The organism is Mesorhizobium sp. M0633 (assembly GCF_040320645.1).
Taxonomy (GTDB): Bacteria; Pseudomonadota; Alphaproteobacteria; order Rhizobiales; family Rhizobiaceae; genus Mesorhizobium.
Genome location: NZ_JAMYQC010000008.1, coordinates 110292 through 222142 on the forward strand (window position 1 = coordinate 110292; position 111851 = coordinate 222142).

At 63.2% G+C, this 111851-nt stretch carries 112 protein-coding genes, 1 other RNA gene, 4 pseudogenes and 1 riboswitch (2 of these 118 cut by a window edge); of the genes and pseudogenes, 54 read left to right on the forward strand and 63 right to left on the reverse strand.

From position 1 onward, the window contains the following. The 5 genes from NKI47_RS10950 to NKI47_RS10970 form a co-directional block, all read right to left on the reverse strand. Window positions 1–380: the start of a class I fructose-bisphosphate aldolase gene (locus NKI47_RS10950; RefSeq protein ID WP_352589854.1), read on the reverse strand. Its footprint begins 646 nt before the window's first position; the window shows 380 of its 1026 coding nt (coding positions 1–380); its start codon is at window positions 378–380; its stop codon lies off the left edge, out of view. 140 nt (window positions 381–520) lie between these two features. Then, complete coding sequence (locus NKI47_RS10955; protein ID WP_352589857.1) at window positions 521–1717, reverse strand: phosphoglycerate kinase; 1197 nt, start codon at window positions 1715–1717, stop codon at window positions 521–523. Between the two features lie 160 nt (window positions 1718–1877). Continuing rightward, complete coding sequence (locus tag NKI47_RS10960) at window positions 1878–2732, reverse strand: lytic transglycosylase domain-containing protein (RefSeq protein WP_023678483.1); 855 nt, start codon at window positions 2730–2732, stop codon at window positions 1878–1880. Between the two features lie 4 nt (window positions 2733–2736). Continuing rightward, a complete protein-coding gene (ispG, locus tag NKI47_RS10965; protein ID WP_352589860.1) occupies window positions 2737–3990 on the reverse strand; it encodes a flavodoxin-dependent (E)-4-hydroxy-3-methylbut-2-enyl-diphosphate synthase in 1254 nt (417 codons plus the stop codon). Between the two features lie 200 nt (window positions 3991–4190). After that, window positions 4191–4370 (reverse strand): YdcH family protein, encoded by a 180-nt coding sequence (locus NKI47_RS10970; protein ID WP_023678481.1) that lies wholly within the window; start codon window positions 4368–4370, stop codon window positions 4191–4193. A gap of 239 nt (window positions 4371–4609) precedes the next feature. On the opposite strand from NKI47_RS10970, the gene NKI47_RS10975 reads away from it, so the two are divergent. After that, window positions 4610–4813: a YdcH family protein gene (locus NKI47_RS10975; protein ID WP_023678480.1), complete on the forward strand. Its 204-nt coding sequence runs from the start codon at window positions 4610–4612 to the stop codon at window positions 4811–4813. 34 nt (window positions 4814–4847) lie between these two features. Here the strand turns inward: NKI47_RS10975 and NKI47_RS10980 are convergent, their stop codons facing one another. After that, window positions 4848–5651, reverse strand: coding sequence for an IclR family transcriptional regulator (locus NKI47_RS10980; RefSeq protein ID WP_352589863.1), 804 nt, complete (start codon window positions 5649–5651; stop codon window positions 4848–4850). A gap of 128 nt (window positions 5652–5779) precedes the next feature. Here NKI47_RS10980 and NKI47_RS10985 point away from each other — a divergent pair, with 128 nt between their 5' ends. The 12 genes from NKI47_RS10985 to NKI47_RS11040 all read left to right on the forward strand — a co-directional run bounded on the left by NKI47_RS10985 (window position 5780) and on the right by NKI47_RS11040 (window position 15152). Then, window positions 5780–6661 (forward strand): transporter substrate-binding protein, encoded by an 882-nt coding sequence (locus tag NKI47_RS10985; protein ID WP_031212143.1) that lies wholly within the window; start codon window positions 5780–5782, stop codon window positions 6659–6661. Window positions 6662–6727: 66 nt separating this feature from the next. Next, window positions 6728–7393, forward strand: a complete 666-nt coding sequence (locus NKI47_RS10990; RefSeq protein WP_023678477.1) for an amino acid ABC transporter permease — start codon at window positions 6728–6730, stop codon at window positions 7391–7393. A gap of 1 nt (window position 7394) precedes the next feature. Next, a complete protein-coding gene (locus NKI47_RS10995) occupies window positions 7395–8045 on the forward strand; it encodes an amino acid ABC transporter permease (RefSeq protein ID WP_352589866.1) in 651 nt (216 codons plus the stop codon). Between the two features lie 4 nt (window positions 8046–8049). Further along, window positions 8050–8844 carry an amino acid ABC transporter ATP-binding protein gene (locus tag NKI47_RS11000; RefSeq protein WP_352574786.1) on the forward strand — a complete coding sequence of 265 codons (795 nt, stop codon included), beginning with the start codon at window positions 8050–8052 and terminating at the stop codon, window positions 8842–8844. Between the two features lie 34 nt (window positions 8845–8878). Beyond that, window positions 8879–9340, forward strand: a complete 462-nt coding sequence (locus tag NKI47_RS11005; protein WP_352574784.1) for a RidA family protein — start codon at window positions 8879–8881, stop codon at window positions 9338–9340. A 23-nt stretch (window positions 9341–9363) separates the two neighbouring features. Further along, complete coding sequence (locus NKI47_RS11010; RefSeq protein ID WP_352589870.1) at window positions 9364–10569, forward strand: aminotransferase class V-fold PLP-dependent enzyme; 1206 nt, start codon at window positions 9364–9366, stop codon at window positions 10567–10569. 165 nt (window positions 10570–10734) lie between these two features. Beyond that, window positions 10735–11682 carry a metallophosphoesterase family protein gene (locus NKI47_RS11015; RefSeq protein ID WP_352589873.1) on the forward strand — a complete coding sequence of 316 codons (948 nt, stop codon included), beginning with the start codon at window positions 10735–10737 and terminating at the stop codon, window positions 11680–11682. A gap of 116 nt (window positions 11683–11798) precedes the next feature. Next, a complete protein-coding gene (locus NKI47_RS11020) occupies window positions 11799–12041 on the forward strand; it encodes a cupredoxin domain-containing protein (RefSeq protein WP_502896695.1) in 243 nt (80 codons plus the stop codon). A 25-nt stretch (window positions 12042–12066) separates the two neighbouring features. Further along, window positions 12067–12627 carry a sigma-70 family RNA polymerase sigma factor gene (locus NKI47_RS11025; RefSeq protein WP_352817726.1) on the forward strand — a complete coding sequence of 187 codons (561 nt, stop codon included), beginning with the start codon at window positions 12067–12069 and terminating at the stop codon, window positions 12625–12627. Continuing rightward, window positions 12624–13457 (forward strand): anti-sigma factor family protein, encoded by an 834-nt coding sequence (locus tag NKI47_RS11030; RefSeq protein ID WP_352589876.1) that lies wholly within the window; start codon window positions 12624–12626, stop codon window positions 13455–13457. The genes NKI47_RS11025 and NKI47_RS11030 overlap by 4 nt, the downstream gene beginning before the upstream one ends. A 124-nt stretch (window positions 13458–13581) precedes the next feature. Further along, window positions 13582–14079 (forward strand): 5-(carboxyamino)imidazole ribonucleotide mutase, encoded by a 498-nt coding sequence (gene purE / locus NKI47_RS11035; protein ID WP_023678468.1) that lies wholly within the window; start codon window positions 13582–13584, stop codon window positions 14077–14079. Continuing rightward, entirely contained in the window at window positions 14076–15152 is a 1077-nt protein-coding gene (locus NKI47_RS11040; protein WP_352589879.1) for a 5-(carboxyamino)imidazole ribonucleotide synthase, read from the forward strand. Before purE ends, NKI47_RS11040 begins: the two co-directional genes overlap by 4 nt. A gap of 92 nt (window positions 15153–15244) precedes the next feature. On the opposite strand, the gene NKI47_RS11045 is transcribed toward NKI47_RS11040, so the two are convergent. Continuing rightward, window positions 15245–15679, reverse strand: coding sequence for a lysozyme inhibitor LprI family protein (locus NKI47_RS11045; RefSeq protein WP_352589882.1), 435 nt, complete (start codon window positions 15677–15679; stop codon window positions 15245–15247). Between the two features lie 223 nt (window positions 15680–15902). Between NKI47_RS11045 and ykgO the strand changes: the two genes are divergently transcribed. Together ykgO and NKI47_RS11055 are read left to right on the forward strand one after the other, a co-directional pair. Further along, window positions 15903–16028: a type B 50S ribosomal protein L36 gene (gene ykgO, locus NKI47_RS11050; protein WP_006203764.1), complete on the forward strand. Its 126-nt coding sequence runs from the start codon at window positions 15903–15905 to the stop codon at window positions 16026–16028. 94 nt (window positions 16029–16122) lie between these two features. Continuing rightward, complete coding sequence (locus NKI47_RS11055) at window positions 16123–16722, forward strand: tetratricopeptide repeat protein (protein WP_352589885.1); 600 nt, start codon at window positions 16123–16125, stop codon at window positions 16720–16722. An 86-nt stretch (window positions 16723–16808) separates the two neighbouring features. Here the strand turns inward: NKI47_RS11055 and NKI47_RS11060 are convergent, their stop codons facing one another. The 3 genes from NKI47_RS11060 to NKI47_RS11070 form a co-directional block, all read right to left on the reverse strand. After that, window positions 16809–17882, reverse strand: coding sequence for an NAD(P)H-dependent flavin oxidoreductase (locus NKI47_RS11060; protein WP_352589888.1), 1074 nt, complete (start codon window positions 17880–17882; stop codon window positions 16809–16811). A gap of 215 nt (window positions 17883–18097) precedes the next feature. Then, complete coding sequence (pyk, locus tag NKI47_RS11065; protein WP_352452495.1) at window positions 18098–19528, reverse strand: pyruvate kinase; 1431 nt, start codon at window positions 19526–19528, stop codon at window positions 18098–18100. After that, window positions 19525–19971, reverse strand: coding sequence for a DUF1036 domain-containing protein (locus NKI47_RS11070; protein ID WP_352489443.1), 447 nt, complete (start codon window positions 19969–19971; stop codon window positions 19525–19527). The genes pyk and NKI47_RS11070 overlap by 4 nt, the downstream gene beginning before the upstream one ends. A 286-nt stretch (window positions 19972–20257) precedes the next feature. On the opposite strand from NKI47_RS11070, the gene NKI47_RS11075 reads away from it, so the two are divergent. The 4 genes from NKI47_RS11075 to NKI47_RS11090 all read left to right on the forward strand — a co-directional run bounded on the left by NKI47_RS11075 (window position 20258) and on the right by NKI47_RS11090 (window position 23191). Continuing rightward, window positions 20258–21055 (forward strand): N-formylglutamate amidohydrolase, encoded by a 798-nt coding sequence (locus NKI47_RS11075; protein WP_352589891.1) that lies wholly within the window; start codon window positions 20258–20260, stop codon window positions 21053–21055. Between the two features lie 26 nt (window positions 21056–21081). Then, the gene (locus NKI47_RS11080; RefSeq protein ID WP_352589894.1) at window positions 21082–21390 is read left to right on the forward strand and encodes a DUF1244 domain-containing protein; all 309 of its coding nucleotides are present in this window, start codon (window positions 21082–21084) and stop codon (window positions 21388–21390) included. 11 nt (window positions 21391–21401) lie between these two features. Then, window positions 21402–21863: a cupin domain-containing protein gene (locus NKI47_RS11085; RefSeq protein WP_352589896.1), complete on the forward strand. Its 462-nt coding sequence runs from the start codon at window positions 21402–21404 to the stop codon at window positions 21861–21863. Window positions 21864–22009: 146 nt separating this feature from the next. After that, window positions 22010–23191 (forward strand): MFS transporter, encoded by a 1182-nt coding sequence (locus tag NKI47_RS11090; RefSeq protein ID WP_352589898.1) that lies wholly within the window; start codon window positions 22010–22012, stop codon window positions 23189–23191. Here NKI47_RS11090 and NKI47_RS11095 read toward each other — a convergent pair. After that, window positions 23149–24060, reverse strand: coding sequence for a LysR family transcriptional regulator (locus tag NKI47_RS11095; RefSeq protein WP_023678458.1), 912 nt, complete (start codon window positions 24058–24060; stop codon window positions 23149–23151). The genes NKI47_RS11090 and NKI47_RS11095 overlap by 43 nt on opposite strands. Before the next feature lie 93 nt (window positions 24061–24153). Between NKI47_RS11095 and NKI47_RS11100 the strand changes: the two genes are divergently transcribed. Next, window positions 24154–25113: an NAD-dependent epimerase/dehydratase family protein gene (locus tag NKI47_RS11100; RefSeq protein ID WP_023678457.1), complete on the forward strand. Its 960-nt coding sequence runs from the start codon at window positions 24154–24156 to the stop codon at window positions 25111–25113. 66 nt (window positions 25114–25179) lie between these two features. On the opposite strand, the gene NKI47_RS11105 is transcribed toward NKI47_RS11100, so the two are convergent. The 6 genes and pseudogenes from NKI47_RS11105 to NKI47_RS11130 all read right to left on the reverse strand — a co-directional run bounded on the left by NKI47_RS11105 (window position 25180) and on the right by NKI47_RS11130 (window position 33319). Continuing rightward, a complete protein-coding gene (locus NKI47_RS11105) occupies window positions 25180–25338 on the reverse strand; it encodes a DUF3309 family protein (protein ID WP_023678456.1) in 159 nt (52 codons plus the stop codon). 99 nt (window positions 25339–25437) lie between these two features. Further along, window positions 25438–28614: an efflux RND transporter permease subunit gene (locus tag NKI47_RS11110; RefSeq protein WP_023678455.1), complete on the reverse strand. Its 3177-nt coding sequence runs from the start codon at window positions 28612–28614 to the stop codon at window positions 25438–25440. A 2-nt stretch (window positions 28615–28616) separates the two neighbouring features. After that, the gene (locus NKI47_RS11115) at window positions 28617–29828 is read right to left on the reverse strand and encodes an efflux RND transporter periplasmic adaptor subunit (RefSeq protein ID WP_023678454.1); all 1212 of its coding nucleotides are present in this window, start codon (window positions 29826–29828) and stop codon (window positions 28617–28619) included. Between the two features lie 279 nt (window positions 29829–30107). Continuing rightward, window positions 30108–31237: pseudogene (locus tag NKI47_RS11120) on the reverse strand (patatin-like phospholipase family protein). Window positions 31238–31263: 26 nt separating this feature from the next. Next, complete coding sequence (locus NKI47_RS11125) at window positions 31264–32046, reverse strand: 3-hydroxybutyrate dehydrogenase (RefSeq protein ID WP_023678452.1); 783 nt, start codon at window positions 32044–32046, stop codon at window positions 31264–31266. Window positions 32047–32230: 184 nt separating this feature from the next. Then, complete coding sequence (locus tag NKI47_RS11130; RefSeq protein ID WP_023678451.1) at window positions 32231–33319, reverse strand: citrate synthase/methylcitrate synthase; 1089 nt, start codon at window positions 33317–33319, stop codon at window positions 32231–32233. A 92-nt stretch (window positions 33320–33411) separates the two neighbouring features. On the opposite strand from NKI47_RS11130, the gene NKI47_RS11135 reads away from it, so the two are divergent. Then, the gene (locus NKI47_RS11135) at window positions 33412–34560 is read left to right on the forward strand and encodes a citrate synthase (protein ID WP_023678450.1); all 1149 of its coding nucleotides are present in this window, start codon (window positions 33412–33414) and stop codon (window positions 34558–34560) included. A 68-nt stretch (window positions 34561–34628) separates the two neighbouring features. On the opposite strand, the gene phaR is transcribed toward NKI47_RS11135, so the two are convergent. Next, the gene (gene phaR, locus NKI47_RS11140; protein WP_023678449.1) at window positions 34629–35237 is read right to left on the reverse strand and encodes a polyhydroxyalkanoate synthesis repressor PhaR; all 609 of its coding nucleotides are present in this window, start codon (window positions 35235–35237) and stop codon (window positions 34629–34631) included. Window positions 35238–35515: 278 nt separating this feature from the next. Here phaR and NKI47_RS11145 point away from each other — a divergent pair, with 278 nt between their 5' ends. The 6 genes and pseudogenes from NKI47_RS11145 to NKI47_RS11170 all read left to right on the forward strand — a co-directional run bounded on the left by NKI47_RS11145 (window position 35516) and on the right by NKI47_RS11170 (window position 43497). Beyond that, entirely contained in the window at window positions 35516–36703 is a 1188-nt protein-coding gene (locus NKI47_RS11145; protein ID WP_352572007.1) for an acetyl-CoA C-acetyltransferase, read from the forward strand. A 94-nt stretch (window positions 36704–36797) separates the two neighbouring features. After that, the gene (gene phbB / locus NKI47_RS11150) at window positions 36798–37523 is read left to right on the forward strand and encodes an acetoacetyl-CoA reductase (RefSeq protein ID WP_352572008.1); all 726 of its coding nucleotides are present in this window, start codon (window positions 36798–36800) and stop codon (window positions 37521–37523) included. A 731-nt stretch (window positions 37524–38254) separates the two neighbouring features. Then, a complete protein-coding gene (locus NKI47_RS11155) occupies window positions 38255–41662 on the forward strand; it encodes a helicase-related protein (RefSeq protein WP_352589902.1) in 3408 nt (1135 codons plus the stop codon). A gap of 12 nt (window positions 41663–41674) precedes the next feature. After that, a pseudogene (locus NKI47_RS11160) lies at window positions 41675–42060 on the forward strand (RNA-binding S4 domain-containing protein). Between the two features lie 148 nt (window positions 42061–42208). Beyond that, entirely contained in the window at window positions 42209–42547 is a 339-nt protein-coding gene (fdxA, locus tag NKI47_RS11165; protein WP_023680554.1) for a ferredoxin FdxA, read from the forward strand. A gap of 368 nt (window positions 42548–42915) precedes the next feature. Further along, window positions 42916–43497, forward strand: coding sequence for a CarD family transcriptional regulator (locus tag NKI47_RS11170; protein ID WP_006327799.1), 582 nt, complete (start codon window positions 42916–42918; stop codon window positions 43495–43497). 78 nt (window positions 43498–43575) lie between these two features. On the opposite strand, the gene NKI47_RS11175 is transcribed toward NKI47_RS11170, so the two are convergent. From NKI47_RS11175 to NKI47_RS11185, 3 genes are all read right to left on the reverse strand, one after another. Further along, on the reverse strand, window positions 43576–44346 hold the full coding sequence (locus tag NKI47_RS11175) for an amino acid ABC transporter ATP-binding protein (RefSeq protein WP_352452513.1): 771 nt from the start codon (window positions 44344–44346) through the stop codon (window positions 43576–43578). Further along, window positions 44343–45023 (reverse strand): ABC transporter permease subunit, encoded by a 681-nt coding sequence (locus NKI47_RS11180; protein WP_023721020.1) that lies wholly within the window; start codon window positions 45021–45023, stop codon window positions 44343–44345. The genes NKI47_RS11175 and NKI47_RS11180 overlap by 4 nt, the downstream gene beginning before the upstream one ends. A gap of 122 nt (window positions 45024–45145) precedes the next feature. Then, on the reverse strand, window positions 45146–45919 hold the full coding sequence (locus tag NKI47_RS11185; RefSeq protein ID WP_023680557.1) for an amino acid ABC transporter substrate-binding protein: 774 nt from the start codon (window positions 45917–45919) through the stop codon (window positions 45146–45148). Window positions 45920–46244: 325 nt separating this feature from the next. On the opposite strand from NKI47_RS11185, the gene NKI47_RS11190 reads away from it, so the two are divergent. After that, window positions 46245–47102 (forward strand): RNA polymerase factor sigma-32, encoded by an 858-nt coding sequence (locus NKI47_RS11190; protein WP_023680558.1) that lies wholly within the window; start codon window positions 46245–46247, stop codon window positions 47100–47102. 13 nt (window positions 47103–47115) lie between these two features. Here the strand turns inward: NKI47_RS11190 and NKI47_RS11195 are convergent, their stop codons facing one another. The 4 genes from NKI47_RS11195 to thiB all read right to left on the reverse strand — a co-directional run bounded on the left by NKI47_RS11195 (window position 47116) and on the right by thiB (window position 52515). Next, a complete protein-coding gene (locus tag NKI47_RS11195) occupies window positions 47116–48585 on the reverse strand; it encodes a M48 family metalloprotease (RefSeq protein ID WP_352589905.1) in 1470 nt (489 codons plus the stop codon). Window positions 48586–48839: 254 nt separating this feature from the next. Continuing rightward, window positions 48840–49631 carry a thiamine ABC transporter ATP-binding protein gene (gene thiQ, locus NKI47_RS11200; protein WP_352589908.1) on the reverse strand — a complete coding sequence of 264 codons (792 nt, stop codon included), beginning with the start codon at window positions 49629–49631 and terminating at the stop codon, window positions 48840–48842. Beyond that, window positions 49628–51247 carry a thiamine/thiamine pyrophosphate ABC transporter permease gene (gene thiP / locus NKI47_RS11205; protein ID WP_352589911.1) on the reverse strand — a complete coding sequence of 540 codons (1620 nt, stop codon included), beginning with the start codon at window positions 51245–51247 and terminating at the stop codon, window positions 49628–49630. The genes thiQ and thiP overlap by 4 nt, the downstream gene beginning before the upstream one ends. Before the next feature lie 254 nt (window positions 51248–51501). Continuing rightward, a complete protein-coding gene (thiB, locus tag NKI47_RS11210) occupies window positions 51502–52515 on the reverse strand; it encodes a thiamine ABC transporter substrate binding subunit (RefSeq protein WP_352589914.1) in 1014 nt (337 codons plus the stop codon). A gap of 43 nt (window positions 52516–52558) precedes the next feature. Beyond that, window positions 52559–52673, reverse strand: a riboswitch (TPP riboswitch). A 127-nt stretch (window positions 52674–52800) separates the two neighbouring features. On the opposite strand from thiB, the gene NKI47_RS11215 reads away from it, so the two are divergent. From NKI47_RS11215 to NKI47_RS11230, 4 genes are all read left to right on the forward strand, one after another. Next, window positions 52801–53445 carry a thiamine diphosphokinase gene (locus NKI47_RS11215; protein WP_352589917.1) on the forward strand — a complete coding sequence of 215 codons (645 nt, stop codon included), beginning with the start codon at window positions 52801–52803 and terminating at the stop codon, window positions 53443–53445. 15 nt (window positions 53446–53460) lie between these two features. Then, on the forward strand, window positions 53461–55281 hold the full coding sequence (locus tag NKI47_RS11220) for an ABC-F family ATP-binding cassette domain-containing protein (RefSeq protein WP_352589920.1): 1821 nt from the start codon (window positions 53461–53463) through the stop codon (window positions 55279–55281). 138 nt (window positions 55282–55419) lie between these two features. Next, window positions 55420–55581, forward strand: coding sequence for a type II toxin-antitoxin system CcdA family antitoxin (locus tag NKI47_RS11225; protein WP_352589923.1), 162 nt, complete (start codon window positions 55420–55422; stop codon window positions 55579–55581). Continuing rightward, entirely contained in the window at window positions 55581–55880 is a 300-nt protein-coding gene (locus tag NKI47_RS11230; protein WP_352589926.1) for a CcdB family protein, read from the forward strand. The genes NKI47_RS11225 and NKI47_RS11230 overlap by 1 nt, the downstream gene beginning before the upstream one ends. 31 nt (window positions 55881–55911) lie before the next feature. On the opposite strand, the gene NKI47_RS11235 is transcribed toward NKI47_RS11230, so the two are convergent. Together NKI47_RS11235 and NKI47_RS11240 are read right to left on the reverse strand one after the other, a co-directional pair. Continuing rightward, window positions 55912–57582, reverse strand: coding sequence for a hypothetical protein (locus tag NKI47_RS11235; protein WP_352589929.1), 1671 nt, complete (start codon window positions 57580–57582; stop codon window positions 55912–55914). A gap of 72 nt (window positions 57583–57654) precedes the next feature. Beyond that, entirely contained in the window at window positions 57655–58953 is a 1299-nt protein-coding gene (locus NKI47_RS11240; protein ID WP_023680654.1) for an adenylosuccinate synthase, read from the reverse strand. 321 nt (window positions 58954–59274) lie between these two features. On the opposite strand from NKI47_RS11240, the gene NKI47_RS11245 reads away from it, so the two are divergent. Next, window positions 59275–60177, forward strand: coding sequence for a DMT family transporter (locus tag NKI47_RS11245; RefSeq protein ID WP_352589932.1), 903 nt, complete (start codon window positions 59275–59277; stop codon window positions 60175–60177). A gap of 59 nt (window positions 60178–60236) precedes the next feature. On the opposite strand, the gene serA is transcribed toward NKI47_RS11245, so the two are convergent. From serA to glmM, 5 genes are all read right to left on the reverse strand, one after another. Continuing rightward, the gene (serA, locus tag NKI47_RS11250; protein WP_352589935.1) at window positions 60237–61835 is read right to left on the reverse strand and encodes a phosphoglycerate dehydrogenase; all 1599 of its coding nucleotides are present in this window, start codon (window positions 61833–61835) and stop codon (window positions 60237–60239) included. A gap of 185 nt (window positions 61836–62020) precedes the next feature. Further along, window positions 62021–63196 carry a phosphoserine transaminase gene (locus NKI47_RS11255; protein ID WP_352589938.1) on the reverse strand — a complete coding sequence of 392 codons (1176 nt, stop codon included), beginning with the start codon at window positions 63194–63196 and terminating at the stop codon, window positions 62021–62023. Between the two features lie 182 nt (window positions 63197–63378). Beyond that, window positions 63379–64128 (reverse strand): outer membrane protein, encoded by a 750-nt coding sequence (locus NKI47_RS11260; protein WP_352450819.1) that lies wholly within the window; start codon window positions 64126–64128, stop codon window positions 63379–63381. 232 nt (window positions 64129–64360) lie between these two features. Beyond that, window positions 64361–65188, reverse strand: coding sequence for an outer membrane protein (locus NKI47_RS11265; RefSeq protein ID WP_352589941.1), 828 nt, complete (start codon window positions 65186–65188; stop codon window positions 64361–64363). Between the two features lie 225 nt (window positions 65189–65413). After that, window positions 65414–66766, reverse strand: a complete 1353-nt coding sequence (gene glmM, locus NKI47_RS11270) for a phosphoglucosamine mutase (protein ID WP_031213285.1) — start codon at window positions 66764–66766, stop codon at window positions 65414–65416. A 535-nt stretch (window positions 66767–67301) separates the two neighbouring features. Here glmM and NKI47_RS11275 point away from each other — a divergent pair. Further along, complete coding sequence (locus NKI47_RS11275; RefSeq protein ID WP_352589944.1) at window positions 67302–68303, forward strand: hypothetical protein; 1002 nt, start codon at window positions 67302–67304, stop codon at window positions 68301–68303. Window positions 68304–68888: 585 nt separating this feature from the next. Here NKI47_RS11275 and ftsH read toward each other — a convergent pair. From ftsH to NKI47_RS11360, 17 genes are all read right to left on the reverse strand, one after another. Beyond that, complete coding sequence (gene ftsH / locus NKI47_RS11280) at window positions 68889–70814, reverse strand: ATP-dependent zinc metalloprotease FtsH (RefSeq protein ID WP_023677989.1); 1926 nt, start codon at window positions 70812–70814, stop codon at window positions 68889–68891. A 105-nt stretch (window positions 70815–70919) separates the two neighbouring features. Further along, complete coding sequence (tilS, locus tag NKI47_RS11285) at window positions 70920–72428, reverse strand: tRNA lysidine(34) synthetase TilS (protein WP_352589947.1); 1509 nt, start codon at window positions 72426–72428, stop codon at window positions 70920–70922. A 54-nt stretch (window positions 72429–72482) separates the two neighbouring features. Continuing rightward, window positions 72483–73592: a tol-pal system protein YbgF gene (gene ybgF / locus NKI47_RS11290; protein WP_352589950.1), complete on the reverse strand. Its 1110-nt coding sequence runs from the start codon at window positions 73590–73592 to the stop codon at window positions 72483–72485. A 188-nt stretch (window positions 73593–73780) separates the two neighbouring features. After that, window positions 73781–74287: a peptidoglycan-associated lipoprotein Pal gene (gene pal / locus NKI47_RS11295; protein WP_023677992.1), complete on the reverse strand. Its 507-nt coding sequence runs from the start codon at window positions 74285–74287 to the stop codon at window positions 73781–73783. 222 nt (window positions 74288–74509) lie between these two features. Beyond that, window positions 74510–74887 (reverse strand): four helix bundle protein, encoded by a 378-nt coding sequence (locus NKI47_RS11300; RefSeq protein WP_023677993.1) that lies wholly within the window; start codon window positions 74885–74887, stop codon window positions 74510–74512. An 82-nt stretch (window positions 74888–74969) separates the two neighbouring features. After that, on the reverse strand, window positions 74970–76280 hold the full coding sequence (gene tolB / locus NKI47_RS11305) for a Tol-Pal system beta propeller repeat protein TolB (protein WP_352589953.1): 1311 nt from the start codon (window positions 76278–76280) through the stop codon (window positions 74970–74972). Window positions 76281–76308: 28 nt separating this feature from the next. Beyond that, window positions 76309–77475 carry a cell envelope integrity protein TolA gene (gene tolA, locus NKI47_RS11310; RefSeq protein WP_352589956.1) on the reverse strand — a complete coding sequence of 389 codons (1167 nt, stop codon included), beginning with the start codon at window positions 77473–77475 and terminating at the stop codon, window positions 76309–76311. Between the two features lie 7 nt (window positions 77476–77482). Beyond that, window positions 77483–77941 carry a protein TolR gene (gene tolR / locus NKI47_RS11315; protein ID WP_352589959.1) on the reverse strand — a complete coding sequence of 153 codons (459 nt, stop codon included), beginning with the start codon at window positions 77939–77941 and terminating at the stop codon, window positions 77483–77485. Between the two features lie 9 nt (window positions 77942–77950). Continuing rightward, window positions 77951–78661: a protein TolQ gene (gene tolQ / locus NKI47_RS11320; protein WP_023677997.1), complete on the reverse strand. Its 711-nt coding sequence runs from the start codon at window positions 78659–78661 to the stop codon at window positions 77951–77953. Between the two features lie 296 nt (window positions 78662–78957). Continuing rightward, window positions 78958–79428, reverse strand: a complete 471-nt coding sequence (gene ybgC, locus NKI47_RS11325; protein WP_352589961.1) for a tol-pal system-associated acyl-CoA thioesterase — start codon at window positions 79426–79428, stop codon at window positions 78958–78960. A 128-nt stretch (window positions 79429–79556) separates the two neighbouring features. Continuing rightward, on the reverse strand, window positions 79557–80597 hold the full coding sequence (gene ruvB, locus NKI47_RS11330) for a Holliday junction branch migration DNA helicase RuvB (RefSeq protein WP_352454896.1): 1041 nt from the start codon (window positions 80595–80597) through the stop codon (window positions 79557–79559). Then, window positions 80594–80926, reverse strand: a complete 333-nt coding sequence (locus NKI47_RS11335) for an AbrB/MazE/SpoVT family DNA-binding domain-containing protein (protein WP_352589964.1) — start codon at window positions 80924–80926, stop codon at window positions 80594–80596. The genes ruvB and NKI47_RS11335 overlap by 4 nt, the downstream gene beginning before the upstream one ends. A gap of 40 nt (window positions 80927–80966) precedes the next feature. Continuing rightward, complete coding sequence (gene ruvA, locus NKI47_RS11340; RefSeq protein WP_352589967.1) at window positions 80967–81587, reverse strand: Holliday junction branch migration protein RuvA; 621 nt, start codon at window positions 81585–81587, stop codon at window positions 80967–80969. Window positions 81588–81600: 13 nt separating this feature from the next. Then, window positions 81601–82023 carry a type II toxin-antitoxin system VapC family toxin gene (locus tag NKI47_RS11345; RefSeq protein WP_023678002.1) on the reverse strand — a complete coding sequence of 141 codons (423 nt, stop codon included), beginning with the start codon at window positions 82021–82023 and terminating at the stop codon, window positions 81601–81603. Next, a complete protein-coding gene (locus NKI47_RS11350) occupies window positions 82001–82270 on the reverse strand; it encodes an AbrB/MazE/SpoVT family DNA-binding domain-containing protein (RefSeq protein WP_352589970.1) in 270 nt (89 codons plus the stop codon). Before NKI47_RS11350 ends, NKI47_RS11345 begins: the two co-directional genes overlap by 23 nt. A 56-nt stretch (window positions 82271–82326) precedes the next feature. Continuing rightward, complete coding sequence (ruvC, locus tag NKI47_RS11355; RefSeq protein WP_023678004.1) at window positions 82327–82839, reverse strand: crossover junction endodeoxyribonuclease RuvC; 513 nt, start codon at window positions 82837–82839, stop codon at window positions 82327–82329. A gap of 252 nt (window positions 82840–83091) precedes the next feature. Continuing rightward, a complete protein-coding gene (locus tag NKI47_RS11360; protein WP_023678005.1) occupies window positions 83092–83946 on the reverse strand; it encodes an SDR family oxidoreductase in 855 nt (284 codons plus the stop codon). A 192-nt stretch (window positions 83947–84138) separates the two neighbouring features. On the opposite strand from NKI47_RS11360, the gene NKI47_RS11365 reads away from it, so the two are divergent. Next, window positions 84139–84456 (forward strand): winged helix-turn-helix transcriptional regulator, encoded by a 318-nt coding sequence (locus NKI47_RS11365; RefSeq protein ID WP_245274745.1) that lies wholly within the window; start codon window positions 84139–84141, stop codon window positions 84454–84456. Between the two features lie 38 nt (window positions 84457–84494). Here NKI47_RS11365 and rcdA read toward each other — a convergent pair whose 3' ends face one another. After that, a complete protein-coding gene (gene rcdA, locus NKI47_RS11370; RefSeq protein WP_023678007.1) occupies window positions 84495–85022 on the reverse strand; it encodes a protease adaptor protein RcdA in 528 nt (175 codons plus the stop codon). Between the two features lie 578 nt (window positions 85023–85600). Here rcdA and NKI47_RS11375 point away from each other — a divergent pair. Further along, a complete protein-coding gene (locus tag NKI47_RS11375) occupies window positions 85601–86152 on the forward strand; it encodes a DUF2269 family protein (RefSeq protein WP_352589973.1) in 552 nt (183 codons plus the stop codon). A gap of 40 nt (window positions 86153–86192) precedes the next feature. On the opposite strand, the gene NKI47_RS11380 is transcribed toward NKI47_RS11375, so the two are convergent. Both NKI47_RS11380 and NKI47_RS11385 read right to left on the reverse strand, forming a co-directional pair. Further along, the gene (locus NKI47_RS11380; RefSeq protein WP_352450835.1) at window positions 86193–86963 is read right to left on the reverse strand and encodes a sulfite exporter TauE/SafE family protein; all 771 of its coding nucleotides are present in this window, start codon (window positions 86961–86963) and stop codon (window positions 86193–86195) included. 94 nt (window positions 86964–87057) lie between these two features. Next, a complete protein-coding gene (locus tag NKI47_RS11385; RefSeq protein WP_352574709.1) occupies window positions 87058–87507 on the reverse strand; it encodes an Lrp/AsnC family transcriptional regulator in 450 nt (149 codons plus the stop codon). A 131-nt stretch (window positions 87508–87638) separates the two neighbouring features. On the opposite strand from NKI47_RS11385, the gene NKI47_RS11390 reads away from it, so the two are divergent. From NKI47_RS11390 to NKI47_RS11400, 3 genes are all read left to right on the forward strand, one after another. Further along, window positions 87639–88523 (forward strand): DMT family transporter, encoded by an 885-nt coding sequence (locus NKI47_RS11390; RefSeq protein ID WP_352589977.1) that lies wholly within the window; start codon window positions 87639–87641, stop codon window positions 88521–88523. Between the two features lie 176 nt (window positions 88524–88699). Then, on the forward strand, window positions 88700–89347 hold the full coding sequence (locus tag NKI47_RS11395) for a thiamine phosphate synthase (protein WP_352589980.1): 648 nt from the start codon (window positions 88700–88702) through the stop codon (window positions 89345–89347). Between the two features lies 1 nt (window position 89348). Further along, complete coding sequence (locus NKI47_RS11400; protein WP_352589983.1) at window positions 89349–90380, forward strand: tetratricopeptide repeat protein; 1032 nt, start codon at window positions 89349–89351, stop codon at window positions 90378–90380. Between the two features lie 42 nt (window positions 90381–90422). Here the strand turns inward: NKI47_RS11400 and NKI47_RS11405 are convergent, their stop codons facing one another. After that, window positions 90423–91439 carry a zinc-dependent alcohol dehydrogenase family protein gene (locus tag NKI47_RS11405; RefSeq protein ID WP_352589986.1) on the reverse strand — a complete coding sequence of 339 codons (1017 nt, stop codon included), beginning with the start codon at window positions 91437–91439 and terminating at the stop codon, window positions 90423–90425. Between the two features lie 112 nt (window positions 91440–91551). Here NKI47_RS11405 and NKI47_RS11410 point away from each other — a divergent pair, with 112 nt between their 5' ends. The 7 genes from NKI47_RS11410 (at window position 91552) to NKI47_RS11440 (ending at window position 97651) form a co-directional block, all read left to right on the forward strand. Then, entirely contained in the window at window positions 91552–92409 is an 858-nt protein-coding gene (locus NKI47_RS11410; protein ID WP_352589989.1) for a LysR family transcriptional regulator, read from the forward strand. Window positions 92410–92547: 138 nt separating this feature from the next. Further along, a complete protein-coding gene (gene efp / locus NKI47_RS11415; RefSeq protein ID WP_023678016.1) occupies window positions 92548–93114 on the forward strand; it encodes an elongation factor P in 567 nt (188 codons plus the stop codon). A gap of 81 nt (window positions 93115–93195) precedes the next feature. Continuing rightward, a complete protein-coding gene (locus NKI47_RS11420; protein WP_023678017.1) occupies window positions 93196–93996 on the forward strand; it encodes an inositol monophosphatase family protein in 801 nt (266 codons plus the stop codon). Between the two features lie 99 nt (window positions 93997–94095). Next, entirely contained in the window at window positions 94096–94803 is a 708-nt protein-coding gene (trhA, locus tag NKI47_RS11425) for a PAQR family membrane homeostasis protein TrhA (RefSeq protein ID WP_023678018.1), read from the forward strand. Between the two features lie 115 nt (window positions 94804–94918). Then, window positions 94919–95944: a MotA/TolQ/ExbB proton channel family protein gene (locus NKI47_RS11430; protein WP_023678019.1), complete on the forward strand. Its 1026-nt coding sequence runs from the start codon at window positions 94919–94921 to the stop codon at window positions 95942–95944. A gap of 1 nt (window position 95945) precedes the next feature. Then, window positions 95946–96977 (forward strand): peptidoglycan -binding protein, encoded by a 1032-nt coding sequence (locus NKI47_RS11435; protein ID WP_023678020.1) that lies wholly within the window; start codon window positions 95946–95948, stop codon window positions 96975–96977. A gap of 275 nt (window positions 96978–97252) precedes the next feature. After that, window positions 97253–97651, forward strand: a complete 399-nt coding sequence (locus NKI47_RS11440) for a hypothetical protein (protein WP_352589991.1) — start codon at window positions 97253–97255, stop codon at window positions 97649–97651. Window positions 97652–97728: 77 nt separating this feature from the next. Here NKI47_RS11440 and NKI47_RS11445 read toward each other — a convergent pair. Then, window positions 97729–98072: pseudogene (locus NKI47_RS11445) on the reverse strand (DUF1304 domain-containing protein). Between the two features lie 181 nt (window positions 98073–98253). Between NKI47_RS11445 and NKI47_RS11450 the strand changes: the two are divergent. After that, complete coding sequence (locus NKI47_RS11450; RefSeq protein ID WP_352454909.1) at window positions 98254–99738, forward strand: carboxypeptidase M32; 1485 nt, start codon at window positions 98254–98256, stop codon at window positions 99736–99738. A 206-nt stretch (window positions 99739–99944) separates the two neighbouring features. Continuing rightward, complete coding sequence (locus NKI47_RS11455; RefSeq protein ID WP_352589993.1) at window positions 99945–101972, forward strand: DUF3857 domain-containing protein; 2028 nt, start codon at window positions 99945–99947, stop codon at window positions 101970–101972. 118 nt (window positions 101973–102090) lie between these two features. Here NKI47_RS11455 and NKI47_RS11460 read toward each other — a convergent pair whose 3' ends face one another. Beyond that, window positions 102091–103893 carry an ABC transporter transmembrane domain-containing protein gene (locus NKI47_RS11460; protein ID WP_352589995.1) on the reverse strand — a complete coding sequence of 601 codons (1803 nt, stop codon included), beginning with the start codon at window positions 103891–103893 and terminating at the stop codon, window positions 102091–102093. Between the two features lie 204 nt (window positions 103894–104097). On the opposite strand from NKI47_RS11460, the gene rpmE reads away from it, so the two are divergent. After that, on the forward strand, window positions 104098–104319 hold the full coding sequence (gene rpmE, locus NKI47_RS11465; RefSeq protein WP_006327661.1) for a 50S ribosomal protein L31: 222 nt from the start codon (window positions 104098–104100) through the stop codon (window positions 104317–104319). A gap of 69 nt (window positions 104320–104388) precedes the next feature. Here the strand turns inward: rpmE and NKI47_RS11470 are convergent, their stop codons facing one another. Next, the gene (locus NKI47_RS11470; protein ID WP_352589998.1) at window positions 104389–105030 is read right to left on the reverse strand and encodes a TetR/AcrR family transcriptional regulator; all 642 of its coding nucleotides are present in this window, start codon (window positions 105028–105030) and stop codon (window positions 104389–104391) included. A 131-nt stretch (window positions 105031–105161) separates the two neighbouring features. Here NKI47_RS11470 and NKI47_RS11475 point away from each other — a divergent pair, with 131 nt between their 5' ends. Next, window positions 105162–105641 (forward strand): anthrone oxygenase family protein, encoded by a 480-nt coding sequence (locus NKI47_RS11475; RefSeq protein ID WP_352590001.1) that lies wholly within the window; start codon window positions 105162–105164, stop codon window positions 105639–105641. A gap of 27 nt (window positions 105642–105668) precedes the next feature. Here the strand turns inward: NKI47_RS11475 and NKI47_RS11480 are convergent, their stop codons facing one another. The 3 genes from NKI47_RS11480 to NKI47_RS11490 all read right to left on the reverse strand — a co-directional run bounded on the left by NKI47_RS11480 (window position 105669) and on the right by NKI47_RS11490 (window position 107288). Then, the gene (locus NKI47_RS11480) at window positions 105669–105980 is read right to left on the reverse strand and encodes an Rdx family protein (RefSeq protein WP_352590004.1); all 312 of its coding nucleotides are present in this window, start codon (window positions 105978–105980) and stop codon (window positions 105669–105671) included. Continuing rightward, the gene (locus NKI47_RS11485) at window positions 105977–106726 is read right to left on the reverse strand and encodes a YebC/PmpR family DNA-binding transcriptional regulator (RefSeq protein ID WP_352540320.1); all 750 of its coding nucleotides are present in this window, start codon (window positions 106724–106726) and stop codon (window positions 105977–105979) included. The genes NKI47_RS11480 and NKI47_RS11485 overlap by 4 nt, the downstream gene beginning before the upstream one ends. A 238-nt stretch (window positions 106727–106964) precedes the next feature. Continuing rightward, window positions 106965–107288: an ArsR/SmtB family transcription factor gene (locus NKI47_RS11490; protein WP_352569576.1), complete on the reverse strand. Its 324-nt coding sequence runs from the start codon at window positions 107286–107288 to the stop codon at window positions 106965–106967. A 51-nt stretch (window positions 107289–107339) separates the two neighbouring features. On the opposite strand from NKI47_RS11490, the pseudogene NKI47_RS11495 reads away from it, so the two are divergent. The 3 genes and pseudogenes from NKI47_RS11495 (at window position 107340) to NKI47_RS11505 (ending at window position 108700) form a co-directional block, all read left to right on the forward strand. Continuing rightward, window positions 107340–107823 (forward strand): annotated as a pseudogene (locus NKI47_RS11495) (SRPBCC domain-containing protein). A 16-nt stretch (window positions 107824–107839) separates the two neighbouring features. Next, complete coding sequence (locus tag NKI47_RS11500; protein ID WP_352454915.1) at window positions 107840–108202, forward strand: VOC family protein; 363 nt, start codon at window positions 107840–107842, stop codon at window positions 108200–108202. 30 nt (window positions 108203–108232) lie between these two features. After that, window positions 108233–108700: an SRPBCC family protein gene (locus NKI47_RS11505; protein WP_352590009.1), complete on the forward strand. Its 468-nt coding sequence runs from the start codon at window positions 108233–108235 to the stop codon at window positions 108698–108700. A gap of 21 nt (window positions 108701–108721) precedes the next feature. Here the strand turns inward: NKI47_RS11505 and NKI47_RS11510 are convergent, their stop codons facing one another. The 4 genes from NKI47_RS11510 to ssrS all read right to left on the reverse strand — a co-directional run bounded on the left by NKI47_RS11510 (window position 108722) and on the right by ssrS (window position 111347). Next, entirely contained in the window at window positions 108722–109486 is a 765-nt protein-coding gene (locus tag NKI47_RS11510) for a TerC family protein (protein WP_023678035.1), read from the reverse strand. Window positions 109487–109556: 70 nt separating this feature from the next. Then, entirely contained in the window at window positions 109557–110381 is an 825-nt protein-coding gene (locus NKI47_RS11515; protein ID WP_023678036.1) for a TIGR00282 family metallophosphoesterase, read from the reverse strand. A gap of 81 nt (window positions 110382–110462) precedes the next feature. Continuing rightward, window positions 110463–111050, reverse strand: a complete 588-nt coding sequence (locus NKI47_RS11520; RefSeq protein ID WP_352590012.1) for a 5-formyltetrahydrofolate cyclo-ligase — start codon at window positions 111048–111050, stop codon at window positions 110463–110465. A gap of 141 nt (window positions 111051–111191) precedes the next feature. Then, window positions 111192–111347, reverse strand: a non-coding RNA gene (ssrS, locus tag NKI47_RS11525) — 6S RNA. Between the two features lie 176 nt (window positions 111348–111523). On the opposite strand from ssrS, the gene NKI47_RS11530 reads away from it, so the two are divergent. Further along, on the forward strand, window positions 111524–111851 hold the start of the coding sequence (locus tag NKI47_RS11530; protein ID WP_352590015.1) for an AAA family ATPase. 512 nt of this gene lie beyond the right edge of the window; only the first 328 of its 840 coding nucleotides appear in the window; its start codon is at window positions 111524–111526; its stop codon lies beyond the right edge, outside the window.

Below are 111851 nucleotides of genomic sequence, written 5' to 3' on the forward strand. Positions count from 1 at the left end.
TAGTCGGCAAGGCGTTCGCGCAGGCCGTCCAGGCCCTCGGTGATGGTGTCGCCGGGAAAGCCGGCCAGCGGCTTGGCGCCGGCGTCGACCTTGATGCCGGGGATGGCGCCTGATGCCTTGATGATGTCGACCAGCGGTGTGCCGTCGGCGGCCTTCTGGTGAATGGTCTCGTCGTAGAGGATGACGCCGGAAATGTACTTGGTCATCGCCTCGCTGGCGCGGAACATCATCTCGCGATAGTCGCGCCGGCTGTCGGCGGTCGACTCGACACCGATGACGTCGAAGCGCTTCTTGATGGTGCCGGAGCTCTCGTCGGCAGCCAGCAGGCCCTTGCCATTGGCCACCATCGCGGCGGCAATGTCCTCGAGACGTTCGCTCATCGTGCTTCTCCTGAAAGAATTGATCCGCGCCCAGCAGACCACCAGAGCAACGCAGGTTCAAGTCGAACCATTTCGTCAAACAAGCGCGAATCGATTGAAAGTCGCGGGCGCACTCCTTCGCGCTGCTGTTGCGGCCGCGCTCAGCGCTTCAAGACGTCGACGCCGGGCAAGGGTTTGCCTTCCATCCATTCCAGGAAAGCGCCGCCGGCCGTCGAGACATAGGTGAAATCGTCGGCGACGCCGGCATGGTTGAGTGCCGCTACCGTGTCGCCGCCGCCGGCGACGGAAATCAGTTTGCCGGCCTTGGTGCGCGCCCCCGCGTGCCGGGCCGTCGCAACCGTCGCATGGTCGAACGGCTCGATCTCGAAGGCGCCGAGCGGTCCGTTCCAGACCAGCGTCGCGGCACGGTCGATCCATTCGGCAATGGTTTTCTCGGTTTTCGCGCCGACATCGAGGATCATGCCGTCTGCCGGCACGTCTGCTATGGCGACGGTCTCGCTGGCGGCGCCCGCCTTGAATTCCCTGGCGACGACGCCGTCGGCGGGCAGGATGATGGCGCAGCCGGCCTCGGCTGCCTCGATCATGATCTGCTTGGCGGTGTTGGCGAGGTCATGCTCGCACAAGGATTTCCCGACATCGGTGCCGCGCGCGGCGAGAAACGTGTTGGCCATGCCGCCGCCGATGACCAGCGCGTCGACCTTCTTCACCAGGTTCATCAAGAGGTCGATCTTGGTCGAGACCTTGGCGCCGCCGACGATGGCGACAACGGGGCGAACCGGATTGCCGAGACCCTTTTCCAGCGCGTCGAGCTCAGCCTGCATGGTGCGGCCGGCGAAGGCGGGAAGCAAATGCGCCAGCCCTTCGGTCGATGAATGGGCGCGGTGCGCAGCCGAGAAGGCGTCGTTGACGAAGATGTCGCCGTTGGCGGCGAGCTTTTCGGTGAAGATCGGGTCGTTCTTCTCCTCAGCTTTGTAGAAGCGGGTGTTCTCGAGCAGCAGTACGTCGCCGCTGTCCATGGCGGCGACGGCGCTCGCCGCCTTGTCGCCGATGCAGTCGGCGGCAAAGCCAACCGGGCGCCCGAGCACGTCCGCCGTCGCCTTAGCGATCGGCTCGAGTGAGAATTCCGGCGCCGGTCCATCCTTGGGCCGGCCGAAATGGGCAAGCATGATGACCTTGGCGCCCTTGCCGGAGAGCTCGGCGATGGTCGGCGCAATGCGCTCGATACGGGTGGCGTCGGTGACCTTGCCCTCGGTGACGGGAACGTTGAGGTCGACACGCACCAGCACACGCTTGCCGCTGATATTGCCGATGTCGTCCAGTGTCTTGAAGCCGGCCATGCTGATCCCTTTCACGAAAAATCGCGGGGACCTTACCCCGCATCGACGACGATGCAAGACCTGCCTAACGGTTCACCGAAAATATGATTCACGTGTCGAGGACGAAGTGCCCACGGGGAGCAAGATGGCAGCAATGGCGCGAAACGCACCGACATATGGCTTACCGATTGCGCACCACGATGCATGCGCCGCCCACGCTTTGCAGCTTGTCGCAGATCGTGTCGGCCTTGGCTCTGCTATCGGCGCCGATCCGCACGGCATAGATGCCGCGCCTACCGATCGGGGTACGTACCCGGCTGACCACCGGATCGTGGCCGGCAAGCAGTGCCGGGAACCGGCTTTTCACTCTCAGCCACTGGTTGAGCGCCGCGGCGCGGCGGAAATTGCCGGCCACCTGCACCCCCCACGGCTTGATGTTGATCGACGACATCGGCACGGTTCTGGACATGATCACCGGCAGCTCGCGGCAAGCGGCAGCGAAACTCGCCTTCTTGTCGAGCGGCCGGATGACGCCGGCGTAGGCGGTATTGGTGAAGTTGTCGGCCGGCTCGCCCATGACGTCCAGAACGTAGCTTTCGGTCTCCATCGGCAAGAAGCCGCCGGAATTCAGCCAGCGCGACACCCGGGTCTCGCCAGCGTTGTAGGCGGCTGCGGCGAGGCCCAGATTGCCGAAACCGGATTTCATTTCGGCGAGGTACTTTGCCGAGGCCGGGATCGCCTGTTCGATGTCGAAGGAATTGGCGAGCCCGCGCATCCTGGCGGTGCCCGGCATGAACTGGGCAATGCCTTCGGCGCCGACCGGGCTGACCGCATTGGGATCGAAACGGCTTTCCTTCCAGATCAGCCGGGCAAAGAAATCCCTGGGCAGCCCGTTCCGGTCGGCATGGGCCTCGATCAGGTTGCAAACCTGGTCGATCAGCTTCTTTTTGGCGGGCCGTGGTGGATCGGCCTGAACGGCTGTCGCCCAGATCAGCCCGCAAATGAGAACCAGCGCCGCGCCGAGCAAACGCCGCATTCAACTACTCCGCCGCGGCTTTGTCGTGCTGCCCGAACCGCCGTTCGATATAGTCGGCGACCATCTTCTCGAAATCCGCGGCAATCGATGGGCCGCGCAGCGTCGCCGCCTTCTTGCCGTCGACGAATACCGGGGCGGTCGGCATCTCGCCGGTGCCGGGCAGCGAAATGCCGATATCGGCATGTTTGGATTCGCCCGGACCGTTGACGATGCAACCCATCACCGCGACCTTGAGGTTCTCGACGCCGGGATATTGTTCACGCCACACCGGCATGTTCTTGCGCAGGTCGGCCTGGATGTTCTGGGCAAGCTCCTGGAACACGGTCGAGGTCGTGCGGCCGCAACCAGGGCAGGCGGCGACGATCGGCACGAACTGCCTGAAGCCCATGGTCTGCAACAGCTCCTGCGACACCTGCACCTCGCGCGTGCGGTCGCCGTTCGGCTCCGGCGTCAGCGAGATGCGGATGGTGTCGCCGATGCCTTGCTGGAGCAGGATGCCCATGGCAGCGGACGAGGCGACGATGCCTTTCGAGCCCATGCCGGCCTCCGTCAGGCCGAGGTGCAGCGCATGGTCGGATCGGGTGGCAAGCTCGGTGTAGACGGCGATCAGATCCTGCACGCCGCTGACCTTGGCCGACAGGATGATTTTCTCGCGCGCAAGGCCGATCTCTTCGGCCATTTCGGCCGACAGGATCGCCGATTGCACGATTGCCTCGCGCGTCACTTCCTGCGCGGTCAGCGGAAAGCCTTGGGCCTGGTTGTCATCCATCAGCCGGGTCAGCAGCTCCTGGTCGAGCGAACCCCAGTTGACGCCGATGCGCACCGGCTTGTCGTATCGGATCGCCATCTCGACGATTGCCGCGAACTGCCGGTCCTTCTTGTCCTTGAAACCGACATTGCCGGGGTTGATGCGGTACTTGGCCAAGGCCGCGGCGCAGGCCGGATGATCGGCCAGGAGCTTGTGGCCGATATAATGGAAATCGCCGACCAGCGGCACGTCGATGCCGAGCCGCTCCAGTCGCTCGCGGATGGCCGGTACGGCGGCAGCGCTTTCGTCGCGATCGACCGTTATGCGCACGATCTCGGAGCCGGCGCGATGCAGGGCCGCCACTTGCGCGACCGTCTGGTCGACATCGGCCGTGTCGGTGTTGGTCATCGACTGGACGACGACTGGGGCGCCGCCGCCGACCATCACGCCGCCGACGTCGACACCGACCGACCTGCGGCGCGGGAAGGGTGAGGAAAAATATCCGGTCATGCCGGCTGCCTTTAATCTTGAAGGTCCGGGCATGAGGTGGAGGAGCAAAGATGGCTTGTCAATGGCGACTGGCGCGCAGGCCCAGCAAATCGGAAACAACAAGACGGCAGCTTGCCGCAAATCCGCGAGCGTTTCCGGCAGCATAGCGATGCCACCGGAAAGATCGCGCGCCGGGCGGCGCTTCTAGTCCTGGAAGGGCTTCAGTGGGTCGTCGGTTTCGCCTTCAGTTTTTCAATCTCGTCCTTGAGCGCCAGCTTGCGCCGCTTGAGATTCACGATTTCGAGGTCGTCTACCGACGGATGGGTCATCGCATCGTCGATTTCCCGTTCGATGTCGCCGTGTTTCCGCTGCAGCTCATCAAGATGGGATGCAAGAGACATGATTGGTTCTCCCTTTCATGATTTCCTCGGATTGCAGCCGTCATGGCACGTCCACCGCAGGCTCGCTTCTGTGACGGCATAATGACAGTGTGCCACCATCGCGCACCGATGTCGAATGCTGCGTGGTAGCATTCCACGCCAATATGAAATGTGATATGGGCTGCGCGCCGGTGCAAGAAGACCCGGTCCCGCCCAATCAGGCCCATAGTTTGGGCGCCGCAGACGTGCAGACGGTAAAAATGTCCGATCAGGAACAGGCAGATATCCGCCTCGAATATTCCCGGCTGAAGCAGGAACACGCCGATTTCGACGCGGCAATCAATGCGATGATTGCCATGAATTGCGACCCGCTGCAGATCCAGCGCATGAAGAAAAAGAAGCTCTTCCTTAAGGACAGGCTGATGGCGCTGGAAGACAAGATCATTCCAGACATTATCGCTTGAACGGACGCCGGCGCTGGCCTGCTGGAAAGGCGGCCTATGCCGCGATCGAAAGCCGCGCGGCGCGCTCGAGCAACAGCTCTATCAGGTCATCGGTCTTTTCGGTCGAGGTATCGATGGGAACCACCAGGCACATCGTCGCCTCGACCCTGCCCGGCGCTGAAAAGACCGGTGCGGCCAGACATTTCGTGTAGGCATCGACAAGGCCGGAGGTGACGCAGTAGCCGGCCGACTTGGCGACGGCGATGTCGTCTATGAAATCGTCGAGCTGCAATCTGCGGCCGTCCGGCAGCACGAGATCGTCCTCGGAGACCATATCCTCAATCGCTGCCCTGTCGAAGCCGGCGAGGAGCAGTCGCCCGGAAGCTGTCCAGGGGAGCGGTATTTGCAGACCGGTCGCCGAGCTGATCCGGAATGGCCTCGTTCCCGGGCTTGAATGGACGATGGTGTAGCGGCCGCTTTGCAGCATGCACAACTCCGAGGTCTCGCCGGTCTCGCGTGACAGATGGTCGACTTCCTGGCGCCCTCGCCTGAGCAGGTCGTTGCCCCGCACATAGTCCATTCCGTAGAGGTAGAGCTTCTTTCCGAAATAGACCCGATTGCCGTCCCCGGCCATTTCCAGCAGGCCTGCGTCGACCAGCGAGCGCACCAGCGTATAGGTCGTCGACCGCGGTGCATTCACCCCTCTGGCAAGGTCGCCAATGCCGATCGCACGCTGGGTCGTGTGGAGAAACTCCAGAATCTGGAGGACCCGGTTGAGGCCCTTCTCCCGAGAACCCGAGTTCTTGTCTTCGTCCAGACCGGCGTCCGGTCGAGCGGCCAAGGCATTGCCATCTTGCATTATCGATCCCTGATGTTAATCTGTCTTGTACAGAGTACAGGCGTCTCTTGTAAGGGACAACGACGTCAGTTGCAACCGATGCCTGTACTGCTGGTCCAAAGGGGAACTCAACACGAAAGGAGGTCGCCGTGAACGACACATCCAAAAGGCGTGAATTTCTGAAACTGGGAATGGCCGGGCTTGCAACGGCCGGAGTGATGAGCGCCGCTACCGCGGTCGACGTTCAGAAAGCGGCGGCCCAGGCAGCGCCCGACAGCCTGCTGCGCACCGTCCTCGAGCGCGGCAAGGTGATCGTGGGGACCGGCAGCACCAATGCGCCCTGGCATTTCGAGAACGACGCCGGCGAACTGGTGGGCATGGACATCACCATGGGTCGCATTCTCGCCAAGGGGCTTTTCGACGATCCGACCAAAGTGGAATTCGTCATGCAGGATCCGGCTCAGCGCATTCCGAACGTGACCACCAACAAGGTCGACATCACCATCCAGTTCATGACCATGACCGCCCAGCGCTCGCAGCTGATCCACTTCTCCCGACCCTACTACGTCGAAGGCATCGCCTTGCTGACCCTTCCGAACGCCGAAAACAAGACCTTCGACAAGCTGCTTGCCGGCGGTTCGGCGACGCGGATTTCCATCCTGCAAAATGTCGATGCCGAGGCTAACGTGCATATCGTCCTGCCGGAGTCGCAGGTGATGCAGATAGACACGCAGGCCAACGTGCTGCAGGCCTTGGAATCGAAGCGCGTCGACGCCGCCGCGGTCGATCTGTCAACGGTGCGCTGGCTCGCCTCGCGCAATCCGGATAAGTACTTCGATGCCGGCAAGAGCTGGTTCTCGATGCTTTATGGTGCCGCGCTGCGGCAGGGCGACCTCGACTGGCTGACCTTCGTCAACCAGACCTTCACCATCGCCATGTTCGGCCATGAAACGGCACTCTACGACGCTGCGTTCAAGGATTATTTCGGACAGGAGCCGCCGGCGCGCCATCCCGGTTTCCCGGTCATTTGATGCAAGCAGGCGGAAGGACAACGTCCTTCCGCCTTCTCTCATCACAGCCCTCCATGACGAGGACGCATGGGTTATACTCTCAACTTCAACCTTATCTGGCGGCATTTCGACAAGCTCTGGGGCGGACTGCTGCTAAGCCTCGAACTGGCCGTCATCTCGATCGCGATCGGCATCGTCATCGGGCTCGTTCTGGCGGTCTGGTACGTGTCGGCCGGACGTGCGGTGCGGACCATCATCGCGGGGTATGTCGAGTTCATCCGCAACGTGCCGCTGATCCTGCTCGTCTATCTGGTCTTCTACGGCTTGCCGACGGTGGTCGACATTGCCTACAGCGCGCAAACCTCATTCATTGCCACGCTGTCGCTCTACAGCGGCGCCTACCTGGTCGAGGTGTTTCGCTCGGGGCTCGAGGCGGTGCCGCGCGGTCAGCTCGACGCCGGCAAGGCAATCGGCCTGACGCCATGGCAAAGGCTGCTCGATGTGCGCCTGCCGACGATGCTGCGCATAACCCTGCCGGCGCTTTCCAACACATTCATATCGCTCTTCAAGGATACGTCCGTGGCGTCCGTCATCTCGGTACCCGAACTCACCTATGGCGCCCAGTGGATCAACTTCAACACGTTCCGCATTGTCGAAGTCTATCTGGTGGTGACGGCAATGTACCTGTTGACCGGCTACACGCTGCTTTTCGCGCTGCGGCTCGTCGAGCGCCGGTTCAAGGCGGCGCGCTGACATGCTGAGCCAGATCATCTACGCCTTGCCGTTCCTCGCCGAAGGATTTGCCGTAACCTTGTGGGTGTCGCTGCTGGTCGTGGTGTTATCGCTCATCGCCGGCGTGCTGATGGGCGTCGGCCTTGTCTATGGTCCTTTTCCGCTGCGCTGGGCAGTGCGCATCTTCAGCGACACCATACGCGGCATTCCGATCCTGGTGCTGATCTTCTTCGTCTATTACGGCCTGCCCGCGGTGGGGCTGCATCTGGAATCCTTTTGGGCGGCCGTGTTCGCCCTCACCCTCTTCAAGACCGCGCAAGTCGTCGAGTATCTCAGGGGCGCCGTCGGCTCGATTCCCAAGGGTCAGTCCGAGGCGGCGATGGCGATCGGACTGACCTTTCGCCAGCGGCTGGCCTACGTCATTTTTCCGCAGGCGTTCAGGCGCTTCCTGCCACCCTGGATCAATGGCGTCACCGACGCGGTGAAGGGCAGCGCGCTGGTCTCGCTGCTCGGCATCACCGACCTCATGCAGGCAATCAACCAGGTCATCGGCCGCACCTATGAGGCGATGCCACTCTACATTCTCGGTGCGCTCGTCTACTTCGCCGTCAACTACGCCCTCTCCTTGGCCAGCCGGCGCCTGGAGCGGCGTTTCTCCTTCATCCGGGAATAGCACGATGTCCAACGCCTCGCACCAGAATCCGGCACTTCTCGATGTCACCGAGGTTTCCAAAGCCTTTGGATCCGTCGAGGTCCTGCGCTCCGTCAGCCTGCAAGTGACACGCGGCGAGGTCGTGACTATCATCGGCCCCTCCGGCAGCGGCAAGACCACGCTACTGCGCTGCGTCAACTTCCTGGAGAGCTACGACAGCGGCTCGATCCGTATCGACGGCAAAGAAGTCGGCTATCGCGGGACGGGAACACGCCAGCGACGCAGCGAGCGCGACCTGGCGGCGATGCGAGCCGAGACCGGAATGGTGTTCCAGAGCTTCAATCTGTTTCCGCATTTGACTGCGGCCGGCAACATCATGCTTGGCCTGCGCAAGGTGCGCGGCAAGAGCAATGCCGAGGCCCGCACCATTGCCGAGCACTGGCTCGGCCGCGTAGGCCTCGCCCACAAAGCCGACAGTCTGCCGGCCGAGCTTTCCGGCGGCCAGCAGCAGCGCGTCGGCATCGCCCGCGCCGTGGCGATGGAGCCGAAGATATTGCTTCTCGACGAGATAACCTCGGCGCTCGACCCCGAACTGGTTGGCGAGGTGCTCGAGGTCGTGCGCAGCCTCGCCGAAGACGGCATGACGATGCTGATGGTCACGCATGAAATGGCTTTTGCGCGCGACGCATCGAGCCGCATCGTTTTCATGGCGGATGGCGGCGTCAGTGCCGTCGGACCACCCGCCGAGATTCTGGCGGCGGGGTTCGACAATGAACGCCTTCGCAGTTTCCTGGCGCGGTTTCGCGCCTCGCATTTTTGACATCGGACGGCGAAAGCTGTCGCAAGGAGCTTTTATGACGCCTTACATCCGGCTCGCGGAATTGGGCCTGACACTGCCCGAGCCGCCGAAGCCCATCGCCAACTTCGTCACCTATGCCGAGAGCGGACGGCTGATCTTCCTCTCCGGCCAGGGGCCGTTGCGCGCCGATGGCGCGCTCTGCACCGGCAAGGTCGGAGAGGATGTCAGCGTTGAAGAGGCCTACGGGCATGCGCGTCTGACCGGCCTGAACCTGCTCGCCGTCATGCATGCGGCGGCCGGCGACCTCGGCCGCATCGTGCGCGTCGTCAAGCTGCTTGGCTTTGTCAATGCGACGCCGACATTCGGCGAGCACCCCAAGGTGGTGAACGGCTGTTCCGATCTTTTCGCCGCCGTCTTTGATACGCTTGGCGGACATGCCCGTTCCGCGATCGGTGTCGGCTCGCTGCCGGGCAACATCACAGTTGAAATCGAGGCGGTCGTCGAGATCGCCGCCTGAAATCTTAAACAGGATCTACAGAGATGACGACCTATGCCGTTGACCGTTCCAACACGACAATCCGCGACCGGCTTGGCCTTCGCCCGATCATCAATGTTTCCGGTACGATGACGGCGCTCGGCGCTTCGATCATCGTGCCAGAAGCGATTGCCGCAATGTCGGAAATCGCCTCGCAATGGGTCGAGATGGACGATCTGCAGCGCGCCGCAAGTACTGTGATTGCACGCCTCACCGGCGGCGAGGCCGGCTTCATCACTGCATGCTGCGCCAGCGGCATAACAATGGCGATTGCCGGCGCGATGACCGGGACCAGCCTTCTTGCGATCGAGCGGCTGCCGGACGACACCGAGGGCCTCAAATCGGAGGTCATCGTTCAGCTTGGTCACATCGTCAATTATGGCGCGCCGATCGACCAGTCGATCCGGCTTGCCGGAGCCAAGGCAGTGCCTGCCGGCACGGTCAGCGTCACCCAGGATTATCATGTTGCCGAGGCGATCCGGGACCGGACGGCGGCAGCCCTCTACGTCGTTGCGCACCACACCGTGCAATACGGCATGCTCTCGCTTGAGGAGTTCTGCGAGATTTGCCACGCCAAGGGCGTACCGGTGATCGTCGACGCCGCCTCGGAATACGATTTGCGTGGCTTTCTGGCGCGCGGCGCCGACATTGTTGTCTACAGCGGGCACAAATTTCTCTCAGGGCCGACAAGCGGCATCGTTGCCGGCCGCAAGGATCTGGTACGGGCCGCCTATCTCCAGAACCGGGGCGTTGCGCGCGCCATGAAGGTCGGCAAGGAGAGCATTGCCGGCACTATGGCGGCCCTGGAAGCCTGGGAGCGGCGCGACCATGCCGGCATTCGCCAGCGGGAAGAAGCCGCACTGCATCTGTGGAAAGACGCATTGCAAGGACTGCCCGGTATCGTCGCGCATGTCATTCCCGATCCGACCAGCAATCCGCTCGACCGCCTGCAGGTGTTTGTTACGCCCAAAAGCCGCTTCACCGCCGCCGGCCTCGCCTCGGCGCTTGCGGCGGGTTCGCCGCCCGTGATCGTGCGCAACCACGAGGTCGAGCGCGGTCACTTCTTCCTTGATCCGTGCAATCTCCATCCCGGCGAGGCGGAGATCGTTGCCGAACGCCTGCGGGCGGTGTTGAGTGCTGCCGATCGGCCCGCGGATGCGATGAAACCGGCTCGCAAGCAGTCCGCCGGAGCGCTGCGCTGGCCGGACTAGACATCGCCAGAGCGTGGTCGAGCCAGTGCCTTCCAGCGCCGGCTTCGCATCGGGCCAGTGCGCCATCACGGCAGTGTGAATGAACTTTTAGTCTTCGGGCGGAATAAACCACCCCGCCCATTGGTCTCCCAAACAGACGCCATTTCCGGCGTGCAGGAGACCGGTATGACCCACCACCACGACAATAAAGCTGACGGCATCAGCCGCCGTCATGCACTGGAATGCATGATCTGGGCCGGCACGGGAGTGCTGTGGACAATTTCGGCCGGCGTGCCGGTTTCGCTCAGCCTGCTCGGTGCGTCGCAAGCCGCCGAGGCCTTGGCCACCGGCTTCACTTTCCTCCAGATCTCCGACAGCCACATCGGCTTCGACAAGGCTGCCAACCCGCACGCCATCGACACGCTGAAGGAGGCCATCGGCAAGATCCAGGCGTTGCCGCAAAAGCCCGCTTTCATGATCCACACCGGCGACATCACCCATTTGTCGAAAGCCGCGCAGTTCGACAACGCTGCCCAGATCATCGGCGGCGCAGGCTTCGACGTGCATTATGTGCCCGGTGAGCACGACCTGATCGATGACGGCAATGGCCAGGCCTATCTCGACCGCTACGGCAAGGGCACCAAGGGCGCTGGCTGGTATTCGTTCGACCAGAACGGCGTCCATTTCATCGGCCTGGTCAACGTCGTCAACCTGAAGGCTGGCGGGCTGGGCAATCTCGGCGCCGACCAGTTGGCATGGTTGGCCGATGATCTGAAGGCGGTCACCGCCTCGACGCCAATCGTCGTCTTTGCCCACATCCCGCTATGGGCTGTTTATCCCGAATGGGGCTGGGGCACCGACGACGCGGCGCAGGCCTTGGCCCTGCTCAAGCGGTTCGGCTCTGTCACCGTACTCAACGGCCATATCCACCAGATCATGCAGAAGGTCGAAGGCAACGTTACCTTTCATACCGCGCGCTCGACCGCTTTCCCGCAACCGGCGCCGGGCACCGCAGCCTCACCCGGGCCGATGACGGTACCTGCCGGCCAGTTGCGCAGCCTGCTCGGCACAAGCAGCGTGACAGTCAAGCAAGGCGGGCAGGACCTCGCCATCATCGACAGCACGCTGGCCTGAGGGGAAATGCGATGATCCGCTTCCCATCCCGCGTCTTGGTCGTATCCCCTGTCACGTTCGGTTTGGCGGCGATCCTGATAATGGTTGCCATGCCACTGAACGCAGCAGACCAGCCAATGGTCAAGATCGAGAACTTTGCCTTCACACCGGCGGTGCTGACGGTAAAGCAGGGCACTACCGTGACCTTCGAGAATGACGACGACATCCCGCATCTGGTGGTCGCCAACGATGCCTCGTTTCGCTCCAAGGCGCTTGACACCGGTGACACATATGCCTTCACCTTCACCAAAGTGGGCGACTATGCCTATTTCTGCGGGCTTCACCCGCACATGCAGGGCAGGATCACCGTCGCTCCGTGAGGATTTTCGGAAGGTTCTGCCCGGGATGCCGGGCGATGCGACGGTGTTGAACCAAGAGGCCGCGACCGAGCGCTTTCGCGAGGTGGTTCTGCCCCATCTCGCGGATGCGCTTGCGCTTGCCCGCTGGCTGACCGGCAACGCCGCCGACGCGGAGGATGTGGTGCAGGAGGCCTGTTTGAAGGCGCATGCGGGCATCGCCGGCTATGCCGGCGGCAATGCGCGCGCCTGGCTGCTGGCGATCGTGCGCAACGCCTCTTACTCCTGGCTGGCGCGCAACCGGCCGCGCAGTATCGTCGCCGTCGGCGACCTGAGCGACCTCGATGACATGACGGCTGCATATGGCGCCGGGCTGCCGGATACGGATAGTCCTGAGGCAAGCCTGATCGCCAAGGCCGACACGGCCGCACTCGAGGCGGCGATCGCCGCGCTGCCGCACCAATTTCGCGAGACTGTGGTGCTGCGCGACATCAACGGCCTCAGCTATCGCGAGATCGCGACGCTGCTTGGCGTGCCGCTAGGAACGGTGATGTCGCGGCTGGCGAGGGCGCGCGGTCTGCTGATATCCCAACTTGGGAGGGCGCCATGAGCGCGCACAACGATGGACTGCCCGATGACCCGGCGGGCGTGGAGCTGATGATCCATGCCTTGGTCGATGGCGAGCTCGACGCAGCAGCAGCATTGGCTGTCGAGCGACGCATCGCGGCCGATCCGGCGCTCGCCGCCGAGCATGCCCGCATCGTTGCGCTGCAGACGGTCGTCAGCGGGCTGCCGAGGCTCGATGTCCGTGAGGATTTCAAGGCTCGCATCGCTGCAATCGGGACAGCCGGTACGGAGAAAGTGCTGCCGGCGCCGGCGCCCGCCGCTCGAGTGCCGCCGGCACACAGAGCGGTGCACCGATTTGGCGCGTTCGACTGGCGCGCGCTGGCGGCGTCGATCATCGTTACCGCCGTGCTGGCCAGCGGCGCGACGCAATGGATGATGCTGAGCAGGGCGCCCGACAGCTTTGCCGCCGCGGTCGCCAGCGGCCATCGCCGCAGCCTGCTGGCAGCCAGCCCCGTGGACGTCGTCTCGTCGGACCGGCACACGGTCAAACCTTGGCTGGATGGCAGGGTCGGCCTGTCGCCGCCGGCACCTGACCTTGCCAGTGACGGCTTCGCGTTGCTCGGCGGCCGGGTCGAGGTGATCGCCGACCAGCCAGTGCCGGCACTGGTCTACAGGCACCGCGAGCACCTGATCACTCTCGTCGCCGCGCCCGAGGAAACCGGCTCGACAGCCGGACCGGTCGATCTTTCTGCTGGTGGCTTCTCGCTGGTCCACTGGAGCGACAGCGCCTTTTCCTATTGGGCGATTTCCGATACCGAACGGCCTGAACTTGACGACTTCGTCAACCGCTTCCGAGCAGCGGCCGCCCGATGACAGACCGCCCCTGTCCATGTGCGTAGCCACGGAGACGGCACAAGCGGCTTTGCCGTTTCCGGCCATCCTTGCGGCTCCCCTCGATTTCAGCTAATGCGCGCTTTTGCCGCCGGAGAGCAGAAGCTTGGACGATCACCGCGCCGACGTCGCCATCATCATGGGCAGCCAGTCCGACTGGGCGACGATGCGCCACGCCGCCGAAACGCTTGAGGCGCTTGGAATTCCGCACAAGCGCCTGATCGTCTCTGCCCACCGCACGCCCGACCGGCTCTATGACTTCGCCAAGGGCGCCAAGGCGGCCGGCTACAAGGTGATCATCGCCGGTGCCGGCGGTGCGGCGCATCTGCCCGGCATGACGGCGGCGATGACGCCGCTGCCGGTGTTCGGCGTGCCGGTGGAATCAAAGACGCTGTCGGGCCAGGACTCGCTGCTATCAATCGTGCAGATGCCGGCCGGCATTCCGGTCGGCACTTTGGCCATCGGCAAGGCCGGCGCTGCCAACGCTGCCCTTCTGGCCGCCGCGGTGCTGGCGCTGAGCGACGAAAAGCTCGCCGCCCGGCTGGATAGCTGGCGCGCCGCGCAGACCGCCAAGGTGGCCGCCGAGCCCACGGACGCGCCGTGAGCCTGCCGGCGGGATCGAGCATCGGCATCATCGGCGGCGGCCAGCTTGGCCGCATGCTGGCGATGGCCGCGGCCCGCCTCGGCTACCGCATCGTCGTGCTGGAGCCGCAGCCGGATTGCCCGGCGGCACAGGTCGCCAACCGGCAGATCGTCGCCGCCTATGACGACGCGGCCGCGCTTAGCGAGCTGGCTGCGGCCAGTGCCGTCGTTACTTATGAATTCGAGAACGTACCGGTCGCGGCCGCCGCGGCACTTGCCTCTACGGTGCCGGTCTATCCGCCGGCACGCGCACTGGAAGTGGCGCAGGACCGGCTGGCGGAAAAGAAATTCCTCAACGGCATCGGCATACCGACCGCGGATTTCAGCCCCGTCGACAATGACGAGGAACTGACGGCTGCGCTGAAACAGTTCAACGGCAGCGGCATATTGAAGACGCGCCGCATGGGCTATGACGGCAAGGGCCAGCGTGTCTTCCGCAACATGGAAACAGGCGGCTTTGCCGGCACTTGCGAGGCGATGGGCAACGTGCCGTTGATCCTGGAATCCTTCGTCACCTTCGAGCGCGAGATTTCGGTGATCGCCGCGCGCGGCAGCGACGGCTCGCTCGCCGCCTACGATCCAGCGTGGAATGTCCATCGCAACGGTATTCTTCACAGCTCGACGCTGCCGGCCGGAGTAAAATCCGAGACGGCGGCTGCGGCTCAAACGGCGGCGGCAGAGATCCTTGCAGCGCTCGACTATGTCGGCGTCATCGGCGTCGAATTCTTTGTCCTTGCCGACGGTTCGCTGTTGGCCAACGAGATAGCGCCGCGCGTCCACAATTCCGGCCACTGGACGGAGGCCGCCTGCACCATCTCGCAATTCGAGCAGCACATCCGCGCCGTCGCGGGCCTGCCGCTGGGAAATCCCGCCCGGCAGTTCGACTGCGTCGTGGAAAACCTGATCGGCGACGATGTCAGGCGCGTTCCTGAGCTGCTCGCCGAGCCCGATCTGATGCTGCACCTCTATGGCAAGGCCGAGGCGCGGCCCGGCCGCAAGATGGGCCATTTTACGCGCGTGAGCCGCCGCAGCTAGAGCATGATCCCGAACCGAAGGTCCGCGCTAGCGAAAAGTGGAATCCGGTTTTCGGAAAAGATCATGCTCAAACACAAAGTTAGAACCTACGCTTACTGGATTTCGCCGCTCTCGTCCTCGTCGGGGCTGGCGCAGCTCACATCGCCTTCCGCGCAGGTCGAATCGGCGGTGAGCTGCTTGGTGCGATCGTCGGTCAGCCGCGTCAGGCATTCCGATATCAGCATCGGATAGATCGAGCCGCCTTCGCTGTCCGCGGCGGAATAGCTGCATTCCGCGTCGCGAAAAGCGATCCAGGCGCGCTGCGCCGTCTGCAACAGCTTCCTGGCTTTTGCGTCACTTCCGCCGATGAGATCCTGGTAGGCCTTGTTGAGCTTGGCGTCGGCGGATTTGTAGTCCGCGTCGGCGCAGATGTTCATCATCTGCTGGCTGTCGTCGTTGCGGTCGCATTCCTGCGCATAGGCAACAGAACCTGCCGCGAGGACGACAAGACAGGCGGACACAAGAATTCGGCGGATGACGATCTCCAATTCGCAACCGCATCATTCCAGCCGTCTCAAGCCTGCGCAACGCCGCAAGACGCCAGTGGCGGATATTTGATGATACGAAACGGTCCGTATCGTTTAGGCAACGCGCTTGCGGTTGACACGGGCAACGCTCCTCGTCTATGAGCCACGCACAGTTCAAAGGCGCGTCTGTGGGCGCGCCTTAATAATTCGGCCCGTGACCGGGCCCAGACCGACGGGCAAGACCATGAAGATCAAGAATTCGCTCAAGGCGTTGAAGGCGCGTCACCGCGACAACCAGCTGGTTCGTCGCAAGGGCCGCATCTACATCATCAACAAGACCGCGCCGCGCTACAAGGCGCGCCAGGGTTGAGTTTTCGACGGAGGCTGCGCGCCTCCGTCCGCATGATACGACTCTCACGCTAAATTCAGTTTGACGATCCGGCGTCGGGGGCTAGATTCCCGCGATGCGGATTCTTTTTGCATTTTTCACGGCTTTCCTCGTTTCCGGCGCTGTCTCGCTGCCGGCGTGGGCTGAAGATCCGACCACAACACCGCCGACAGCACCTCCGGTCGTCAAGACGAAACAGGCGCGGCTCGATCAGCTGTTTGCCGATCTCAAGCGCGAACGCAATGAAAAGGCGGCCGAGCGCATCGCCGGACGCATCGGCAGCGAGTGGTCCCAGTCGGGCAGCGCCTCTATCGACCTGATGATGCAATGGTCGCAGAAGGCGATCGAAAACCAGAAATTCGATGTTGCACTCGATTTCCTCGATCAGGTGGTGACTTTGCAGCCGACCTATGCGGAAGGCTGGAACTGGCGCGCCACTGTTCATTTCATGATGAAGAACTACGGGAAGTCGATGGCGGATATCGACCGCACCCTGCAGCTCGAACCACGCCATTTCGGCGCGCTTTCGGGCCTAGCTCAGATCATGGCCGAAACCGGCCACAAGCAGTCAGCGCTCGAGGCATGGCAGCGCGTTCTCGGCATTTACCCGATGATGCGCAGCGCCCAGGACCAGGTCGCCGCACTTTCCGAAGAGCTTGCCGGCGAAGGCATTTGAGACCAGTAAGGGAGTAGGGGAATAGGGGAGTAAGGTAGTATGTGAGAGGTGCAGATTGCACTGTGGAACACATGCGCCCTACTCCCCTACTCCCTATAGGCCCGATCTATGCCGTTTGCTTCCGTGACAAGTTTCTCCACAAGGGCGGCGGCCGGCATCTCCCGCAGCTTCGCAACGCCCTGCCCGGCCCAAGTGGGCAAGAAGTCAGCCCGCTTGCTTTCATCCTTTGCCATCGAAAGCGGCATGACCAGACTCGCCTGCAGCGGAAACGCCAACGCTGCATCTTCCTCACCAGCCATTTCCATCACAAACCGGTTGCGCACCACGCGAGCTGGGCGGCCAGTGAAGCAGCGAGTCACCGACGTGCTCTCGTCGTTGGCCGAGCGCAATGCTGCGCGATAGACTGGCTGCACATTGGCTTCAGGACAGGCCAGGAAAGCCGTGCCGATCTGCACACCAGATGCACCAAGTGCAAAGCTGGCAGCAATGCCGCGACCGTCGAAGATACCGCCAGCGGCAATTACAGGCACCCGCACGGCATCAACAATCTGCGGTACGAGTGCCATAGTGCCGGCTGTGCCGATAGCAGGGTCGCCAGTGAATGTGCCGCGATGCCCACCCGCCTCGTATCCCTGGGCGATAATGGCGTCCACCCCTCCTGCCTCAAGCTGGCGCGCTTCCGAGACGGTGGTGGCCGAACACAAGACAGTACAGCCGGCCGCCTTCAACTGCTGCACAATTGCGGTGTCGGGTAGACCGAAGTGGAAGCTGACCACCTTGGGGCGCAGCTTGAGCACAATTTCGAGACGCTCACGATCGAAGGTGGGGAAGGGCTCGCCCGGCTCGGGCACCGGTCCGAGGCCGACCTCCTCATAGCAGCCGCGAAGGCGGTCTCGCATACTTTGGGCTGCCGCATCATCGTGTATCGGCGCCGGGTGCGCAAAGAAGTTGACGTTGATCGGACGATTGGTGGCGTGCTGTGTCGCCGTGAGCTGCTCGCGGATAGCCGCCGCAGGCAGAATGCCGCATCCGAGCGAGCCGAGCGCCCCGGCATTGCTGACTGCCGCCGCCAGTTCCGGCGTGGTGATGCCGCTCATCGGCGCCTGGATTATCGGGTGCTCAATGCCGAGGAGTTCCAGAAGATCAGTGCGCATCCACATTGGATCACCCTCCTCTTTCTCCCAGGAGAGATTATCTTAACTGACTTCCAGCTCAAGTCGGATAGGGCCTTCGAACCGCTTCACGGCCGGTCACAGGCTGATGCAAGCTGGCGGAGTTCGGCGTCTATGCTAACCCGACTGCCGTCGATGCGCCCGGCTGGCGCCGTGTTTACGACGCGCCATGCAGCCGGCCTATCCGGCAGCCGCGGCCGACATTATCGGCCGACTTCCGATCCGACATAGGCGATGCGCAACATGTTGGTCGAGCCCGGCGTCCTCAGCGGCACGCCGGCCGTGATGATGACACGGTCGCCCGGCTTGCCGAAACCTTCATCGAAGGCGATGCGGCAGGCGCGGTCGACCATGTCGTCGAGGTCGATGGCGTCGGGGGAAACGACGCAATGCGTGCCCCACAACAGCGACAGCCGCCGCGCCGTGTTGAGGATCGGCGACAGCGCCACGATCGGCACTTGCGGCCGCTCGCGCGCGGCGCGCAAGCCGGTCGTGCCGGACGCGGTATAGGTGATGATCGCCGACAGCTTCAGCGTCTCGGCTATTTCGCGGGCGGCGAGCGAGATCGCGTCGGCTCCGGTCGCTTCCGGTTCCGAGCGCTGCGCGTTGATAATTCCGGCATAGGTCGGGTCGGTTTCGACCTTGGTGGCGATCCGGTTCATCATCGCCACCGCCTCGACCGGATAGGCGCCGGCGGCGGACTCCGCCGAAAGCATGATCGCGTCGGCGCCTTCAAACACGGCGATCGACACGTCCGACACCTCGGCCCGCGTCGGCACCGGCGCGGTGATCATCGATTCCAGCATCTGCGTGGCGACCACCACCGGCTTGCCGGCACGGCGCGCGGCGCGGGTGATCTGCTTCTGAATGCCAGGCACGGCTTCGAGAGGCATCTCGACGCCGAGATCGCCGCGGGCGACCATCAGCGCATCCGAAAGCTCGATGATCTCGGCCAGCCGGGCGACGGCCTGCGGCTTTTCGATCTTGGCCATGATCAGCGCCCGGCCGCGTGCGATCTTGCGCGCTTCGGCCAGGTCCTCGGGCCGCTGCACGAAGGACAGCGCCACCCAGTCGACGCCGGTCGCCAGAACCGCGTCGAGATCCCGGCGGTCCTTTTCCGTCAGCGCGCCGACCGGCAGGTCGGTGTCGGGCAGGCTGACGCCCTTCTTGTCGGAAATGGTGGTGCCGGCGACGACGGTGCAGACGATCGCCTTGCCGTTGCTGCTGACCGCCTTGAGCTCGAGCTTGCCGTCGTCGATCAGCAGGCGATGACCAGCCTCGACCGAACGCAGGATTTCGGGATGCGGCAGGTAGACCCTCGTCGAATTGCCGGGCTCGGGATTGTCGTCGAGCGTGAAGGTCTGACCGACGGTCAGCACCTCTTTGCCGTTGGCGAACTTGCCGACGCGCAGCTTTGGCCCTTGCAGGTCGGCGAGAACGCCGATCGGCCGGCCGACCGCCTCCTCGACGGCACGAATGCGGCCGACAAGCGTACGCATCAATTCATGGTCGGTGTGGCTCATATTGATGCGGAACACGTCGGCGCCGGCTTCGAACAGCTTCTTCAGCATCTCCTCGGACGAGGAGGCCGGACCGATGGTGGCGAGGATCTTGACCTTGCGGCTGCGTCTCATTGACTGTTTGTTCCCGGGGCGGCTGGAGCGCCATCCGTTGCGGGCTCGTCAGTCAGCTGGACCATCCAGCTTGCCTGCTCGCCCGTGTCATATTCCTGGAATCCGGCGCGCTGAAAGCCCCGGGCGACGCAATCGGTAACGCCGGCGATCTTGAACTCTTTTTCGGCCACGCACATGTTGATCGGGCCATCCCAGCGTCCGCCGCGCTCGGCGTCTTCTGCATAAAGATAGTAAAACCTTGATGACAACGGTCCCTCGATCAGCGTCTTGCAGCTCGATCCTTCGATGTGCCACCAGCCTTCGGTGATCCAGCCGGCTTTGGCGCGATAGCCGATGCCGACACCGACCAGGTTCTGCGTGGCGTTGCAGACCCGGAAATCGGCCCGTGCCGGCGAGGCCGAAATCACCGCGAAAAGAGCCATGGCCGGTACCAGGAGCGGCATGGCCAAGGCGTGGCGCACACGCAGCCTGCCGGCGAAACCCATCCTGAAACCCCTCAAGAACCACATTTGCATCTCTCAACGCCCCTTTTCGGAAAAGTCCGTACGCATGTCAACGCGCCGATCTGTCCAATTCCAATCGATTTAGAAGGCTCTGGCGCGCTTGCGGTCGCCCCTGCTCAGTTTTTTGGCAGAAACCGTGGCCAAACAACGGCATTGCGCAAGCGGTCTCTTCATGGAATGACGATACCACCCTCCCCGAAAGCCAGCGAACAGACCTTTCCCGCCAATGACCCGATCCACAGTTTTCGCGCCTTTCGATATCGTCGAAGGCGATCGCAAGCGCGGCATGGTGCTTCTGGCCGATCACGCCCGCCGCGACCTGCCGGAGGAGTATGGCAGTCTCGGCCTGCCGGCGGCGGAGTTCGACCGCCACATCGCCTACGACGTCGGCGTCGAGACTGTAACCCGCGAACTCGCAAGTCTGCTCGGCGTTCCGGCGGTGCTTGCCAATTTTTCGCGAATGCTGATCGACCCCAATCGCGGCGAAGACGATCCAACGCTGATTCGCCAGCTCTATGACGGCACCGTCATCCCGGGAAATTATCCCATGGCCCCGGAGGAGCGCGAAAGGCGGCTGGACCGCTTTTACCGCCCCTATCATGATGCCGTCGGCGCCATGATCGCCTCTGTGGCGCGAGCATCCGCGCGGGCACCCTTCATCTTTTCGGTGCATTCCTTCACACCGACCATGCAGGGATTCGTGCGGCCGTGGCACGCCGGCATATTGTGGGACCTGGACGACCGCGTTGCGCGGCCGCTGATCGACATGCTCGCCGAGGACAAGAGCCTCATCGTCGGCGACAACGAACCCTATGACGGCGCACTGCGCGGCGATACCATGTTCAGGCATGCCATCGTCAACGGCTTTGCCCATGCGCTGCTCGAGGTCCGCCAGGACCTGATCGCCGACCGCAAGGGTGCCCTCGCCTGGGCCGAACGGCTGGCGCCGATCGTTGACGCGATAGATCGACGTGCCGATATACATGCGGTGAAAATATTCGGCTCGCGCACCGGGCCGGTATGATGAGGCCCAAGGGAGGCCAACATGACATGACCGAACTCAGCGAAGAACAAAAGCGCGATTTCGAAGCCGCTGCCTTCCGCCGGCTGGTCGCGCATCTGCGCGAGCGTTCCGACGTACAGAACATCGACCTGATGAACCTCGCCGGCTTCTGCCGCAACTGCCTGTCCAACTGGTACCGCGACGCGGCGCAAGCCGAAGGTGTCGAACTCAGCAAGGACCGGTCGCGCGAAATCATCTACGGCATGCCCTATGCCGAGTGGCAGGCACTGAACCAGGTCGAAGCCTCCGACGCCAAGAAGGCCGAGTTCGAGGCAAGACGCCCTAGGGATCACTAGGGGAGGACGCCGTGCCTAAGATTGACGTTGCCGACGTGCCCGGACGCAAGGGCTCATCCTATCCACCGCCGTTCGATGCACCCTGTGCCGAACGCGTGCGGCAGCGGCTAGGCAACGCAGGCGGGCTCACCGACTTCGGCATCAATCTCATGCGCCTGCCGCCGGGCAACTGGTCGAGCCAGCGCCACTGGCATTCGCACGAAGACGAATTCGTCTACGTGCTTGAAGGCGAGCTGACGCTCGTCGAAGATGCCGGCGAGACGGTGCTGCGCGCCGGTGATTGCGCGGCCTTTCCGAAAGGATCAGGCAACGGCCATCACATGATCAATAAATCGGGCGCGATGGCGATCTATCTCGAAGTCGGTTCGCGCTGGCCCGACGACGTCGCCACCTGCTCCGACATCGACATGATGAGCACCAACGCTGACGGCCGGTTTGTGCACAAGGATGGCGCGCCTTATCCCGAGTCGTAGGGATTTCGGAGTGGACCGCCGAGGTGGTTGGCCGACGCGAGAGGACGTAGCGTCTGGTCCAAGCACTTTCGGCGAAGAGCGCTTGACTGTGAATTGAATCGATCTAATTTGCCGCGCAACGCCATTTCCGGACCGGATTCTACCCGATGGACGCGCAGAAAATCACGCAGATCGCGATTCGTGGACGCTGGGCAGTGGCCGGCATCTTCCTCGCCAACGGCTTCTTGACCGGCAGTTGGGCGCCGCAGATCCCGGTGTTCCTGACGCGACTCGACATTTCGAAGTTCACGCTCGGCTTGCTGATTCTGTTGTTCGGTGCCGGCGCCGTCACTGCCATGACCTGGTGCGGCCATCTGATCTCGAAGCATGGCTCGCGCACGGTGCTGCGCTGGTTCGGACTTGCCGGCAGCTTCGGCCTTTTGGTTGTGGCTCTGGCCCCCAACGTGCCCCTTGCGGCCGTCGCCATGTTTATCTTCGGCGGTTCGATCGGCGGCATGGACGTCGCCATGAATGCCAACGCAGTGGCAGTCGAACGGCGGCTGTCCCGTGCCATCATGTCGTCCTCGCACGGCTTCTGGAGCCTTGGCGGTTTCGCTGGCGGCGCTTTGGGCGGTTTCGCCATCCAGAACTACGGTCACCTCGCCCATGCGACAGTGGTGACGGCTCTTGCCTTTGCCGTCATCGCCGTCGCGATCCGCTACCTGATCGCCGAGGACAAGCACCCAGTCGCCGAGCATCACAAACTCGCGCTGCCGGCAAACCCGCTGGTCTATCTGGTTGGGCTGATGGCGCTGCTGACGATGATCTCCGAAGGTGCGGTACTCGACTGGGCGGCGCTGTATCTCAGGCAGGAGCTCGGCGCCGATCTTGCCATCGCAGGCCTGGCCTATGCCGCCTTTTCCGGAGTCATGGCCATCATGCGCTTTCTCGGCGATGGCGTCCGCAACCGTTTCGGTGCCGTTACGACGTTGCGCGCCTCGGCCCTTGCCGCTGCTGCCGGCATGCTGGTGGCCGGGCTGGCTCCCTCGCCTTGGCTGGCCATTGCCGCCTTCGCTTTTTGCGGCCTCGGCATTGCCAACATGGTGCCGATCATTTTTTCGGCCGGCGGCAACCAGGAAGGCATGGCGTCCGGCACAGGCATGAGCGTCGTCACCACAATGGGTTACTCAGGCATTCTGGTGGCGCCGTCGGCGATCGGCTTCATCGCCGAACACTCGAGCTTCGGCCCGATCTTCGTCGCACTGTCCGGGCTGCTGGTCGTCGTGCTGTTGATGGCCGGCCTCGCTCACCGCGCCGAATTCGCTGCCGAGCCTGCACCGGCTGAATAGCGCTTGAACTCTTCGTAGAGGAAATCCGCGACGCGGCGGATGCGGACGCTGGTACGCACGTCGCGGTGCATGGCCAGCCACACCGGCAGCGTCGGCAGCGGGAGACCCGGCAGCACTGTCTCGACCAGCGGATCACGGTCGGCGAGCGGCTCCTGGCCAAAGCCGATGCCGTTTCCCGCCCGCACCGCTTCCCACAGCACGATCTGATTATCGGTCCTGAAGCGGAAGGCATTGCGGGCGAGCGCGACGCCGAACTGGGCGAAGCCGCGAATGATTTCATCGCTGCGGTCGAAGCCGACCAGATCATGGCCGGCAAGATCGCGGGCCTCGCGCGGACGGCCACGCCGGTCGAGGTAGGATTTTGCCGCGCAGGCGCGGAGCGGAATGTCGGTCACCTTGCGCGCGACCAGTTCATTCTGCGCCGGCTTGACCATGCGGATGGCGATATCGGCGTCGCGACGCAGCAGATTCTCGACCTGGTTCGAGGCGACGATCTCGACTTCGATGCCCGGCTCCTCGAACCCAAGCCTCGCTGTGATTTCCGGCAGCACATAGGCCGCCACCACTTCGCTGGCGGCAATGCGCACCGTACCCTCTATCGCCTCGACCGATCCCAGCGCCAGCAGCGAAAAGGCGCTCGCCTGCTCGCTCACCGCGCGGCCCCGTTCAAAGAGCGTGTTGCCCGCTTCCGTGAGCGCGTAGCCACGCCGCCCGCGCCGGAAGAGCGTGACACCGAGCGCCTGTTCCAGCTCGGTGATGTGGCGGCCGAGCGTCGGCTGGCTCGCGGCAAGTTTTCGCGCGGCGGCCGACAGGCTGCCGGTCTCCGCCACGGTGACGAAACTCTTGATCAGGTTCCAGTCAATATCCATTCAAAATTGAATATCATATCGCCAATCGTAGTCAATTTTCATTCGTTTGCGAAGAGACAATATTGGGGTCGTAACGCAACACGGAGACGAACAATGACCACGATCGCAATTCTCGGCGCCAATGGCCGCCTCGGCCGCACGGTCGCCAAGGCCTTCCTCGATGCCGGCTACGATGTCCGTGCCATCACCCGCAGCGGCAAGGTGCCGGCCGAGCTCAAAGGCGCCACGGCGATCGCCGGCGACGCGCTCGACCGTGCTGCGCTGATCCGCGCGACCGAAGGCGTCGATATCATTTTCAACGGCCTCAACCCGCTCTACACCGACTGGAGCAAATGCCTGCCGATGGCCGAGAATGTGATGGCTGCCTGCCGGGCGAACGGCGCGCTGCATCTCTTCCCGGGCACCGTCTACAATTACGGCTCGCCGATGCCGGCGGTGATCGCCGAAGACACGCCGTTTCGCCCGACAACGGAAAAGGGCCGCATCCGCGTCGCCATGGAAGATCTGTTTCGCCGCGAGGCCGATGCGGGTCGGGTGCGCACGATCCTGCTGCGCGCTGGTGATTTCTTCGGCGGCAGCGGCAGCGGATCGTGGTTCGATCTGGTTGTTGCCGCCAAGATAACCAAGGGTGTCTATACCGCCCCAGGGCCGGTCGATCTCGTGCATGAATGGGCCTATCTGCCCGACCTAGCCAAGGCCTTCGTCGGGCTGGCTGACAATCTCGACAAGCTCGGCTCCTACGAGGCGCTGAACTTTCCTGGCCATGCGGTGACCGATCTGGACATCAAGGCGGCCGCGGAGAAGGCGCTCGGACGCACGCTGAAACTGACGTCGATGCCGTGGTGGGTGCTGCGTGCCGGCGGCCCGTTCGTGGCGATGTGGCGCGAGATCGTTTCGATGTCCTATCTCCGCTTCGAGCCGCACCGGCTGGTTTCAGGCAGGCTGGAAAGCGTTATCGGTACGATCCCGCACACGCCCCTGGAAAATGCAGTGTCGGAAGCGCTCGAGGATATCGGCATCGCCACGCTCAAGACGACGCAAAAAGTTGCCTAACAACAAACCAAAAAAAGGCGGATGGCCAGATGGTCATCCGCCGCTTGTCACGACCAATGATTGCGGTCAGATCCGGCCCATCAACAGCAGCACCAGGACAACGATCAGAATGACGCCGACGATGCCGGATGGTCCGTAACCCCAGGACCGGGAATGCGGCCACGCCGGAACCGCGCCGATCAGAATAAGAATAAGGATAATGATGAGAATGGTGCTGATCGTCATCAGAAAATCCTCGCTTTGAGGTTGCAATGACGGAACAATGCAGAAGGCCGCCCATTGTTCCCGGGCGGCCTTTGCTTGATCAGGACGGCGATCCGGACTCTATTCGGCGGCCTTCGGGAAGGCGATCGCCGGTTCGGCGCCCAGATCGGCGTCCAGGCCTTTCGACGGGATTTCGGCCTTTCGACGCCCCAACAGGCGACTGAACCAGCCACGACGCGCACCGGGTTTGACCTTGGCGCGAGTGAACACCATCAGCATCGACGGCGTCACCACCAGCGTCAGCACGGTGGCGAAGGACAGCCCGAAGACGATCGCCGAAGACAGCGAAATCCACCATTGCGTCGACGGCGCGTTGATCGTCGTCTCGTGATGGAAGATTTCGAGGCCGAGGCCGAAGGCGATCGGCAGCACGCCGAGGATCGCCGATACCGCCGTCAGCACCACCGGGCGGGCACGCTCGCGGCAGGTCTGCAGCACGGCTTCGTATTTGTCCCAGCCCTCTTCGCGCAACCGGTCATAGGTGTCGATCAGCACGATGTTGTTGTTCACCACCACCCCGGCCAGCGCGATGACACCGATGCCCGACATGACGATGCCGAATGCCTCTCCCGTCAGCAGCAGCCCGAGGAACACGCCGATCGTCGCCATGACCACGCAGGACAGCACCAGCCAGACGCTGGTGAACTTGTTGAACTGCGCCAGAAGCACGATGAAAATCAGGAAGATCGCCGCACCGAAGGCTTTGCTGAGGAAGGCGCCGGCCTCCGCGCTGTCCTCATTCGAGCCGGCAAGCTTCCAGCGAATGCCGCTGCCGAGGTTCATGTCGGCGACAGCTTTGGTGACCTCCTGCTGGACGGCTGCCACCTGGGCGCCGGCAGCGACGTTGGCCTGGACGACCACAGTTCGCGCGCCGTCGATGCGGTTGAGGATACCGACCGTCGGCTCCGGCTTGCGCACGACGAAGTTCGAGATCGGCACCGAGCCTTGCGCGGTCTGCACCCGCAGTTCGTCGAGCGTTGACAGCGTGCGCCGATCCTCGGGCAGGCGCAGCCTGATGTCGACTGCATCGTCGGCGCCGGCGGGCCGGTATTCGCTGAGCTTCAGCCCGTTGGTCACCAGTTGCACGACCGTCCCGACCGCGGTTGGGCTGATGCCGTACTGCGCCGCCTTGGCGCGATCGACCTCGAGCGCCCAGTCAACGCCGGGCGGCGCCAGACCGTCGGAAATATCGATGACGCCGGGCACCTTGGCAATGCGCGCGGCGACCGCGCGGGCCTTGTCGTCAAGGCCCTTCGGATCTACGGCCGAAAGCCTGATCTGGATCGGCTTGCCTGTAGGCGGGCCGGCTTCCGGCACGCGAACCTCGACGTCGACACCGGGAATGCCAGCCATCACGCCGCGCAGTTCGTCCAGGATTGAGTTCGCCGATTTACGCTCGCGCCAGTCGACGAATTCGTACTGGATCACGCCAACCACGTCTTCCGGAACATCCTGGCCGCCGCCCTGCGTCTTGCCGACACGGGTATAGACAGACTTCACGCCCGGCCAACCGAGCAGCCGATTTTCCGCGGTCTTGGTGGCCGCGTCCATTTCGGCAAGCGAAAGATTGCCGCGGGCGTGGACATAGAGCAGGCCGTAGTCAGGCTCGACATTCGGGAAGAATTCGACGCCGGCGCCGAATTTCGAATAGGCGTAGCCGACGCCGAACAACAGCGCCACAGTGAGGACAAGCACGGTGATGGGATAATGCACCGCCTGCTTGACCACGGCCATGTACCAGCCGTCGCGATTGTCGTCGGGGTGATGGGCCGGCGCCTTGGCAAATATCGCGCCCAGCGTCGGCGCGAAGACCAGCGCATAGAGCATCGAGGCCGAGAGCGTCACGATCAGCGTGATCGGCATGTATTTCATGAAGTCGCCGATAATGCCCGGCCAGAACAACAGCGGCGAGAAGGCGGCAATGCGCGTCATCGTCGCCGCGATGACCGGGCCGGCCATGCGCTTGGCGGCAAGCGCGAACGCTTGCTCCTTCGGCATGCCCTCGCTCATGCGTCGCTCGGCGAATTCGGTGACGATGATGGCGTCGTCGACCAGCATGCCGACCGCCAGGATGAGGCTGAACAGCACGATCATGTTGATCGTGTAGCCCATCATTGCCAGCAACAGGATGCCGATCAGGAAGGACGAGGGGATGGCCAATCCGATCAGCAGCGAGGCACGGCCAGACAGCGCGTAGAGAATGACGATGAACACCAGGATGACGGCGATCATCACGTGGTTCTGCAGGTCGCCGAGCAACTGGTTCACGAAGACGGACTTGTCTTGCGTGTAGGTGACGTGCATGCCCTCCGGCATCGTCTTGATGAAGGCGTCGGACACCTCCCTGACCTTGCCAATCGTATCGATCAGGTTGGAGCCGATGCGCTTCTTCACCTCGATGGCGATCGCCGGCTTGCCGTCGAGGCGGGTGACCGTCTCGGCGTCCTTGAATGTGGAGCGGATGGTGGCAATGTCCTTGGCCTGCACCACCGCATTGGGGCCGGCGACGACCGGAAGCGCCGCCACATCCTCCGGTGTCTCGATAAGCGAGGGCACCTTGACCGCGTATTTGCCCTCGGATCCTTCGATGTTGCCGGCGGCGACAAGACTGTTGGAAGCGCCGACCGCACCGATCAACTGGTCGAGCTGCAGCCCGTAGGAAGACAGCTTCATCGGATCGATGACCACTTCGACGAGGTCGTCGCGCGCACCCTGCAGCGAGCCCTCGAGCACGCCAGGCACTTCCTCGATGCGGTCGCGCAGCTCGCGCGCCGCCGCCGTCAGCACGCGCTCGGGCACCTCGCCCGACAGCGTCACGACCAGGACGGGGAACTCGGAGATATTGACCTCGGAGACCACGGGCTCCTCAGCCGCTTGCGGCAGGTCGGCCTTGCCGTCCTGCACCTTGCTGCGTGTGTCCTGCAGCGCGGTGGCGAGATCCGTCTGTGGCTGGAATTCGACCAGCACATAACCGCCGCCCTGGAAGGCGGCCGAGCGCATCTCCTTGAGGCCTTTCAGGCTCTTCAGCTTGGCTTCCATCGGCCGCAGCAGGAGGCGCTCGGAGTCTTCCGGCGAGATGCCCTGGTAGATCAGGCTGACATACATCATCGGAATCGGAACGTCCGGTTCCGCTTCCTTCGGCGTCGACTGGTAGGCGACCGCACCGGCAAGGATGAGAAAGACCAGGACCGCAATGGTCAGCCGGGCATTGCTGATAGCAAGTTTGACGATGTCCATGATTACTGCGTCCCGGCCGTCGCTTCGCCCAACAGCTTTTGGATGGTCGCCTGGTCGGCTGCGACCGGCTTGACCACCTCGCCTTCCTTCACCAGCTCCTGGCCGGCGACGATGATGCGGGCGTCGGCCGCAATGCCGCCGAGCACCAGGCCGGTTGGCGTGTCGTCGACCAGATCGATCGGGAAGAACACGACCTTGTCATCCTTGTCGACGGCGCGGATGCCGAGGTCGCCCTTGTCGCCGAGCGTCACCACCGAGCGCGGCAGCATCACGGCGTCGGTCGGCTGGGCGCTGAGCGCGATTTCTGCCGTCATGCCGGCCGGTACGGACCCATCGGCATTGGGGATAGCGACTTCAACCCGAAAGGTACGGGTTGCCGAAGATGCATCCCGGCTGATGTAGCGCACCGTACCCTTGACGGTCTGGCCACTGACCAGGCGCACATTGGCTTCGTCACCGATCTTCAGATAGCCGAGATCGCGTTCGCTGACTTCGCCGCGTGCGATCACCGGATCGAGCTTGAGAATGGTCGCCACCTCGCCGCCCTGCATCACGGAACTGCCAAGCTCCACCGGCACCCGGTCGATGACGCCGTCGAAGGGCGCCTTCACCTCGTTGCGGTCGAGCTCGGCTTGCGCTGCGTCCAGTTGCGACTTGGCCAGCGTCAGGTTGGAGCGGGTTGTATCGAGCTGCAACTTGGGCAGATTGCCGGTTTTCATCAGCCGCAGGGCAGCTGCCAGCTCTGCCTCACGTTGCACGACAAGCTGCTTGGCATTGTCGACCGCCGAGATTTTTTCCTCGGCGGCAAGCATCAGGATCAGGTCGCCGGTCTTGACGTGCTGGCCCTGCTTGACCGGCAGCTTGTCGATGACGCCGGCGACGCGTGTCGCCAGGACGGCGCGCTTGTCGGCTTCGGTCAGTCCGGAAATGCGGATAGCGCGTGCATAGGTGCGCCGCGGCGGGGTTATGACCGCGACCGTGCGCAACGGCGCCTTGGGCTGTTCCGCCTCGGCAGTCCCCGGTTTGGCAGCCCCCTGTTCGCCAGCTTGGGGCTTGCCTGCGTCGGCTGCCTTGGGCTGCTCGACCTCTCCTGCCTTGGGCTTGTTGTCGGCGGACGCGCTGCCGACGGACGAGAACTCGCCTGTCGCCATCCAGCCGGCGAACCCGATGAGCACAACAATGGCTGCAAGCTTGTGAAACCTGAATTTCGGCATCGTCATTTTTCCAGTGCGCGGGGTTCGGCCAGGCCGCATCTTCTACTTGGGGCGCGTCGCCGATATGGGTGCGCGCGAGGCCGTATTCAAATTGCCGTGATCGGCGAAGCGCGCTTCTACCTCAAAGTTGCAGCGCAATATAGTCAGAAAAGTTGATGGGTTGTTGCTTTGTCCGCAAAGATGCGGCTGCAGCATCGGCTGTTGATCGCCAAAACAGCGGTATGGCAGCAAGTGTCAGGATGATTGACGGATTGCGAATGCCATCTGCTTGCGAAGCAGCTAGGCCGGACGGCGGGCGGCCTCGGGCTGCTTGCGCGCCGCAAGAAATTCCTTGACCCGCCGGCCCGGCGCCGGCCCGGTCACCGGCTTCAAGCCGTCGTCGAGTTCGCCGGACAGATCGATCGTCGGCCGCTTGCCGACGGCGTCATAATTTTCTTCCAGCCAATCACTGGCTGCGGTGCGGCCGAGGTCGCGCAGATAGGCAAGGAACGCCCATTCGGCATTGACCTTGGACGATGCCGACAGATCCTTGAACGCTTCGTCGGCATCGATGCGGTGCATGCGGATGTCGCGATATTCGCCGTGCGGCAATCGGCCGGCGGCGATCAGTTCCTTGACGAAGGCGATCGAGCGGAATTCGCGCAACAGCCCGGCATTGAAGGTGATCTCGTCGATGCGGTTCTGGATCTCATTGGCGCTCTTCGGCGTTCCCTCGCGGACCACCGGATTGATCTGCACCAAAAGCACGTCCTCGGTGGCCGCCGTCTTGAAGAACGGAACAGTGCCGGGTTGCCGCCATAACCGCCATCCCAATAGGGCACGCCCTTGATCTCGACGGCACGGAACAATTGCGGCAAGCAGGCCGACGCCATCACCGTGTCGAGGTCGATCTCGCCGTCCGAGAAGACCCGCAACTGGCCGGTCTCGACATTGGTAGCGGAAATGAACAGTTCCATCGACTTGCAGGCGCGCACATTGTCGAAATCGATCTCACGTTCGACCACGTCGCGCAGCGGATTGATGGCGAGCGGATTGGCGACATAGGGCGAAAATACCCGAGACATCGTATCGAACAGGAAATAGCCGGGCGTGTTCTCGATCGACCAATTGCCCCAGGCGACGTCCCAAGGCATGCGCTGTACCGGGCTGAAGCGGCCCTTTGCCGCCACCGCACGCCAGAAATCGTCGAGCTTCCGCCGCGCGCCCTCGACACCGCCGCGGACAAAGCCGTCGGCCAGCGCCACGGCATTCATGGCGCCGGCGCTGGTGCCCGAAACCGCCGTTATGTCGAGGCGCCCGTCCTCGAGCAGCCGATCGAGCACGCCCCAGGAAAACGCCCCGTGCGAACCGCCGCCTTGCAGCGCGACATTGATCTTCTTTGGCTCTTCCGCCTTGCCATTTTTCGGCATGGCGTGGCCCTTGACCGCTGGAAGCCTCACTGAGCGGTCCAGCCGCCATCGACAGAGATGTGCGCGCCGTTGATCTGCGCCGCCGCATCCGAGCATAGGAACACCGCGGCCGCCGCAACCTGCTCGACGGTGACGAACTCCTTGGTCGGTTGCTTTTCGAGCATTACCTCACGGACCACCGTCTCGCGGTCCATCTTGTTGGCCTTCATCTGGTCGGGGATCTGCGCCTCGACCAGCGGCGTCAACACATAGCCCGGACAAATGGCATTGCAGGTGATCTTGTCGCGCGCCAGTTCCAGGGCGACAGTCTTGGTCAAGCCCATAATGCCATGCTTGGCCGAGACATAGGCCGACTTGAACGGCGAGGCGACAAGGCCGTGGGCCGAGGCGACGTTGACGATCCGGCCGCCACCGGCCTGTTTCATCAACGGGATGGCGGCTGCGATGGTGTGGAAGGCCGATGACAGGTTAATGGCGATGATCGCATCCCACTTCTCGATCGGGAAGCTTTCCACCGGCGCGACATGCTGGATGCCGGCATTGTTGATCAGGATGTCGACCGAGCCGAATGCCTCGGCTGCCTTCGCCACCAAAGCCCGGCACTCGGCCGGCTTCGACATGTCGGCTTTGACATAGGCGGTCTTCACCTTGTGGTGCTTCGCGATCGCGTCTGCGATGGCGCGGTCGTCGGCGGTGTCGGAAAAGGAATTGACGACGACGTTGCAGCCTTCGGCCGCGAGCGCGTGGGCAATGGCCAGGCCGATGCCCGAGGTGGAACCGGTGACGATGGCGGTTTTTCTGGCGGTCAAGGCGGCTTTATTCCTTTCGAGGCGGGCTCCCGTGGAACCATGCTGCACTGCAGCATATAGGCTCTCTGTCACCCAAGAACAGCGGATGTGTGGAGCAATGACATGAAATTTTTGTCATGTAGACCTCTCTCGTCCCCTAAGAGAGGTCGTCGCCTCGTTTCGCAAAGCATGCGCTGAAAGCTCGTCAGGCGACGAGGTCCGGCACCGTCCCGATATAGCGCGACTGCGGCCGGATCAGCCGTCCGCTCGTTTGCTGCTCGCGCGCATGGGCAATCCAGCCGGCGACGCGCCCGGCAGCAAAGACATTGGTGAACGCCTCTTTCGGAAAGCCCGCCGCTTCCAGCAGGAGCGCTGTGAAGAACTCGACGTTGGTCTGGAGCGAGCGTGACGGCTTGGCGATGCGGAGCACTTCGAGCGCCGCCTGCTCCACGCTTTCGGCGAAGGCCAGCCGGTGGCCGCTTTCGCCCTCGGCGCCGAGCTGGCGCACGACGGCTTTCAGCACGTCGGCACGCGGATCGCGCACGCGATAGATGCGATGGCCGAAGCCCATGATGCGGCCGCCACGCGCGATCTCGCCACGCAGCCAGCCGGCGGCGTCGCCATGCACCTCGATCGCATCCAGCATCTCGATCACCGGACCTGGCGCGCCGCCATGCAGCGGCCCCTTGAGCGCTCCGAGCCCGGCCAGCACCGCCGAAGTAAGCCCGGCCTGCGTCGAAGCGACCACGCGCGCGGCGAAGGTCGATGCGTTGAGGCCGTGGTCGCAAACCGTCACGAGATAGGCATCGAGCGCCTTCGCCAATTTAGGCGAGGCCACAATGCCGGTCAGCATCCGCAGCATGTCGGCTGCATGATCGGCCTTGCTATCGGGCGCAATCGGGCTTTCGCCGCGCTGCAAGCGCAGCAAGGCCGGCGTCAGCACGGCAGGTGCCGCAACCAGCCGCAGCGCGTCCGACAATTTGTCACCATCCGGCAGCAGGGCAATACCGGCGCGCATCGCGCTGTAGATATCGACGGATGCGAGAAACGGCAGCAAGGGTTTGATCTGCTCGAACACTTCGCTGCGCGCCCGACCGATCGCGTTCGCCAGCTCCCTGCCGTCGGGAAGATCGTCGAAAAAGCCGTCGAACAGCAGATGAACCACCTCGGCGTATTTCCAGCGGCCTGCCAGTTCGGGCAACGAATGGCCCCGGATGGTCAGGCGGCCACCAAGACCGTCAACATCGGAGAGCACCGTTTCCGCCGCCACCACATCATCGAGCCCATTCGCCATTGGTTTTCTCCTTGACCCTTTCCGGGTGGAAGATAAGGGTTGGTGACTGGACCATCAATCTTGATCAACGGAATCAACATGACAAGGCTGACATGACGGAGTGGCTGACGCGGGACGAAGCCCTGGAGCGTCTCAAGGTGCGAGCCCAGACCCTCTATGCCTATGTCAGCCGCGGACGCATCGGCGTGCGGCCGGACCGGGCGGATCCACGCCGCAGCCAGTATCGCGCCGACGATATCGCGGCGCTGGCGAGCCGCCGGGCTCGTGGCCGAAATCCCCAGGCAATCGCCGAAAGTGCAATTGCCTGGGGTGAGCCGGCGATCGCCACCACGATCTCGACCGTTTTGCATGGCCGCCTTGTCTATCGCGGCCAGGATGCGGTTGCTCTCTGCGAGGCTGCCACGCTGGAGCAGACGGCAAACCTGCTTTGGGCATCTGGCGCACCAGTGTCGTTCGTCTCGGCGAGCCGCCATGGCAACGGCGCAACTGGCCGGCCGGCTGCCTTCGCGGAATTGGCCGCGTTGGCGGCCAACGGCCGGCCTTCGCTCGGCCGAAGATCGGCTTCGCTCAACCACGATGCGGCCGGCGCCATCGCCGCTTTGGCCCAGGCGCTCGGCGCGATTCCCGGAACTGGTGCCGTGCACGAAAGGCTGGCGCAGGGATGGTCGCTTGATGCGGCCGGCGCAGACTTGATCCGCCGCTCGCTCGTGCTGTTGGCCGATCACGAATTGAACGCATCGACCTTCGCCGCACGGGTCGCCGCGTCCACCGGCGCACCTGTTTCGGCCTGCCTGCTTGCCGGCCTCGCCACGCTCTCCGGGCCGCGTCATGGCGGCGCCGCGGAGGCGGTCATGATGCTGGCGGAGGATGCGCAGAGATTGGGGCCGGATGCGGCTGTCGGACGCTGGCTCGGTCACGACAGGCCGCTGCCCGGATTTGGCCATCCGCTTTATCCCGACGGCGATCCGCGTGCGGAACCGTTGCTGGCCGCGATAGATGTCGATGATGGGCTGTTACGGCTTTGCGATGTGGCCTTTGCGGCAACGGGCATGCGCCCGAACGTCGATTTCGCCTTGGCTGCGCTGACGCGCGGCCTCCGTTTGCCGTCCGATGCGCCGTTCCGCCTGTTCGCACTCGGCCGCAGCGTCGGCTGGGCCGCGCATGCCGTGGAGCAGGTGACGAGCAACGGCCTGATCCGGCCACGCGCCCGCTACCAGGGACCGCTGCCGGAGCAGCTCTAGCCGCGCTGCTTGCGAAGTCTCAGCGGCACCTGAAGAGAGGTTCGACGCTGCACTTCGCCAGCCGGCAGTCAGGACATCGTGTCGAGCTTACGCTGCATCGCGGCGATCTGCTCCTTCAGCTCCTGGAGGTCGTCGGGTTTTTCCGGCGTTTCCTTCCTGGCCGGTTCGGCCGGCGCTGCTGCCGGCGCCGAGCCCGCGGGCGGGAACGGCGTGAACAGCCGCATGGCGTTCTGGAACATTTCCATGTTGCGCCGCGTCTGCTCCTCCAGCACCTTGATTGGTGTCGCGATCTTCATCATGTCCATCGGCGACTTGCCGAGCGCATCTTTCATCTGCTCGCGAAAGCGTTCCTGCTCCTTAGAGAAGGCCAGCATCGACTGCTCGAGAAAGCTCGGCACGATCATCTGCATCTGGTCGCCGTAATAGGCGATGAGCTGACGCAGGAACGGGATCGGCAGCATGTTCTGCCCGTCCTTGTTCTCCAGCTCGAAGATGATCTGGGTCAGTACCGGATGCGTGATGTCGTCACCGGTCTTGGCGTCCTGGACAGTAAAGTCCTCGCCTCTTTTGACCATTTCAGCGAGATCCTCGAGCGTCACATAGGTGCTGGTGCCCGTATTGTAGAGACGGCGATTGGCATATTTCTTGATAACAATAGGTTCGTCTTTTGCGGCCATCTGCATCCTCCCCGGACACCGGGCAGCTTAAGTAAGCCGCCGGTAACGATTGCGCCTTTTTAAAGGATATGCGCAAAAGCGTCATGAATCCAAGCAGTTTGTGCAGTGCGGGACCATTTTATGCTGCGCAGCACGGATGGGCCGTCATCGCAGCGACGCGCGGCCTGCTTGCCGCGGAGGAACGCCATGCCCATTTCGGGTTTGACTCGGGTTGTGGAAAGGGCAAGAAAAGTCCCCGACGGCACCCGAAATCGTTCCCCGAAAGCCTGGAGAAGAATATGTCCGCTTCCAACGCCATCGTTGTCGCCAGTGCAGCGCGCACGCCCGTCGGCTCCTTCAACGGCGCCTTCGCCAACACCCCAGCCCATGAATTGGGTGCCGTCGCCGTCAGGGAAGCGCTGGTCCGTGCCGGCGTCGACGGCAAGGAGGTGGACGAGGTCATCCTCGGCCAGATCCTGACCGCGGCTCAAGGGCAGAACCCGGCGCGGCAGGCGGCAATGGCTGCCGGCGTACCGCAGGAGGCGACCTCCTGGGGCCTGAACCAGCTCTGCGGCTCGGGCTTGCGCGCCATCGCGCTCGGCATGCAGCAGATCGCCCAGGGCGACGCGAGGATCATCGTTGCCGGCGGCCAGGAATCGATGTCGATGGCTCCGCATGCACAGCATCTGCGCGGTGGCGTCAAGATGGGCGATTTCAAGCTGATCGACACCATGATCAAGGACGGCCTGACCGATGCCTTCTATGGCTATCATATGGGCAACACCGCTGAGAACGTCGCCCGCCAGTTCCAGATCACCCGCGACGACCAGGACCAGTTCGCACTGGCTTCCCAGAACAAGGCCGAGGCCGCGCAGAAAGCCGGGAAATTCAAGGACGAGATCGTTGCCTTTACAGTCAAGGGCAGGAAGGGCGACACTGTAGTCGACCAGGATGAATACATCCGCCACGGCGCGACAATCGATGCCATGACCAAGCTCAAGCCCGCCTTCGATAAGGAAGGCACGGTGACTGCTGCCAATGCTTCCGGCATCAACGACGGTGCCGCCGCCGTGGTGCTGATGACCGAAGCGGAAGCCGCAAGGCGCGGCATCACACCGCTGGTGCGTATCGTTTCCTGGGCGACCGCCGGTGTCGACCCGCAGATCATGGGGACGGGACCGATCCCCTCCTCGCGCAAGGCGCTGGCCAAGGCCGGCTGGTCGGTCGGCGACCTCGATCTGGTCGAAGCCAACGAGGCCTTTGCCGCGCAGGCCTGCGCCGTCAACAAGGACATGGGCTGGGATCCGGCCATCGTCAACGTCAATGGCGGCGCCATCGCCATCGGCCATCCGGTCGGCGCCTCGGGCGCCCGCATCTTCAACACGCTGGTCTACGAGATGCGCCGCAGAAGTGCCAAGAAAGGCCTTGCCACGCTGTGCATCGGCGGCGGCATGGGTGTTGCCATGTGCGTGGAAGCAATGGGATGAATGGCAAATTGTGAATGGTGAATGGTGAATGGAAGATCGGAGGGCTTACGCAATAACCATTCACCATTCACCATTCACTCTGGGAGGGAAACGCATGACAAAGGTTGCAATCGTCACAGGCGGGTCGCGCGGCATCGGCGCGGCGATATCGGTCGCCTTGAAAAGCGCCGGCTATTCGGTCGCCGCAAACTACGCCGGCAATGAGGAAGCGGCGGCAAAGTTCAAGGCCGCGACCGGCATCCCGGTCTATAGATGGTCGGTCGCCGACTACGAGGCCTGCGCCGCCGGCATCAAACAGATCGAAGCCGATCTCGGTCCCGTCTCGGTGCTGGTCAACAATGCCGGCATCACTCGCGACGCGATGTTCCACAAGATGACGCGCGAGCAATGGAAAGAGGTCCTCGACACCAACCTTTCCGGCGTCTTCAACATGACGCATCCGTTGTGGGGCGGCATGCGCGACCGCAAGTTCGGTCGCATCATCACCATCTCCTCGATCAACGGCCAGAAAGGCCAGGCCGGCCAGGTCAATTATTCGGCCTCGAAGGCCGGCGATATCGGCTTCACCAAGGCACTGGCCCAGGAAGGCGCGCGCGCCGGCATCACCGTCAACGTCATTTGCCCCGGGTACATCGCCACCGAGATGGTCAAGGCAATGGACGAGAAGGTCCTCAACGAGCGCGTCATCCCGCACATCCCGGTCGGCCGTCTCGGCGAGCCGGAGGAAATCGCGCGCTGCGTCGTCTTCCTCGCTTCCGACGATGCCGGTTTCATCACCGGCTCGACCATATCAGCCAATGGCGGCCAGTACATCGCCTGATCGTTTATCTTTACGTTGAGACAGATACGCGCTTGGACGAACGGGCCTGCAAAACGGCCCGTTTCTATAGCGGTCTTCCCGTTGCAAGATCTCGATGCAGCACGCTGCCCCAATCCGGCACGCAAAGGTTAACGGCAAACTCGCAGCCTGTGCAAAAACCGCCCGGCAGCCTGTGGATTCTAGGTGGAAAAGCTGTTCACAACACAACATGCTGCGGTGAACAAACCAAGAAACTTCGGCTATCTCTGATTCGTCGCCGATTCGTTCCGGCTTTGAGCGGAACGTTAACGGCGAGAGCTGAAAACACCCTCGAAATGATTAAAGCGCGTTAGGAAACATCAATAATTTCATAATGTTGTGCGAAGCAGATTGGCCAGCCACGACCATTCACCGGCAGAGGTTAACCGCAGTGCTCGCGTGGATGCCGCCTGCATAAATCGGGCCAGTTTCCGTGATTCAGCATGTGGTGAGGTACGCCGACAGAAAACCCAGATGTAGCCGTGAACAAACCCTGAATCAGCGTGAGTCAGTGATTCGTCGCTGATTCGTTCCAGACTCGTTCCAACTGTTAATCGGGAACAGATTTTCTGGCTTCGAACCAACCAATCGGCCTGCCCTCGGCATATTCCGCTTTCGCTTCGTGCCCGAAATCCCTATGTGTCGCCTGTCATACGCGGCCAATATGGGCGCGCTCCCGACAATGCGAGGCAGAGAGCCTTATTTCCAGGCCGATGAACATCTATCCGAAACACACTGAACCGCTGATCCTGTCGGGTCGAGACGTGACGGCCGTGGTCGGCCCGACCAACACCGGCAAGACCCACCTCGCCATCGAACGCATGGTGGCGCACGAAAGCGGCGTCATCGGCCTGCCGCTCAGGCTGCTTGCCCGCGAGGTCTATACGCGCGTCTGCGAGAAGGTCGGCGCCCATAAGGTTGCGCTCATCACCGGCGAGGAAAAGATCCAGCCGGCTGGCGCGAAATACTCGGTCTGCACCGTGGAAGCGATGCCGCGCGAGACCGACGCCGCCTTCGTTGCCATCGACGAGGTCCAGCTCGCCGGCGATCTCGAACGCGGCCACATCTTCACCGATCGCATCCTGCATCTACGCGGCCGCCAGGAGACGCTGCTGCTGGGTGCGGCCACCATGCACGGCATCCTGCAGCGCCTGCTGCGGGGCGTGTCGGTGGTGACCCGGCCACGCCTGTCGCATCTTGCCTATGTCGGCTCGAAGAAGCTGACCCGCCTGCCGCGGCGCACCGCGATCGTCGCCTTCTCGGCCGACGAGGTCTATGCCATCGCCGAGCTGATCCGCCGCCAGCAGGGCGGTGCCGCCGTCGTGCTCGGCGCACTCAGCCCGCGCACCCGCAACGCCCAGGTGGCGCTGTTCCAGTCGGGCGACGTCGACTACCTCGTCGCCACCGACGCCATCGGCATGGGCCTCAACCTCGACCTCGACCACGTCGCCTTCGCCCAGAACCGCAAATTCGACGGCTACCAGTACCGCAACCTGACGGCGGCCGAGCTCGGCCAGATTGCCGGCCGGGCCGGCCGGCATCTGCGCGACGGCACCTTCGGCGTCACCGGCCAGGTCGATCCGCTGGATGATGAACTGGTCAACAAGATCGAGGCGCATGATTTCGATCCGGTGAAAGTGCTGCAGTGGCGTACCGCGCATTTCGATTTCGCCAACCTCGATGCGCTGAAGCGCTCGATCGAGACCAACGCCCCGGTCGAAGGCCTGACGCGCGCGCTGCCGGCAGTAGACGCGCAGGCGCTCGAGCATCTGTCGCGCGACGAGGACGTCCGGGCACTCACCACCGATGCCAGACGCGTGGCGCTGCTGTGGGAAGCCTGCGCGCTGCCCGACTACAGGAAGATCGCGCCGGCCCAGCACGCCGACTTGATCGCCTCCATCTACATGGACCTTGCCAGGCACGGCCATGTCGACGAGAACTACATGGCCGAGCAGGTGCGCCGTGCCGACACCACCGAAGGCGACATCGACACGCTATCGCACAGGATTGCCCAGATCCGCACATGGACCTTCGTCTCCAACCGGCCCGGCTGGCTGGCCGATCGGGCACACTGGCAGGAAAAGACGCGCGAAATCGAAGACAGATTGTCGGATGCGCTGCATGAGCGGTTGACGAAACGTTTTGTAGACCGCAGGACTTCCGTCCTCATGCGGCGCCTTAGAGAAAACACGATGCCTGAAGCCGAAATCAGCCCAACCGGAACCGTCCTCGTCGAAGGCCATCACGTCGGCGAGCTGCAGGGTTTCCGCTTCACCGCCGACCAGAGCGCCGGCGGCGAGGATGCCAAGGCGGTGCGGGCGGCGGCGCAGAAGGCGCTTGCCGCCGAGTTCGAAGCGCGGGCCGAGCGGTTCGGCGCCTCTGCCAATGGCGACATTGCGCTGGGTTCGGATGGCACGCTGCGCTGGATCGGCGCACCGATCGGCACGCTGGTTGCCGGCGAAGACGCTTTGAAGCCGCGTCTCGTTCTGCTCGCCGACGAGCAACTCACCGGCCCGGCACGCGACAAGGTTGCGGCGCGCGCCGAGCGCTTCGTCAACTTCCAGATCGAATCCCTGCTGAAGCCGCTGGTCGACCTCAAGAATGCGGAGCAGATCACCGGCATCGGCCGCGGCATTGCTTTCCAGCTCGTCGAGCATTTCGGCCTCATCAACCGTCGCGACATCGCCGACGAGATGAAATCCCTCGACCAGGAAGGCCGCGCGGCGCTTCGCCGTCTCGGAGTGCGCTTCGGCGCCTACCATGTCTTCGTGCCGGCGCTGATCAAACCGGCGCCGGCGGGGCTGATAACGCTGCTGTGGGCGCTGAGAAACGACGGCAAGGACAAGCCCGGCTTCGGCGATGTCGTTCACGCACTGGCCTCCGGCCGCACCTCGGTGGTCATCGATCCGACCTTCGACAAGACCTTCTACAAGCTTGCCGGCTACCGCAATCTTGGCCGGCGTGCTGTACGCGTCGATATTCTCGAACGGCTGGCCGACCTGATCCGGCCGGCGACCAACTGGAAGCCGGGCCTCGGCCCTCGCCCCGACGGCGCCTATGACGGTCAGTCCTTCATGGTGACGCCGCCGATGATGTCGATTCTCGGCGCCACCGCCGACGACATGGAAGAAATCCTGAAGGGACTCGGCTATCGCGCCGATGCCAAACCGGCGGCCGAGGTCAAGGCGCGGCTCGAAGCACAGGACAATGCCGCGCGTGAAGCTGCCGCTGCAAAGCAGGCGGCGGAAGAGGCTGCGCGAGTCGAGCAGGCGAGGATGGCGGAAGCATCTGCCGCGGCAGAGCCGCCGGCGGAGGCTTCGGAACCTGTGTCGGATGCGGCTCCTGTTGCGGAGGCGGCGGCCGAAGCTGTGACCGAAGCGACGGCAGAGCCTGTCGCGGAAGCTCCAGCCCCTGAAGCTGCGGCAGAAGTCACGCAAGAGACCCGGCCCGCCGCGGAGGCGACTGCTGAAGCGCCTGCGGAACCAGCGGCCGAGCCAAGGGCGGAACTTGGGGCGGAAACTGAGGCTGCGGCATCGGCAGAACCGCCGGTTTCCGACACTACGGAAGCATCGCCGGCCGAACCTGCAGCGACGGCGGAAGCCGTCTCCGGCGAAGCTGCTCCAGAAGCGGAGGAGCCAAAACCTGTCCTGTTATGGCGGCAGGGTCGTTTCGACCAGCGCCCGCGTCATCGCCAGCATGACAACCGCCCCCGGGACAATCATCGGGACAATCGCGCGCGCAATGGTCAAGCTGGGCCGGACAGCCGCAGCGATGCGCCGGCAGATGCCGGCGGGCAACCGACGCCGGGCGACCGGCCCGCCCGTCAGGGGCGCCACGACCAGCGCGACGGCGCCGGCAAGCCGCGCTTCGATCGCAGCAAGTTCAAGCCCAGGCCGCAAGGCGAGGCGGCAGAACAGCGCGCCGGCAAGCCGCAAGGTGAACGCCCGGACCGGCGCGAAAACCGGCCCGACTGGAAGGCTGGCCGACAGGACGGCAAAGGCGGCGCCCAAGGCGCAAAGCCCGCCTTCCAGCCAAAGCCGCGTGAGGAACGCCCGGTCCGCTTCGATCCGGACTCGCCCTTCGCCAAGCTCGCCGCGTTGCGCGACCAGCTGAAGAAGTAGGCTGCTCGTCCAATGGTCACTGATGCCCGCCAGCGCATCGACAAGTGGCTGTTCTTCTCGCGCGCGGTAAAATCGCGCACGCTGGCAGCCAAGCTGGTCGTCGCCGGACGCGTCCGCATCAATCGCGACAAAGCAGCGCAGGCCTCCGATACGGTCCGGCCGGGCGACGTTTTGACCATCACGCTGGAGCGGCGGATCTTCGTCTGGAAAGTCCTTGGCACCGGCGTACGGCGTGGCCCGGCCGAAGAGGCCCGCCTGCTCTACGAGGACATGTCGCCGCCCCCGCGCCCAAGGGCGAGGCGCTTCCGGATGCGGTGCCGCCGTTGCGCGAGGCCGGCAGCGGTCGCCCGACGAAGAAGGAACGCCGCCAGACCGACCACCTGCTCGGCGACGATTGAGCAAGGTCGAACGCCCGCTTTGCCGGCCTTCCGGAATTCCATTCCGGAAACCGCGGCACCGCTGGCAGGGGCCGCCCTTGCCACCAGCGGACAAAGGCGTTACCTCACCAAAAAAGCCCAATAAAATGGGACGTCCCGGAGCCGACCAATGACCTATGTCGTGACCGACAATTGCATAAAATGCAAATACATGGACTGCATCGAGGTCTGTCCGGTCGACTGCTTCTACGAAGGTGAGAACATGCTCGTCATCCACCCGGACGAGTGCATCGATTGCGGCGTCTGTGAACCGGAATGCCCGGCCGACGCGATCAAGCCCGACACCGAGTCGGGCCTCGACAAATGGCTGCAGATCAACACCGAATATGCCGACAAATGGCCCAACATCACCGCCAAGAAGGAGCCGCCGGCCGACGCTAAAAATTTCGATGGCGAAACTGGCAAGTTCGAGAAATATTTCTCCGCCGAGCCCGGCGAAGGCGACTGACGAGCCTGCCGGCTGCGGCGGCCTGACGCCGCGTAACAGACGTGATACATTAACTGCCTTGACAGGCGGCGACGGCGCGTGGCCTTCGCGCGTGCAGCAAAACCTTGATTCTTCCGACTTTTTGTGTTATATCAACCAAACATGCCGGTGACACAACGTCGATTTATGGCGCAAACGCCCCAAATCACTGAAAGGTGAATTTCTCAATCCGGACCAGAGCGATCTGGGGCAGGCGGTCGCAATGTTGCGATTTGCCGGTCCTGGCCTTTCCGGTGAGTTCATCGTTGTGTGGCTAAGGACCGGTCACCCCGGTCGCACGAGTTCGGGCCGGCACGATGCCGGTACCACAACAAGGAGTTCAGGGCGTAATGGCAACGATCACCCCGCAGAAGAAGTCCACCGCAGCGCGCCACGGTTTCAAGACCGGCGAGTACATCGTCTATCCGGCGCATGGTGTCGGCCAGATCGTCTCGATCGATGAGCAGGAAGTCGCGGGCCACAAGCTGGAGCTGTTCGTCATCGACTTCCAGAAGGACAAGATGCGCCTCAAGGTGCCGGTCGCCAAGGCGACCTCGATCGGCATGCGCAAGCTGTCGGAAGAGGATTATGTCGAGCGCGCGCTGAAGGTCGTGCAGGGCCGCGCCCGCGTCAAGCGCACCATGTGGTCACGCCGCGCCCAGGAATATGATGCCAAGATCAACTCCGGCGATCTGATCTCGATCTCGGAAGTGGTGCGCGACCTTTACCGCGCCGATAACCAGCCGGAGCAGTCCTATTCCGAGCGCCAGCTCTACGAGGCGGCGCTTGACCGCATGGCCCGCGAGATCGCGGCCGTCAACCGCATGTCGGAGACCGAAGCGGTGCGCCTCATCGAGGTGAACCTCAACAAGGGCCCGAAGCGCGGCGCCAAGGCCGACAACGAGGAAGCCGAGCAGGAAGAAGCCGCCTGAGCTTTTTTGCTTTCGAATTCAGAAAAACCCGGCCTTGCGCCGGGTTTTTTTGTCTTAGCTGACCGGCGACGGGCATATCTAACCTTCGCCGCCCTCCCTTTCCGCCTCGTGCTTCAGCGTGGCAATGAACCGCTTGGTCCGCTGGCGTTCCGGGTTGCTGAACAGCACCGCGGCCGGGCCTTGTTCGACGATGTTGCCGGCATCGAGGAACACCACTTCCCGCGCGATCTTGGAGGCGAGCCGCAGGTCATGCGTCGCCATCACCATGGTCGTGCCCTCGCTGGCGAGCTTGCCGAGCACGTCGACCACCTCCTGCGCCAGTTCCGGATCGAGTGCCGAGGTCGGCTCGTCGCAGAGCAGGACCTTCGGCGAAGGCGCCAGCGCCCGGGCAATCGCCACGCGCTGCTGCTGGCCACCTGACAGCGTCGCCGGCCAGGCGTCGGCCTTGTGCGCCATGCCGACCTTTTCGAGCAGGGCCAGCGCCCGTTCGCGCGCCCTTTCCTTGGGCCATTTCAGCACCGTCACCAGCCCCTCCATGATGTTCTCGATCGCGGTGCGATGCGGAAACAACTGGAAATTCTGGAACACCATGCCGGTCTGCAGCCGCAGTCGCTGGATATCCCTGGTCGAGACCCTGCCGCCGGGGTGGAATTCGAGTGCATCGTCGCCGATCCGTACCGTGCCTGAAGTCGGCAGCTCGAGCAGGTTGATGCAGCGCAAAAGCGTGCTCTTCCCTCCGCCCGACGGCCCGACAAGCGCCGTAACGCTGCCTTCCTCGATGGTGACGGTCACGCCCTTCAGCACCAAATTGTCGCCGAAACGCTTTTCGATGTTGGTGAGGCCGATCATGCGCGCGCCTCCAGGAAGCCGCCATAACGGTTGAGCCGCGTTTCCAGCCGCGCCTGCAAGGCCGACAGCACGGAGCTCATGACCAGATAGAGGGCCGCTGCCTCGACATAGAGGATCAGCGGCTCATAGGTGGTGGCGACGATGCGCTGCGCTGCCTGGAACATCTCCGGCACAGTGATGGCGGCGGCGAGCGAAGTGTCCTTGACCAGCGAGATGAAGGTGTTGGACAGCGGCGGCACGGCGACGCGCCCCGCCTGTGGAAGAATGGTGCGCCGCATTGCCTGGGCCCAGGTCATGCCGATCGAATAGGCCGCTTCCCACTGGCCCTTGGGCACCGAACCGATGACGGCGCGGATGATTTCCGACGAATAAGCACCGATGTTCAAGGTGAAGCCGATCAGTGCTGCCGGAAAGGCGTCGAGCAGGATGCCGACCGATGGCAGGCCGTAGAAGATAAGGAACAGTTGCACGAGAAGCGGCGTGCCGCGGAATATCCAGACGTAGAAGCGGACCACAGCGACCAGCGGTTTGGGGCCGAACAGCCGGACAAGCGCCACAACCAGGCCTAGGACAAGACCGAATGCAAACGACAGCAGCGTCAACGGCACGGTGAAGATCAGTGCAGCCCACAGCAGCGTAGGCAGGGATTCCAGCATCAATTGCAGCCAGTGCGGCACGAAGGCTCCTCCTTGCCAGATTGCCGTCGCTCATATCACGCGAAAGCGGCGGGCCGTCAAAAGACAGCTCGCCGCGATATGAACGACGCGGGCCGGCATTCGGCCCACACGAGAAAAGCCGGTTACTTCGAAACGTCCTGGCCGAAATAGGTGTCGGCGATTTTCTGGTAGGTGCCGTCGGCCTTGATGTCGGCCAGCGCCTTATTGATGGCGGCCACCAGTTCCGGATCGCCCTTGCGTACGATGACGCCGGAATAGTCGGCGTTTTCTTCCTGCGCGGCAATCTTCACATTGGCGTCGGGCTTGTGCTTCTTGAAGTCGAGGAAGGACAGGCTGTCGTTGATGGTGGCGTCGGCGCGGCCGGTAAGAAGCAGCTGGATCGACTGGTCGAAGCCGTCGGTGCCGACGAGTTCGGCGCCGTTGGTTTCAGCCAGCTTGCCGAAGTTCGAAGTCAACGACTGCGCCGCCTTCTTGCCCTTGAGATCGGCGAAACCCTTGATGTCGGTGTTGTCGCCGCGCACGATCAGCACTGCCTTGGAGGCGATGTAAGGATCGGAGAAATCATATTTGGCCTTGCGCGCCTCGGTGATGCCGACCTCGTTGATGACGGCATCGTAGCGGTTGGCGTCGAGACCGGCGATCAGCCCGTCCCATTTGCCTTCGAGGAACTGGGCCTTGACGCCGAGGCGCTCGGCGATGGCCCGCGCGATCTCGACGTCGAAGCCGACCAGCGCGCCGGAAGCATCATGATAGGTGAAGGGCGCATAGGTTCCTTCCGTGCCGACCTTGAAGACGCCGGCCTGCTTGATCTGGTCGAGATTGGCGCCGGCATGACTGGCGGCGACGGCCAGAACCTGCAGCGTTCCGGCGATAATGAGCGATTTGAGCCATTTCATTTTTCTGTGATCCCGTCCTTGGCCGATGTCCGGCGTCATTGCGAGTGCCGAAAAATGACAGATGCGCGATGCCAGAATAAGAAACTAAATTTCAAAAATCTCGCGCCCTTGAAATCCAATTCTCAACCAGCATCTCCCGGCGCCATCCGGCTGAGTCAAGGCCGGTGGCGAATCGCCTGGAACAGCGCAATCGACATGACAGTCCGGGGGAACATTCCCCCGCATGGCACGTTCTTCGCTGTTGTAGGGCGCGGCGCCGCCATTTCAACCATCGGCGCCAACTCACGATTCGATCGCACCGCAACGCCTGGAGCAGGAGCGCGGCATGATGGAAGACAGTGCAGGACGGACCATGGTTCGCGCAGCGATGAAAGCCCCTTATCTGGAACGTGACGAAGAGCATCTCCTGGCGCTGCGCTGGAAGGAAAACAATGACCAGCACGCGCTGCACCGCATCACCGTCGCGCATATGCGGTTGGTCATTTCCATGGCGTCGCGGTTTCGCCACTACGGCCTTCCGCTGGGCGACCTTATCCAGGAAGGCCATGTCGGGCTGCTGGAGGCAGCGGCCCGTTTCGAGCCCGAGCGCGAGGTGCGGTTCTCGACCTACGCGACTTGGTGGATTCGCGCCTCGATGCAGGACTATATCCTGCGCAACTGGTCGATCGTGCGCGGCGGCACTAGCTCGGCGCAAAAGGCGCTGTTCTTCAACCTGCGGCGTCTGCGCGCCCGCCTGGCAAACGGCGCCGAGCAGATGTCGAATGCCACGCTCTACCGCGAAGTGTCGGCGGCTCTCGGGGTATCGGAGGCCGATGTGGCGATGATGGATTCCCGCCTTTCGGCGCCGGACAGCTCGCTCAACACGCCGCTAGCCGACGATGCGGGCGCAACCGAGCGGATGGAGTTCCTGGTTTCGGATGACCCGCTGCCCGATGAGGTCGTCGGCGATACGATCGACGTCGAACGCCGTTCGGTCTGGCTGAAGACGGCGCTCGGCGCGCTCAATGCGCGAGAACTCAGGATTATCGAGGAGCGCCGGCTGAGCGACGAGGGCGCGACGCTCGAAGCGCTCGGCGAGACGCTCGGCATCTCCAAGGAACGTGTCCGGCAGATCGAGGCGCGCGCCATGGAAAAGCTCAAGGCGGCGCTGGTAAAGCAGAATCCGGAATTTCTCGCAGCCTGAATCGCGTCGGCTGCTATTTGTCGGTGACGATCTTGACCTTGTCGCCGGCCGAAACCGCGGCACCCGGCGACAGCGCGTTGAGCACCCTGAACAAATCCAGCTTGCGGTCGACGCCGACCATCTGTGCGGCCAGGGAGCCCATTGTCTGGCCGGGCTGCACCGTGACGATGCGGATACGCAGTGGCTTCAGTGCTGCCTTCTCGGCAGCACTCAGGATGCGGAACGAGCCGCTGACCGAGCGCGCCACCGTGCTCAGCGAGGTGCTGGCCGAAGGTGCCGCGGTCAGCAAGCGGTAGACTTGGCCGCCGGCGCGGATCACCGCAATATCGAATTGCCAGCCGTCGGCGCCGGCATGCGCGGTTGCCGCTTCGTTGCCGTTGATCGTCTCCTGGCGCACGCTGCTGTCGTCGAGGCCGGCAACCCAGCCGCTGCGGATGTAGTCGGTCAGCGAGCGGTTCTTGTCGATCGAAACGCCGTCGAAGCGGATCGCCATGTCGCCCGGGCCGGTCGCCGTCACCGCCGCCGCCGAATTGTCGATGACGAAGCCGTTGGGCACCGAGAACGACACGCCGAGGCCAGGGTGCAGGAAGGTTTCGCCGCGCACATAGCCTTCCTCCGGCGTGTCGCCGTAAAGCAGCCCGTCTACGCCGGCAAGAAATGAATCGCGGTCGCGCGACCCGACACCGGGCGCGCCGAACTGGCGGGCGTGGCGCTGCGCGAGGTCTATACGCTGCGGCGTGTTGGGGTGCGTCGCCAGGAAGTCGAGGCTGGCGTCGGTGGCGCCGCTGATCGAGCGGAAATCGGTATAGGCCGACATCGACTGCAGGAAGCGGCCGGCGGCGTAGGGGTCGAAACCGGCTTCGCCGATCGACTTGATGCCGATGGCGTCGGCCTCCAGCTCCTGATTGCGCGAGAACTGGGCCAGCCTCAGCTTGCCGCGGATCAGCGCCGCCTTGGCCGTCGGGTTGTCGCCGAGCACGTCCGAAACGACCTTGGTCGCCAACCCCTCCTCGGCTTCCAGCTGCTGCCGCTGCAGGCCGTGGTTGGCCGTAACGTGGCCCATCTCATGCGCAATGACGGCGGCAAGCTCGGCTGAATCGTTGGCCAACGCAAGCAGGCCGCGGGTGATGTAGAGATAACCCCCCGGCAGCGCGAAGGCATTGACGTTGGGCGAGTTGAGGATGGTGATGCGGTAGGTCTGGGTTGGGTTGGCCGACACCACGGTCAGTCTGCCGACGATCTTGGCCACCATGCGCTCGAGCTTGGGGTCGGAATACTCGCCGCCATAGGTGGCGAGGATGCGCGGGTGCTGCGCCTTCGCCAGTTGGGCGAGCTTGCCGTTGGCGGCGACATTGTCGACCGTGATCGGCTTGTCGGAGGGCTGGAAGCCTGATTCCTGCACGTCGGGAGGCGTGAACATCTGGCAGCTTGCCAGCGCCACGGCGAGACCGGCCAGCGCCAGAAAACGCGCCAGCGGGTTCACCCTCCGATTGTCGATGCCGGTCGGCAGATCGGCTTCCTTTCAAGTCCTGGCACGTGACCGCGAAAATCGGGCGCGATTTCCGGAAAGCATCACGCGCAAAATCAAGTGCTACGGCGTCCTTCGTGCGTCCGACAGATACGAGGCAGCAAGGGCAAATCACGGTCTAGGCCGGACCAGCTCCTGGCGGACCTAGCCACACTACCTCGACCATGGCAAGCAAGCGCCGCTTCGCCTTCCGCCGGTTTGACCATAAATTATGTCCGCTTCCGGGCAACATCTCGTGATCCAACCGCAAACGGACCCGAGCCGATATAGCGTCGGAATGCCTCCGGTCCAGCCCCGACGAAAAAATCGGCCGCGGTGCCCGTCGCGGCAACCGTGCCACCATCCAGGAAAACCATGTTTTGGCCGATACGGCGCGCATCGTCCGGCTGGTGCGTGACGAATAGCACCGTCATGCGCTGCTCCGAATGGACGTCGGCCACCAGGTCGAGCATGTCGTCGCGCAGTGCCGGTCCGAGCGAAGCGAACGGCTCGTCGAGCAACAGCACCGGCCGGTCGCGCACCAGGACCCGGGCGAGCGCGACGCGCTGCCGCTCGCCGCCGGAGAGTTCGCGCGGCAGCCGGCTTTCCTTGCCGGCAAGGCCGACGCGCTTCAGCGCTGCGGCGATTGCGGCGCGATCGGCCTCGCTCGGCCTGAGCGAAGGCGAGCGGCCGAGCCCGACATTCTGCTCGACGGAAAGATGGGCAAACAGGTTGTTTTCCTGGAACACCATCGATACCGGCCGCGCTGATGGCGGCGCAGTGCTGACGTCGGCGCCGCCGATCAGCACGTGGCCCGACCGCGGCGTCTCGAAGCCGGCCACCAGATTGAGCAGTGTCGACTTTCCCGAACCGCTCGGCCCCATGATGGCGGTGATTTCCGACGCCGGGAAATCGACATCGAACATAAGCGGCGTTTCACCATAGCTGAAAGAGACATTATCGAGCCGCACGGCCGCGCCTTTTTCGACAGAAATGGACCGTTCCGGGCTGGTCGGCATCATGATTTCTCCCTCCTTCCCAGCCAGTCTGCGGCCAACACCAGCGCCAGGCAGACAAGGCCGAGCAGCAGCGCCAGGCCGGCCGCATCCTCGGTGCGGTAACTGCCCATGCGCGCCAGCAGCAGATAGGGCAAGGTCTGCACGGAATCGCTGCCGAATAGCGCAATGACGCCGAGATCGCCGAGCGACAGCGCCATGGCGAACGCGAAGCCGGTGACGAGCGGCCGCCGCAGCAACGGCCAGTCGACCAGCCGCAACCGGTTCCAGCCCGAGATACCAAGCTGTGCGCAGAGCCGTTCGTGGCGTTCGCTCGCCGCGTCATAGGCAGGGCGGATGGCGCGGATGGCGAACGGCATCGCCATCACCGCATTGACCGCAACGACCATGACAGGGGCGATCGCAAAGACATCGCCGACGGTGCGCAAGAGCAGGAACCAGCCGGCGCCGATGACGATGGGCGGCACCACCAGGACGAACCCCGCACCGGTGTCGGCCAGGTGTTCGAGCAGCGTCCTCCTGCCGCTCCGCCGGGTGAGCGCCAGCGCCCGGCGCGCCATGACCAGCGACAGCGACAACGCCACAGAGAGCAGCGCCGATAGGAGGGAAAGCACGGCACTGGTCGCCGTCGCTTGCCGCACCGCGCTCTCGCCGGCCAGGCGGCCGAGATCGGCGCCAAGCCCGGCTGCCAACGTGGCCGCCATCGGCCCGGCGACAAACAGCAGTGCGAGCCCGATCGCCAGTGCGTTCAGCACGGTCTCGGTCGCACCGGCTGAAAAATACCGGCGCGGCGCCACCGGCAGATTGGCATCCCCGACCATATTGGCGCCGAGCCGCGTCAAGGCCAGCACGACGACGAAGGTCAGGGCAATCTGCAGCAGGGTCAGCGTCACAGCCCGCGCCGGGTCGAAGTCGAAACGCAATGCCTGGTAGATGGCAACCTCCAGCGTCGTCGCGCGCGGCCCGCCGCCGAGCGTAAGCACGATGGTGAAAGAGGTGATGCACAGCATGAAAACGAGCCCGGCAACGCCCGGCAGGGCCGCACGCAGCGGCGGCCATTCGATCAGCCGGAAGGCCGGCGCAGCACCCATGCCAAGCTGGCTCGCCAGCCGCCATTGGTCGGCCGGCACGGTCTGCAGCGCTTCCAGGAACAGCCGCGTCGCCAGCGGCAGGTTGAAGAAGACGTGGGCGACGAGAATGCCCGACAGGCCATAGATGCCGGGCCAGCTCTGCCCGCCAATCGCGCCGAGCGTGCCGGCGAAATACCCGGCGCGGCCATAGAGTGCCAAGACACCGAGTGCGGCAACAATGGCCGGCAGCGCCAGCGGCACGGCGAAAAGCTGGAGGATGAAGCCTCGCCCGAAAAAACGCGGATGCCGCGACAGGGCGCGCGCGACGAACAGCGCCGGTGCAACGGAGAGCAGGGTCGACAGCAGAGCCTGCCAGAGCGTGAAACGGACGACGCGCAAGAGATAGGAATCGAAAGCGGCGGCGGCGCCGGACAGGTCGCGTGTGGCTTCGACGACGAGCCCGGCGAATGCACCGCCGATCAGCAGCGCGATGGCGGCGAGCGCGACGATGCCGGCAGTGACGCGGGGATCGGCCGGATGACGCGTACGCATGTCGCGCTACCCGACACTACGACAGGTGTTGATCGAAGGAAATACCTGGCAATGGCCGAGCCCACCCCTCTCTGGCCTGCCGGCCATCTCCCCCTCAAGGGGGGAGATTGCGCACTCAGCCGCCTTCGCCAATCTCACAAGTGGCAGGACGAGGAGAGGCGACAAAGCTGCCGATCTTCCCCCTTGAGGGGGGGGAGATGGCCGGCAGGCCAGAGGGGGGTGGCTTGGCGCAAACATCCGACGAGGCTTGAGCCCTACTTGCTCATCACCGCCAGCCACTCGTCGACCCAGGCCTTGCGATTTGCGGCGACCTCTTCCGGGCTGAACAGCAAGGTCTTGGTCGGTTTGACCAGCTTGTCGAACGCCGGGTTGAGCGGCTTGTCGGTCTTGCCGACCGGGAACATCCAGTTGGTTTCGGGAATGACATTCTGGAATTTCGGTCCGGTCATGAAGGCGATGAACTTTTCCGCCAGCGGGTTCTTCGCACCCTTGGTGGTGATCCCCGCGACCTCGATCTGCAGATATTCGCCTTCCTCGAAAGACGCCGCCTGGTAGCGCTCGGTGTTTTCGGCAACCATGTGGTAGGCCGGCGAGGTGGTGTAGGACAGCACCATCGGCGCCTCGCCCTTGGTGAACAGGCCGTAGGCCTCGCTCCAGCCCGGCGTTACCGTCAGCACCTTCGCCTTGAGTTTGGCCCAGGCTTCCGGCGCCTTGTCGCCATAGACCGACTTGACCCACAGCAGCAGGCCAAGGCCCGGCGTCGAGGTGCGCGGATCCTGGATGACGATCTTCTCTCCGGCATCGCCCTCGACCAATTCCCTGAGGCTCTTCGGCGGGCTCTTCAGTTTTTCGGTATCGTAGACGACGGCGAAATAGCCATAGTCGAACGGCACGAAAATATCGTCGCTCCAGCCGCCCGGCACACTGACGCCCGACACGGCGCCGTGCGGCGAAAACAGGCCGGTTGCCTTGGCGTCGGCGGTTAAGTTGGTATCGAGGCCAAGTACGATATCGGCCTTGGTCGCGGCGCCTTCCAGCTTCACACGATTGAGCAGCGCCACGCCGTCGGCGACCGAGACGAATTCGACGACGCAACTGCATTCGGCCTCGAAGGCCTTCTTCACCGCCGGTCCCGGACCCCAATCGGCGGTGAAGCTTTCATAGGTATAGACCGTCAGTCTATCCTGTGCCGATGCCTGCCCTGGCAAGGCGAGCGCGGATGCCGCAAGCAGGACAATTGAGACAAGAGAGTGGAAAAAACTGCGCATCGGCGCCTCCTTCGTTCGCGTTGAAAGGAATTGAGGCGTCGGGCTGTCCGAAACGTCTAATCCCTCCGCCGGTACAAACCGGATCAGGTTCAGCGGGTTGGCAGTCTTGCCTCTCAGCCGGTCCGCGAAAATCGCGTCCGGCACCCCGTTAGAGCGTTGCGACACATAGGCCCGGCCGAAGTGCTGCGCAAGCGGAAGTTTGCCGGGCATCCAAAGCCCAGCCTTCCGTTTCGTCTGCCGTTTCATCTTCCGTTTCCGGGGCAGGGCTGGTAAGGGCCACGAGATATGAGCACATTCACCATCCTGCTTGGCGGCGATCTCATCCGCACGCCGCTGCTCGACCGCCAGGTCGAAGGCTCGCGTGTCATCGCTGCCGATGCCGGCATCGGCCATGCCCGTATGCTGGGCCTGAGGCCGGAACTCTGGGTCGGCGATTTCGATTCGGTGCCTGCCGATTTGCCGGAAGATCTGGCCGCCGTGCCACGGCAGGTGTTTCCCGCTGAAAAGGACAAGACCGACGGTGAACTCGCTATCGCCGCCGCGCTCGAACGCGGTGCGACAAGCCTTGTGCTCGCAGGCGCCTTCGGCGGCAAACGCACCGACCACATCTTCCTGCATCTGGCGCTAAGCGTCCGGCTGGCGGAAGGCGGGACGGAAGTGCTTTTGACCAGCGGCGCACAGGAAGGCATTCCCTTGCTGCCGGGAAAGACTGGCTTCGACTATGCCGACGGCACGCTGTTTTCGGTGCTCGGCTTCTCCGATCTCGCCGGCCTGAGCGTCACCGGTGCCAAATGGCCGCTCGACCATGTCGAGGTTGCGTTCGGCTCGTCGCTGACCATTTCCAACGAGGTCAGGGGCCGGTTGGAAATCGCGCTGGCCAGCGGCCGCGCGCTGCTGCTCGCACATCCCTATCCTCTTCCGGAAAGCTGAGCCCAGAAAGCCGACATGGCGCCGCCAATTCTCAATCTCGACGGGATAAAGCTGACCTTTGGCGGCACGCCGCTGCTCGACGGTGCCGCCCTGACGGCCTCTGCTGGCGACAAGATCGCCCTGGTCGGCCGCAACGGCTCTGGCAAGTCGACGCTCCTCAAGATCGCCGCCGGGCTGATCGAACCGCAGGACGGCGAAGTCTTCCGCCAGCCTTCGGCGACCGTGCGCTACTTGCCGCAAATGCCCGACATGGACGGCTTTGCGACTGTCCGCGCCTATGTCGAGGCGGGGCTCGGGCCGGCCGACGATCCCTACCGCGCCACCTATCTGATGGAGCATCTCGGCCTGACCGGCGAGGAACGGCCGAACGACCTCTCCGGCGGCGAGGCGCGGCGCGCCGCCCTCGCCCGCGTCATGGCGCCGGAGCCCGACATTCTCCTCCTCGATGAGCCGACCAATCATCTTGACCTTTCGGTCATCGAATGGCTGGAGGAGGAGCTTGCCCGCACCTCCTCGGCACTGGTCGTCATCTCGCATGACCGCCGTTTTCTCGAACGCGTGTCGCGCGCCACAATCTGGCTCGACCGCGGCCAGACTCGCCGTCTCGACAAGGGCTTTGCCTATTTCGAGGAATGGCGCGACACGGTGCTGGAGGAGGAAGAGCGCGAGCAGCACAAGCTCGGCCGCCAGATCGTGCGTGAGGAGCACTGGCTGCGCTATGGCGTGACGGCAAGGCGCAAGCGCAACATGCGCCGGCTCGGTGAGTTGCAGACCATGCGCCAGCGCTTTCGCGGCCACCGCGGCGCCGAGGGTGCGGCGACGATGACAGCCAGCGACGCCGCCGAATCCGGCAAACTGGTGATCGAAGCCAAGAACATTGAGAAGAGCTTTGGCGATCTGACCGTGGTCAAGGGATTCTCGACCCGCATCCAGCGCGGCGATCGCGTCGGTCTGGTCGGGCCGAACGGCGCCGGCAAGACGACGCTGTTGAAGATGCTGACCGGCGAATTGAAGCCGGACGCGGGCACGGTGCGGCTCGGCACAAATCTGGAGATCGCCACGCTCGACCAGAAGCGCGAAGCCGTCGACCCGCAGGAGACATTGGCGCAGTATCTCACCGACGGGCGCGGCGAGAACCTCGTCATCAATGGCGAGCAGCGCCACGTCGTCTCTTACATGAAAGACTTCCTGTTCAAGCCGGAACAGGCGCGCACGCCGGTGCGCGAGCTTTCGGGCGGCGAGCGGGCACGGCTGATTCTCGCACGCGTTTTGGCGCGGCCGGCAAACCTGCTTGTGCTCGACGAGCCGACCAACGACCTCGACATGGAGACGCTGGAGCTGCTGCAGGAATTGGTCGCCGGTTTTGCCGGCACGGTGATCCTGGTCAGCCACGATCGCGATTTCCTCGACCGCACCGTGACCAGCATCATCGCGCCGGATGGTGACGGCCGCTGGATCGAATATGCCGGCGGCTATTCCGACATGCTGGCGCAGCGCGGCGGCACCAGGCTGGACGACCGCAGGGCGCGGCCAAAAGCAGAAGCCGGTGAAGCGACGGCGGCAAGCAGGAACGAAGCGGCCGCACCGAAGGGCCCGGCCAAGAAACTGTCGTTCAAGCAGAAATTCGCGCTGGAAACCTTACCCAAGAAGATCGAGGCGGTGTCGGCCTCGATCTCGCGGCTGGAGAACAACATCGCCGATCCGGCCTATTACGAGCGCGACCCGGCCTCGTTCCAGAAGACGATTGCCGCGCTCGACAAGGAGCGCGTCACACTGGCAGCGCTCGAGGAGGAATGGCTGGAACTCGAGATGCTAAGGGAAGAGATGGAGGGATGAGAGGTTGCATGCACGCTCATATGCGCCTACATTATGCGCATAAATGGGAGCGGCTGTATGCTTCAATCGAATCCAAAAACCCAAAGAAAGTCGGTTAATACATCGATCGACTCCCGATTGATCGAGGATGCCAAGGCGTTGGGCATCAATATATCCCGCGCCGCGGAAGAGGGCATCGCCAAGGCGATTTCGGCCGAAAAAAACCGCCGGTGGCAGGAGGAAAACAAGCAAGCGATCGACAGTTCGAATGACTATGTCAGGCGCAACGGCTTGCCTCTGGCCAAGCACCGGCTGTTTTGATGGCACGTTATGATTTCTACCAGAGTGCCGAAGGCGACGGTTACCTTCTCGATGTCCAATCCGACCTTCTGGGACGGCTCGACACGAAAGTCGTCGTCCCGCTGATGCCAGCCAATAAGGCCCCAGTGCCGGGCCGCCGGCTAAACCCTATCTTCACCATCAGCGGTAAGGACCATGTCATGGTCACTCAATTCATGTCAGCCTTGATGACCTCTGAATTGCCCGTTGCCGAAGGAAATCTTTCTCGCCATCACGACGACATCGTGAGCGCGCTCGACATGCTGTTCCAAGGCTTCTGAGCCAGAGAGGCGTTGGGCTGGTGAGCCGGCCTCACCCCGCCGTCTTTGTCTGCCAGGCCTTTAGCGCCTCGTCGAACACCTTCTCGCCTGGAATGCCCTTTTCCATGGTGAGCAGCGCCCGCCGCCCGGTCTTGTAGACGACCGGCACATCGATCCAGTCCTGACCTCTGAGCAAGGTCAGATTGGCGTCTTCATCCGCCTTGGTATCGTTGAGCGCAACCAGGAAGAAACCGTCGGCGATCTTGGCCGGGATGCCGATCAGCGGGCTTCCGGCATCCTGCTCGGAGCCCTTCATGGCGACACGCAGGATGTTGTCGACGCCGCCGCCCTCGAAGCCGTCAGGCGTCAGGAAGATCATCTCGATAATATGGCTGGCCGGCAGCGTCTGGTCGGTGTTGCGACGGATCGTCATGCGCAACTGGATATCCTTGCCTGGAATGGTCGCCTCGGCGCGGATCGCCGGCTCGGGCGGCAGGTCGCCGCCGGGCGATTCCTGCACCAGCGACCAGACGATGTTGCCGGGCTCGGCCGAGCCTTGAGCGGTGCTGGTGCGCTCCTCGTAGAAGATCGCCTTCTGGCCGACGGCCAACGCGGCTTGCGGCGGAACTGCCGTTGGTGCCGCTGCCGGTGCGGGCGGCGGGGCGGCCGCTGCAGGCGCTGCTGCCCCGTTGGCGGGCGGCGTTGCGGGAGTTGGTGCAGCGGACCCATCGACTGCTGGAGCATTGGCCGTGGCTTGCGTGTCGGCGGGTGCGGCCGGTGCCGGCGCGGCGGGTGCCGGGGTGGTCGGCGCTTGTGCGGCCGATGGCGGCGTGGTCAGTGCGGCGACGGATTCCCCTTCGCCGATGCCCGCCTGCCCGGCCGCGGGGCCGGGATCGACTTCGTGGCCCTCGGGCGTCAGGCGCTGCGTGAACTTCGCGCCCTCGCCGGCCTCCGTCGGAGGCGCGGCGGCCGGTACCGCCGCATCGGCCTCCGGCTTGGCCGGGGCTGGTTTTACCAGCGGTTCGGTGGCGACGGCTTTGGTCGAGTCGAGGCCGAGCATGCTGCCGAACGCATCCTTGTTCAGCCAGATGCCATAGCCACCACCGGCAATGACGAGCAAGGCAATGGCGGCGGCGATAACACCGCCATAGCTGCGCCTGCGCTCGGCAGGATGGAGCCGCTGGAACCTGTCCTCCGCGGGGCCGCCGTCGTTGGAAAAGTCGTCGCCCCGAAAAACGCCGTCTTGGCCGTCAGCCGTCGGAAGATCCATATCGGACGGCGGCGGACCAGCGCGCTCCTGAGAAAGAGCGACGGGCTGCGGCTTTTGCCAGTTCGGCGCCGCCTTGGCGGGCGTGGGCTGCCAGGCCGGCCCGGTCTTTGCCGGCTCGGTCTTGGCCGGCTGCCATGCCGGCTCCGTCTTTGCTGGCTGTCGGATATGGCTGGACTGGTTCTTGTTGCGGTCGATGGAGGAGAAGATGTCCTCCAGTTCCGCCAGCGGGTCGGGTGGCGGCGCAGGCTTGGCATAGTCCCGCTCGACTTTGGCGATGGCGTCTTCCAGTGCACGCATCTGCCGGTCGACATCGGAAGGCGTCATCGTGGCCTTCTCTGCGAGTTGTTTCGCGATTGACGAACGGGCCCTGTCATAGACCCTGGCGCGCACTTCCGCCGACGGCTCACCGAGTTTATCGAGCGCCTTTTTCAGAATAGGAACAAAATCTACCATACGTCAGTCGACCTGCATTTGTTTCTGGGCCGGCCCCCGCAAATCAGCCGCAATGCCCGGAAGGCTGAGAAACTAGTCTTGAAACGGATCGGTCACAAGTATCGTGTCGTCCCGTTCAGGGCTGGTGGAAAGGAGTGCGACCGGCGCGCCGATCAGCTCTTCGATGTAGCGGACGTACTTCACCGCCTGGGCCGGCAGGTCGTTCCAGCTGCGCGCGCCGGCAGTGGTGCCTTTCCACCCCTCCAGCGTCTCGTAGACCGGTTCGACGCGGGCCTGCGCACCCTGGCTGGCCGGCAGGTAATCGATCGCCTCGCCGTCGAGTCGGTAGCCGGTACAGACCTTGATCTCGTCCAGCCCATCGAGCACATCGAGCTTGGTCAGCGCAATGCCCTTGATGCCGTTGACGGCGACGGCCTGGCGGACCAGCACGGCATCGAACCAGCCGCAGCGCCGCTTGCGGCCGGTGACGACGCCGAATTCATGGCCGCGCGTGCCCAGGAACTCGCCGATCTCGTTCTTCTGTTCGGTTGGAAACGGGCCTTCGCCGACGCGCGTCGTATAGGCCTTGGTGATGCCGAGCACATAGCCGATGGCGCCCGGCCCGACACCCGACCCGGCGGCGGCCTGACCGGCAACCGTATTGGACGAGGTGACGAACGGATAGGTGCCGTGGTCGATGTCGAGCAACGTGCCTTGCGCGCCCTCGAACAGGATGCGCTCGCCGGCGCGGCGCTTGTCGTCGAGGATTTTCCAGACGCGGTCCATATAGGGCAGGATCTCGTCGGCCACCGAGATCAGCTCGCTCATGATCGCCTCATGCGTGACCTCGGCATGGCCGAGCCCGCGCCGCAGCGCATTGTGGTGCGTCAGCAGCCTGTCGACCTTCAAGGGCAGCGTTTCCAAATCCGCCAAATCCATCACCCTGACCGCGCGCCGGCCCACCTTGTCTTCATAGGCGGGACCGATGCCGCGACGGGTCGTGCCGATCTTCGTTCCGGAATTGGAAGCGGCGTCCTCGCGAAATCCGTCCAGCTCCCGGTGCAAGGACAGGATAAGCGCGGTGTTTTCGGCTATTTTCAGGCGGTCTGGCGTCACCTCGACGCCCTGCGCCTTCAATTTCGCAACCTCCGCAACGAAAGCGTGCGGATCGAAGACGACGCCATTGCCGATGATGGAAAGCTTGCCTTGCCGCACCACGCCGGACGGCAGCAGCGACAGCTTGTAGACCTTGCCGTCGACGACCAGCGTGTGGCCGGCATTGTGGCCGCCCTGGAAGCGCACGACAACATCGGCGCGCTCCGACAGCCAGTCTACGATCTTGCCTTTGCCCTCATCGCCCCATTGCGAGCCGACGACCACCACATTGGCCATATTTCTTTTCCCTTGAGACGCCGCACGAGCAGCTTGAAACAATTCGAAACGATAGGCCTCTATCGCATCGGCCCCCAAAATCGGAATCGATTTTCGGAAAAGCACGACGCGAGATTAAAGCCTTCCGACGCGTACTTTGTAGCGTCCAATTGCACGCACGTCGCTCTATAGCGTCAAGACCCGGCGAGCGCGACCACTCTTTGCCGCCCAAAACGCTCCGAGGCACAACAATTTTCGCCTTTGACATCATTTACTTGGGCTGGCGGTCGCAATAGGCCCACACCGACCGTCAAATTCCCTCTGCCTGGCCGGGAGTTCACGATGCATCGAGCCGCCTATCTGTTCCTGCTGTTCACCACCTTGCTGTGGGGCGGCAACTCCGTGGCGGGAAAGCTGGCGGTCGGTCATATCTCGCCGATGACGCTGGTCTTCCTGCGTTGGCTGCTGGCGGTTCTGATCCTGCTGCCGATCGGCTGGGGAACGCTACGCCAAGACTGGCCGGTGGTGCGCAGGCACTGGTTGCTGCTTGGCGGGCTCGGCGGTTGCGGCTTCGCCTTTTTCAATGCGATCTTCTACACGGCGCTCAACTACACGACGGCGATCAACGTCTCGATCGAGCAGGCGGCGATACCGATCGTGATCATCATCGCCAATTTCGTGCTGTTTCGCCTGCGGGTGAACCGGGTGCAGATAGCTGGCGTCGTGCTGACCATCATTGGCGTCGCGGTGACGGCGAGCCATGGCGACCTGCGCCAGCTTCTCAAGCTGGATCTCAACTTCGGCGACGCGATCATGCTGGTCGCCGTGCTTTGCTACTCCTTCTATTCGGTGGGGTTGCGGCTGAAGCCGGTCATCCGCTGGCAGAGCCTGATGCTGGCGCTGTCGGTTGCCGCACTCGTCACATCGCTGCCTTTCTTCCTTTGGGAGATTGCCGCCGGCAAGGTCATCGTCCCCGATGCCCGCGGCTGGGCGGTCGCGTTCTATACCGCCATCGGTGCTTCGGTCATCTCGCAGATCTTCTATATCAGGGGCAACGAGCTGATCGGCGCCAACCGGGCCGGCCTGTTCATCAATCTGGTGCCGATCTTCGGTACGCTGCTATCGGTGCTGATTGTCGGTGAGACATTCCAGCTCTATCAGGCGCTGGCTCTCGCGCTGGTGCTCGGTGGCATCAGCCTCGCCGAATACAGCGGACGGAAGATGGCGGCATCCGCTGCTGAATGAAGTCGCTTGCCGCGACGTTCCGCCGCCCCGCGTGCTGCTGCACACGGGGCGACCGAATTTCAGGCTATCCCCACATCGAAATGCAGCCGCTTGGCGGAGTCGATCGACTTGTGCGAGCGCACCTGCGCCAACACGTTTTCCGGGAACGGCGCATCGAGATAGAGCAATGCGATGGCATCGCCGCCCGGCCGGTTGCGGCCGAGCTGGAAGTTGGCGATGTTGACGCCGTTCTCGCCGCACACCGTGCCGAGCAGGCCGATGATACCGGGCGCGTCGGCATTGGTCGTGTAGAGCATGTGCTGGCCGACCTCGGCGTCGAGATTGATGCCCTTGATCTGGATGAAGCGCGGCTTGCCGTCCGAGAAACAGGTGCCGGCGATCGAGCGCGTCCTGTGCTCGGTCTTGACCGTCAGCTTGATATAGCCGTCGAACACGCCCGACTTGTCACGCTTGACCTCGGCGACGATGATGCCGCGCTCCTTCACCATGATCGGCGCCGACACCATGTTGACGTCGGAGACCTGCGGCCGGATCAGCCCGGCAAGGGTGGCACTGATCAGCGCGCGCGTGTTCATCGTCGCGGTCGAGCCGTCGAACAGTATCTCGACCTCCTTGATCGGATCCTCGGTGACCTGTCCGACAAAGGCGCCGAGCACTTCGGCAAGCTTGACGAAAGGTTTCAGCCGCGGCGCCTCTTCGGCAGTGATCGACGGCATGTTGATGGCGTTGGAAACGGCGCCCTTGATCAAATAGTCGGACATCTGCTCGGCGACATGCAGGGCGACATTCTCCTGCGCTTCGGTGGTCGACGCGCCGAGATGCGGCGTCGCCACGACATTCTCCATGCCGAACAGTGCGTTGTTGTCCGCCGGTTCGACCTCGAACACGTCGATGCCGGCGCCGGCCACCTTGCCGCTCTTCAGCGCCGCGATCAGGTCGGCCTCGACGATCAGCCCGCCACGGGCGCAGTTGATGATACGCACGCCGGTCTTCATCTTGGCGATCGCCGCGGCGTCGATGATGTTACGCGTCTTGTCGGTGAGCGGCGTGTGCAGCGTGATGAAGTCGGCGCGGACGAACAGCTCGTCGAGCTCGACCTTTTCGACGCCGAGCTCCTCGGCGCGGCTGTCCGACAGGAATGGATCGAAGGCGATGACATGCATCTTCAGGCCGACGCCGCGCGTAGCGACGATCGAACCGATATTGCCGCAGCCGATGATGCCCAGCGTCTTGCCGGTGATCTCGACACCCATGAAGCGGTTCTTTTCCCATTTGCCGGCGTGGGTCGAGGCGTTGGCCTCCGGTATCTGGCGGGCCAGCGCGAAGATCATGGCGACGGCATGCTCGGCGGTGGTGATCGAATTGCCGAAGGGCGTGTTCATCACGATGATGCCCTTGCGGCTCGCCGCCGGGATGTCGACATTGTCGACGCCGATGCCGGCGCGGCCCACGACCTTCAGCCTGGTCGCGGCGTTGATCAGCTTCTCCGTGACCTTTGTCGCCGAGCGGATGGCCAGCCCATCATACTGGCCGATCACTTCGAGCAGTTTTTCCTTGTCCTTGCCGAGATCCGGCAAATAGTCGACCTCGATGCCGCGATCCCTGAAGATCTGCACGGCGGTGGTGGAAAGTTTGTCTGAGACGAGAACGCGGGGCATTGGCTTGGTCCTTTGCGATTGGCGTCCCTCCCCCTTGAGGGGAGGGTCGGCGCGAAGCGCCGGGGTGGGGTCGTTGCGGCCGGGCGCGGCCGAAAATCTTTTTCTTTCTGGATGGCGGATCGTTGAGCGGGTGGAGGCGACCCCACCCGGCCCTTCGGGCCACCCTCCCCTCGAAGGGGGAGGGATCAGGCCGCCGCTTTGAGCGACGCCTTTTGCGCGGCAAAGGCCCAGTCGAGCCAGGGCAGCAGCGCTTCGAGATCGGAGGTCTCGACTGTCGCCCCGCACCAGATGCGCAGGCCGGGCGGTGCATCGCGGTAGGCGCCGATGTCGTAGGCGACGCCTTCCTTGTCGAGCACCGAGACAATTGCCTTGGCGAATGCAGCCTGTCCGTCGGCGTCGAGTGCAGCGACATCCGGATCGGTGAAGGAAAGGCAGACCGACGTGTTCGAACGCGTCGCCGGGTCTACGGCAAGATGGCCGAGCCAGGAAGATTTTCCGACAAAGCGATCGAGAACAGCGGCATTGGCATCCGCTCTGGTGACCAGCGCGTCGAGGCCGCCGATCGACTTCGCCCAACGCAGCGCGTCGAGATAGTCCTCGACGCACAGCATCGACGGCGTGTTGATCGTCTCGCCCTTGAAGATGCCTTCGATCAGCTTGCCCCCCGAGGTGAGACGGAAGATCTTCGGCAGCGGCCAGGCCGGTTTGTAGCTTTCCAGGCGTTCCACGGCGCGCGGGCTGAGGATCAGCATTCCGTGCGCGCCCTCACCGCCCAAGACCTTCTGCCAGGAGAAGGTGACGACGTCGAGTTTCTGAAAATCGAGCTTTTGCGCAAAGGCCGCCGAAGTGGCGTCGCAGATGGTCAGGCCCTTGCGTGTGGCCGGGATGAAGTCGCCGTTCGGCACGCGCACGCCCGACGTCGTGCCGTTCCAGGTGAAGACCACGTCGCGGTCGAAGTCGATTTTGGTCAGGTCGGGCAGTGCGCCGTAGTCAGCCTCTAACCTGCGCACATCGGCGAGCCTCAGCTGCTTGACCACATCGGTGACCCAGCCGGAGCCGAAGCTCTCCCAGGCCACCATGTCGACGCCGCGCTCGCCGAGCAGCGACCACAGCGCCATTTCGACCGCGCCGGTATCCGAGGCCGGCACGATGCCGATGCGGTAATCCGCCGGAACCTGGAGGATTTCCCGCGTCAGCTCGATCGCTTGTTCGAGCTTGGTCTTGCCGATCTTGGCACGGTGCGAGCGCCCGAGCGCGGCATTTTTGAGCGCCTCGACCGACCAGCCGGGGCGTTTTGCACAGGGACCTGAGGAAAAATTGGGATTTGCCGGACGGAATCCGGGCTTCGTATGCGTCGTCATCGTGGTCTATCCTTCCAGATAGTGGCCCCTCGTTGGGGAGGGGTGGCCCACGGACGGCGATATGCGTTCAGGCTTTCGGCGTCAAGGGGAAAGTTTTTGTCGCTGCCGGGATATTGCCGGCGACGAAACGTAAACGGCGGGCCTACGACCCGCCATTGTCAACGCCTCGGCTTCGATCGAGCCTACCAGAGATCGTAGCGTAGTCCGACTTTGACTTGATGATTGTTGATTCCTTTGCGGATCGGAAAGGAAGTCAGGCTCTCGGCAGTCACATATTCGGCGTCTGGCGCGGAAAAATACTGATAGCCCAGATCGACTGAGACGTTCTTGGACACTTGGTAGGCAAGGCCGGCATTCAGCGTGTAGGCGAAGGAGTATTGGGTCTTGTTGTCACGCAGGACGAAATCGTCGGTGGGGTCGGCGTTGTCGGTGAAGTAGCTCGCCGACAGGCGACGCTTGCTCTGCAGGATACCGACACCAGCGCCGAGATAAGGTGTGATTCCGACATAGGTCCCAAGATCGACATAGCCATTGAGTATGCCTGAGAAGGCATAGTTCTTCAGGGTCGCCGATGCCACGGTCGTTCCGTCGTTATAGCCGACGTCGATCTTGTTGCCGGGAAGATAGCCCACATTGAGATCGGCGCGCAGATAGTCGTTGAAATGGTAGCCGAAGCCGATGCTGGCGAAGATGGGATCTTCCTTTTCGTCGAAGCTCGCGGGTGTAAAGGCGAAATGCTCATCCTTGAAGCTCTTCTGCACCAGATAGGAGACATCGCCACGCAGATACCATCCCGAGCCAACCTCGACCGGTACATAGTCGGGCGCCTGGTCGACATAGACCGGCGGTTCGTAATCGGCGCCAAGCGCCGGCGTCAGCGGCACCAGGACGACTGCTGCAAGCGCCAGTGCTACAGGCGATTTGAATGTCATGGTCCTCGGCTCCCGAACTTGGCGCATTCGCGATCGCGCGCCGTTTCAGACAGCATTGTTAACCATAGTGGTTAAGTGCGGGTTAAGGATAACAAGGCGTTAGCAATTGATTTGATCCGCCTTCGCTCCTCGAGCCGGACGGTGTTACAGAGCGCCGCAGCATGTTTAGGCAGCCAAACGAAACCGCCCGGCATCAGCCGGGCGGTCAACGAATTCCTCGATTTCGAAGCGACTACTTGGTGTAGACGGGCTCGGGTTCCGGAACATAAGGTTCCGGTTCAACGCAGTCCGATCTGCCGAACTGGTAGCGCAGGCCGCCGCGCACCTCATGAACATTGATGCCATTGTCATAGCCGGGGCCGACGCCGCTGCCGAAGTCGAACATCTTCCCACCGTTTATATGGCTGTAGCGGTAGCCGACGTCGAGTTTGACGCGATCGGTCAAACAGTAGGATGCGCCAACCATGGCAGCATAGGCAAAACGCCAGCCCTTGCCGCCGCGGTGGAAGAATTCACCGTCTTCATCGCTGTTGTGGAGTGTATCCCACTTAACCCAGGCGCCGCCGATGCCGGCGCCGACATAGGGCGTGATACCGTGCCATGTGCCGATATCGACATAGGCGTTGGCGAGCAGCAGCAGCGCGGTATAGGACGAGGTGTCGACCGAAGTACAAGGATCTCCATCAAGGCAGATGCCGCTGGTCGAGCCGCGGAAGGTGGATTTGCTCATCCAGTCCGCGGTCAAGTCGGTGCGGAAGTGCCGGTCGATTTGATAGCCAACGCCGGCACCGGCCGAGAAAGCACTCTTCAGCTTGCCGCTGTCAAAAGTGCCGGTTCCGGGAGGCGGTCCGTAGGTGATATAGTCGGCGCCGCGAAACTTCGACCAGTGATAGTCGATGTCGCCACGGATATACCAGCCGCCAAAGTCGGCCGGCTGCTCGTAGGCGATCGGTGGCGGCGCCTCCTCGACGACGGGCGGCTCGACGAAATCGGCGGCGAATGCCGGCCCGGCGCCGGCAAACACCGCGGCCAGGAGAGCCATTCTTGCTGTGTTGAACATGCTTATCACCCCTGAGAAACCCTCGAACGGCGAACGCGCCCGAAATGTGATTGACCTCAGTTGTGGATAATGAATCGGAAAGGTTAAAAGGCGTTTAACCGTATTGATTAACCACGAATCTCTAAAAGTCGAGCAATCTGGCGGCCGTTGCTGCAGGCGGAGCTGGCCGCGACCCAATAAAAAGCCCGCCGGCAAGGCGGGCTTTTGACCCATGTTGGAGGGAGATCAGGCGGCGCTGCGCGTTTCCGAAATGACCTCGACGATGTCGTTGACCACGGACTCGACAAGCTGCGGGTCGTCGCCCTCCGCCATGACGCGGATGAGCGGCTCCGTGCCGGATGGCCGGATGACCAGGCGCCCGGCCTTGCCGAGGCGATTGCGCGCATCTTCGATCGCCGCCTTGACCGGCGCCTCCTCCAGCGGCTTGCCGCCGGAAATATGCACATTCTTCAAAAGCTGCGGCACCGGCTCGAATTTCTTCGACAGTTCGCTGACCGGCCGGTTATGCCGCTTGATGCAGGCGAGCACCTGGAGCGCCGAGACGAGCCCGTCGCCGGTAGTCGAGAAATCGGACAGCACGATGTGGCCCGACTGTTCGCCGCCGACATTGAGCCCATGGGCACGCATGTGCTCGACGACATAGCGGTCACCGACCTTGGTGCGATGCAACTGCAGGTTCATGTCGCCGAGGAAGCGTTCGAGGCCGAGATTGGACATCACCGTCGAGACGACGCCGCCGCCGGCCAGCCGTCCGCTCTGGTGCCAGGACTCGGCGATCAGTGCCATGATCTGGTCGCCATCGACGATCGCGCCGTTTTCATCGACGATGACGACGCGGTCGGCATCGCCGTCGAGCGCAATGCCGATATCGGCGCGCACCTCGTGCACCTTCTTTTGCAGGCCGGCCGGATGAGTCGAGCCGCATTCCTTGTTGATGTTGAAGCCGTTGGGCTCGACATTGATGGCAACGACCTCGGCGCCGAGTTCCCACAGCGCGTCGGGCGCCACCTTGTAGGCGGCGCCATTGGCGCAATCGACGACGATGCGCAGGCCCGACAGCGACATCGAGCGCGGCAGCGTGCGCTTGGCGAATTCGATATAGCGGTCATGCACGCCGTCGACGCGTTTGGCGCGGCCGAGCCCATCGGAATCGGCGAGCGCCAGTTCGATATCCTTGTCGAGCATCCCCTCGATACGCTCCTCGATCTCATCGGACAGCTTATAGCCATCGGGGCCGAACAGCTTGATGCCGTTGTCGTAATAGGGGTTGTGCGAGGCAGAGATCATCACGCCGATATCGGCGCGCAGCGAGCGCACCAGCATGGCAACAGCCGGCGTCGGAATCGGGCCGAGCAGGAAGACATCCATGCCGGCGGCGCACAGGCCGGATACCATCGCGTTCTCGATCATGTAGCCGGAAAGCCTGGTATCCTTGCCGAGCACGACGCGGTGGCGGTGGCTGCCGCGCTGGAAGGAGAGGCCGGCGGCCATGCCGACCCGCATGGCGACCTCCGCCGTCATTGGAAACTTGTTGGCGCGCCCACGAATGCCGTCCGTACCGAAATAATGTCCTGCCATGTTCGCCAGCTTTCCGATGGTTCTTTCCGAGCATCTCATGCCATAAAATGGCCCAAGCCCCGTCATCACATTGTATGATTATGGACGACCAATCCTTAGAAAATTATTGTTTTGTGTGTTTTGCGTCACGCTAGTGTGTTGATTTTCAAGTTCCGAGCCCTTGTTGCGGCAGCAGCATCAGAAACGTCAACTCAAACCTCATCTGTATCCTTTGGTCTGTGGCAGTGTGGCCTTGAACCCGAATCCGCATCGTGCTGCTCCAGACAGCGGTAGGCTCAGGTCCGCCGCACGCGCCGATTTGACTGGCTGTCATGCGACGCAGTGTCCTCGCTGGGAACCAGCCATATGCGCGCTCTCCGTGCAATGCACCCGGACGAACTTGGCCGGGAGACAGTCCCGGCAACGAATTCATCACCTTAAAGAAAAGAATGCACTTCTAAATTTGTCTCTACGCTACTTAGCATCTGGCGCAACCAGCCGTTGAGCGCTATTGCTGCACTGGGACATATCATGAACCGCCGTAGGGAGAACAAGCATGCTCATCCACCGACTTGCCACTTTGACGGGTCTTGCCGTCGCGACCTTATTCCTGGCGGCGCCTGCCAATGCGCTGACCATGGCCGAGTGCAGCACCAAGTATAACGCGGCCAAGGATGCGGGAACGCTTGGCGGGCAGAACTGGAACCAGTTCCGCAAGGCCCAATGCGGCACCGATGCCACCGCCGCTACAACCGAACCCGCGCCAGCCAAAGCCACTGCCAAGGCCGCCGACACGACCAAGGCAGCCGCCGCCGACGATGCGGCGCCGGGCCTGACGGCGAAGGAGTGCAGCACCAAATACCAGGCCGCCAAGGCTGCCGGCACGCTCAACGGCATGAAGTGGAACGACTTCCGCAAGACCCAGTGCGCCGCCGGCGCGACGGCAGCCGCACAACCCGCCGCCACGACCAAAGCACCGGCGGCCAGCAGCGATGACGCGGCGCCTGGGCTGACGGCCAAGGAATGCAGCACCAAATACCAGGCCGCCAAGGCTGCCGGCACGCTCAACGGCATGAAATGGAACGACTTCCGCAAGAGTGAATGCGCCGCCGGCGCAACTGCAGCCGCACAGCCTGCCGCGGCACCTGCCAAGGCGACGACAGCCGCCGCGACCGATACCGGCAAAGGCCTCAGCATGGCGGATTGCAGCGCCAAATATCAGGCTGCCAAGGCCGGCAACACGCTGAATGGCATGAAGTGGAACGACTTCCGCAAGAGCCAATGCGGCGCCGGCGCAGCCGACGACGACACCCTGCCGGCTCCCGACGCCAAGTACACCGGCGATCCGCAACCGCCGACCATCACCGCCCCCCAGGGCGTGAAATTCCCGACTGCGATCTCCAAGAAGTATGCAACCGAGACCCCGGCCAAGGGCCGCATGCACACCTGCCTCGACCTCTACTACGCCAACAAGGACGCCAACACGCTGGGCGGCCTCAGGTGGATCCAGAAAGGCGGCGGCTTCTACAGCCTCTGCAACGCCAAGCTGAAGAGCTGACCGGCGCCACCATCCGACGACATGAGCCCGCGAGCCGCAAGGTTCGCGGGCTTTTTTGTTGCTGCCGAACACGTGCGAGGAGCGCCATCCGCGCGCAAGCGGCGCCGCTGCCAATCTGCCCCTCGTGGGGGAGATGTCCGGCAGGACAGAGGGGCACTGTCCTGGGCACTGTCCCGCCGACATCGATGGTCGGCAGCACGCGCCACGTCGGGTCGAAGGAGCCTGAAATAAAAAAACCCGCCTCCGTGGGCGGGTCGGCGGCGCCAATTGGCACCATATTTAAATTAGTAGCACACCTGCCGGCACAAAGCAAGAACAAAATGTGGCGCCGTCGGCAAAAAATGCGAACTTCATTCTCCGGCGCGCCTTGTCGATCTTCCCGAAGTCGTCAACGAGGACGATAGAAGGCCTCATTCCTTCGCGCCCCTCTCTGTCCTGCCGGACATCTCCCCCACGAGGCGGGAGATTGGCCGTCAGCGTCACTTTCGCCAATTTCCAGCGATGCAGGAAGGGTCGCATTCCCCAAGAGAAAACGCCGCGGTTAGAGCCGCGGCGTTTCGAAGTCGATCTGTCCTGGGCCGGAGCCTAGCTTGACGGCTGGGGTTCCATGCCGCCTTCGGGCTCGGGGCCCTTCTTGCGGCGGCCGGACTTCGGCACGGCCGAGCCGCGGCTCGGCGGCGTGTCGTCGCCAAGGTCGCGCGCGGGCTTATTGCCGGCGATCAGCTGCTTGATCTCCTCGCCGGACAGCGTCTCGTATTCGAGCAGGCCCTGCGCCAGCGCGATCCATTCCTTCTTTTTCTTGGTCAGGATGGACCTTGCCGTCGAATAGGCCTCGTCGATCAGCCGGCGCACTTCGGCGTCGATGATCTGCGCCGTCTCTTCCGAGATGTTCTGCGTGCGCGCCACCGAATGGCCGAGGAACACCTCCTCCTGGTTGTCGCCATAGGCGACATGGCCGAGCTTGTCGGAGAAGCCCCAGCGCGTCACCATGGCACGCGCCAGCTTGGTCGCCTGCTCGATATCGGAGGAGGCGCCGGAGGTGATGTTCTCCTTGCCGAATTTGAACTCCTCGGCGACACGACCGCCCATCATGATGGCGAGGCGCGAGATCATGTATTTGTAGCTCATCGAATAGCGGTCGCCTTCCGGCAGCTGCATGACCATGCCGAGTGCCCGGCCGCGCGGGATGATGGTCGCCTTGTGCAGCGGATCGGCCGACGGCACGTTGAGCGCCAGGATGGCATGGCCGGCCTCGTGATAGGCGGTCAGCTCCTTCTCGGCCTGCGTCATCGCCGACGAGCGGCGCTCGGCGCCCATCATGATCTTGTCCTTGGCGTCCTCGAATTCGGCCATGGTGACGAGGCGCTTGTTGCGCCGCGCCGCCATCAGGGCGGATTCGTTGACCAGGTTCATCAGGTCGGCGCCGGAAAAGCCCGGCGTGCCGCGCGCGATCACCTTGAGGTCGACATTGGGCGCCAGCGGCACGTTGCGCACATGCACTTTCAGGATCTTCTCGCGGCCGACGATGTCGGGGTTCGGCACCACCACCTGGCGGTCGAAGCGGCCCGGCCTCAGCAGCGCCGGATCGAGCACGTCTGGCCGGTTGGTGGCGGCGATCAGGATGATGCTTTCGTTGGATTCGAAGCCATCCATCTCGACCAGCAGCTGGTTCAGCGTCTGCTCGCGTTCATCATTGCCGCCGCCGAGGCCGGCGCCGCGATGGCGGCCGACCGCGTCGATTTCGTCGATGAAGATGATGCAAGGCGCGTTCTTCTTGGCCTGGTCGAACATGTCGCGGACGCGGCTTGCGCCGACGCCGACGAACATCTCGACGAAGTCCGAGCCCGAAATGGTGAAGAACGGCACGTTGGCTTCACCCGCGACCGAGCGGGCGAGCAGCGTCTTGCCGGTTCCCGGAGGACCGACGAGCAGCACGCCGCGCGGGATCTTGCCGCCGAGCCGCTGGAATTTCTGCGGGTCGCGCAGGAACTCGACGATCTCTTCCAGATCTTCCTTGGCTTCGTCGACGCCGGCGACGTCCTGGAAGGTGACGCGGCCATGTGCTTCGGTCAAAAGCTTGGCCTTCGACTTGCCGAAGCCCATGGCGCGGCCGGAACCGGACTGCATCTGGCGCATGAAGAATATCCAGACGCCGAGGATGAGGATCATCGGCAGCCAGGAGATCAGGGTGCCGAACAGCGAATTGGAGCCGTCGGACTCAGGACGCGCATTGATGGTGACGTTCTTGTCCTGCAGCCGCGAAACCAGCGACGGGTCCCCAGGCGAATAGGTCTGGAAGCCGTTGGAACTGTCCGTGTAATTGCCGGAGATACGGGCGCCGGCGATGGTCACCGACTTGATCCGTCCCGCCGCGACTTCCTGCAGGAACTGCGAATAGGGAACATCGCTCGAGGCTCCACGCGTCTGCGGCGTCTGGAAAAGATTGAAGAGAGCGATGAGCAGGACCGCTATGATCGCCCAGAGCGCGAGGTTGCGATAATTCGGATTCATCAATTGTCCCGTTGGCGCCGCTGGGCGGACACGCGTCGTGAGAGGAAACTTGGCCCTAACATAGGGAGAGCGTCCCCCCTTGCCAAGCATAACAGCAGGTCTCGGTTAAGCATTCGCCCGTGGTAGGCCGGCACTGTGGCCACCGAATGGCGAGGCTGGAACCGGCGCCGCGCCAAGCAAGGCGGCGACGGCGTCGGCCGGCGCCAGATCGAAGGACGGCAGGAAACGGGCGAAGGGCGCGACTGCCGGATATGCGGCTACAGTCGCCGGCATCGGGCCTTCCCCGGGCAAACCCGGGCCTTCCCCGAGCAAACCAAGGCATTCGCCATCCTGCCATAGCGCCGGCTCGGCCGCCAAGGCGGCACGTACAAGGCTTGCCGGCGTGCCATGCCCTTCAATTGCCCGCTTTGCGGCAAGAGCCGCCCCGAGCGGTGCTACCAACAGCGGCGCGATCAACAATGCACCTGAACTGTCGCCCAATGTGATCCGTCTGCGGCCGTCCCAAAGCGCATTGTCGGAAACCTCGACAGCGGGCGGCAGATCGCGCAATTCGCGATGCAGAAAGATACCGGTACGCCGGGCATCGATCACGGTCCGCGACAATGTGGCACAAAGCGGCCCGGTGCGGAACCGGCCGAAAAGGGCTTTGCTGCGGGCCTGGTCGGGAAGGAAGGCGGTGCCGCCGGTCGCCGCCAGCAGGATGCGCAGCGCATAAATGGCCGCCCGGCTGTCGGCGGCCGTCGCAAAATCCCGATCGAGGCGGACGAGGCCGGCGGCCGGCCTGGAGGCCAAGCTGCGGATCAGCATGGCCGCGCGATGTCCTAACTGCTCACGCTCGGCCGCCGCCTTTCTGGCCAGCGCTATCGCTTCAGCCACGCGAGGCGCACCATCGCCTTCGGCAAGTGCTGCGCGGACGCGCGGCCGCTCGAAAGCGGTGTCGGCATTGGTCGGATCTTCGATCCAGGCAACCTGTTCACGCCGCAGGAATTCGCGCAGCTCAGCATGCCTTATGCCGAGCAGCGGCCGCACGATCCAGTGCCGCCACTCGTAGAGGGTTGCCGGCGCCATGCCGGCAAGGCCCCGCCCTTCGTCGCGCGGTCCATCGTCGCTTTGCCCTTCATCACTTGGCCCTCCATCACTTGGCCCTCCATCACTTGGCCGCTCGTCATGCGCCCACTCGTCACGCGCCCACTTGTCGCGCGCTTGCCGCATCAGCACTGTCTCGGCCTGGTCGTCGGCGGTGTGGCCGGTCAGGATCAGGCCGATGCCTGCCGCTTCGGCAGCTTCGGCGAGCAGCCGGTGGCGCGCCTCGCGCGCGGCGGCGGGCAGGCCGGTCGATGGTTTGTGCCCCGACCAGGCGAGGATGCGATGGGCAATGCCGCGCGCCGCACACAGCCTGGCCACGGCTTGCGCTTCCGCTGCCGCTTGCGGCCGCAATTGGTGATCGATCGTCACCGCCAGCAATTTCGTTGCCGGGGCGGTACGGTCGAGATGGGCTTTGAGGAGGAGGAGAAGGGCGGTCGAGTCGCTGCCGCCGGACACGGCCGCAACAGCGCCGTTGGAAAAGTCGATCTGCGAAAAATCCGAAAGGTCAGGCTCGGTGTCGAGCGTCATGCATGTCGTCCAAAAGTGGGCCCGGTTTTGCGGCAACGACATGCAACGGAAAAACTAGCACGCCGCGAGCGCCCTTTCCTGCTTGACCCGCTCCTTGAGCGCGCCGGAAATATCGGGGTAGCGCTTGCCGATCTCGCTGAAGGTGGCACAGGCCACGTCGCGCTGCTTCAGCCCGACCAGTGAAACGCCGAGCTTCAGCAGCATGTCCGGCGCTTTCTTGGCCTTGGGATAGTCCTTGCTGGCAGCGAGGAAAGTCTCGGCCGCATCGCGGTATTTCTGCTGGCCGAGCAGCGATTCACCAAGCCAGTAATGCGCGTCCGCCGCTTTGGCGTCCTTGGGAAAACGGGCGATATGGTCGCGGAAGCCCTGTTCGGCGGTGCTGTAGTCGCCCGACAGGATGAACTGGTAAGAGTTGCGGTAAAGCTCCTCCGGATCGTTGGTCGACGGGAGTGCCGCGACCACCGTATCATCGGATTTACCGGCCTTGTTGCCGGCTGCGCTGGCGCCGTTGGCTGGGGCCGTATTCTGCTGCGGCGCATTCGCTTGCGCATTGCCGTCGGCTTCGACGACATTGCCGTTTTTGTCGACGGTGATGGTGCCGAACGTCTTGGGCGGCGCGCCGGGGATCAGCTTGCCGGGATCGCCGTTGGGCGATTCGACGATGACGTCCTCGACGCTCTTGTCGCCGTCTGCCGCCTTGCCCGCATCGGCCGGAGCCGGCGTCCCCGGCGCCTCCGCCACGTTACTGTCGCCGTTGGGGCTGTCGCTGCTAGGCGCCGCCTCGGACTTCTTCTGCTCGGCCGGCTGCTGCGCGCCTTGCGGACCGCCTTCCAACTGCTGGAAGCGGAATTCGTTGTCTTCCTGCTGCTTGCGGATCTGCTCCTGCATCTGCAGGACCTGGAAATTGAGTTCCTCGATCTTGCCATTCATCTGCCGGAGCTGTTCCTCCAGCGCCGGAGTGCCGGTGCCATCCTGTTGCGCGAATTGAACCTGATCCGGCTTTTTCTTTTCGCCGAAAATGCCGGGCAGTTTGATCGTCGGCAGGTGGAAGGAAAAACCGCTTTCCGATGACTGCCCGGTGCCGTTTGCCCCGTCAGCAAGTGCCGCGATACTTGATACGAGCAGCAGCGCAAGCGTGCCGCTCAAGACCGATCTGAAATGCATGTGCCTCTCGCCGTGAAACCATTGTTGCGCGCCTCTCATTCGAAGTAGACCAGTCAACTGGGGACTAGCCAGACGCTCTCGGCTCTTAACAGGACGTGAGACTTCGGCCAAATTTTGTTTGGAGCGAGCAGATATGAAAAAGGCGGCCTTTTGGCCGCCTTTCGCACCAAGTGTTGCATTTATGCCGATCAAGAACCGGCGCCGCCCAGCGTGGTTACGGCGCGGCGGTTCTGCGACCAGCAGGAGATGTCGTCGCAAACCGCGACCGGACGCTCCTTGCCGTAGGAAATGGTCTTCAGGCGCTGCGCCGAAACACCCTTGGCGACCAGGAAGTCGCGTGTGGCGGCAGCACGGCGGGCGCCGAGCGCCAGATTGTATTCGCGCGTGCCGCGCTCGTCGGCATGGCCTTCGATGACGATGGCATACTGCTTGTACTGGTTCAGCCACTGCGCCTGGCGCGACAGCGTCGTCTGCGCATCGGCGCGGATCGAGGACGAATCGGTATCGAAGAAGATCCGGTCGCCGATGTTGACGGTAAAGTCCTGGGCCGACCCGGGCGTTGCCGCGCCGGCGCCATTGAGGCCGAGATCGGCGGCGCTGTTCGGCGTCTTCTTCGAGGCGCAACCGGTGATCGCGAGCATAGCGACCAGCGCGATCATGACCGGGTTTGTGGTAAGTGCTGCGATACGGCCCATGCCGCCTCTCCTTCGCAATTCGAGTGATTTCATTGATCCTCCAGTAACCACGTTTGGGTTAACCAGCGCTCAAGAAACACGGTTAAAATTTGGTTTTCGGCTGCCGTCCGCAACCGTTCTGCCGAGGGGCGACAATGAGCGCGGACCGTAGGCGGAAATGCGGCCAAAACATGAAAAAGAGGGAATTGAGGAACTGAAGAACTGAGGAATTGAGGAAAGAGATCACCTCAGCTTCTCTCTGAGATTGACCAGCATTCCGTAGATGCGGGCATAGGATTGCAACCAATCGTCGCGTTGCGCCTGTGTGATGTACTCGAGGTCGAACGCATACGAAATCCAGGTCTCCACCTCACTGCATGATCCTATGGCCATCGAAATGAAGCGTGCGAATTCGGGCTTGGAGTGAGTCTGTTTGGCAAAGCCTTCGGCCAAATTGGCGCAGATCGCCTTGCTGGAACGACGTAGTTGATCGGCGAGCGCGTATTGCTCCATTTTCGGAAAAGCAAGCGTGGCTCTGTGTACCCCAAGGGAAACCGCATAGGCACGCTTATAGACTTCTAAATCCCTCGCGTGCTCGATGTAGACCCCTGCCTTCTCCATTCTTCAGTTCTTCAACTCTTCAGTTCTTCAACTCGTCAGTTCTTCAATTCCTCAGTTCTTCAATTCCTCAGTTCTTCTTCCATCACTCCAGCAGCGGCGACCAGGCCGGATCCGAGGCGAAGTTCGCCGTCGGGATCGACTGTTCGTTGCGGCCGGTGAGATCGACCGAAACAAGTTTTGGTCCGCCATTGGAATCGCGGAAGAACATCAGCACCCGGCCGTTGGGCGCCCAGGTCGGCCCTTCCTGCTGAAAGCCGGTGGACAGGATGCGCTCACCCGAACCGTCGGTGCGCATGACGCCGATCTGGAATTCGCCGCCGGTCTGCTTGGTGAAGGCGATGAGATCGCCGCGCGGCGACCACACCGGCGTCGAATAGACGCCGTCGCCGAACGAGATGCGGGTCTGGCCCGAGCCGTCGGCGCCCATCACGTAGATCTGCGCGCGGCCGCCGCGATCCGAGGTGAACACCACCTTGCTGCCGTCAGGCGAGTAGGACGGTGAGGTGTCGATGGCGGTCGAGTTGGTGAGCCTGGTCGTCGAGCGGCTTCTCAGATCCATGGCGAAGATGTTGGAATTGCCGTCATCGCGCAGCAGGCTCATGATCACCTTCTGGCCGTCCGGCGAAAAGCGCGGCGCAAACGTCATGCCGGGGAAATTGCCGACCAGCTCGCGCTGCCCCGTCTCGATCTGCAAAAGATACACCCGCGGTTGGCCGCTTTCATAGGACATGTAGGTGATTTCCTGCCGGTTCGGCGAGAAGCGCGGCGTCAGCACGATCGATTTGCCGTTCGACAGGTACCGGACGTTGGCGCCGTCCTGGTCCATGATGGCAAGCCGCTTCTTGCGCGCATTCTTGGCACCGGACTCGTCGATGAAGACGACGCGCGTGTCGAAATAGCCCTTCTCGCCGGTCAGCCGCTCGTAGATCGCATCGGCGATGATATGGCCGACGCGCCTGGTATTGGCGTCGTTGGCGAAGAACTGTTCGCCCGAGAGCTGCTGGCCGGCAAAGGCGTCCCACAGCCGGTACTGGGCGCGGACACGGCCGTCGGCTTCCTTGCCGACGCTGCCGGTGACCAAAGCCTGGGCGTTGATTACCTTCCAGTCCTCGAAGCGGGGCGTGGCATCCGGGTTGGAGATCTTTTCAATGAAGGCGCTCTTGTCGATCGGAGCAAACAGGCCCGAGCGCTTCAAATCGTCGATGACGATCCCCGATATCTCCGCGCCCAATGCGTCGCCCGATTGAAAGTCGGTGATAGCAATCGGCAGAGGCTCGATATTGGGTTGGGTCAAGTCGAGTTGGACCAACGCCATTGCCGGCAGCGTGGCGAGCCCGCTCATGGCGGTCGCAATCGTGCCGATCAGCATCAGCGTCGTAAGCAACTTCTTCATTCGTTCAGCCTCGTTGTTCTCTCGGCAATCAATACATGTCGCTGGGGATGAAATTGACCTCGACCTCGTTCCATCCCAGCTCGCCGTCATATTTTGCGACGGGCAGATTGTAGGGCGCACATCGCAGCACTGCGCGCCGCGCTGCTTCCGAGGCGACTCGGGAGCCCATTGAGCCATCGCCCGCGGATCCGACTTCCGGAGCGCCGTCGATCTCGCCATTTTGCGTGAGCTTCATCCTGATGGTGACTTTTTGGCTGTCGCCATCGAATGTGCCGGGTGTCACACTCCAGCAGCGTTTGATCTGGGCCTTCAGGCCATCAAGCTCGCTCTGCGAGAGCTTGGTGCCTTGGTTCTTCTCGCCGCCGAGCGAAGCCTGCTGGGTCGAGCGCTTGGCGCCGCCGCCGGACGGTTTCTGCTTGTCGAGCAGCGCCGAAATCTCATCTGCATTGAATTGCTTGTCGTCTGATTTCGGCCTGGACGAGGCTTCCTTGACCGGCTTGTCGGTGTCCTTGCGCTCCGGCGCCTTCGCGCTTTCAGCCTGGGCCGGCTGCGGCTTCGGCCGAGCCTCGGGCGCCGGCGCCGAGTCCGGAAGCTGCGCCTCCTCGGTCGGCGGTTGCTTGGCAATCGCCTCGGCGACGGCATCCGGCTTGACCTCGGGCTGCGGATCGATCGCGGCGGTCTTGTCCTGCGGCGGCGTGGGCGTCGGCTCCTTGGCCGGCGTCGGCTTGGGATCGGTCTGCTTGACCGGTTCGAGCTTGACCTCTTCCTTCGGCTGCGGCACCGGCGCCACCTCCGTTGCGGGAATAGGCTTCGGCTTTTCCGGCGGCTTCGGCACGTCCTCGGGCTTGGGCTTTTCGACCGGCGTCGGCGCAGGTGGCGGAGCCGCCGTCATATCGACCGGCTTGGGCTTGGCCTCAGGCGTCGGCGGCTTGTCGGTATCGATGCTGTTCTCGCCGACTTTCTGGGCATCGGGCACGATGTCGGGACGCTGTGTCGGCAGCGGCGCCGGCTTTTCGTGCATCACGGCTTTCTTGTCGCCCTGCAAAACCTGCGAGACGGCCTCCATCGGCACAATGTCCACTGCGACCGACTCGACATCGGACGACGGAAGCGCAGCCGGCGCCGACAGCGTGAACAGCCCGAAGGCGATCGCCACCGTATGCAAGATCACCGATGTGGTGAGGCCGGTCCTCATTTCGCGTCTATTGGTCCTGTTTCGGCAGTGTAAGCAGGCCGATGTTCTTGTAACCGGCGTCCTGGATGAGACCCATCACCTCCATCGCGGCGCCATAGTTGGTAGTCTTGGCACCGCGGATGAAGATGCGCTCTTCGTAGCCGGTCTTGGAAATCGCCTGCAGCTTGGCGACCAGTTCTTCCTGCGGGATTTCGGTCTCCTGCAGGAAAAGCTTTCCCGTGCCGTCGATGGTAATCGTGATCGGCTGGGTATCGGCGTTCATCGCCTTGGCCTTCGTCTCCGGCAGGTCGACCGGCACACCGACCGTCAGCAGCGGCGCCGCGACCATGAAGATGATCAGCAGCACCAGCATCACGTCGACCATCGGCGTGACGTTGATCTCCGAGATCAACGCGTGGTGGCGGCCGCGCCGCCTGTGGCCGCGCCCGCCGCGTCCTCCGCCACCTGCGCTTACGGACATTCCCATGATCGTTCCTCAGGCCTTCTGCGCGACTTTTTCATCGATTTGGCGCGAGAGTATGGCGGAGAACTCGTCCGCGAACCCTTCCATGCGCACCGCGATCTTGCTCGCGTCCGACGACAGCTTGTTATAGGCGATGACGGCGGGTATGGCGGCCAGCAGGCCGATCGCGGTCGCCAGCAGCGCTTCGGCGATGCCGGGCGCGACCACCGACAGGCTGGTGTTCTTCGAGGCGGCGATCGCCTGGAACGAGGTCATGATGCCGATCACGGTGCCGAACAGGCCGATGAACGGCGCCGCCGAGCCGGTGGTGGCGAGGAAGCCGAGCCGCCCTTCAAGTTTTTCCATCTCGCGGGTCAGCGCCAGATCCATAGCCTTGTCGATGCGGGTCTGCAGGCCGAGCGGCGATTTCGCGCCCTTCTCGAAGCTTTTCTTCCATTCGCGCATGGCGGCGACGAAGATCGCGCTCATGCCGGTCGTCTTGCGGTCGGCGAGCGTGCGGTAAAGTTCTTCCAGCGACTGTCCCGACCAGAACACCTGTTCGAAGCGATTGAGCGCCAGCCGCATGCGGGCATAGGCGACGAGCTTGTCGACGATGATCGCCCAGGTCCAGATCGAGGCACCAAGCAGCCCGATCATGACCAGCTTGACCACCCAACCGGCCTGCATGAACAAGGCCCAAATCGATAAATGCGCGCCCGGTTCGGCGAGAGCGATGTTTTCCATGTTACGTCCTTAAAGATTTTCCGGGCGTGGCTGGCGGCTGGCCCATGGGCATCCCTTGTGATCCGTTCGCGTTAGGCTTGCGGAATAACCCCAAATGCACCGTTGGCGGCCTTTTCGGGGCAAATATTGGTGAAAGGAAGGCGCTTGGATTCTCCCAATCTTAACCAATCCCTTCATGGACCGTTATGGTTAAGGATGGGTTAGGACGTACAGCGCGGCGCATTGCCGCGCCCTGATAGGCCGCCTGGCGATTCTGGCCTGGACCGGGAGCTCCGGGATCGTCCGCCTCTGAACCTTTATTTGCGCGTTCTGGGCATGAAGGCTGCGATCCAGTCCTTGGGAAAGCGCCGCGGCCGCCCGTTCTCGCCGACGATCGCCGCTTCGACACGCGCCTCGACCAGCACTTCGCTGCCGCGCTTCAATTGCTGCGCCATGACGATGCGGGCGCCGGAAATCTCGTCGGTGCGCGTGTCGATGGTCAGGATGTCGTCCATGCGGGCCGAACCGCGGAAATCGATCTCCATGCGCCGCACCACCCAGACTATTTTCTCGCCATGCTTGCCGTCGGCAAGCTCGCTGTGGTGGACGCCGGCCAGCCGCAGATAGTCGGAACGGCCGCGCTCGAAGAATTCGAGATAGCGCGCGTGGTAGACGACGCCGGAAAAATCGGTGTCTGCATAATAGACCCGCGCCATCAATCGATGGCCGAATTCCGTCAGCGCGCCGGAAAGTCCGGCGGACAATGCCGATTCACCGTGATCGTCCATTGCGCTGTCCTTTTGGCCCGACAGGCCCTGTTTCAAGCAACACCTGTTTTGCGCATAGACCGGCGATGATCAAGACCTAGAGGGCTGGGCCGGGGAACTGCCAGCACCGAAGCCATAAGCAGCGGAACTTAGGGTTCTTCCTGGAACAGGCTGATCTGCTGCTGCGCCAGGTCCTTCGGCGCGTCGAGGCCGAGATGCCGCCAGGCATTGGCCGCCAGCACGCGGCCGCGCGGGGTGCGCATGATGAAGCCTTGCTGGATCAGAAAGGGCTCGATGATGTCCTCGATGGCATCGCGTGGCTCGGAAAGCCCGGCCGCGATGGTCTCGATGCCGACCGGCCCGCCGCCGAAATTCCGGGCGATCATCGACAGATAACGGCGGTCGAGCGCGTCGAGGCCGAGCCCGTCGACCTCCAGCCGCGTCAGCGCCTCGTCGGCGATCTTGCGGTCGACATGGCCGTCGCCGGCAACGCTGGCGAAGTCGCGCACCCGGCGCAACAGCCGGCCGGCGATGCGCGGCGTGCCGCGCGCCCGCCGGGCGATCTCCAAAGCACCGTCGTCGCCGAGCGGCATGGCAAGGATGCGGGCGCCGCGCCGCACGATCTGCTCGAGTTCCTCGACCGAGTAGAAATTGAGCCGCACCGGAATGCCGAACCGGTCGCGCAGCGGGTTGGTCAACAGGCCGAGCCGGGTGGTGGCGGCGACAAGCGTGAAGCGGGCAAGGTCGATCTTGACCGAGCGCGCCGCCGGCCCCTCGCCGATGATCAGGTCGAGCTGGAAATCCTCCATCGCCGGATAGAGGATTTCCTCGACCGCCGGGTTGAGCCGGTGGATCTCGTCGATGAACAGCACGTCGCGGTCTTCGAGGTTGGTGAGCAACGCCGCCAGATCGCCGGCCTTGGCGATGACCGGACCCGAGGTCGAGCGGAAATTGACGCCAAGCTCGCGCGCCATGATCTGCGCCAGCGTCGTCTTGCCGAGGCCGGGCGGGCCGACGAACAGCACATGGTCGAGCGCTTCGCTGCGGCCCTTGGCGGCCTCGATGAAGACTTTGAGATTGGCCCGCACCGCCGCCTGGCCGACGAAGTCGCCGAGCGTCTGCGGCCGCAAGGTCTGCTCGGCGTCCTCGCCGCGTCTGTCGGGAGCAATGAGGCGTGGCGAAAGGCTCATGCGCATACCGCCCGAAAGAAAAAGTTTGTATCGATACCGATCAACGTCACCCGGCACCCTCTCGTTCGTCGCCGTGCTCCTCGCCAACAACGGCGGCCCACTGCATCTCTTACCACCGCGTCGATCTGTTCCAGCGCAGCAGGCCCGTCAGGTGGATCGCCTAGAAATCCAGCGAGGTCGGCAAATTCGAGATTGCGCGGCGTTCCTATCAGGAGACCATCCACGACCGTCCACGCAACAGTATCGCCTGACTTGAGCGACAACTCGTTCCGGACTTTCTTTGGAATCGTAAGCTGCCCCCTGGAGGTCAAGCTTGCATATCCGACCATGCTCTTGTTCCTAGTCGGAATTTATTTGTCGGGCAACGTCTCACCGTGCCAGCTCCTTCAGCCCGAAGCGGATCAGCTTCGACGCGTCCGCCTCCTCGCCTGCCGTCTTCAGCGCCGCCGCCACCGCATTGGCGGCGGTGTCGCGCGAATAGCCGAGATTGACCAGCGCCGAGACGGCGTCGGTGATCGGCGCCGAGGCGATGCCCTCGCCGAGCTCCTGCTTCAGGCCGATTGTGCCGGAGGCAGTGCCCGCATAGGCCGGCGCCTTGTTCTTCAATTCGGTGACGATGCGCTCGGCGACCTTCTTGCCGACGCCAGGCGCACGGCTGACCATGGCGATATCGCGCAGCGCAATCGCATTGGCGAGGTCGGCCGGTGCCAGCGTCGACAGGATGGCCAGCGCCACCTTGGCGCCGACGCCTTGCACATTGTTCATCAGCAGCCGGAACCATTCGCGCTCCAGCACCGACTGGAACCCATAGAGCCGCAGCATGTCCTCGCGCACATAGGTCTCGATGAACAGCACGACCGCCTCGCCCGGCCGCGGCAATGCCGCCAGCGTGCGCGCCGAGCAGTAGGCGACATAGCCGACGCCATGCACGTCGACGATGCAGAAATCCTCGTCGATCTCATCCAGCGTGCCTTTTAGCTTGCCGATCATTTGAGCGTGCCGATCATGCCGGGTGGGTTTCCGGAGAGATGATATCGAGGTCCGGGAAATAGCCGCGATAGCGCGCAGCATTGCGCGTCAGCAGGCGATGCCCAGCGACAACCGCATGGGCTCCAATAAAGAAATCCGGCAAGGTTCGTTCGCGAATGCCGCCGGCGCGGCGATAGCGCGAGTGCGTGACACCAGCGAGGAAGGCTGCTTCCCACGGCAGAAATTCGCGATCCATCTTGAGCATGTCGGCTGCTTGACGAAGAGCCTGTTCGGTCGCAATCAACGGCGCGAGCTCGGACCAGACGATTGCATTGATAACAAGTGCGCCGTCGCGCCGGCATGCGGTAATCGCGGATGCCGACCATTTCGTCTCCCGTCCGGCAGGACCCCAAACGTCGATCAAGACATTTGTGTCAATCAATGTCGAGATCTTCACGTGGGCCCCTCAGCCATTCCACATATTCATCCGCCGTCAAGCCTCCCAGATCCAGCGTACCGGCCATACGATCGAGCATCTGGCTGAATCTGCGCGAGGCTTCCTCCTCCGACATGTTTTCGTCGACGGCTATGACACGAGCGCCGTCCTCGGTGGGGACGAACTCCACCTCCGAGCCCGGGCCGATACCGAGATGATCCCGTATTTCCTTCGGGATGGTCACTTGGCCCTTGGTGGTAACGCGCATGGTAATACCTCGTTGGTATTACCTATTGCCCACTGGAGAACAAGTCAAGAACATACTTATCCGGCCAGCGCCGCCATCCTGTAGGCGATGCTCTGCCGGTGATGCGCGTGACAGATGGCGATAGCCAGCGCGTCGGCGGCGTCATCGCTGTCGAAAGTCGCCTTCGGCATCAGCACCTTGACCATCATGTGGATCTGCTTCTTGTCGCCATGGCCGACGCCGATCACCGCCTTTTTGACGGCGTTTGGCGCATATTCGGCAACGACAAGGCCGGCACGCGCCGGCACCAGCATGGCGATGCCGCGTGCCTGGCCGAGTTTCAGCGTCGCCGCCGCGTCCTTGTTGACGAAAGTTTGCTCGACCGCCGCCTCGTGCGGCATCGCGGCATGCAGGATCTCGGCGAGCCCGTCATGCAACTGGCAAAGACGCACCGCCAGCGCGGCCTTGTCGTCGGACCGCACCGTGCCGGAAGCGACGAAGCGCAGCGAATTGCCGAGGCTTTCGACTATGCCCCAGCCGGTGCGCCTCAGCCCTGGATCGATGCCGATGATGCGAATCGCTTCCCCCATCCGTCAACTTTAACCCCGGCGAGCAGCGATGCCAGCGAAATGTGAACAAACCAGAAACAGCAACCGAGTCTGGTTTAGAGAATGTTTGAGAATTCGCTCTGGCGAGACAGATAGCGTGGTTTTCGAGAACCGGAGCGGAGCGTACATAAGTACGCGAGCACCGGAAGCGCAGAAGGCTGCGCTAGTCTAGTCGTTTGAATAACTGTTGGCGCGAGCGACAGACGGTCCTCTGATGTGACAGCCATCTCGGTTTCAACCGCGCAATGCTGCCGCAACGACGCTCTCCAGTGGCGTTGTCGGTCGACCGATCAGCCGGCTCATGGCGCCGCCGTCATCGAACAACGCTCCGCGTGAGGCTGCAATGTCGGCATCGGCCAGGATAGCGGCGAGATCGGCGGGCAGCCCGGCGCCTGTCAACACACCCTCATAGGCCGCCCCGGCAAGATCGTTGTAGGCGATCGCCTTGCCCGATTGCCGCGAGACCTTCGCCGCAAGCTCGGCGAGCGTGAAGGCTTGGTCCGCGGCGAGCTCGTAAGTCCTCCCTGCTTGATCCTCGCTCGTCAGCACCACGGCCGCGGCCTCGGCATAATCCTGCCGCGCCGCGGACGAGAAGCGCCCCTCATTTGCGGCGCCGATGAAGGCGCCGTGCTCCAGAGCCGCCGGGAGTGCCATCAGATGGTTCTCGGTGTACCAGCCGTTGCGCAGGATGACGGCGGGTAGGCCGGAGGCCGCGATGACCTCCTCCGTCTGCCGATGTTCCACCGCGAGCCTCGCGGGAGACGTGTCCGCATGCAGCATGCTTGTGTAAGCGATCAGCGAAACCCCCACCCGTTGGGCGGCCTTGATCACTGACCGATGCTGCGGCAAGCGGCCGCTGACTTCGGTCGAGGAAATCAGCAGCAGTCTATCGACGCCGGCCAGCGCCATCGGGAGCGTGTCGGGACGATTATAGTCCGCCTCCCGCACGACTACGCCGCGTTGGACAAGATCGCTGGCCTTTGCCGGATCACGAACCGCCGCAACGATCCGGCTGGCCGGAACTGTCTTCAGCAGTGCGTCGATCACGAGACGGCCAAGCTGTCCTGTTGCTCCAGTTATTGCGTACATCGTTCTGTCCATTTCGTGGTTGGATGGATTGAGAGCCTCAGATAGCGGCTCTCGTTACCGTCGGAAACCACGTATCTTGTAGTTACCATCATTTTCCGGTATCCAACTGGAAACTCTCATGGAAGATGCGCGATGGTCCTCAGGATGCGAACGAAGGTGAAGGCGCTTCCCGGCTGCCCCATGTCGAGGTGCATGGCGCTGCTTGGCGGGTGCTGGACACCCGAGGTGCTCTGGTCCTTGAGCGACGGCCCGCGCCGGTTCTCCGAATTGCGCCGCGATATCCCAGCCATTTCGGCGAAGGTGCTGACCGGCAGGTTGCGCGATCTCGAGGAGCGTGGCGTCCTCGCACGCCACGTGATGCCGACATCGCCGCCGACCGTGGAGTATGAGCTGACGTCATTGGGGCAGGAGCTGCTCCCAGCGATCAGGTCTATCGTGGAGGTCGGATCGCGCCTGCTGCTGCGTGATTCTCCCCGCCTGATGATCGCGAGCCCATCCCTTCGCGGTTAGTCTAGATGGCCGCCGGAGTAGAATTATGAAACGTTCTCTCAGCCGCGGGCGAAAGCCGTGTTGAGCAGCGTGATCTGGTCGGACACCGGATTGAGGCGACGGCTCGACGGCGGCACCTCGGCGAGGCCGCCATAGATCTCCTCGTCCATGCGGCGCACCAGCGCCTGCAGGCGCAGCGAGCGGTTGACGAGATCGATGAAATCCGTCGGCAGCTCGGCCCAGCCGGGCGCCTCCTCATGCGCGGAGGCGGTATCGAGACGCACCTTGGATTTTTCTGAGGCCACCTGATCGCGGGTCATCTCGCCGGAATTCGCCGCCCGCTGCAAAAGCAGCCACGAGGCGACCTGCATCAGCCTGGTGGTCAGCCGCATCGATTCGGCCGCATAAAGCGTCGCCGCCAGCCTCGACAGCTTCTTGGCCTCGGCGCGGCCCTTGCCGTCGAGATATTCGGCGGCCTGCTCGACCAGGCCCATGCCTTCCTGATAGAGCGGCTTGAAGGATTGGGAGAAAACCCGGCGCTCCGCCAGCTTGATGGTTTTCGCGCTCGCCTTCGAAGGCTCGTTCATCGCTACGCCCCTGCACTTGCCTGACAGCCGGCCGATTCGGCTCTTGGCCGCCATATCCGGCAGCCTAAACGACTGAAGCTTGAAAATGCGCTTCGCTGCCAGCGAAGGCAAGCACATGTTTAACAAACGGTTAACGGCCGCATTTAGCCGGAAGAACGCCCATGCCACGGACAAAAAAAGAGCCGCGGATAAGGCGGCTCTCAGGAGTTTAACAGGGAGGCGTCAAACAAAGTGGCTCCAACCACTCGGTAAGAATCCAGATCACTGGATGGACATAGTAAACGCCTGTAAAGCTTAACGAAGCTTTAACGCGGGGCATATTTTTCGATCAAGCGCCCAGCATCTGTGCCGTAACAGCACAGCTGACTGGCCACGGCGCCGTTCACACCACCGGCTGGAAAGTCGGGGCGACGCTTGCGCCATGGTTTCCTCCAAATGGTGACCGGCTTACCGAAACAAAACGGCACTGCGCGCGACATCGTTCCGAAACAGGCGCCGCGCTAAACGCCCGTTCCTCGCAACGAGGCGGAGCAAACCTTGCGCTCCGGCAAATCATCAAATCTCTCAAGGAGCGAATAATGGACTGGTACTCGGCCGTTAAATTTCTGCATATCGTCTCGGCGATCCTCTGGGTCGGCGGCGGCTTCACGCTGATGCTGCTCGCGGTACGCGCCGACCGCGCTGGAAACGTCGAAGGCATGCTGCAGGCGATGCGCGCTACCGGCGAGCTCGGCAACCGGTTCTTCGCGCCGATGTCGATGCTGACATTGCTTTTCGGCCTCATCATGTGCGGCTTCTGGGTCGGCTTTTCCGATCTGTGGGTGCTGATCGGCCTTGCCGGTTATGCGACGACCTTCTGCATCGGCATGTTCATCTTCAAGCCGACTGCCGACCGCATGGCAGGCATGATCGCCAAGGAGGGCGTGACGCCGGCAGTGCTTGCCCAGGGCCAGCGCGTCCTCAGCGCCGCGCGCTTCGACTATTCGGTGATGCTGGTGATCATCGCGGACATGGTGCTGAAGCCGACGCTGCACGACATCACCATTCTGGGCTGCATGGCGTTCGTACTGGCAACCGGCATTGCCCTGGCGCTTGGCAGGACGCGGCAGCTGCTGCCGAGTGCCGCCTGAGGTGTAAGGAATCCGGCGGCGGCAGAATGGGGCCGCCGTCTTACAGGAGGCCGGCGATGCCGTCCCACAGAAGCTTGACCGCGACGACCGCCACGGTCGCATAGGTGAAGGGATAGAACAGCTCCGGCCGCATCCGCCGCACCAGCCAGGCGCCGGCGATTGTCGACAGCGGCGCCAGCGGCATCAGCACCGCCGACGCGGTCAAATTGGTGGTGTCGAACTGGCCGAGCGCGAAATAGGGGATGAGCTTCAGCGCATTGGTGACGGCGAAAAAGATCGCCGCGGTGCCCGACAGCACCTTCGGATCGAGCCTGATCGGCAGCGCATAGACCTGAAAAGGCGGGCCGCCGACATGGGCGACGAAGCTGGTGAACCCGGCAACAGTACCCCAGAAGCCGGCGGCGACGCGGTTGGGCTCCGCCGCGTGGCCGGCACCGTGGCGGAGTTGCAAATAGAGCCAGCGCAGCACGAAGATCAGGGCAACCGCGCCGACGATCAGCCGCACCATCTCTTCGGTTACAAGTGCCGCCGTCAGCCAGCCAAGGGCGATGCCGATCACGGCGCCCGGCATCATGTCGGCCAGCATCTTGCGGTCGAAGATGCCCCACCACGTCCACACCGAGACAATGTCCATCAGGCACAGAATTGGCAGAAGGATTGCGGCAGCCTGAACCGGCGGCATGGTCAGCGCCATCAACGGCACGCCGACAAAGCCGACGGCGCCGCCGAAGCCGCCTTTCGACAGGCCGACGAGGATGACGGCCGGAATGGCCGCGGCATAGAACCAGGGATCGACGAGCAGGCCTGACATGGGAAGGGACGCTGGAGGGAAAGTTGAACTCTGGAATAGACCAGAAATGGTCAGGCCGCGACCGCAAATATGTGGGCCACGCCACCGAAACCCGTCACATGTTTGGCATGTCGAGCGGCGGCGGGCGTCTCCGGATCGGCTGCGCCTTGATGATGGCGGTGCTGGTTTCGGCCTTGTCGGCGATGCGGTCGAGAATCCGGTCGAGCTCGCCGATCGAGCGGACGAACAGCCGGGCAACGAAGCAGTCATCGCCCGTCACCTTGTCGCATTCGCCGAATTCCGGGATTTCCTCGATCAGCTTCTGGACGATGTGCAGCTTGCCCGGCAATGGCCGGATGCGAACGATCGCCTGCAAGGCGTAGCCGAGCGCCTGCGGATCGATGTCGATGGTGAACGCGCGGATGACGCCGCGATCCTCAAGCCGCCGAAGCCTCTCCGAAACGCTTGGCGACGACAGCCCGACCTGCAGCGCCAGTTCCTTCAGCGAGGTCCGTGAATCCTTGACCAGGATATCGAGGAGCTTTCTGTCGAGTTCGTCCAGCATTTTACAATTCCAAGAAAAACCCGATGTTTACCTAATTAAATGAGGTCATTCTGCATATCACCGGCTGCAAGTCATGGAAATACCCGATCCGCCGTGGGATTATAAAATCTCAACGGGTTTCAGGAGCATCCATGGACAACACGGTACGCGGCACGATCGAAATGACGGCGGCGATGGCGATCCTCGGCACGATCGGCTGGTTCGTCGTCCTTTCCGGCCAGCCCATCATGGACGTGGTGTTCTGGCGCTGTGCTTTCGGTGCGGTAACGCTGCTGATCATCTGCGCGGCGCTTGGGCTGCTGCGCGGCAGGCTGTCGCTTCGCATCGTCACGATCGCGGCGCTCGGCGGTGCTGCCATCGTTATCAACTGGCTGTTGCTGTTCAGCGCGTTTTCTCGCGCGTCGATCTCGATCGCCACGGCTGTCTACAATACGCAGCCCTTCATGCTGGTGGGTTTTGGCGCGCTCTTCTTCTCCGAACGGCTGACGGTGACCAAGCTGACCTGGCTCGGCATCGCCTTCGCCGGCATGCTGCTGATCGTGCAGGCCGCGCCCGATGCAGGCGATCATGGTACGGATTACTTTACCGGCATTGCGATGGCGCTGGCCGCGGCTTTCTTCTGGGCCGTTGCGGCTATCGTCACCAAGAAGCTCAAAGGCACGCCGCCGCACCTGATCGCCCTGATCCAGGTCTGCGTCGGCGTTCTCATGCTGGCACCCTTCGCCAATCTCACCCACCTTCCCGTCGATGCGCGGAGCTGGGTCATGCTGGCGACACTCGGCATCGTCCATACCGGCCTGATGTACATCCTCATGTACGGTGCCATCCAGAAGCTGCCGACGCATCTGCAGGGATCGCTGTCCTTCATCTACCCAGTCGTCGCCATCCTCGTCGACGTCGTCGCCTTCGGCCACCGGCTGCATCCGGCGCAGATCGTCGGCGCCGCCGCCATCCTGGTCGCCGCCGCCGGCATGAATCTCGGCTGGTCGCTGTGGAAATCGAAGGTGCCTGCGTAGGGCCGCAAGCGACCAGGCGAAGAGAATTTCGGCCAACGGCAGCCATGCGCCGAGCCCTATGGAATCGTTGGCGGCAATCGTGATCCCCGTGCCGCCTGTTCAATCCCCGCACTTTGCTCTATGCCGCAATGCAACCATCTTCGCCCGGCATAGGCGATAACCGGGATCGAACACCAATGAATGACGCAACGCCGCCCAACCGCTGCCGTATCGTGCTGATCGCGCCGCCGAACGTGCCGGCCGCGCGCATCGCCGCGGCCTTCGACGGCGGTGACGTCGCCTCGCTCATTCTGCCGGAAAACGGTATGGACGAGGCCTCTTTCCAAGCCTTTGCCGAACAGATCGTGCCGGTGGCGCAAGCGGCCGGCATTGCCGTCATCATTGCCGGCGACACCCGCATCGCCGGCCGTGTCCAGGCCGACGGCATCCATGTCGAGGTCGGCAAGGACGAGCTCGCCGAAACGATCGAACACTTCCAGGCCAGGATGATGGTCGGCACCGGCGGCGCCAAGACCCGCGACGATGCGCTGGAACTCGGCGAGGTCAGGCCTGATTACATTTTCTTCGGCCGCTTCGGCTACGACAACAAGCCTGAGCCGCACCCGCGCAACCTGTCGCTCGGGCAATGGTGGGCGGACGTCATCCAGATCCCCTGCATCGTCATGGCCGGATCGGATCTTGCCTCGGTGGAAGCGGTCGCCGCCACCGGCGCTGAATTCGTGGCGCTGTCCAGCGCCGTTTTCGCCGACGGCGTCGATCCGAAGATGGCGGTCGCCGCCGCCAACGCGATGCTCGACGAAACCGCGCCGCGCTTCGAGGACTGACGTGCTCTCGCGGAAAATCCTTTTCAGCGCCTTTCTCGCAACGGCCGTGACGCAGGCGATAGCGGCGGAACCCGTTCCGCTGCCGCAGCCCAGGCCGGATTCCAGCGAACCTGCCGACAAGCCCATCGCCGCACAATTGCCGCAGCCCGCCACCACCACCCCGTTGCCGTCGGCCGACACCATCAACCCCGACCGCTTCGGCGCAAAGCCGTCCGACGCTGCCTACGGCGCCTTTCAACGCGGGCTCTACAAGACGGCCTACAACCTTGCGCTCTCCCGTGCTCAAAACGGCGATCCGGCGGCACAGACGCTGGTGGCCGAGATACTGTCGCGCGGCCTCGGCGTGCCGGTCGACGCGGCAGGGGCGGCGAAGTGGTATGCGCTTGCCGCCGAGCAGGGCGTGCCGGAATCGCAATTCCAGTATGCGCTGATGCTGCTCGACGGCCGCTACGTCAAAAAGGACGAGAAGGAAGCCTATGCGCTGATGCAGGCCGCAGCCGAGGCCGGCAACCGCCTGGCGCAGTTCAATTTTGCGCAGCTGATGGTCGAACAGGAGCCCGGCGATGCCGGTATTGCCAAAGCCGTGTCCTATTACGACCGCGCTGCCGCGACCGGGCTTGCCGACGCACAATATGCGATGGCACAGGTCTACGCCAATGGCGCCGGCGGCAAGCCGCGCGACGATGTCCGCGCCCGCGGCCTGCTGGCACAGGCCGCGCGGCAGAACTACGACACGGCACAGATCGATCTCGCCACCTGGATGATCGAGGGGCGCGGCGGCGCCCGCGACCTGAAATCCGGCTTCAACTGGATGAAGCAGGCCGCCGAGGGCGGCAATGTCGCCGCCCAGAACCGTCTCGCCAAGCTCTACATGAACGGCATAGGCACCGACCCGGATCTGATCCTCGCCGGCGCCTGGTATGTTGTCGCCCGCCGCGCCGGGCTGATCGACCAAGAGATGGACGATTTCCTGCAGGGCCTGACCGACGAGCAGACGCAGCAGGCGCTGCAACGGGCCAACCGCCTGCCCTGACCGCGATATCGCGATTCATTGCACCAGGCTCGTCAGGCGGGCTCATTGCGTATGATCGAGCACGACCTTGCCAAAGGGAGAGCCGTGTTCAAGGTACCGAAAGGCTTCGGCGGCCCGGCTCCATGGCACGACCCGATCGATCACCGGTCTCAACCGGTTCAGGACAATGGCGCGGTTCATCGCCTCGAAGGATTCGCGTGAGCCCACCGGTATGCCTCGCGCCCTGACCTGCCGGCGGAAGATGTCGAGCGGGTTGATGGCGCCGTCACTGCCGCCGAGATAGCCGATGACGTTGATCTGGGCGCCGCGCGCCGCTGCCCTCAGCGATTGTGCAAAACTCTGCGGTCCGCCAACCTCGATGATATGGTCGGCGCCGCGGCCATCCGTCAATCCCAGCACGGCCGATGCCCAATCGGGGACGCTGCGATAATTCACGCCATCCTGCGCGCCAAGTTGCCTTGCCCGCGCAAGCTTCTCGTCGCTGCTCGACGTCACGATGACGCGCGCCCCGGCAGCGGCGGCGAACTGCACCGCAAACAGCGAAACGCCGCCGGTGCCGAGGCAAAGCACGGTGTCGCCGGGTTTGACGCTGCCCTCCGTAAACAGCGCATGCCATGCCGTCACGCCGGCGCATGGCAGCGTCGCCGCCTCGAGGTCGCTCAGATTGGCCGGCGCCAGCACCGCCGCCTGTTCGTCGAGCCGGGCAAATTCGCTGAGCAGCCCGTCGATCGGGCCGCCACGTTGATAGGATGGCTCCGCCATGGCGAAACTGCCGCCGACCCAGCGCTGCCAGAACGTGCCGCAGACCCGATCGCCGATCTTGAACCGGCTGACCTCGGCGTCGATGGCAACGACTTCGCCGACGCCGTCCGACAGCGGCACCAGCGGCAATGCAAACTTCGTGTGATAGCTGCCGCGAACGATCTCGGCATCGCGGTAGTTCAGCGCCGTCGCCTTGACCTTCACAATCATCTCCTGGCGCCCTGGCTCAGGCATCGGCCGCTCGACCATTCTGAGGTTCTCGAGGCCGCCCGGGCTCTGCAATTCGATCGCCTTCATCCTCGTTCCTTTCCAACCGGGTCCTGCCGGAAGAAAATCGCTTGCCATCCATCGGATTTCAAATTCATAATGTTCAGGATAATTATGCTTCTCTGACATGTTTGGGTGTGTCGTGCTTGAAGAACTGAAAACACTGGCCCTCTTTGCCGAGGAGGGTTCGATTCAGAAGGTGGCGCAACGCCTGCCATTGACGCAGCCGGCCGTCACCCGCCAGATCCAGCGGCTGGAGGAGATGCTCGGCACGGAATTGCTCGACCGCCGGCTAAAGCCGTCGCGACTGACCCCGGCCGGCGTAGAGGTGCTGGCACGCGGCAAGGAAATTCTCGCCGCCGTCGCCGCGCTGAGATCATTCGCCAAGGGCGACGAGCCGGAGGGCCTGCTGCGGCTCGGCCTCGCGCATGGACTTTGCGACAAAGCCGTGGCCGCCGCCATTGGTGATGCCGTGGCGCGGTTTCCGAAGGTCTCGCTGCGTCTGAAGAGCGGCTGGAGTCTTGAGCTGGCCGACCAGCACAAGCGCGGACAGCTCGACCTCGCCTTCATACTGGACGGCAGCAATTCCAAAACCGTAGACGGCGTTGTCGGAACCGAGCCCCTCGGCATCATCGCTGCCGAAAGCACCGGCCGGCAAGCCGACGTCAAGACCATGCCCTGGGTCCTCAGCCCTGAACCCTGCGACGCGCGCCGGCGGCTGACGGCTGCCCTTGCTGAGGGCGGGAACAGATTGACTGTCGGCGCCGAGATTCAGGACGGCGCGCTGCAGATCGACTGGGTTCGTCGAGGCCAAGGCCTTGGTCTGCTGCCCACGCGGCTGCTGCGGGAAAAGCTGCCGGAGGGCATTGCCCTGGTCGACGCTCCCGGCCTCGAGCTGTCGCTGCGAATTGTCGTCCTGCGGTCGCCGCACCTGCATCTTTTGACAGAGGTCGCCGACGCAGTGACCGAGGCCGTCACCGCGACTGTCAGGGCGGACTGAGGCCGCCACGGCGCACTGCCGGGCCAGCTTCGTTCCCGCTTCATCGGAAGGCGCTCCTTGCCTCTGCTGGCGATTTGTGGTCTTGGAGGCGCCAAATTGCCCTTTGCGGCGATCATCTCATTTCCGGATCACCTCACCATGGCCAAGATCAATGGCAACGAAATCCGTCCCGGCAACGTCATCGAGCATGATGGCGGCCTTTGGGTGGCGGTCAGGACCAACACCGTCAAGCCCGGCAAGGGCGGCGCCTACAACCAGGTCGAACTCAAGAACCTGATCAACGGCACCAAGCTCAACGAGCGCTTCCGTTCGGCCGAGACGGTCGAGCAGATCCGGCTCGATCTGAAGGATTTTTCCTTCCTCTACGAGCAGGGCGACGCGCTGGTGTTCATGGACACCGAAAGCTACGAGCAGCTTGAATTGCAAAAGGAGTTCGTCGGCGATCGCGCCGCCTTCCTGCAGGACGGCATGATGGTGACGGTCCAGCTCTATGACGAAAGGCCGATCGGCATTTCGCTGCCCGACCAGGTGACGCTGACCATCACCGAGGCCGACCCGGTGGTGAGGGGCCAGACGGCAGCCTCGTCCTACAAGCCGGCGATACTCGAAAACGGCATCCGCGTGCTGGTGCCGCCGTTCATCGGCTCGGGCGAGCGCATCATCGTCGATACCAACGAAATCACTTACGTGCGCCGCGCCGACTAAGGCGCGATCCCAAAGAGTTGCAGACTTTTTGGATAAGATGATGCGTCAAGGCAAATAGGCGCAGCGACAGGAAGAACAGCAATGGCGCGTTCCGCGATCCTCAATGTCATGGTCCAGGCCGCAATGAAGGCCGGCCGCTCGCTGTCGCGTGACTTCGGCGAAGTGCAGAACCTGCAGGTCTCGATGAAGGGGCCGGGCGACTATGTCAGCCAGGCCGACCGCAAGGCCGAAGACATCGTCTTTGCCGAACTCTCCAAGGCGCGGCCCGGCTACGCCTTCCTGATGGAGGAACGCGGCGTGATCGAGGGCGACGACGGCCAGCACCGCTGGATCGTCGACCCGCTCGACGGCACCACCAATTTCCTGCACGGCATTCCGCTCTTTGCCGTTTCGATCGCGCTGGAGCGCCAGGGCCAGATCGTCGCCGGCGTCGTCTACAATCCGGCGATGGATGAGCTCTATACCGCCGAGCGCGGCGGCGGCGCTTTCATGAACGACCGCCGGCTGCGCGTCGCCGGCCGCACCAAGCTGGTCGATGCGGTGATCGGCTGCGGCATGCCGCATCTCGGGCGTGGCCAGCACGGCAATTTCCTCATCGAGTTGCGCAATGTCATGGCTGAGGTCTCTGGCGTCCGCCGTCTCGGCTCCGCCTCGCTCGATCTCGCCTACGTCGCCGCCGGCCGCATGGACGGGTTCTGGGAAACCGGCCTGTCGGCCTGGGATGTCGCCGCCGGCATTTTGCTGATCCGCGAGGCGGGCGGTTTCGTCTCCGATTTCGCCGGGGGACAGGATGTGCTGAACGCCGGTTCACTGGTCGCCGGCAACGAACTCATCCAGCGCGCGCTGTTGAAGACTATCAAAAGGCCACTCTCAGCCGGCTGATAGAGGCACGCCGCGCTGAACCGCCGCAGTCACAAAACCGCAACCAAAGCTTGAAATACTGTCCCGCGGCCGCCCAGATAAGGTGGCGCAGGATCATCGATGACGAACAGCCGGCCCCAACCCCAGAGCGAACTCTCCCAGCTCGACATTCCCTTTATGGGGCGCTGGCATTACTCGCGCGCCGAGATCATCGCCGACGGCATTGTCCACGCCGTGGGCATCGTGCTGGCGATCGCTGCCGGCTCGACGCTGCTGGCACTGGCCGCCTATCGAACCGGCCCCGGCGAATACGTCGCCGCCGCCTTCTATGTAGTCTCGCTGCTCACCGTGCTGTCGGTTTCGCTGGCCTACAATGTCTGGCCGGTGTCGTCGCCGGCAAAATGGATATTGCGGCGCTTCGACCATGCCGCGATCTATCTGCTGATCGCTGCCACCTACACGCCTTTCCTGGCCCAGCTCGGCGGCTCGCCGCTCGCCGTTTCCATGATCGTCCTGGTCTGGACCGCCGCGGCGGTCGGCATCGCCATCAAGGTCTTTCTTCCCGGCCGTTTCGACCGGCTGGCGATCGTCTTCTACCTAGCCATCGGCTGGAGCGGTATCGTTCTGGTGGAGCCGCTCGTGCGGACGCTGCCGGCGACATCGATCGCGCTCATCGTTGCCGGCGGCATCGTTTACTCCTGTGGCGTGATCTTCTTCGCCTGGAAGGGCCTGCGCTTCCACAATGCGCTGTGGCATGGCTTTGTCGTCACCGGCGCCGGCCTGCATCTGGCCGCCATGGTCGACTGCCTGGTCATCAACCGGCTTTGACCTCCGGTCGCGGACAGTGGCAATATTGCCAAGCGCCATTCAATTTCGTCACAATTCCGTTTAGAGTCGCAAACACAAATTGATCGGCGGCGACGGCATCGGAAACGGGGCACGGATGACTCTTCTCAGATCCTTCGGCATGGGCAGGCGCTCCGACGTTCTGATCTACGACCCGCACAAATTGTCGAGCCCGCAGGTGTTTCTGCTGACCATGGTGATCTTTCTGTTCATCGTGGCCTTCATCGCCGCCATCCTGACCCGCCAGATCTCGACCGCCTTCGTCACCAATCCCGGCCTCAACGGCCTGATCATCGGCGTGCTGGCGGTCGGCATCCTGCTGGCCTTCGTCCAGGTCGGCCGGCTGTTCCGCGAGGTGCGCTGGGTCAACTCGTTCCGCGCCGGTTCCGAAACCACCGAACCGGTGTTGCTGGCGCCGATGAAGGCGATGATCGGCCGCTCCTCGACGATTGCTTTCTCGACCAGTTCGATGCGCACCATGCTGGATTCGATCGCCACCCGGCTCGACGAAAGCCGCGACACGTCGCGCTACCTTGTCGGACTGCTGGTGTTCCTCGGCCTGCTCGGCACCTTCTGGGGCCTGCTCAACACGATCGGCTCGATCCGCGAAACCATCGAGTCGCTCGATCCCGGCACCGGCGATGCCGCGGCCGTGCTCGAATCCCTGAAGCAGGGGCTTTCCGCTCCGTTGGCCGGCATGGGCACCGCCTTCTCGTCCTCGCTGTTCGGCCTCTCCGGCTCGCTGGTGCTCGGCTTCCTCGACCTGCAGGCCGGCCGCGCCCAGACGCGCTTCTATACCGAACTCGAAAACTGGCTGTCCTCGGTCACCGACCTGTCCTCCGACATCGTCGTTGCCGACGCGGCCAAGACCGAACCCTCCGAGGAAATCCGGCTGTTGTCGGAAAAGCTGCGCACTCTGCAGGAGAATGGCGGCGGCTCCAATCCGCGCGTCGCCACCGCCATGGCCAATCTCGCCGACGGCATTTCCGGCCTGGTCAAGAACATGCGCTCGGAGCAGCAGATCATGCGCGACTGGGTCGAGGCCCAGTCCGACGAGCAGAAGGCGATGCGCAACACCCTGGAGAAGATCGCCGACGCCTTGAAGAAGCCTGGAGTGCATTGACGTGGCGTTGGCACGAGGCCGGCGCTCCGACCGCCGCATCGATTACTGGCCGGGCTTCGTCGATGCGCTGTCGACGCTGCTGTTGGCGATCATGTTCCTGCTCACGGTTTTCGTGCTGGCGCAGTTCCTGCTCGGCCGCGAGATCTCCGGCAAGGACACGGTGCTCAACCGCCTCAACTCGCAGATCAACGAGTTGACCCAGCTTCTGGCGCTGGAGCGCTCGACGACGCAGGACAAGGAGGACACCCTTGCCAATTTGCAGGCGTCGCTGTCCGCGTCGGAGGCGGAAAAGAGCCGGCTCGAGCAATTGCTGGCGCAAGGCGCCGGTGCCGGCGATGCCGCCAACCAGCGCGCGACGGCACTTTCCGGCGAGCTCGACAGCCAGCGCCAGATCAGCCAGCAGGCGCTGAGCCAGGTCGAGATCCTCAACCAGCAGATTTCGGCGCTGCGCAGGCAGATCGCAGCGCTCGAACAAGCGCTCGACGTGTCCGAAACGCGCGACCGCGAATCCAACACCAAGATCGCCGATCTCGGCCGCCGCCTCAACGTCGCACTGGCGCAACGCGTGCAGGAGCTAAACCGCTACCGCTCCGATTTCTTCGGCCGCTTGCGTGAAATTCTCGCCGACCGCGAGAACATCCGTATCGTCGGCGACCGCTTCGTCTTCCAGTCGGAAGTGCTTTTCCCGACCGGCTCCGAGGTGATCAACGATGCCGGCAAGGTCGAGATGAAGAAGCTCGCCGATGCCATCATCGAATTGCAAAAGGAAATCCCGCCGGAGATCAACTGGGTGCTGCGCGTCGATGGCCACACCGACAACAAGCCGCTCTCCGGCACCGGCCGCTACCGCGACAATTGGGAATTGTCGACGGCGCGCTCGACATCGGTGGTCAAGTTCCTGATCGAGAACGGCGTGCCGGCCAACCGGCTGGTCGCGGCCGGCTTCGGCGAATTCCAGCCGCTCGACCCCGCCGATACCGAAGAGGCGCGCAACAAGAACCGCCGCATCGAGTTGAAGCTGACCGAGCGGTGATCTGCAGGCCTTTGGCTTGTATCATGCGCCAGGTCGGGCCAGGTCGAGCCGGCTCAAGTCGGCGGCATTTAGGGCACTGGTGCGGCAGCGGCAAGAGCTGAAAAAAATTACCTTTTTTTAATTACACTTTGCCGCCATGGCCTTTTAGCCTTGGTCATGGGCCGAGAACCGCCGGCGGTGGAACCGCTCATCGCGACGCGACGGAACCTGACGGCCCGCGGCCGGAAGGCAAGACCCTCCCAACCACCGCCTTCCCCAGTAAAGGAGACGCAACCATGCGCTTCTTCGCTCCCACGAATCTCAGGACTGCTACGCTCGCCACACTTCTCCTCGCCGTTCCGTTTGCTGGCGCTCACGCCGGCCCGCGTGCGACGGCCTTGATCAATCAGATCCAGAGTGTGGAGACGGGTATCCAGGGCGCCATCCGGGCGAACAAGCTCGAGCCGGGCGAGGCACGTGACTTGCGCACGCAGGTCGCTCAACTCGATCGGGCCGCCCAGAGGGCCGCACGCGATGGAACCATGCCGAGCACGCAATATCAGCAGTTGCTGGCGCAGCTCGACGATGTCAGCCAAAAGCTGCGCGCTGACAGCGGCAGTGCCTTCCTCATCGGCAACGGCGCCGATGGCGGATACTATCCCAACGGCTATGGCCCAACTTATCCAGGCGGCTGAAATCGGCCGCAGTGCCCGGCGCTGTGGCAATTGATTTGCGCATGATCCGTTCCAGCTTTCGGTTCAGGGATCATGCGCTAGCCCACCGCCAGTGCAATCAGCGCCAGCGCTGCCGGCACTGTCTCGATGAACAGGATTTTACGGCCCGCCGTCGCTGCCGTAAAGGCCGGCGACGGCGACGCAGAGCAGGAAGAAGACTACTGGAAACCGGCTTCGCCGAGGTAAAGCCCCAGATCAGGCTGGCTGCGAGAAAGCCGTTGTAAAGCCCCTGATTGGCCGCGAGCACTTTCGAGGCCCTGGCGAATTCCGGCGTCAGCCTGGATACCATATGGCCGCGCGGCGTGTCCTACAGCACCATCTCAAGATAGACGATGCAGAGGTGGATCACGGCCACCAGCCCGACCAGCACATTGGCGATCATGTTTCGTCTCCGCATCGCGGTCTGCCGCCGCCGGACGACATTGACCACGCACGCCACCGCTTCCACAAGATGCTTTTCGGCCGTTGCAGCTGGCAGTCGATGCGTCGATCGCGGACGGCTTCGGGGTTGCCAACACTTTTGCATTGGTATCTTTTCCGCCGTCAAATCAGCGGAACCCACAATGTCCTTTCAAAAACTCGACGACCTCGGCCACAAGCTCGAAGCGCTGGAACACGCCCTCGCCATCCTCGGCGCCGACGAGGCGACCCATATGGCGGTCGGCGGCGGCGAGAAGCGCGCAGAGGCAATGTCGGCGCTTGCGGGCATGCACCATGCCCGGGCGACTGCGCCGGAGATTGCCGACTGGATCGCGGCGGCCGAGCAGGAGGCGCTGAACGAAGAGCAGCAGGCCGCGGTCAGGGAATTCCGCCGGCAATACACCAACCTGACCTGCCTGCCGGTCGAGTTCGTCGAGCGCCAGACGACCGCGCGCATGCGCTCCGAGCAGCTCTGGCGCGACCTGCGCGCCAAGAACGACTGGGCGGGTTTCCTACCGGCGCTCGAAGGCGTCGTGGCGCTGGTCCGCGAGGAGGCGGCCCTTCGCGCCGAGGTGCTCGGGCTCGAGCCTTACGACGCGCTCATGGAGCAATATGACCCGGGCAATCGCGCCGCCGACATCACGCCTGTGTTTGTCGAGTTGAAGACCTTCCTGAAAGGCTTCGTGCCGGAGGCACTGGCCGTGCAGGAAGAGCGGCTGGCGAAACATCCGCTGAAGCCGCTTTCCGGCAGATACCCCTTGGACAAGCAGCGCGAGCTTGGCCTCGCCATGATGGCGGCGGTCGGCTTCGACCTCACCCACGGCTCGCTGTCGGTTTCGCACCATCCCTTCTGCGGCGGCGTGCCGAGCGACGTGCGCATCACCACCCGCTACAAGACCTCGGATTTCCTGTCGGCGCTGATGGGCGTGCTGCACGAGACCGGCCATGCGCTGTACGAGCAGAACCTGCCGAAGGCGTGGGCGCACTGGCCTCTGGGCAGAGCGCGCGGCATGGCGGTGCATGAAAGCCAGAGCCTGTTCGTCGAAAAGCAGATCGGCCGCAATCCAGAATTCTGGCGCTGGGCGCTGCCGGTGGTCGAAAGACACCTCGGCGAGAGCTGGACGATCGACGACATCCTGCCGCATGTACACCGGGTCGAGCGCGGCCTGATCCGCGTCGATGCCGACGAGGTCACCTATCCGCTGCACGTCATCCTGCGCTACGAGCTGGAGCAGGAGCTTGTCTCGGGACGGCTGGAAGCAGCCGACCTGCCCGAAGCCTGGGATGCCAAGATGCGCGATTATCTCGGCCTGTCGACATCAGACAATCCGGCTGACGGTCCGATGCAGGACGTCCACTGGCCGGGTGCCGCCTTCGGCTATTTCCCCTCCTACACGCTGGGCGCCATGATGGCGGCGCAGCAATGGGCGGCGCTGACCAGGGATCATCCTTCAGCCGACGAAGACCTCGCCAAGGGAGATTTCGCCGCGATCAACGACTGGCGCCGCAAAAGGATCTGGTCGCAAGGCTCGCGCTGGTCGACACCGGAACTGCTCGAACGCGCTACCGGCGAAAAGCTCGATGCCGCACATTTCACTGACCATCTGAAGAAGCGGTACGGGAACTGAGCCGCTTCGTCTATTCCAGGTTCTTGCCGCGGTGACTGCAGAAATCCGCGAAACTGGCCTTTACTTTGGTGGGAAAGCCTCTGAAAAAGGAGTTCTTCCAAGTTGGGCGAGCGTAGATGTCTGTCTGTTACAGTTTTCATAGGATGAAGTCTTTCTGGCCCCGCTTGGTATTTTTCATCTTATTGATCGGCCTGAGTTCTCCGGCCATGTCCGACGACATGGTTCTCAAGGGTCCGGCAGAAAGCTGGGTAAAGCAGCTTGATATTCCGGCTGCCGATCCCACCCGATCGGATCAAATCAAGAATGGCGTTTCATGGCTGCTCTCGGACGACCAGATCAAGCATCGCGCCGGCGGCTATGTCGAGTACTCGCGCACCGTCTATAAAATCGTCGACCGTCCCGGCCTGGATCGTGGCGCGAGTATCGATCTGCAGTTCGATCCGTCCCGGCACAAGGTCACGCTCAACCATCTTCACATCATCCGCGATGGTGCCGTTTTGGACCGGCTGGAAGGCGTCGAATTCGACATCTTCCGCAGGGAAAGAGACGCCGAGAAAGGCGTCTTCGACGGCTGGCTGACAGCACATGTCAACATCGATGACGTGCGTGCCGGCGACATCGTCGATTACGGGTCGACCTACGAAGTAACACCGCTGGTCGGCAAGGACCTTTTCTTCAAGAATTTCTCCACCGAATGGGAAGAGCCGGTAGCGCTTATCCGCACAAGCATCATTTGGCCTTCGGGCCAGCCGCTCCAGATCAAGACAAGGGGAACCCGACTTAAGCCCTCAATCTCCCCGACTGGGCCGGACACCACCTATCTATGGGAAATTCCAAACCCGAAACCGGTCAATGTCGAGGATAACCTGCCCGTGACCTATCCAGGCTGGGGCTCCGTCGATGTCGCGTCTACCGCGAATTGGCAAAGTGTGGTCGATGCCGTTGCGCCCTATTACAAGCCAGCGACCGTTTTTCCCCCGGCTTTTGCCGCAAAGCTCGACGACATCGCTCTGCGGCATCCGGTGCCCGAAGACCGGATGGTCGAGGCAATGCGGTTGGTGCAGGACCAGATCCGCTATGTAAGCCTGTCGATGGGTGCCGGTTCCTACGTTCCGCGTGATCCCGCGACGGTTATCCTGAGCGGGTTCGGTGACTGCAAGGACAAGGCCCTGCTGCTGGTTTCGTCGCTTGTGCGGCTTGGCATTGCTGCCGAGGTCGCCTTGGCCGATCTCGACGAGGGACGGGCCCTGGACCAGCATCTGCCGGCGCTCCGCGATTTCGACCATGCCATCGTCAAGGCAAGGATCGGAGCAAAGACATATTGGCTGGACGCCACGAACTATCTTCAGGGCGGCAGGGCGCACAATCTCGCACAGCCGGACTACGGCTTCGCGCTGCCGCTTTCCAGCACCGGCGGGTTGGAGAAGATGCCGAGCCCTGTGCTTACCAGCCCGTCGATCCAGATCGCCGAGGAATTCGACTTTCCGCGGAAACCGGGCGATCCCCTCGTGCTGACGGTCTTCTCGACATATGAGGACGCCGATGCCGATTGGATGCGCGGCAATTTCGCCAGCAGGTCGCTGAGCGAGGTGTCGGACGCCTACCTGAAATACTACAACAAGCAATATCCGGGCATCCAAACCATCGCCAAGCCGGAAATCGTGGATCGCCGCGACGGCAACATAGTGAGCGTGAAGGAAAGTTATCGCTTGCCGGCGGAGGCGCTGGCGGCCAACGATCTGGCAAAGAATTTCCCGATCCGCGCGGCCGATCTCGGCAACAACTCTCTTCCAACCCCGACAATCGTCGACCGAACCGGGCCCGTCTCCCTCGGCCCCCAGTTCTACCGCCGCCACAAGGTGACCGTGCGCAACCTCAAGGCGAGGTTTTCCGGCGAGTCGATGAAAAACGTCGTGACGCCCTATCTGTCTCTCAAGGCATCCTGGTCCAACACGCCCACCGAATTGCAAGTTGAATGGAACTTTCAGACGCTGGCGACTGAAGTACCGGCCAAGGCGATTGCCGATTATCTGAAAACCGTCGATGACCTCGCAGACCAGGTTCGCTGGCAGTACGATTTTACCTATGAAGAGCCGCCTGCCGATGTGCAGCTCAGCGATCCGGCAAAGGAGCAGCGACAGACCGTCGCCAGCATGCTTTTGTTGTCGTTGCTTGTCGGTGTTCCCCTGTTCATCGCCTATCGACGCGGCAAACGCCGAGCTTTCGGTAGCTGAAGAATCTCGGCCGCCGCTGGGCACCATGATCCCGAAAAGTGGACGCCGGTTTTCGGAAAAGATCATGGTCAAACAAGAAGATGGAGCCTCATCCCGATTTCATCGGGATGGAGCGATGCTACTCGGCCGCGCCCCTGAAAGCATTCGCCCCGGTATCGAACTGCAGCTTGGCCAGCCGCGCATAGATGCCGCCCTTGGCGACCAGACTCTGATGCGTGCCTTCCTCGACAATGCGGCCGCCATCCATGACCAGGATGCGATCGGCCATCAGCACGGTTGCCAGCCGATGGGCGATGACGATCGTGGTGCGGCCCTTCATCAGCCGGTCCAGCGCCGTCTGCACCAGCGTCTCGCTTTCGGCATCTAGCGCCGAGGTCGCCTCGTCGAGCAGCAGGATGGGCGCATCGCGCAGAATCGCGCGGGCGATCGCCACGCGCTGGCGCTGGCCGCCCGACAGCGTCACGCCGCGCTCGCCGACCTGGCTGTCATAGCCCTTTTCGAGTTTCAGGATGAACTCGTCGGCAAGCGCGTCCTTCGCCGCCGCCTCGATCTCGGCCTGGCTGGCGCCCGGCCGGCCAAAGCCGATATTGTCGCGCGCGCTTGCGGCAAAGATGGTGACGTCCTGCGGCACGATGGCGATGCGCGCGCGGATCGCGGCCGGATCGGCCTCGCGCAGATCGACCCCGTCGATGACGGTCCTGCCGGCCTCCGGATCGTAGAAGCGTAGAAGCAGCGAAAACACCGTGCTCTTGCCGGCGCCGGATGGCCCGACGATCGCCACCGTCTCACCGGGTTTGACCTGAAAGCTCAGGCCATGGACGGCGGCGCGGTCGGGCCGGGCCGGATAGGAGAAGGAGACATCGTCGAAACTGATCGCGCCTCTCGCCTTTGCCGGCAGCGGCTTCGGATCGGCGGGCGCCTGGATCGCCGGTTTCTCGGCCAGGATCTCGGTCAGCCGTTCGGCAGCGCCCGCTGCCTGGGACAGTTCGCCCCAGACTTCCGACAGGGCGCCGAGCGCGCCGGCGGCGAACACCGAATAGAGCAGGAATTGGCCAAGCGTGCCTGGCGACAGCGTGCCGTCGAGCACGTCGCGCGAACCGAACCATAGCACCGCCACGACCGAGGAAAAGATCATGAAGATGGCGAAGAAGGTGAGAAACGAGCGGGCAAAGATCGAGGCCCGCGCCGCTTCGAACGCTGCTTCCACGGCGGATGAAAAATACCCGGTTACAAGCTTCTCGTTGGTGAAGGCCTGCAGGGTGCGCACCGCGCCGATCTGCTCGCTGGCGTAGGCGGTGGCATTGGCCAGAGTATCCTGCGCCAGCCGTGACTTGCGCCGCACCGAGCGGCCGAAGGCGACCAGCGGCAGCACGATTAGCGGAATGGCCGCGATGACCAGGCCGGACAGTTTTGGGCTGGTGAAGACCATCATCGCCACGGCGCCAAGGCCGAGGATGACGTTGCGCAAAGCCACCGAGGCGGTAGCACCGACGGCCGATTTGACCTGTGTCGTGTCGGCGGCGAGCCGCGAGACGATCTCGCCCGACTGGGCCGTGTCGAAGAAGGAGGGCGACAGCGTGGTGACGTGGGCAAAGACATCGCGGCGGATATCGGCAACGACGCGCTCGCCGAGCGTGATGACGAAATAGTAGCGGCTGGCCGACGCCGCCGCCAGAACGGCGGCCATCACCACCAGCATGGCGAAATATTCGGCAATGAAGCTGGAATCGGAAGCGGAAAAACCGTGGTCGATCATCCGCCGCACGGCCAGCGGCAGCGCCAGCGTCGTCGCCGCCGCGACGGCCAGTGAGACGATCGCGCCGATGACCATTTTGCGGTAATGGGTGATGTAGGGAAACAGGCGCTGCAGCGGCCTCAGCGAGCGCCTGCGCTCGTCTGCATCGCCGCTGATGTTCGCCATGACCGTTTCCTTTGGCCCTTTGGGGTTTGCGCCATCAATATGCGCTTGCCGCGGCCTTGTGATTCAATTCCGGCTGATGTATAGGCTCGCCGACCGTTTTAGAAGCCGTGGCTCCTCAATAGCTGCGGCTTCGAGTTTTAAAAAGGGGCGCATCGACGCAGGCTTCAGCCCGTCGGCAGCACCCGGCAAGCCAGGAACAGACCCATGAAGACCGATATCCATCCCGACTACCACACCATCAAGGTCGTCATGACCGACGGCACCGAGTACATGACCCGTTCGACCTGGGGCAAGGAAGGCGATACGATGAACCTCGACATCGACCCGACCACCCATCCGGCCTGGACCGGCGGCCAGCAGACCCTGCTCGACCGCGGCGGCCGCCTGTCGAAGTTCAAGAAGCGTTTCGAAGGTTTCGGCCTCTAAGCCGCATTGGCGTTTCGCAGATCAAAAAACCCGCCTTCGTGGCGGGTTTTTTGTTGCGAAAATACGGCCCTACTCGCCGAGCAACTCGCGCAGGGCCATGCGCTTGTAGGCTGCGACCAGCCTGTCGCCTTCTTGCCGCCCGACCGAGATCGCCAGCCGCATGGTGGCCTCGCCCAGTTGCCAGATGAGAAATGACGTCGTTTCCAGCGCTTCCGAATCGGCGGACGGCCGCAGCCGCTTCAGCACTGTGGTGAGGAATTCGGCGTTGGCCCGGCTATCGGCAAGCTCGAGTTCGCGCAACGCCTTGTCGGCCTGCGTGCCCGACCAGATGTCGCGCATCACCGGCTCCGCCAGGAACAACCGGTAATAGATATCCACCAACTCCGAAAACGCCTTGCGCAAGCCGTCGGCGTCACTGACGTCGGCAAGTGCCGCGGCAATGCAGGCCTGGCTTTCGGCGGTATAACGTTCGGCCAGTGCCCAGATGATCGCTCTCTTGTCGGGGAAGAACTGGTAGAGCGAGCCGATCGACACGCCGGCCCTCTCCGCAACCTCGCCCATGCGCATGGCGTCGCTGCCTTGCTCGGCGATCAGCGCCGAGGCGGCGGCCAGCATGCGCTCGACCCGCTCGCGGCTGCGCTGCTGGCTCGGCGCCCGGCGCGGCGATGCGGCCTGCTCGTTGCGGGAACCCGGTGCAGCGGTGCCTTCCATGACTGTCTCCAGAAAAATGGCTTGACTGACAAAATACGAGGGTTTATCACGTTTTGCAAATGTGAGGATCGCTCACATTTTTTAAACGACACGCCAATCAAACTGTCGAACCCCGAACCGGAGCAACTGACATGATCATGAAACTGCTTCCCACCCTTGCTTTCGTCGCTGCCATTGGCTCAGGCGTTGTCGGCGGCGTTTTCTTCGCCTTCTCCAACTTTATCATGCCGGCGCTCGCCCGCTTGCCTGCCGAAGGCGGCATCGCCGCCATGAATTCCATCAACATCACCGTGATCACGCCGACATTCATGACCGCACTTTTCGGCACCGGGCTGGTCTGTCTTGTCCTCGCCGCCGGCGCTCTTATCGGCTGGAGCCAACCGGGTTCGTTCTGGCTTCTCGCCGGCGCCCTGATCTATGTCGTCGGCAATCCGATCGTGACGATGATGTTCAACGTGCCGCTCAACAACGCCCTGGCCGCCGTCGATCCGGCAAGCGCCAACGGCGCCGCCGTGTGGGCCACCTATCTCAGGGACTGGGTGATGTGGAACCACGTCCGCACTATCACCGCCATCATGGCGCTGGGCTGCTTCATCTTCGCATGGCGGTGAATGCAGGACGGAAGTCCTAAAAGGCCGTCAGGCAGGGTCTTTTGACTTATCGCCCTTGCGGTCGGCATGGCCGAGATCGCGATCCGGATCGGTGACGTCGCGAACCAGTTGCTTGAGCTTTGCGGCGTCGGGAAAACCGCCGTCACGCTTGCGGTCCCAGACCAGCGTGTCATTGCAGGAAATGGTGAAGATGCCGCCGGTGCCGGGCACCAGCGTCACTTCGCCCAGATCGGTGCCGAAGGTCGACAGCAGCTCCTGCGCCATCCAGCCGGCCCTGAGCAGCCACTGGCACTGGGTGCAATAGGTGATGCGGACTGTGGGCAGCGCCTGTTGGATCATGCCGCGCTGAGCTTCGCCAAGGTCTCCTCGTCGACCTCGAAATTGGCGTAGACGCTCTGCACGTCGTCGTCGTCCTCGAGCGTCGCAACCAGCTTCATCAGCGATTGTGCCCGCTCCTCGTCGACCGCGATATTGGTCTGCGGCTTCCAGATCGGCTTCACCGATTCAGCCTCGCCGAGCGCGCCTTCCAGCGCCTTCGACACTTCGCCGAGATTCTCGAAGGCGCAATAGATCGTGTGGCCGTCCTCGTCCGACTGGACATCGTCGGCGCCGGCCTCGATCGCCGCGTCCATCACCTTCTCGGCGCTGCCGGCCGATGCCGGATAGTAGATCTCGCCGACGCGGTCCCACATGAACGATACCGAGCCGGTCTCGCCCATCGCCCCGCCGGCCTTGGTGAAGGCGGCGCGCACATTCGACGCCGAGCGGTTGCGGTTATCGGTTAGCGCCTCGACGATCAGCGCGACGCCGCCTGGCCCGTAACCCTCGTAGCGCACGGCTTCGTAGGTCTCGGCATCGCCCATCGACGCCTTGTTGATGGCGCGCTGGATATTGTCCTTCGGCATCGACACCGCCTTGGCGTTCTGCACCGCAAGGCGCAGGCGCGGGTTCATCGATGGATCGGGCGTGCCGCTCTTGGCGGCGACGGTGATTTCGCGCGCCAGCTTGGAAAACATTTTAGACCGCACCGCATCCTGGCGGCCCTTGCGGTGCATGATGTTCTTGAACTGTGAATGGCCAGCCATGGCACCCCTGTCGTCTTCTCGGCTAGAGCATCTGCCGCCTGGTGAACCACCCGGCATCTTGCAAAAATGCTCGAATTCAAAATTTCAGAACGTCCTGCTGCGTCCCTGACGGACGGACGGCGCTCGCTGTCGGAATGGCCGGCTTATAGATAAATCGGCTCAATTCGTCCAGCCGCGCCATTGCTGCCGGCACGCAAGGCTTTCAAGATCCGAAAATCGGCAGGCTTCGGCAAACCTTTCATCCCTTAAGATCGGATTTCAGCCGGTCGAGGATGCTGATCGCGTGCGTGGCATATTGACTGATCCAGCGGTCGTGGATGTGCTTGATCGGCAGCGCGTTGAGATGGTTCCAGCGTTCGCGCCCCTCGCGCCGCGCCACGACCAGGTCGGCCTCCTCCAGCACCTTCAGGTGCAGCATGACCGTGCAGCGGTCCATGTCGGGGAAGGCATCGCACAACATGCCGGTGGTCTGCGGCGCATCCTTCAGCCGGTCCAGCAACGCACGCCGGCGCGGATGCGCCAGCGCCTTGAAAACATTGTCGTCTCGCGATTGGCTTGACATGTTATATTTCTATAACATATCCTTGAGCCATTCAAGGAAGGAGCTGTGGATATGTCTCTTGGATTCAGGGTTTCTGGCCGCATCGGCAAACCCGTCGCCGAAGTCTTCGATGCGGTCGTCAATCCGAAGAAACTCAGCGGCTACTTCACCACGATCGGCGGCGCCAGCGCACTGCTGGTGGCGGGCGCCACCGTCATCTGGTGGGGCAAGGTTTCCCGTCGAGGTCGAGGAGGTGGCCAAGGACAGCCGCATCGTGCTGCGCTGGGATGCCACCGACGCCGACGGCAAGCCAGCCTACAAGACCCGCATCGAGATGAATTTCGAGCCGCTCGACGATGGCGGCACCTTCGTCACCATCGCCGAAACCGGCTGGCACGAGAACGCGGTCGGCCTGAAGAAATCCTACCTCAATTGCGAGGGCTGGTCGCAGATGCTGGCCTGCATGAAGGCCTATGTCGAATACGGCATCAATCTGCGCGACGGCTATTACCGCAGCGAGATGAAGGGCGAGCCGGCTAACGAGAACAACATCTGAGAGCAATGGAGTAAGAATGACCGCGAAGATCACCGGCGGCATCAACATCGCCATGAAAGTCCCGCCGCATCAATACCAGGCGACGATCGCCTTCTATCGCGACGTCATCGGCCTGAAGCCATTCACGGCCAAGCCGCCGGCCGTCGGCTTCGAACTCGGCCCCAATCGCCTGTGGATCGACGAAGCGCCGACGCTTAGCCAGGCCGAGATCTGGCTGGAACTGTTCACCGATGATTTTCCAGGCGCTGCGGACCATCTCGCCAAGGCCGGCGTCGTGCGCTGCGATGCCATTGAGGCACTGGGTGAAGGCTTTCGCGGCGGCTGGATCACCAATCCGGCCAACATCATTCACCTCGTGCGCGAACCCGATGCCTGGTGAACAGGGCGGCGCCGTGGAAAGGAGGACGCTATGAAAATCCGTGAAACACCGACCGCCGAAGCCGGCATGCTGATAAGGCGGCCGGTCGCCGACGTATTCGAAGCCTTCGTCGATCCGGCGATCACGACGAAATTCTGGTTCACCCATGGCAGCGACAGGTTGGACAGCGGCAAGGAAATCAGTTGGGAATGGCGCATCTATGGCGTCTCGACGACGGTCAATGTCAGTGAGATCGTCGATAACAAGAAGATCGTCATGCAATGGAGCGATCCGCCGACCACGGTAGTGTGGACTTTCGCCGAGATGCCGGGCGGCACGACCTTTGTCGAGGTCCGCAATTTCGGCTTTGTCGGCAGCCCCGATGAGCAGGTCAAGCAGGCGATCGGCTCGACCGGCGGTTTTGCGCTGGTGCTCGCCGGCGCCAAGGCGTGGCTGGAGCAAGGCGTGATGCTCGGCCTGATCGGCGACCGCCATCCGAAGGGTGTGCCGGGGAATTAGGTCAGCCGCGGTGGGCCATCCTCAGTGCCCGCCGCCTTTTGCCTTCTTCCGCCGCCGCGCCAGCATGTTGAGCCCTTCGACCAGTGCCGAAAAGCCCATGGCGGCGTAGATGTAGCCTTTCGGCACGTGGTAACCCATGCCGTCGGCGATCAGCGTCATGCCGATCATCAGCAGGAAGCCGAGGGCCAGCATGACGATGCTGGGGTTCCTGGCGATAAAGTCGGCCAGCGGCCCGGCCGCCAGCATCATCACGCTCACCGCCACGATCACCGCGATGTACATGATCGCGATTTCGTCGGTCATGCCGACGGCGGTGATGATCGAGTCGATCGAGAAGACGAGGTCGAGCAGCAATATCTGGAAAATCGCGCCGGCCAGCGAAAGCTGCAGCGTCTCGCCCATCATGGTGTCCTGGTGATCATCGAGATCGACCGTGTGGTGGATCTCCTTGGTCGCCTTCCAGACGAGAAACAGGCCGCCGGCGATCAGGATCAGGTCGCGCCATGAAAAGCCGTGGCCGAAGGCGGTGAATATCGGCGTCGTCAGTTGGACGATGATCGAGATGGTGGCCAGTAGGATCAGCCGCATCACCAGCGCGGCCGAGATGCCGAGCCGCCGGGCGCGGGCCCGCTGCGCTACCGGCAATTTGTTGGTCAGGATCGAGATGAAGATCAGATTGTCGATGCCGAGCACGACTTCCAGCACGATCAGCGTCAGCAGCGCGACCCATGCCGTCGGGTCGGAGACAAAGGCGAAATGCGGCGCCAGGAATTCGACTAGCTGCATGGAGGTCGTCCCCTCTACGATCTAGAGCAGTTTCGCCGGCAATTGGGTATTGCAAGCGTCTATATCAATGTCACGACCAGAAGGATGGAGCCGTTTCCTCCAGCCGCGGGCCGCGGCGAAACGGCGCGATCCGTTCGGTCAGGCCGCTACGGTCGGAAATGTCGACGCCGACGCCGCACAATGTCGCCGGTCCGGTCGACGCCTCGAAGCGGCCTTTCGGCACCTTGGACAAGAATCGGTTGAGCGGCTCCTCCTTGTCCATGCCGAGCGAGGAATCGTAATCGCCGCACATGCCGGCATCGGAAATATAACCGGTGCCGCCATTGAGGATCTGGTGATCGCCGGTCGGCTGATGCGTATGGGTGCCGACAACAAGGCTGGCACGGCCGTCGACGAAATGAGCGAAGCACATTTTTTCCGAGGTCGCCTCGGCATGGAAATCGATGACGATCGCATCGGCCTGCTCGCCAAGCGGACAAGCGGCAAGTTCGCGCTCGCCGGCCTGGAACGGATCGTCGAGCTCGGGATGCATGAACACCCGGCCCATGATGTTGGCGACCAGCACGCGCGCGCCGTTCCTGGCGATGTAGACGCCTGAGCCGCGCCCCGGCGTACCCTTGGGGAAATTGGACGGACGCAGGAAGCGCTCTTCGCGCGGCGCGAAAATCAGCGCATCGCGCTGGTCCCAGACATGGTTGCCGGTGGTGACGACATCGGCGCCGGCCGAGATCGTCTCGCGAAAAATCTCCTCGGTGATGCCGAAGCCGCCGGCGGCGTTCTCGCCATTGACGATGACGAAGTCGAGCTTGAAATCCGAGATCAGGCCAGGCAGTTGTTCCCACACCGCCGTACGTCCTGTCTTGCCGACCATGTCGCCGAGGAAGAGAAGTCTCATATAAGCGTGATCCCGAACCGAAGGTCAGCGAAGCAAAAAGCTGCATGACTTTCGGAAAAGACCATGCGTCCAGGAACTTATCTACAATTTCGGCGCGAAGCGACGCAACCCGCTCTCGGTGAGTATTTCCGGAATGATCACGTCATGCGGCTCGTCAGGCACCACGGCCACCTCCTGGCAGTCGAAGGCAATGCCGATCAGCCGCGGCTGCTGCCCCTTGTCGACCAGCCGCGCGATCGCCCGGTCGTAATAGCCGGCGCCGTAGCCGATGCGGTGGCCGCGCGCATCGAAGGCGGCAAGCGGCACCAGCATCAGCTGGGGATCGAGCACCTCGGCTTCCTCGTGTGGCCCGACGGTGCCGAAGCCCATGTCGACCATCGGCGCGCCGCGCACCAGTTCCCGAAAAACGATGGTGGTCTTGTCGAGGATGGCCGGCAGGCAGAGCCTTGCCCCCTTTTCGCGCAAGGCAAACATCAGCGGCCGGACGTCGACTTCCGAGCGCATCGGCCAGAAGCCTGAGACGATCTGGCCCGGCGCGACGGTGATCCGGTCGCGCGCCGTCTCGGCCATTTCGAGTGCTGCCTCCACCCGCCAGAAAGGATCGAGCGCGGCGCGGCGCCCGAGGGCTTGGTTGCGGAGATTTTTTTTCAGGTCTTTTGGGGATGTCATGCGCCGACGTTAGAAAAGGTCAGATTTGGATGGAGTTTTACGAGCGACGTTTTGGAGGAGCGGGGCGAACTTTTCGTTCGTGAGAGCACCGCACAAAGCGGCGCGACGACAAGATCCGCCAGACATGGCCTTTTCGATAGGTGACGATCCACACAACCGGTGGAGAGAGCGATCCCGGGAACCTACAAAGTAGGTGGGCGCCGTATGAGAAAACCCACGGGTCTTCCCAGGGACAGCTCCCTAGGGATCATTAAGGCCCCGGGGAAAATGTTCTCCTGCCGGGAAGCGCAGACCGTCTCCGCCAATATAGGCAGACGGCAGACCAAGCGCCAGAGAGACGACATGTTTCGAGTCTTAAATCGACGCAGAACCGCTCGACGAGGGTCGCGCCGGCAAGATTCCCGCTTTGCCAGCAGCGCCTTGCACAGCGAAGGCCGCGTCCTTAGGGTCGCGCGATGAATCCGGGAGCAAAAATGCGTTTCGAAGGCACGGCAGCCTATGTTGCCGACAAGGATCTGATGGTGGCGGTCAACGCGGCGATCGCGCTGGAGCGGCCGTTGCTGGTCAAGGGCGAGCCCGGTACCGGCAAGACCGAACTTGCCCGCCAGGTGGCGGCGGCGCTCGGCCTGGATCTGATCGAATGGCACGTCAAATCGACCACGCGGGCGCAGCAGGGCCTCTATGAATATGATGCCGTCTCGCGGCTGCGCGACAGCCAGCTCGGCGACCAGCGCTTCAACGACATCCGCAATTACATCAAGCGCGGCAAGCTGTGGGACGCCTTTGCTGCCGGCAAGAAAG

Bases quoted from the DNA above. Each gene is read 5' to 3' on its own strand.
- NKI47_RS11005 (WP_352574784.1), top strand. From the start codon at position 8,879: ATGACGCCTTACATCCGGCTCGCGGAATTGGGCCTGACACTGCCCGAG.
- NKI47_RS11170 (WP_006327799.1), top strand. From the start codon at position 42,916: ATGGCAACGATCACCCCGCAGAAGAAGTCCACCGCAGCGCGCCACGGT.
- NKI47_RS11515 (WP_023678036.1), bottom strand. From the start codon at position 110,381: ATGAGACTTCTCTTCCTCGGCGACATGGTCGGCAAGACAGGACGTACG.
- NKI47_RS11255 (WP_352589938.1), bottom strand. From the start codon at position 63,196: ATGACGACGCATACGAAGCCCGGATTCCGTCCGGCAAATCCCAATTTT.
- NKI47_RS11070 (WP_352489443.1), bottom strand. From the start codon at position 19,971: ATGCCGCTCCTGGTACCGGCCATGGCTCTTTTCGCGGTGATTTCGGCC.
- NKI47_RS11030 (WP_352589876.1), top strand. From the start codon at position 12,624: ATGAGCGCGCACAACGATGGACTGCCCGATGACCCGGCGGGCGTGGAG.
- NKI47_RS11380 (WP_352450835.1), bottom strand. From the start codon at position 86,963: ATGTCAGGCCTGCTCGTCGATCCCTGGTTCTATGCCGCGGCCATTCCG.
- NKI47_RS11455 (WP_352589993.1), top strand. From the start codon at position 99,945: ATGTCCGACGACATGGTTCTCAAGGGTCCGGCAGAAAGCTGGGTAAAG.
- NKI47_RS11135 (WP_023678450.1), top strand. From the start codon at position 33,412: ATGACGGAGTGGCTGACGCGGGACGAAGCCCTGGAGCGTCTCAAGGTG.
- phbB (WP_352572008.1), top strand. From the start codon at position 36,798: ATGACAAAGGTTGCAATCGTCACAGGCGGGTCGCGCGGCATCGGCGCG.
- tolB (WP_352589953.1), bottom strand. From the start codon at position 76,280: ATGAAGAAGTTGCTTACGACGCTGATGCTGATCGGCACGATTGCGACC.
- phaR (WP_023678449.1), bottom strand. From the start codon at position 35,237: ATGGCCGCAAAAGACGAACCTATTGTTATCAAGAAATATGCCAATCGC.
- NKI47_RS11440 (WP_352589991.1), top strand. From the start codon at position 97,253: ATGCGCTTCTTCGCTCCCACGAATCTCAGGACTGCTACGCTCGCCACA.
- NKI47_RS11360 (WP_023678005.1), bottom strand. From the start codon at position 83,946: ATGTACGCAATAACTGGAGCAACAGGACAGCTTGGCCGTCTCGTGATC.
- NKI47_RS11405 (WP_352589986.1), bottom strand. From the start codon at position 91,439: ATGAAGGCGATCGAATTGCAGAGCCCGGGCGGCCTCGAGAACCTCAGA.
- pyk (WP_352452495.1), bottom strand. From the start codon at position 19,528: ATGAGACGCAGCCGCAAGGTCAAGATCCTCGCCACCATCGGTCCGGCC.
- glmM (WP_031213285.1), bottom strand. From the start codon at position 66,766: ATGGCAGGACATTATTTCGGTACGGACGGCATTCGTGGGCGCGCCAAC.
- NKI47_RS11475 (WP_352590001.1), top strand. From the start codon at position 105,162: ATGATCATGAAACTGCTTCCCACCCTTGCTTTCGTCGCTGCCATTGGC.
- NKI47_RS11055 (WP_352589885.1), top strand. From the start codon at position 16,123: ATGCGGATTCTTTTTGCATTTTTCACGGCTTTCCTCGTTTCCGGCGCT.
- NKI47_RS10955 (WP_352589857.1), bottom strand. From the start codon at position 1,717: ATGGCCGGCTTCAAGACACTGGACGACATCGGCAATATCAGCGGCAAG.
- NKI47_RS11460 (WP_352589995.1), bottom strand. From the start codon at position 103,893: ATGGCGAACATCAGCGGCGATGCAGACGAGCGCAGGCGCTCGCTGAGG.
- NKI47_RS11450 (WP_352454909.1), top strand. From the start codon at position 98,254: ATGTCCTTTCAAAAACTCGACGACCTCGGCCACAAGCTCGAAGCGCTG.
- NKI47_RS10995 (WP_352589866.1), top strand. From the start codon at position 7,395: ATGCTGAGCCAGATCATCTACGCCTTGCCGTTCCTCGCCGAAGGATTT.
- NKI47_RS11260 (WP_352450819.1), bottom strand. From the start codon at position 64,128: ATGACATTCAAATCGCCTGTAGCACTGGCGCTTGCAGCAGTCGTCCTG.
- NKI47_RS11090 (WP_352589898.1), top strand. From the start codon at position 22,010: ATGGACGCGCAGAAAATCACGCAGATCGCGATTCGTGGACGCTGGGCA.
- NKI47_RS11365 (WP_245274745.1), top strand. From the start codon at position 84,139: ATGGCGCTGCTTGGCGGGTGCTGGACACCCGAGGTGCTCTGGTCCTTG.
- NKI47_RS11350 (WP_352589970.1), bottom strand. From the start codon at position 82,270: ATGCGCGTTACCACCAAGGGCCAAGTGACCATCCCGAAGGAAATACGG.
- thiP (WP_352589911.1), bottom strand. From the start codon at position 51,247: ATGCGTACGCGTCATCCGGCCGATCCCCGCGTCACTGCCGGCATCGTC.
- NKI47_RS11075 (WP_352589891.1), top strand. From the start codon at position 20,258: ATGACCCGATCCACAGTTTTCGCGCCTTTCGATATCGTCGAAGGCGAT.
- pal (WP_023677992.1), bottom strand. From the start codon at position 74,287: ATGGGCCGTATCGCAGCACTTACCACAAACCCGGTCATGATCGCGCTG.
- NKI47_RS11220 (WP_352589920.1), top strand. From the start codon at position 53,461: ATGGCGCCGCCAATTCTCAATCTCGACGGGATAAAGCTGACCTTTGGC.
- rpmE (WP_006327661.1), top strand. From the start codon at position 104,098: ATGAAGACCGATATCCATCCCGACTACCACACCATCAAGGTCGTCATG.
- NKI47_RS11185 (WP_023680557.1), bottom strand. From the start codon at position 45,919: ATGAAATGGCTCAAATCGCTCATTATCGCCGGAACGCTGCAGGTTCTG.
- tolA (WP_352589956.1), bottom strand. From the start codon at position 77,475: ATGAGGACCGGCCTCACCACATCGGTGATCTTGCATACGGTGGCGATC.
- NKI47_RS11020 (WP_502896695.1), top strand. From the start codon at position 11,799: ATGGTCAAGATCGAGAACTTTGCCTTCACACCGGCGGTGCTGACGGTA.
- NKI47_RS11395 (WP_352589980.1), top strand. From the start codon at position 88,700: ATGAATGACGCAACGCCGCCCAACCGCTGCCGTATCGTGCTGATCGCG.
- ruvC (WP_023678004.1), bottom strand. From the start codon at position 82,839: ATGGGGGAAGCGATTCGCATCATCGGCATCGATCCAGGGCTGAGGCGC.
- NKI47_RS10980 (WP_352589863.1), bottom strand. From the start codon at position 5,651: ATGCAAGATGGCAATGCCTTGGCCGCTCGACCGGACGCCGGTCTGGAC.
- NKI47_RS11015 (WP_352589873.1), top strand. From the start codon at position 10,735: ATGACCCACCACCACGACAATAAAGCTGACGGCATCAGCCGCCGTCAT.
- NKI47_RS10960 (WP_023678483.1), bottom strand. From the start codon at position 2,732: ATGCGGCGTTTGCTCGGCGCGGCGCTGGTTCTCATTTGCGGGCTGATC.
- NKI47_RS11105 (WP_023678456.1), bottom strand. From the start codon at position 25,338: ATGACGATCAGCACCATTCTCATCATTATCCTTATTCTTATTCTGATC.
- NKI47_RS11430 (WP_023678019.1), top strand. From the start codon at position 94,919: ATGACTCTTCTCAGATCCTTCGGCATGGGCAGGCGCTCCGACGTTCTG.
- ruvB (WP_352454896.1), bottom strand. From the start codon at position 80,597: ATGAGCCTTTCGCCACGCCTCATTGCTCCCGACAGACGCGGCGAGGAC.
- NKI47_RS11115 (WP_023678454.1), bottom strand. From the start codon at position 29,828: ATGCCGAAATTCAGGTTTCACAAGCTTGCAGCCATTGTTGTGCTCATC.
- NKI47_RS11080 (WP_352589894.1), top strand. From the start codon at position 21,082: ATGACCGAACTCAGCGAAGAACAAAAGCGCGATTTCGAAGCCGCTGCC.
- rcdA (WP_023678007.1), bottom strand. From the start codon at position 85,022: ATGAACGAGCCTTCGAAGGCGAGCGCGAAAACCATCAAGCTGGCGGAG.
- ykgO (WP_006203764.1), top strand. From the start codon at position 15,903: ATGAAGATCAAGAATTCGCTCAAGGCGTTGAAGGCGCGTCACCGCGAC.
- NKI47_RS11390 (WP_352589977.1), top strand. From the start codon at position 87,639: ATGGACAACACGGTACGCGGCACGATCGAAATGACGGCGGCGATGGCG.
- ftsH (WP_023677989.1), bottom strand. From the start codon at position 70,814: ATGAATCCGAATTATCGCAACCTCGCGCTCTGGGCGATCATAGCGGTC.
- NKI47_RS11240 (WP_023680654.1), bottom strand. From the start codon at position 58,953: ATGGCCAATGTGGTGGTCGTCGGCTCGCAATGGGGCGATGAGGGCAAA.
- fdxA (WP_023680554.1), top strand. From the start codon at position 42,209: ATGACCTATGTCGTGACCGACAATTGCATAAAATGCAAATACATGGAC.
- NKI47_RS11375 (WP_352589973.1), top strand. From the start codon at position 85,601: ATGGACTGGTACTCGGCCGTTAAATTTCTGCATATCGTCTCGGCGATC.
- NKI47_RS11025 (WP_352817726.1), top strand. From the start codon at position 12,067: ATGCCGGGCGATGCGACGGTGTTGAACCAAGAGGCCGCGACCGAGCGC.
- NKI47_RS11100 (WP_023678457.1), top strand. From the start codon at position 24,154: ATGACCACGATCGCAATTCTCGGCGCCAATGGCCGCCTCGGCCGCACG.
- NKI47_RS11490 (WP_352569576.1), bottom strand. From the start codon at position 107,288: ATGTCAAGCCAATCGCGAGACGACAATGTTTTCAAGGCGCTGGCGCAT.
- NKI47_RS11215 (WP_352589917.1), top strand. From the start codon at position 52,801: ATGAGCACATTCACCATCCTGCTTGGCGGCGATCTCATCCGCACGCCG.
- ybgC (WP_352589961.1), bottom strand. From the start codon at position 79,428: ATGGACGATCACGGTGAATCGGCATTGTCCGCCGGACTTTCCGGCGCG.
- tolQ (WP_023677997.1), bottom strand. From the start codon at position 78,661: ATGGAAAACATCGCTCTCGCCGAACCGGGCGCGCATTTATCGATTTGG.
- NKI47_RS11190 (WP_023680558.1), top strand. From the start codon at position 46,245: ATGATGGAAGACAGTGCAGGACGGACCATGGTTCGCGCAGCGATGAAA.
- thiQ (WP_352589908.1), bottom strand. From the start codon at position 49,631: ATGATGCCGACCAGCCCGGAACGGTCCATTTCTGTCGAAAAAGGCGCG.
- ruvA (WP_352589967.1), bottom strand. From the start codon at position 81,587: ATGATCGGCAAGCTAAAAGGCACGCTGGATGAGATCGACGAGGATTTC.
- tolR (WP_352589959.1), bottom strand. From the start codon at position 77,941: ATGGGAATGTCCGTAAGCGCAGGTGGCGGAGGACGCGGCGGGCGCGGC.
- efp (WP_023678016.1), top strand. From the start codon at position 92,548: ATGGCCAAGATCAATGGCAACGAAATCCGTCCCGGCAACGTCATCGAG.
- NKI47_RS11245 (WP_352589932.1), top strand. From the start codon at position 59,275: ATGCATCGAGCCGCCTATCTGTTCCTGCTGTTCACCACCTTGCTGTGG.
- NKI47_RS11510 (WP_023678035.1), bottom strand. From the start codon at position 109,486: ATGCAGCTAGTCGAATTCCTGGCGCCGCATTTCGCCTTTGTCTCCGAC.
- serA (WP_352589935.1), bottom strand. From the start codon at position 61,835: ATGCCCCGCGTTCTCGTCTCAGACAAACTTTCCACCACCGCCGTGCAG.
- NKI47_RS11505 (WP_352590009.1), top strand. From the start codon at position 108,233: ATGAAAATCCGTGAAACACCGACCGCCGAAGCCGGCATGCTGATAAGG.
- NKI47_RS11300 (WP_023677993.1), bottom strand. From the start codon at position 74,887: ATGGAGAAGGCAGGGGTCTACATCGAGCACGCGAGGGATTTAGAAGTC.
- NKI47_RS11230 (WP_352589926.1), top strand. From the start codon at position 55,581: ATGGCACGTTATGATTTCTACCAGAGTGCCGAAGGCGACGGTTACCTT.
- thiB (WP_352589914.1), bottom strand. From the start codon at position 52,515: ATGCGCAGTTTTTTCCACTCTCTTGTCTCAATTGTCCTGCTTGCGGCA.
- NKI47_RS11500 (WP_352454915.1), top strand. From the start codon at position 107,840: ATGACCGCGAAGATCACCGGCGGCATCAACATCGCCATGAAAGTCCCG.
- NKI47_RS11175 (WP_352452513.1), bottom strand. From the start codon at position 44,346: ATGATCGGCCTCACCAACATCGAAAAGCGTTTCGGCGACAATTTGGTG.
- tilS (WP_352589947.1), bottom strand. From the start codon at position 72,428: ATGACGCTCGACACCGAGCCTGACCTTTCGGATTTTTCGCAGATCGAC.
- NKI47_RS11060 (WP_352589888.1), bottom strand. From the start codon at position 17,882: ATGTGGATGCGCACTGATCTTCTGGAACTCCTCGGCATTGAGCACCCG.
- NKI47_RS11095 (WP_023678458.1), bottom strand. From the start codon at position 24,060: ATGGATATTGACTGGAACCTGATCAAGAGTTTCGTCACCGTGGCGGAG.
- trhA (WP_023678018.1), top strand. From the start codon at position 94,096: ATGACGAACAGCCGGCCCCAACCCCAGAGCGAACTCTCCCAGCTCGAC.
- NKI47_RS11265 (WP_352589941.1), bottom strand. From the start codon at position 65,188: ATGTTCAACACAGCAAGAATGGCTCTCCTGGCCGCGGTGTTTGCCGGC.
- NKI47_RS11335 (WP_352589964.1), bottom strand. From the start codon at position 80,926: ATGGTCGGATATGCAAGCTTGACCTCCAGGGGGCAGCTTACGATTCCA.
- NKI47_RS11385 (WP_352574709.1), bottom strand. From the start codon at position 87,507: ATGCTGGACGAACTCGACAGAAAGCTCCTCGATATCCTGGTCAAGGAT.
- NKI47_RS11110 (WP_023678455.1), bottom strand. From the start codon at position 28,614: ATGGACATCGTCAAACTTGCTATCAGCAATGCCCGGCTGACCATTGCG.
- NKI47_RS11480 (WP_352590004.1), bottom strand. From the start codon at position 105,980: ATGATCCAACAGGCGCTGCCCACAGTCCGCATCACCTATTGCACCCAG.
- NKI47_RS11010 (WP_352589870.1), top strand. From the start codon at position 9,364: ATGACGACCTATGCCGTTGACCGTTCCAACACGACAATCCGCGACCGG.
- NKI47_RS11000 (WP_352574786.1), top strand. From the start codon at position 8,050: ATGTCCAACGCCTCGCACCAGAATCCGGCACTTCTCGATGTCACCGAG.
- NKI47_RS11235 (WP_352589929.1), bottom strand. From the start codon at position 57,582: ATGGTAGATTTTGTTCCTATTCTGAAAAAGGCGCTCGATAAACTCGGT.
- NKI47_RS10975 (WP_023678480.1), top strand. From the start codon at position 4,610: ATGTCCGATCAGGAACAGGCAGATATCCGCCTCGAATATTCCCGGCTG.
- NKI47_RS11155 (WP_352589902.1), top strand. From the start codon at position 38,255: ATGAACATCTATCCGAAACACACTGAACCGCTGATCCTGTCGGGTCGA.
- NKI47_RS11275 (WP_352589944.1), top strand. From the start codon at position 67,302: ATGCTCATCCACCGACTTGCCACTTTGACGGGTCTTGCCGTCGCGACC.
- ybgF (WP_352589950.1), bottom strand. From the start codon at position 73,592: ATGCATTTCAGATCGGTCTTGAGCGGCACGCTTGCGCTGCTGCTCGTA.
- NKI47_RS11145 (WP_352572007.1), top strand. From the start codon at position 35,516: ATGTCCGCTTCCAACGCCATCGTTGTCGCCAGTGCAGCGCGCACGCCC.
- NKI47_RS10990 (WP_023678477.1), top strand. From the start codon at position 6,728: ATGGGTTATACTCTCAACTTCAACCTTATCTGGCGGCATTTCGACAAG.
- NKI47_RS11485 (WP_352540320.1), bottom strand. From the start codon at position 106,726: ATGGCTGGCCATTCACAGTTCAAGAACATCATGCACCGCAAGGGCCGC.
- NKI47_RS11130 (WP_023678451.1), bottom strand. From the start codon at position 33,319: ATGGCGAATGGGCTCGATGATGTGGTGGCGGCGGAAACGGTGCTCTCC.
- NKI47_RS11420 (WP_023678017.1), top strand. From the start codon at position 93,196: ATGGCGCGTTCCGCGATCCTCAATGTCATGGTCCAGGCCGCAATGAAG.
- NKI47_RS11470 (WP_352589998.1), bottom strand. From the start codon at position 105,030: ATGGAAGGCACCGCTGCACCGGGTTCCCGCAACGAGCAGGCCGCATCG.
- NKI47_RS10970 (WP_023678481.1), bottom strand. From the start codon at position 4,370: ATGTCTCTTGCATCCCATCTTGATGAGCTGCAGCGGAAACACGGCGAC.
- ispG (WP_352589860.1), bottom strand. From the start codon at position 3,990: ATGACCGGATATTTTTCCTCACCCTTCCCGCGCCGCAGGTCGGTCGGT.
- NKI47_RS11520 (WP_352590012.1), bottom strand. From the start codon at position 111,050: ATGACATCCCCAAAAGACCTGAAAAAAAATCTCCGCAACCAAGCCCTC.